Raw genomic sequence first — 115343 nt, forward strand, 5'->3', positions numbered from 1 at the left:
TGGACTTCCCGCACCTCCTCCGATGATCAGTCGGAAGACATGACGCCTGTTTAGGGGCGTCACGTCCAGATACAAGGAGCGGCTTCAGCCGCGACAAGCGAACCCGTCAGTGCCTCCGACACATTGCAGTCGGGACTGAGGTCCCTCCCACAAGAGCTGACCAGCGTCAGCGATGCCGTCAGCACCTGCATCAAAAAGATCCGCCCTTGTAGGAGCGGCTTCAGCCGCGACGATCGAAGCCTTCGGCTTATCCGACCTCCGCGCAGTCGGGACTGAAGTCCCTCCCACAGGGCGTTGCCACGCTGTCAGCGCTGCTGCTTGTCATGGTGCGTCAGGCCACCGAACCTTCAGCTCCGACTCGGCCGCCATGCTCACTGTGGGAGCGGCTTCAGCCGCGACGCGTGAAGCCCAGGCCACCAGCCATCCAACCAAGCAGTGGGATGGGCTGGCCTCACGCCAGCCGCCCCGCCTGCGCCATCGGCCGGCCCGCAGGCCAGCCGATGCGCACCCCACTCACTTGGCCGGCGACTCCACGCCCAGCTGGTCCAGCATGAAGGCATAGGACTCGGCCATTTCGCGGTAACGACGGAAGCGGCCGGACTTGCCGCCGTGGCCGGCTTCCATGTTGACGCGGAACACGATCGGCTGGCTGCCGGTGTCGTTCTCGCGCAGCTTGGCCACCCACTTGGCCGGCTCCCAGTACTGCACCTGCGAGTCCCACAGGCCGGTGCCGACGTACATCGCCGGGTAGGCCTGGCGGGTGACGTTGTCGTAGGGCGAGTAGCTGAGCATGTAGTCGTAGTACGTCTTCTGCTCCGGATTGCCCCACTCGTCGTATTCGTTGGTGGTCAGCGGGATGCTCGGGTCGAGCATGGTGGTGACCACGTCCACGAACGGCACCTGTGCCACCAGCACGCGGTAGTCCTTGGGCGCCATGTTCGCCACCGCACCCATCAGCAGGCCGCCGGCGCTGCCGCCGGCCGCGGCCACGCGGTCCGGGGCGGCGTAACCCTGCTGCACCAGCCCGCGGGTGACGTCGATGAAGTCGGCGAAGGTGTTCTTCTTGTGCAGCAGCTTGCCCTGGTCATACCAGTCGCGCCCCATCTCCTGGCCGCCGCGGATGTGCGCGATGGCGTAGACCACGCCGCGGTCGAGCAGGCTCACCACCGGCAGGTTGAACGCCGGGTCGGTGGACATGCCGTAGCTGCCGTAGGCGTACTGGTACAGCGCGGCGCTGCCGTCCTTCTTGAAGCCTTTCTTGTAGACCAGCGACACCGGCACCTTGACCCCGTCGCGCGCGGTCACCCAGACGCGCTCGGTCTGGTACTTGCTGGCGTCGTAGCCGATCACCGGCTGCTGCTTGAGCAGCTTGCGCTCACCGGTGCGGGTGTTGAGTTCGTAGGTGGTGGCCGGGGTGGTCAGCGAGGTGTAGCTGTAGCGCAGCCACGGCGTGTCCGGCTCGGCGTTGATCGACAGGCCCATCGAGTACGCCGGCTCGTCGGCCTTGACGTACTCCTCCTTGCCGTCGGCGAAGTGCAGGCGGATCCGCTCCAGGCCGTCGGAACGCTCGGCGATGGCGGTGAAGCCGTCGAACAGCTCGAAGCCGTCGATGAACACCTTCTCGTCGTAGGGCAGCCAGCTCTGCCACTGGTCGCGCGCCGTGGCGCCGTCGGGCGCGGTCATCAGCGCGTAGTTCTTGGCCTTCCAGTTGGTGCGGATCACCCAGCGGCCGTCGAAGTGGTCGGCGTGGTACTCGACGTCGCGCTCGCGCGGCGCCAGCACGGTGAAGCGCTGCGGATCGGCGGCCGGCGCATAGCGCTGTTCGGAAGACACGGTGCTTTCGACGCCGATGACGATGTACTTGTCGTCGCGGGTGCGGCCCACGCCCATGTAGAAGCTGTCGTCCTTCTCCTCGTAGACCAGTACGTCCTGCGCGGCCGGCGTGCCCAGCACGTGCTTCTTGACCCGCACCGTCAGCAGCGTCTCCGGGTCGTTCTCGACGTAGAACAGGGTCTTGTTGTCGTCGGCCCAGACCACGTCCGGCGACACGCCAGGAATGCGGTCGGCGTAGATCTCGCCGGTGTCCAGGTTCTTGAAGCGCACCACGTACTGGCGGCGGCCGACGTCGTCCTCGGTCCAGGCCAGAATGCGGTTGTCCTGGCTGACCGCCGCGTCGCCGACGCTGAAGTAGCCCTTGCCGGCGGCCATGGTGTTGACGTCCAGCAGGATCTCCTCCGGCGCCTCCATGCTGCCCTTGCGGCGCGCCTGGATCGGATAGTCCTTGCCGCTCTCGTAGCGGGTGTAATACCAGTAGCCGCGCTCGCGGTACGGCACGCTGCTGTCGTCCTGCTTGATGCGGCCGACGATCTCCTCGTACAGCCGGTCTTCCAGCGGCTGCAGCGGCTTCAGCACCTGGTCCGCGTAGGCGTTCTCGGCATTGAGATAGGCCAGCATCTGCGGATTCTTGCGCGCATCGTCGCGCAGCCAGTAATAGGCGTCCTGGCGGACGGCGCCGAACGGCGCCTTGACCGCATGCGGCTGCTTGGCCGGATGCGGCGGGGTCGCCGCAGCGGCGGAGGCGGAGGAAGCGAAGGAGGCGGTCATGAGCAGGACAAGGCTCGCTAGCAAGGGGCGGTGAGGCATCTAATGGGGCTCCGGCGGCGGTAACGCAACGGGACGCGCCGCCCTGGATGGGCGGCGGCAGCGGGCGGGCGCCGCGCAGTGCCGGCCGAGTCTCCCTGCAACGCCGCGCCGTGGCAAGCGCGTTGCCGTGGCGGAGCCGGCGATATGCCGGGACGTGAAGTGTGGACGCGGTATGCCGCCTGCCTGCGGGGCCGCGCCGACGGCGTGTGGCGTGGCCTTGGTCGGGGCCAACGCGACGCGTGCGGCGTCGGCGCAGCATGGCGAGCGGCAGCCGGCGCGCAGTCGACCTGGCTAGCGAGCAACGACAACGCGTGTCGCCGTCATCCGACGCCAGTCGGTGGCACGCCTGACCCGGCCGGGACGCAGTCAAGCGCGTCGTCCCCGCTCACGCCCATAACACCCGATGCGGCGCGCTCCACTATCATCGGCGGCATGGCTTCCCTTCCCGGCGACACTTCCCGCGTCTCGCCCGCCGCGCCCGGCTACAGCCAGCGCAGCCGCGAGATCGAGCCCTTCCACGTGATGGCGCTGCTGGCCCGCGCCAACGAACTGGAGCACGCTGGCCACGACGTGATCCACCTGGAGATCGGCGAACCGGACTTCACCACCGCCGCGCCGATCGTCGCCGCCGGCCAGGCTGCGCTGGGTGCCGGCCACACCCGCTATACCGCCGCGCGCGGCCTGCCCGCCCTGCGCCAGGCGCTGGCGGACTTCTACCGGCAGCGCCACGACGTCGACCTGGATCCAGCGCGCATCCTGATCACCCCCGGCGGCTCCGGGGCCCTGCTGTTGGCCAGCGCGCTGCTGGTCGATCCCGGCCGCCATTGGCTGATGGCCGACCCCGGCTATCCGTGCAACCGCCACTTCCTGCGCCTGGTCGAAGGGTCGGCGCAGTTGGTGCCGGTCGGCCCGGACAGCCGCTATCAGCTGACCCCGGACCTGCTGCAGCAGCACTGGAACGCCGACAGCGTCGGCGCGCTGGTGGCCTCGCCGGCCAACCCCACCGGCACCGTGTTGTCGCGCGTCGAACTGGCCGCACTGTCGCAGACGCTGCACGCCCGCGGCGGGCACCTGGTGGTGGACGAGATCTACCATGGCCTCAGCTACGGCATCGACGCGCCCAGCGTGCTGGAGGTCGACGACGCCGCCTACGTGCTCAACAGCTTCTCCAAGTACTTCGGCATGACCGGCTGGCGCCTAGGCTGGCTGGTGGCGCCGCGCGCCGCGGTGCCGTCGCTGGAGAAGCTGGCGCAGAACCTGTACATCAGCGCGCCCAGCATCGCCCAGCACGCGGCGCTGGCCTGTTTCCTGCCGGAAACGCTGCAGATCCTGGAGGCGCGCCGCGCCGAGTTCGCGCAGCGCCGCGACTACCTGCTGCCGGCGCTGCGCGCGCTCGGCTTCCGCATCGAGGTCGAGCCGGAGGGCGCGTTCTACCTGTACGCCGACGTCTCCGATTTCACCGACGATGCGCAGGCGTTCTGCGCGCACTTCCTGGAGACCGAGCACGTCGCCTTTACCCCCGGTGTGGATTTCGGTCGCCACCGCGCCCGCCAGCACGTGCGCATCGCCTATACCCAGAGTCTTCCGCGGCTGCAGGAAGCGGTGGCGCGGATCGCGCGCGGGCTGTCACGCTGGGCGCGCTGAGACGACCCGCCACACTGCAAAGCGCATTGAGCCTTCTCATGCTCACCTATCGCGAAGCCATCGCATCCGATCTCCCGGCGATCTGCGCGCTCGGCGAAGAAGTCAATGCACTCCACCATGCGGCGTTTCCCCACATCTTCGCCGGCGCAGGCGCCACGGACCGCGACGCGGCGCACTGGACGCGCAGCATCGGCCGGGACGATGCCACCACCTTCGTCGCAGAAGCCCTGGGCGTCCTGGTCGGCTTTGTCACAGTCGGCATCGTTGAGGAATCGCACTCGCTGCTGCAGCCCATGCGCTTCGGCCGGGTGGGCAGCGTGGGCATCACCCGCAGCCATCGCGGCCGGGGCATCGGCCCGGCGCTGATGCAGCATGCGCACGACTGGGTGACGCGACGCGGCGGTGTCGAAATGCGCCTGAACGTCTGGGCCTTCAACACGCACGCACTGCACGTGTACGAAGAACTGGGCTATGACGTCCGTTCGCTGACCTTGGTCAAACCGTTGGCCGACGGCGCCTGAGCACCCGCTGCGGCCAACGCGGACAGTACCGGCGCGATCGTGACGCTGTGCGTTGCGCGCCGGCTCGACCAGTCACTGGGTAACGCGCCAGACCAGGCGATGGTCCGCGTCCCAACCGGGACGCGGACCGCACCACTCACTTGGACAGCCGCTCCCACAGGAAGCTGTACGCCAGCGCCTGCATGTGCGCCGCCTGCGCGTTGTTGGCCGCGCCGCCATGACCGCCTTCGATGTTCTCGTAGTAGGTCACGTCCTTGCCGGCGTCGATCATCTTCGCCGCCATCTTCCGCGCATGGCCCGGATGCACGCGGTCGTCGCGGGTGGAAGTCAGGAAGATCACCGGCGGATAGGTCTTCTTCGGGTCGAACAGGTGGTACGGCGAGAAGGTCTGGATGAACTTCCAGTCGTCGGTGTCCGGGTTGCCGTACTCGGCCATCCACGAGGCGCCGGCCAGCAGGTGGCTGTAGCGCTTCATGTCCAGCAGCGGCACCTGCACCACCACCGCGCCGAACAGCTGCGGGTACTGCATCAGCATGTTGCCGGCCATCAGCCCGCCGTTGCTGCCGCCCTGCACGCCCAGGTGCTTGGCCGAGGTGATCTTGCGCGCGACCAGGTCCTGCGCCACCGCCGCCATGTCCTCGTAGGCCTTGTGCCGGTTCTGCTTCAGCGCCGCCTGGTGCCAGCGCGGGCCGTACTCGCCGCCGCCGCGGATGTTGGCCAGCGCGTACACGCCGCCCTGGTCGAGCCAGGCGCGGCCCAGGCTGCCGGAGTAGAACGGGGTCATCGAGATCTCGAAGCCGCCGTAGGCGTACAGCAGGGTCGGCGCGCTGCCGTCGGCCTTGAGCTGCTTGGGCCGGACCAGGAAGTACGGCACCTTGGTGCCGTCCTTGGACACCGCGAAGTGCTGCTCGATCGCATCCTTGGACGCGTCGAAGAAGCTCGGCATCGCCTTCAGCGTCTCGATGCTCTTCGGCCCGCGCTGCACGTCGGCCAGCATCAGCGTGGTCGGGGTCAGGAAGTCGGTGGAGGTCAGCCACACCTGGTCGTTCTCGTCGGCATCGACCGCATCGACGCTGGTGCTGCCGAAGGCCAGGTCGCCGACCGGGAACGCCGCGCGTGCCCACTCGCCCTCGCCCGGGGTCAGCACCCACAGCCGGCTCTTGACGTCGTCGAGCACGTTCAGCACCAGCCGCGACTTGGTCCAGGCGAAGGACGCCAGCGACGCGGTCTCGGTCGGCGTGAACAGCACCTGGAAGTCGCGCTTGCCGGCCATGAAGTCGTCGAACTTGGTCGCCAGCAGCGCACCGGCCGGGTAGGTCGTGCCGCCCACCGTCCACGGATCGCGCAGTTCCAGGGTCAGCCACTGGCGGTGCACGCCCTTGTTGGCCGAGTTGGGCACGTCGATCTTGGTCAGGCGGCCGTCGGCGCCGCGCAGGTACATCTCGTCGTTGTAGAAGGCCAGCGTGCGGCTGACGAAATCGCGCTCGTAGCCAGGCGTGTCGTCGTGCATCGCGGCGATGTACATGTCGTCCGGCTTGCCCTCGTAGACCAGCGTGGCGCTGCTCATCGGGGTGCCGCGCTTCCACTGCTTGACGATGCGCGGGTAGCCGGAGCTGGTCAGCGAGCCTGGGCCGAAGTCGGTGTACAGGTAGACGGTATCGGCATCGATCCAGCTCAGCCCACCCTTGGCCTCGGGACGGAAAAAGCCGTCCTTGATCCACTGCTTGTTGCCCAGGTCGAACTCACGGGTGACGTCGGCGTCGGCGCCGCCGCGCGACAGCGCGATCAGGCAACGCGTGTACTCAGGGCGCAGGCAGTTGGCGCCATGCCACACCCAGTTCTCGCCCTCGGCCTTGTTCAGCGCGTCCAGGTCCAGCACCGTCTCCCACTTCGGCTCGGGCTTGCGGTACTCGTCCAGGGTGGTGCGGCGCCACAGGCCGCGCTCGTGCGCGCGGTCCTTCCACAGGTTGTAGTAGTACGGGCCGATCTTCTGCACGGCCGGGATCTTGGCGTCGGAATCCAGCACCTCGCGGATGCCGGCCTCGCGGGCCTTGAAAGCGGGGGTGTCGGCCAGGCGCGCCTCGGTCTTGGCGTTCTGCGCCTTGACCCAGTCCAGCGCCTTGGTGCCGGTGACGTCTTCGAGCCAGGCGTAGGGGTCTTGGGGCATCGCGGTTTCCTTGGCCGCGGCGGTGCCGGCGGCGAGCAGGCCGGCGAGCAGGCAGGCGTGTGCGAGTGAGGACATGGTTCGGATCCGGGAAGGACAGCGCCGCACCGTAGCACGCAGCATCGCCGGCCTCCCCTGCCGAAGGTCAGGCTGGACGGGCGGTTCGCAGCGCCGGCCGGCGCCGCCGTGCCTGCGCCCGCGGCCGGGCCCGCCACTGCCCCCACAGCCGGCGCAGCGGCGGCAGCGGGAAGCGATGCAGGGCCCACCAGGCGCTCAGCGGCATGCCCAGCAGCCACAGCGGCCACCAGCCCAGCCATTCGCTGTGGCCGCGCGCGGCCGGCCACACCAGGACCAGGGCCAGCCCGGCCAGGATCGCCTGGCGCAGCAGGCGGCGCAGGCCCGGATGCGGGACGTGGGTGCGCGGGGACGACGCGTTCGGCATGACGGCAGCTCCTGGAAGTCGAGGCGCGCAGGTTGCCGCCGCCACATCTCAGGGGCTGCGACGCACCATTGACATGGCGCACGCGCATACTTCACCGGCGTTCGCCCTTCGCCCCGGAATCTCCTATGCGCCTGCTTTCCCTGTTCGCTTCCGTGCTGCTGCTGGGCATGGCCGTCCCGTTGCCGACGGCCCGCGCCAAGGCGCCGGACCCGGAGCAGGAGCCTGCGCAGCCGCCGATCGACCTGCAGCGCTTCATGGGCCGCTGGTACGTGATCGCCCACATCCCGTACTTCGCCGAGCGCGGCCACGTCGCCAGCAGCGACGAGTACACCCTCAAGGAAGACGGCAAGATCGCGGTGCGCTACGAGTACCGCAACGGCTTCGACGAGCCGGTCAAGGAGCTCAACTCGCGCGCCACGGTCAAGGAAGGCACCGGCAACCGCCGCTGGACCACCTGGTTCTTCAGGATGGTGCCCACCAAGTACCGCATCCTGGAAGTGGCGCCGGACTATTCCTGGGCGCTGATCGACTATCCCGGCCGCGATCTGGCGTGGGTGTTCGCGCGCTCGCCGAACATGAGCCACAAGCAGTACCGCGAGCTGGTCGACAAGCTGGACCACCAGTACGGGGTCAACATCGACAAGCTCAAGCGCGTGGCGCAGCGCCGCGACCAGGTCGGCAAGCTCGGCTTCGAAGTGCCGAACAAGCCCTGACGCGGCTCCCGACCACGGCCGGCCGGGACGCGGGCGACGGCCCGCGCTGCGCCGAGCCGGCGCGGTCCGGGCTGCCCCGAGACGCCTTGCGGGCTGCATTGCGCCGCGGCACTGCGAGCAGCCAGCGCCACAAGCGGCATGGCACCCGGCACGGCCTGCCCCGGACCATCGATCATCCTTCGCTCAGCGAAGCACCCGGCGCCGCCCGTATGATCGGGGCGCCCTCCCCCCACAGACAGGTGCACCGCTTGGCCAGCGTCCTCTCCGACCCTCTCGACGAAGCACCGCGCGGCTGCGCGGATGCGACGATGTTGCGCGGCCAGGTGTTCGCGCAGAACTGCCCGTCCCGCGCCGTGCTCAGCCATGTCACCAGCCGCTGGGGCGTGCTGGTGCTGGTGGCCCTGCGCAAGGGCACCCACCGCTTCGGCGACCTGCGCCGCAGCCTGGAAGGCGTCAGCGAAAAGATGCTGTCGCAGACCCTGCAGGCGCTGGAGGCGGACGGTCTCGTGCAACGCACCGCCTACCCGGTGGTGCCGCCGCACGTGGAATACGATCTGACCCCGCTCGGCGAGGAAGCGGCCGCGCACGTGCATGCCTTGGTGGACTGGATCGAGCGCAACATCGGCGTGATCCTCGGCGGCGGCGCGCCGCTGGACGCGGCGTAGGGCGTCCGTATCCACGCCACCTCGGGCGTCGGCGGCAACGCCCCGGTCGCGGCTGAAGCCGCTCCTACGACGGCCGCTGCGTTGCGCCACAGGGACTGCATCCCGCACCACACAGTACGCCTCGGCGACGACGCAGGTTCCCGCGTAGGAGCGGCTTCAGCCGCGATGCTTTGCCGATCATGCCCGTCGCGGCCGAAGCCGCTCCTACGCGGCCCATCGCACCGGGCGCGACAGACCGTCAGTCGTCGCTGTAGTTGCTCAGCGCCAGCGACAGCAGCGCCTTGGCTTGCTCACGCAGCGAACGCGGCTCCACGATCTCCGCATCCGAGCCGTAGTGCAGCACGTCCATCAGCAGCTCGCGCGAGACGCTGTAGGGCACCTTCAGTTCGTAGCGGCCATCGGCCAGGAAGCGGCCCTGCTGCTTGGAATGCCAGTGCTCGTCGGCAACCCAGCGCGCCGCCTTGGGGCTGAACACGATGGTGGCCCAGCCCTTCGGCGCGCCGGAGAAGATGCCGTAGCTGGCGGCCAGCTGCGAATCCAGCTCGGCGTCGGCCACGTCCTGCGCCGGCTGGTCGAGCAGGCGCGCATGGTTGATGCGGTCCACCGCGAAGCTGCGCACCGCATCGCGGCCGTGGTCCCAGGCGTCCAGGTACCAGTTGTCGCGGTAGTGGGTGATGCGCTGCGGCGACACCGTGCGCTTGGTCGATTCATCGGTGGAGCGGGCGCGGTAGTCGAAGGACAGGCGCTTGCGCTCCAGCACCGCCGAGGCGACGGTACGGAAACTGGCTTCGTCGAGCTTGCGGCCGCGGTGCGGGATCACCCGCACCCGCTCCACCGGCCAATGGGTCGCCCCGGCCTGGGCGGCGAGCAGGCTTTCGATGCGCTGCTGCAGCGGCGCCAGCACCGAGGACAGCACCCCGCCGCCGGTGCGTGCCAGCAGTTGCTGCGAGGCCAGCAGCGCGTGCAGTTCTTCCGAACTCAGCCACAGCCCCGGCAACTCGAAACGGTCGCTCTCCCCGGACTCGTAGCGGAAGCCGGCCTCGCCATCGCCCTCTACCGGCGCCATCAGCGCATCGCGCAGGAAGGCCAGATCGCGGTAGACGGTGGCGCGGGAGCAGCCCAGTTCGTCCTGCAGCCGCGCCACCGTCACCGGATAGCGCGCGGACTTGAGCAGGCGGTGCAGTGCGTTGATGCGTTCGTAGCGGTCCATGGCCCCGATTATGTCTGAGTCGCGGGCGGAAAAACGCCTGCCCGGCGCGGCCGCCGGCAGAGCGCCCGAACCGTCGATGAAGCCGGCGCCCGGGGCCGGCCAGGGTGTCATGTGGATCCGGTATGATGAAATCGTTTCCATTTCGTTAGCCGAAGGCTGCGTCCCCATCTCCGGAGAAGCCATGTCCCGCCGTGCCACCCCCGTATCCGCCATCGCTTTGTTGCTGCTGAGCACGTCACCGGCCTGGGCCGCCGACGTCGCCACCTCACCGACAGCCACGGACCCGGCCAGTTCGCCGTGGAGCGGATCGGGCGAACTGGGCTTCGCCTCCTCGCACGGCAACAGCAGCAACGAAAGCCTCAACGGCCGCCTCAAGGGCCAGTACGTGGACGGCGACTGGATCCACAGCCTGGACCTGCTCGCCCTGCACGCCAGCGCCGAGTATGTCGACACCAATCCCGACGGCACCACCACGCGCAAGCGCCAGACCACCTCCAACCGCTACACCGGCAGCGCCGGCAGCGCGCTGCAGCTCGGCGAGCACCGCCAGCTGACCGCCTCGCTGCGCTACGAGCGCGACGACTTCGCCACCTACGACCGCCTGGCCACGATCGGCATCGGCTACGGCACCCGGATCATGGACGGCGACCGCCGCAGCATCGACGTGCAGATCGGTCCCGGCGTGCGCCGCGCGCACGACGTGGTCGAGAACCGCACCGAGACCGGCCTGATCGGCCGCGGCCTGGTCGACTTCAAGTACGGCCTGACCAGCAACACCGAACTGGGCAACACCTTGCTGGTCGAATCCGGCGCGTACAACACCTTCGCGCAGAACGACCTGGGCATCTCGGTGAGCATGAACGAGCGCCTGGCGCTGAAGGCCGGCTGGCAGGCGCGCTACAACAGCGACGTCAGCGACGACAAGAAGAAGACCGATACCCTGGCCACGATGAACCTGGTCTACAAGTTCAAGTGAGCGGGGATTGGGGAGTGGGGATTCGGGATTGGCTCACGGCGGCGCGACGCCGCAGGGCTGACCCGTTGATTCGCTTCTCGCAGGAGCGGGTGCAGCCGCGCCCCGCCAGCACGCAATGGCGGTGGCGCGCAGAGAGCAATGCGCCTCACCTGTAGGGGCGGCTTCAGCCGCGACAGGCTTTCCCGGTAACGCCCATCGCGGCTGAAGCCGCTCCTACACGCGCGCAACCGGCACTGTCGGGATCTGCACTGTGGGAGGGACGTCAGTCCCGACGACGGAGGGTGTCAGTGGGCTTTCGGCTTCGCTTGTCGCGCCTGCATGACAGTTGGCCCTACAGGCGATAGCGCGGACTGCGCACGCCATCAGGCCGGCAGGTCGACATCCAGCAATTCGCGCGCGCCGGCGCCCAGCAGGGCCTCGGCCACGGCCTGGCCCAGCGCCTGCGGATCCCACGCACTGCGCTGCAGGTCGGCGCGCACCAGGCGACCATCGGCGACGCCGCCGACCAGGCCTTGCAGCAGCAGATCGTCGCCGCGCCATTGCGCGAAGGCCGCCACCGGCACGTGGCAACTGCCGTGCAGGGCGCGGTTCATCGCCCGCTCGGCCTCCACGCAGGTGCGGGTCGGCGCATCGTCGAGCGCCGCGAACAGCGCCAGCGCGGCGCTGGCGTCCTCGCGGCATTCCACCGCGATTGCGCCCTGCGCCGGGGCCGGCAGCCAATCCGGCGCCTGCAGGCGCTGGGTGATGCGTCCGTCCAGGCCCAGCCGCTGCAGGCCGGCGCAGGCCAGCACGATGCCGTCGTAGCCGCCGTTGTCGAGCTTGGCCAGGCGCGTGTTGACGTTGCCGCGCAGGTCCAGCAGCTCCAGGTCCGGGCGCCGCGCGCGCAGTTGCGCCTGCCGCCGCAGCGAGGAGGTGCCGACGCGCGCACCCAACGGCAGCGCGTCCAGCGAGGCGTAGAGGTTGGAGATCAAGGCATCGGCCGGATCGGCGCGCGGCAGGATCGCCGGCAGCACGAACGGCGGGTCCAGCTCCATCGGCACGTCCTTGAGCGAATGCACCGCGCAATCGGCCTCGCCGCGCAGCATCGCCAGCTCCAGTTCCTTCAGGAACAGGCCCTTGCCGCCGATCGCCGCCAGCGAGCGGTCCAGGACTTCGTCGCCGCGGGTGCTCATCGGCACCAGCACCACGTCCAGGTGCGGGTGCGCGCGGCGCAGGCAGGCGGCGACATGCTCGCTCTGCCACAGGGCGAGCGGACTCTTGCGGGTAGCGATGCGCAGGATCTTCATGCGCGCATTATCGCGGAAAGCCGCCGTCCGCCGCTGCCACCGCGCAATCCGGGCGGCGTCAGCGCTGGTGGATCTCCTTGCGCAGCTGCGCCACGCAGCGCCGGCTGACTTCCAGCGGCTGCTTGCCATGGCGCAACACCGCCTGCACCTGGCCCTCGCCGAGCCGGCGCAACTCCACCAGTTCGTGGCGCGCGACCAGGCAGTTGCGGTGGATGCGCACGAAGCGCTCGGCGAACTCCTCCTCCAGCGCGCGCAGCGATTCCTCGATCAAATCTTCGCCACGGGCGTGGTGCACCACCACGTACTTTTCCTCGGCCTGCAGGTAGTGGATGTCGTCGACCGGGATCAGCCGCAGGCTGCCGCGCAGGCGCGCGCACAGATGGGTGCGCCGTTGCGGCGCCGGCGCGGCCGCCGCGCCGCTGCCGCGTCCGGCCATGAAGGTGCGGGCCCGCTGCAGGGCCGCGGCCAGGCGCTCGGCGCGCACCGGCTTCATCAGGTAGTCGATCGCCGCCGCCTCGAACGCGGACAGCGCATGCGCGTCGTAGGCGGTGCAGAACACCACCGCCGGGCGCGGTTCGAAGGTCGCCAGGTGGCGCGCCGCCTCCAGCCCGTCGAGACCCGGCATGGCGATGTCCAGCAACACCAGGTCCGGCTGCGCGGCGGCGCAGGCGTGCAGCGCGTCCATGCCGTTGTCGGCTTCGGCCACCACTTCCACGCCGGCATGTGCGGCCAGCAGCGTGCGCAGGCGTTCGCGCGCCAGGGGTTCGTCGTCGGCGATCAGTACCTTCACCCAGATCTCCCCGCTCGGCTGGCGTGCGCTGCGGCCGATACTAGCCCCGGTTCCGGGCGCCCGCCACGGGTACCGCACCATGCCGCCACGCGGCCGCCGTCCTCAGCTGCCGGTGATGCAGGCGTCCATCCAGTCGCCCAGGTCGGCGATTTCCTCGGCGCAGACCTGGTGCGCCATCGGGTAGCGTCGCCACTGCACCGGCATGCCCAGCGCCTGCAGGGTCTGCGCGGTGCGCTCGGCGTAGGGCTGCGGGATGACCGGGTCGCCCTGGCCGTGAGCCATGAACAACGGTTGCCGCAGGGCCGCCGGGGCGTGCCAGCGAGCGACGCTCTCCAGTTCCGGCAGATAGGTGGACAGGCCGATCAGGCCGGCCAGCGGCCGTTCGCGGCGCAGGCCGGCGGCGAGGGTGATCGCCCCGCCCTGGGAAAAGCCGGCCAGCAGCAAGCGCTCGGCCGGCACGCCGCGCGCGTCCTCGCGCGCGATCAGTTCCTCGACCTGGGCCACCGATTCGGCGACGCCGGCGCTGTCGGCACGGTTGGAGAAATCCATGCTGACGATGTCGTACCAGGCGCGCATGCGTACACCGTTGTTGATCGTCACCGCCCGCACCGGCGCGTGCGGAAACACGAAGCGCAGCGCCGGCCAGTGCGGCCGCAGCAGTTCCGGCACCAGCGGCGCGAAGTCGTTGCCGTCGGCACCCAGGCCGTGCAGCCACAGGACGCTCCAGCGCGGCGCGGCGCCGGTCTCGTGTTCCACTGTCTCCAGCATGTCGGTTCCCGATGAATGAGGCCGGATAGTATGCCGGCCTCAGCCCTGGGCCTGCGCCTCGGCCTCGGCACGGCGTGCAGCCGCTTCACGGCGCAGCTCCGCGGCGCGCAGCAGCACCGCCGGCGGCTGCGACTCCTCGGGAATGGCGAGGATGCGCAGCTTGCGCAGCCACAGGCCGGCGGCGCGCGAGGAACTGATCGCCACCACCGGTACCGCCAGCGCCATGCCGATCACCACCGGTGCCATCCACGCCGCCAGCGACGGCGACACGGCATAGGCCATGCCGCCCATCAGCAGGCCGAACGCGCTCAGTCCGCCGTAGCTGCGCAACAGCGCCGCCCACGAGATCCGGCCGTCGTCGCGCTGCTGCGCGTCCCAGCCCGAGTCCTTGCCGGCCAGCACCTCGGCGACGCCGCGCGACTGCACGTACATCACCACCGGCGCCATCAGCGCGGCCAGCAGGGTTTCCAGCAGCATGCTGACGAAGGCGCGCAGCCCGCCGCCGCAGCCGCGGCGTTCGCCGGGCTTGAGCAGCATCGCGAAGTAGCCCATCACCTTGGGCGCCAGCAGCACGAACATGGTCACCGCGAACACCCAGGCCACCCGCGTGGAATCCTGCTGGTGCCAGTAGCGCGCCGGCGAGAACGGCGAGATCACCGAGGCGACCAGGTCGAAGCCGCCGTTCTGCAGCGGAATGGCGATGCCGATCAGCATCAACATGCCCCACATCGGCGCAGTGAAGTAATGGCCGATGCCGATCAGCATGTGCATGCGGCTGACCCAGTGCAGGCCGCGCGCGCGCACCACCTTGGAGTGCTGCAGGTTGCCCTGGCACCAGCGGCGGTCGCGCACCAGCAGGTCGGTCAGCGTCGGCGGGCCTTCCTCGTAGCTGCCCTGCAGGTACGGCACCATGTGCATGGCCCAGCCACCACGGCGCATCAGCGCCGCTTCGACGAAGTCGTGGCTGAGCACGTGGCCGCAGAACGGCTTGCGCCCGGGCAGCGACGGCAGGCCGGCCTGCGCGGCGAAGGCCTCGGTGCGGATCATCGCGTTGTGGCCCCAGTAGTTGCTTTCCGAACCGTGCCACCAGGCCACGCCGAAGGCGATCACCGGGCCATAGACGCGGCCGCCGAACTGCTGCATGCGTGCGAACAAGGTGTTGCCGTTGACCACTTCCGGCAGGGTCTGGATCAGGCCGACGTCGGGGTTGGCCTCCATGCCGGCGGCCAGGCGCACGATGCTGTCGCCGGTCATCAGGCTGTCGGCGTCCAGGATCAGCATCTGCGGATAGGCCCCGCCGAAACGGCGCACCCAGTCGGCGATGTTGCCGGCCTTGCGCCCGGCGTTGCTGGCGCGGCGCCGGTAGAACAGCCGGCCCTGGCCGCCGACGCGCTCCACCAGCTCGGCATACACCTTCTCTTCTTCCGCGCCGATCGCCGGACGCGTGGTGTCGCTGAGAATGAAGAAATCGAAGCGCTCGATCTGGCCGGTGGCCTCCACCGACTCGTAGATCGCCTGCAGCCCAGCCATCAGCCGGTGAGGATCCTCGTTGTAGGTGGGCATCAGCAGCGCGGTGCGGTTGCGCACCTGCGGCAGCGGCGCATCCGGATCGATGCCGAGCTTGCGGCCCTTGCCGAACACCAGGGTGAAGAAGCCGGCCAGCGCACTGACGAAGGACAGCGCGATCCAGGCGAACAACGGGATGAACAGCACCATCAGGCAGGCTTCGAGCACGCTCACGCCGCCGATCAGCAGGACCTTGGCGATCAGCCAACTGGCATAGGCGGTCATCGCCGCGGTGGTGCCGAACACGTAGAACCGCCGCCAGCCGATCCCGATCGGGGTGCTGGGCAGGCGCGTGTTGCGCAGCTTGCCTTCCTGCAGCGACTGCAGCGGCATGGACAGCGGCGCTTCGGGCGGCAGGACCGCCTGGCCGGCATCCAAGGGGGCATCGACGGGCACGGCCGGTGTGGGGGCGACCGCGCTCATGCGATCTGCCGATCGCGTCCGGCGCCGCAGCGCCATCGGAAAATGCCGCGGGCGGACGGCACGGCGGATGCCGCCGCGGCCACGCGCGTCTCGTTATGTTCGCCAGTTGGTACCACGTGCTCTCCTGTCGACGGGCAAAGACGCCCGTCAATGTAAACCTTAAATAGTAAGCTTTCGCGAAGGCGACCACCGGCGCGGTGGCGGCACTGGCCGCCGATCCGTTCAGCCACGTCTTCACTCGCGCTCACCCTGGTTTCACCGCGCGCGCCGACCATGAAGCCCTGTCCGGCAATGGAGGATCGGCGCATGCGGCACCCGGCCCGGCGACGTACTGACACCCCTGGCGAGCAGCCGCGGCCATCGACGGCGGCGCAGGCACCGACCCAGCCCGGGCAACCGGCCTTGCTGATCGTGGACATGATCAGCCGCTTCGATTTCCCCGGCGGCGCGCACCTGGCGGCTGCCGCGCTGCCGGTGGCCGCACGCATCGCCCAGGTCCGCGCGCGCTTCCATCGCCGCGGTTGGCCGGTGCTGTTCGCCAACGACAACTTCGCCGACTGGCGGACCGATTTCGAGGGCCTGTGGACGCTGTGCGCCGATCCTGCACAACGCGGCGCGCAGATCGCGGCGTGCTTGGCACCGCGTCCGCAGGATTACTACGTGCTCAAGCCCAAGCACTCCGCCTTCCTCGGCTCGGCCCTGGCGCTGCTGCTGGCGCGGCTGCAGACCACCCACCTGCTGGTCACCGGCATCGCCACCGACGCCTGCGTGCTGGCCACCGCGATCGACGCGCGCATGCGCGACTTCCAGGTGCAGGTGCCGCCGTCGTGCTGCGCAGCGCTGGATGCCGGGCGCCAGCAACGGGCGCTGCGGCTGCTGCGCGAGGCCTTCGCGGTCCGCGTCAGCGAGCGGCTGCCGGCGCGCGCAGGCGGATGAGGGGGCTATTCCGCCGCCGGCACCGGGCCTGCGTCGTCATCCTCCTCGCCGAGTGGCCGCGGCACGAACGGAAACGCCAGGGTGATGGTGGTGCCGCGGCCCAGTTCCGATTCGACGTCGACGAAGCCGCCGGCCTGGCGCACCAGGCCGTAGACCTGGGCCAGTCCGAGGCCAGTGCCCTTGCCCTCGGGCTTGGTGGTGAAGTACGCCTCGAACAGGCGCGACTTGACCTCCTCGGACATGCCTTCGCCCTGGTCGCCGACCGCCAGGGTCACGTAGCGGCCTGGCTGGCGCATCGCTGCCGCACGCGACGGCGGCACCTCCAGCGCGCCGCAGCGGATCGTCACCGCATCGCCGGGACGGCTGGCGTCGCGCGCGTTCAGTGCCAGGTTGAGCACCGCCTGCTCGACCGCGTTGCGATCGGCATAAGTCGTGGCCACCTCGGCGCACGCAAGCAATTGCAGCCGCATCTCGCCGCCCAACGCCTGCGCCAGCAGCGGCTGCATCTGTGTCACCAACGCGTTCAGGTCCAGCCAGGCCGGCTTGACCGGATGGGCGCGGGCGAAGCCGAGCAGGCGCCGGGTCATGCTTGCGCCGTGCTGCAAAGCCTCGTTGGCGATGCCGAGCAGGCGGCGCTGGTCCGGCTGCAGGCGCTGCGGATGCTCGGCGACCATGCTCACCGAAGTCATCGCGGTATGCAGCATGTTGTTGAAGTCGTGGACCACGCCGGCGAGCATCTGCCCGACCGCTTCACCCTTCTGCGCCTGGGTCATCGCACGCTCGGCCACGCGCTGCGCCGCCAGGGCGATGTCCAGCTGCCCGCGCAGCTGCGACTGCTCTGCCTGCCAATGGCGGCCCAACGCCGCAGCATCGGCCGGCCCCAGCGGCGCCTCCTCGGCAGCGATCGGCGCCAGATCGCCCAGCGCGCGCAGCGCCTGCTCGATCTGATACTGCTGGGTGACGTCGCGGCTGATCACCAGCACGCTCTCGACCCGCGCCGACGCGTTGGCCAGCGGACTGACCATCACGTGCCACCAGCGCTGCCGCCCATCCAGCGACGGGCGCTCCGCCCAAAATTCGCGCTGCTCGTTGCCCAGCGCCGCGGCGAAGGCGCCCTGGGTCAGCGAGCGCATGTCTTCGGGCCACAGCTCCGCCCAGGGATGGCCGACGATGTCGGCGGGGTCGGACACCCCGAGCAGGGCCAGTCCGTGGGGGTTGATCGAGCGCACGATGCCGTCGCGGCCGACTTCCTTGATGCAGTCGTGTGAGAGCTCGACGATCTGCCGATAGTGGGCGTGCGTGGTCAAGCCGCGTCTCTCAATAAGTAAGGTCGAGAATATCGGGATTTACGCGACGTCACCAGCGCTTCACCGCCGAATCGTGAATCTGACAGCAATCACTCACGGGGCAATAACGGCATTATGCGCGCAGTATCCGCCTTCACCGCCATTCTTCTGGTGGAGGACGACCAGACGATTCGGGAATTGGCCGCGGCCATGCTCGCCGCCGACGGATACCGGGTGCTGTCGGCGGCGACCGCACAGGAAGCGCTGGAGGTGCTGGAGCGGCATCCGGAGGTGGAGCTGATCTTCAGCGACGTGCAGATGCCCCGCTGCGACGGCCTGAGCATGGTGCGCCAGTTGCGCCGCCGCGGCATCGCCACTCCCGCCCTGCTGACCTCGGCCATGCATTCGCCGGAGCATTGGATGTTGCCGGCGCAGACCGGTTTCCTGCCCAAGCCGTACCGTCGTGCCGATCTGCTGGCGGCGTTGGACCGCTTGCAGACCGGGAGCTGAGCGCGGCGATCGGCCGCGGCACGTCGCCGCAGCGATCACTCAGGAGGTGCGCGCGGATTCAGGTGAAGACCAGTTTTCCGTACCGTGCCGAACGGATCGCCGCCAGGCGCTCGGCGACGAAATAGGCACCCGCATGGGCATCGCGGAAATACACCCCGTCGAACGCGTGCCGGCCGAGCACCGCGCCGTCGTTGGCGCTGATGCGGATCTGCGGCTCCAACACGCCATCGGAGCGCGGACGCAACAGCGCGTCGAGGACGAAGCCATCCAATTCGCGGCGCATCTGCGGTTTCAAGACTGTCATGAGCACACTGCACCATAGACCGCATGAAGCTCGCACAACGGAGGTGGCCACCCGGTCGCAGGGAAGCGCGACACGTCTGCAACAACGAAAGCTAAACGATTCATTGGTGCCTGTTCCGTGATTCACCCCTGCGGCGTCTGCCGTTCGGCGAATCCACTATGCGCCGCGCTCGCCATTTCGCCGTAGACAAGCGCGCGCTTCACGCCTCTTTTATCGCCTCATTCGTACTTTGCTCCTGCATTATCGCATTGCAACAAAGTCGTTTCGTTTCGACGCTGCTGTGCCTCTTCCTTTGCTTCATGTCGCGCGCCCGCCAGGACGCGCGGCGGCAGTCGCTTTCCGTATGCCCCGTCCTCCCCCCTTTCCGACGGAACCGCCATGTCGCCCCCCAGCCCCGCCGACCTGACCGACAGACAACGCGATACCCATCCTGTGCTGCATGCGCCGCGCCGCCGCTATCGCGATGCGCGCGGCCGCTTCGTGCGCAACGCCGAGGTGACCGTCAAGCTGCAGCCGGCGCCGCGCCGGACCAGCCTGTTCGTGACCTCCGAGATGGCCGACTTCATCAAGGCCGGCGGCCTGGGCGACGTGGCCGCGGCCTTGCCGCGTGCGCTGCGCGGCAGCTGCGACATCCGCGTGTTGATCCCGGGCTACCCGGCGGTGCTGCGCAAAACCGGGCCGCTGGAGATCGTCGGCCGCATCGCCGCGCACGCCGGTCTGCCGGATTGCGCGCTGGGCCGTGCCGAGCGTCCGGACGGGCTGTGCATCTATGTGCTGCTGTGCCCGCAACTGTTCGAGCGCCAGGGTTCGCCCTACGTGTGCAGCGAAGGCCGCGACTGGGAAGACAACGCGCTGCGCTTCGCCACCCTGTCCCACGCCGCGGCGCAGATCGCCGGCGGCCAGGCCGGCCTGGACTGGACCCCGGAGCTGCTGCACCTCAACGACTGGCCGTGCGCCCTGGCTGCCGCCTACGTGCGCTGGTCCGGCGGCCGCACGCCGTGCCTGCTGACCATCCACAACCTCGCCTACCAGGGCCTGTTCCCGTATGCGATGGCCGGCGCCCTGGGCATCCCCGCCGACGGGCTGCAGGACCTGGAGTTCTACGGGCAGATGTCGTTCCTGCGCGCAGGCATCGTCCACGCCGACCACGTCAACACGGTCAGCGTCAGCTATGCCGCGCAGATCACCGGTCCGGCGCAGGGCTGCGGCCTGGATGCACTGCTGGCGCGCCGCGCCGCCAACGGCCGCCTGAGCGGCATCGTCAACGGCATCGACGCCAGTTGGGACCCGCGCACCGACGCGCACCTGCCGGCCCATTTCGGTGTCGGCCAGATCCAGGGCAAGCGCGAAAATGCGGCGCAGGTGCGCCAGGCATTCGGCCTGCTCGACAGCGACGGCCCGCTGTTCGCGGTGGTCTCGCGGCTGGTGCACCAGAAGGGCCTGGACCTGATCTGCGAGGTGGCGCCGCAGATCGTCGCCGCTGGCGGCCAGATCGTGATCATCGGCGGCGGCGAGCCGCAGATCGAACAGGCGGTGGCGGCGCTGGCGCGACGCTACCCCGGCCATGTCGGCGCGCACATCGGCTTCGAGGAGCGGCTGGCGCGGCGCATGTTCGCCGGCTCCGACTTCCTGCTGATGCCCTCGCGCTTCGAGCCCTGCGGGCTGAGCCAGATGTACGCGCAGCGCTTCGGCAGCCTGCCGATCGCCCACGCCACCGGCGGCCTGATCGACACGGTGGACGACGGCGTCACCGGCTTCCTGTTCGAGGAAGCCTCGGCCGACGGCCTGCGTCGCTGCCTGCAGCGGGTGTTCCGCACCTTCCGCCTGCCGGGCCTGCTGCAGGCGATGCGCCGTGCGGCGATGCTGCGGCCCAGCGGCTGGGAGCTGGCTGGGCGCAAATACATGGCACTGTACGAGCGCACCGCCGCCACCGTGGCGCCGGCTGGCCACGCTCCGGCGATGGCCAGCGCCACGGTGCCGGTCACCGCGAGTGCCATGGCCGCCGCATGAGCGATCGGGAACACGCCGTGGACCCGGCCGCCGGCCGGGACCCGGCGGCGGACACGGAGGACGACGGCGACGGCCTTGCGCTGCGGGCGCTGGCCCGCGGCGAGGCGATCGATGCCTTCGCCTGGCTTGGTCCTCATCTACAGGCCGACGGCACGGTCCGGGTACGCGTGCTGGCGCCCGGCGCCGAGGCGCTGGGCCTGCTCGACGCGCAGGGCAAGCTGATCGCGCGGATGCGTGCCCACCCGCAGGCCGACGGCCTGTTCGAGGGCGAACTCAAGCAGCCCATGCACTACCGGCTGCGCATCGTGTGGCCGGATGCGGTGCAGGAATGCGACGACCCGTATGCCTTCGGGCCGACGCTCGATCCGGCCTGGCTGCAGGACCTGGCCGCTGGCGACGGTGCCGCCCTGCGCACCGCGCTGGGCGCGCACCATACCCGGGTCGGCGAGGTGGAGGGCGTGCGCTTCGCAGTGTGGGCGCCACAGGCCAGGCGGGTGGCGCTGGTCGGCGACTTCAACGGCTGGGACGCGCGCCGGCATCCGCTGCGCTTCCACTCGGACGCCGGAGTCTGGGAACTGTTCGTGCCCGGGCTGCACGGCGGCGAGCACTACCAATACGAACTGCAGGCCGCCGACGGCAGCGTGCTGCCGCGCAAGGCCGATCCGGTGGCCCGCTGCAGCGCCCTGGCGCCGTCCACCGCCTCGGTGGTGCCGTATGCCGATAGCCATGCCTGGGGCGATGCGGCCTGGCTGGCACAACGCGAGGCCCAGGCCGGCAGCGCGCAGCCACTGAGCGTCTACGAGCTGCATGCCGGTTCCTGGCGCCACGACGGCAATGGCCAGCCGCTGCACTGGGATGCGCTGGCCGCCGAGCTGATTCCCTACGTACGTGAGCTCGGCTTCACCCACATCGAGCTGCTGCCGATCGCCGAGTATCCGTTCGGCGGTTCCTGGGGCTACCAGCCGCTGGGCCTGTATGCGCCCACCGCACGCCACGGCGACGCCGACGGCTTCGCGCGCTTCGTCGATGCCTGCCACCAGGCCAGCATCGGCGTGCTGCTGGATTGGGTGGGAGCGCACTTCCCCGACGACCCGCACGGCCTGCAGCGCTTCGACGGCAGCGCCCTGTACGAACACGCCGACCCGCGCGAAGGCGTGCATCGCGAGTGGAATACGCTGGTCTACAACTACGGCCGCCCGGAAGTGGTGGCCTATCTGATCGGCAGCGCGCTGGAGTGGATCGAGCGCTTCCATGTCGATGGCCTGCGCGTGGATGCGGTGGCGGCAATGCTGTACCGCGACTACGGCCGCAACGCCGGCGAATGGATCCCCAACGCCCACGGCGGCCGCGAGAACCTGGAGGCGATCGCCTTCCTGCGCCGGCTCAACGACGAGATCGCGCAGCGCTTCCCCGGCGTGCGCACCATCGCCGAGGAATCCACCGCCTGGCCGGGCGCCACTGCGCCCACGCAGCAAGGCGGACTGGGCTTCAGCCACAAGTGGAACATGGGCTGGGCGCACGACACCCTGCGCTACCTGCAGCGCGATCCGTTGTACCGGCAGCACCACCACAGCGAGATGAGCTTCGGCCTGGTGTATGCGTTCTCCGAGCATTTCGTGCTGCCGCTGTCGCACGACGAGGTGGCGCGCGGCAAGGGCTCGCTGCTGGCGCGCATGCCCGGCGACGCCTGGCAGCGCTTCGCCAACCTGCGCGCCTACCTGGCCTTCATGTGGGCGCATCCCGGACGCAAGTTGCTGTTCATGGGCTGCGAGTTCGGGCAATGGCAGGACTGGGACCACGACCGGCCGCTGGACTGGGGGCAGGCGCAGCAGCCCGAGCACCGCGGCATTGCCCGGCTGGTCGCCGACCTCAACCGGCAGTTGCGCGCGTTGCCGGCGCTGTACCGCAGCGACCGCAGCAGCGACGGCTTCGAGTGGAGCATCGCCGACGATCACCACAACAGCGTCTTCGCCTTCGTCCGCCACGACCGCGACGGCGGCGCGCCGCCGCTGCTGGCGGTGAGCAATTTCACGCCGAACGTACACCACGATTACCGCGTGGGGGTGCCGCGTAGCGGACGCTGGCGCGAGCTTCTCAACAGCGACAGCGGCTATTACGGCGGTTCCAACCAAGGCAACGGCGGCGTGCTGTCGACCCTGCCGCAACCGATGCACGGGCATGCGCAATCGCTGGCGCTGACCCTGCCGCCGCTGTCCACCCTTTGGCTGCAACCGGACTTCTGAACATGGCCACGACTGCCGCATCGATCGACTCCCCTGCCGCACCGCGCGCGGCGCTGCGCCCCGGCGCCTGGCCGGGCGCCAACGGCGAGGTCGCCTTCGCGCTGTGGGCACCGGATGCCCAGCGCGTGGAGCTGGTGTTCGGCGACGATCGGCGGCAGCCGCTGGAGGCGATCGGCGACGGTTACTTCGCCGCCACCCTGGCGTGTGCGCCCGGCACCCGCTACCGCTACGCCATCGACGGCGGCACGCCGGTGCCGGACCCCGCCTCGCGCTGGCAGCCCGAAGGCGTACATGGTCCCAGCGCGGTACTGGCCACCGACGGCCATGCGTGGCGCCACGGCGACTGGCGCGGCCGGCCCTGGGCCGAGACCGTGTTCTACGAACTGCACGTGGGCACCTGCGGCGGCTACGCCGGGTTGCGCGCGCAACTGCAGACGCTGGCTGCGCTCGGCGTCACCGCGATCGAACTGATGCCGCTGGCCGAATTCCCCGGCCGCCACAACTGGGGCTATGACGGCGTGTTGCCGTACGCACCGGCCTCGGCCTACGGCCATCCGGACGAACTCAAGGCGCTGATCGACGAGGCCCACGGCCTGGGCCTGAGCGTGTTCCTGGACGTGGTCTACAACCACTTCGGCCCGGACGGCAATTACCTGGGCCAGTACGCCTCGACCTTCTTCCGCGAGGACGCGCCGACCCCCTGGGGCGCGGCGATCGATTTCCGCCTGGCGCCGGTGCAGCGCTACTTCATCGACAACGCGCTGATGTGGCTGCACGAGTACCGCTTCGACGGCCTGCGCCTGGACGCGGTGCACGCGATCGTGCCCAACGCCTTCCTCGACACCCTGCGCGAGGCGATCATGGCCAGCGTCGCCGACGGGCGCCACGTGCACCTGGTGCTGGAGAACGAGGCCAACCAGGCCGACGTGCTGGAACGCGGCTACAGCGCGCAGTGGGACGACGACTTCCACAACAGCCTGCACGTGCTGCTGACCGACGAACACGAGGGCTACTACGCCGGCTTCGCCGATGCGCCGGCGCAGCACCTGGCGCGCGTGCTCGGCGAAGGCTTCGCCTTCCAGGGCCAGGCCGACCACCGTGGGCACGCGCGCGGCGAGCCCAGCGGCCACCTGCCGCCGCACAAGTTCGTGATCTTCGCGCAGAACCACGACCAGATCGGCAACCGCGCCCGCGGCGACCGGCTGATCACCCAGGTAAGCGAACCAGCGCTGCGCGCGGCGCTGGCGCTGACCGCGCTGACCCCGATGATCCCGCTGTTCTTCATGGGCGAGCCGTGGGGCAGCCGCACCCCGTTCCAGTTCTTCACCGATTTCGCGCCGCCGCTGGACGAGGCGGTGCGCGAGGGCCGGCGCCGCGAGTTCGCGCACTTCGCCGCTTTCGCCGATCCGGAGCAGCGCGCCACCATTCCCGATCCGAACGCGCCGAGCACCTTCCAGGCCTCCATCGCCGACATCAGCGACGCCACCCACGGCGACGGCGCGCGCTGGCGCGACTGGTTCGCGGCGTTGATGGCGCTGCGCCGCCAGCACTTGATGCCGGCATTGACCCAGGCCAGCGCGCTAGGGGCTCAGGTGATTGGTCCGAAGGCGATCGCCGCGGGCTGGCGCCTGGGCGACGGCGAATGGCACGTGGCCGCCAACTTCGGCGACGCGGCGGTGGCGCTGGAGCTGCCCGGCAGCACCGTGCATGCGGAGAACGCCGGCAACGACGCCGCGCAGTTGCCGCCCAACGCCTTCGTCGCGCGCTACCGGCCCGGCCACGCCGCATGAGCGCCCGCTGTCGCGACGCCATCGCGACAGCGTCCCCGGCACGCTGGCTGCCTCGTTCGCTGCCCACCGCCGCGCACGCGCCGCCGGCGCGCGCGGGCGGGACCGCGGCGGATGCCTCTTCCTTCGCCCTGTTGCCCGGTTCGCCCTGCCCATGACCGACACTTCCCTGCACACCCTGGCCGACGCCGCCGGCCTGCTGGTCGACTGGATCGATGCCAGCGACACGCCGCGCACGGTCGCCGACGATACCCTGCGCCATGTACTCGGCGCGCTGGGTCTGGGCGCGCGCGACGCTGCCGCCTGCCGCGACAGCCTGCGCCGGCTGCAGGCCGATGCCGCGCTGCCGCCGCTGCTGACCGCCGACGCCGGCGCGCCGGTCGAGGTCGGCGCCGCACCCGGCGCGGCGTATCGGCTCGACAGCGAGGACGGGCGCGCGCTGCACGGCCACTGCGACGCGCAGGGCCGCCTCGTCGCACCCGACGCCGCCGGTTACTGGACGCTGCAGCACGGCGACCGCAGCACCACCCTGGCGGTGGCGCCACCGCGCTGCTATGGCGTCGCCGACGCGGTGAGCGCGGCGCAGCCGCGGCGCTGGGGCGTGTCGCTGCAGGTGTATTCGGCGCCGGGCGCCTACGATGCCGGCATCGGCGACGCCGACGGCACCGCCGCCTGGGCCACGCGCATCGCCGCGGCCGGCGGCGATGCCATCGCCTTGAGCCCGGTGCATGCAGCGCGGCCGATCGGCGCGCACTACAGCCCGTATTCGCCCAGCGATCGCCGCTTCCTGGATCCGTTGCAGGCGGCGCCGGCGCGGGTGCTCGGTACGGCCGCCGCGCAGCGCGCGCTGGAGGCGGCCGGGCTGGCGCAGGCCTTCGCCGAGGCGCAGGCGCGCCCGCTGATCGACTGGCCGGTCTCCGCCGGATTGAAGTGGCAGTGGCTGCGGCAGCTGCACGCCGACTTCGGCCACGCCGACGCGGCCCTGCACGCCGACCTGGCCGCATTCGAACGCGACGGCGGCAGTGCGCTGCACGCGCATGCCGCGTTCGCCGCGCAGGACTTCGGTGACGCCGATCCGGGCCTGCACCGCTTCGCGCAATGGCTGGCCGCGCGCAGTTGGGCCGACGTGCAGCGCCAGGCGCGCGCGGACGGCATGGGCATCGGCCTGATCGCCGACCTGGCGGTGGGCTTCGACGCGCACGGCGCCGAGGCCGCGGCCTGGCCGCAGGCGGTGCTGCAGGGACTGGAACTGGGCGCGCCGCCGGACGCCTTCAACGGCGACGGCCAGGCCTGGGGCATCTGCGGCTATGCACCGACCGCGCTGCGCGCCAGTGGCTTCGCGCCGTTCATCGAACTGCTGCGCGCGGTGATGCGCGATCGCGGCGGCGTGCGCATCGACCACATCCTCGGCCTGCTGCGGCTGTGGGTGATCCCGCGCGGCGCGCCCTCCTCGACCGGCGTGTATCTGCGCTATCCGTTGCACGACCTGCTGCGCCTGCTGGCGCTGGAGTCCTGGCGGCACCGCGCGATCGTGATCGGCGAGGACCTGGGCGTGGTGCCGGACGGCATCCGCGCAGAACTGTCGCGCCGCGGGGTGATGGGCATCGACGTACTGCTGTTCACCCGCGACCGCGCCGGCGCGTTCCTGCCGCCGGCGCAGTGGCGCCCCGACGCCCTGGCCACCACCACCACCCACGACCTGCCGACCCTGCGCGGCTGGCGCCGCGGCGAGGACATCGACTGGCGCCGACGCCTGCAACTGAGCGACGCCGCGCAGCAACACGCCGACCACCAGGCGCGCAGCGACGACGTCGCGCACATGGACGACGCGGTCGCCGCGGCGCTGCCGCCGGACCAGGCCGCCGACCCGGAACTGGGCGCGCTGCGTTTCGTCGCCGCCACGCCGTCGCCGCTGGCGCTGCTGCCGGCCGAGGACGCGCTGGGGCTGGACCAGCAACCGAACCTGCCGGGTACCGTCGACGGCCATCCGAACTGGCGCCGGCGCCTGCCCGCGCCCGACGCGGCGGCCGCCGCTGCCACCCTCACCACGCGCCTGGACGCGTTCGCCCAGACCCGCCAGACCACCGCCACCGCCGCGCCAGGAGCCGACGCATGCGCATGATTCCCCTGCGGGCCACCGCCCGCCTGCAGTTGCATGCCGATTTCACCCTGCTCGATGCCGCCGCGCAGGTGCCCTACTACGCCGGGCTGGGCATCAGCCATCTGTACCTGTCGCCGATCGGCACCGCCGTGCCCGGCTCCACCCACGGCTACGACGTCACCGACCCGCGCCAGGTCAATCCCGAACTCGGCGGCGAACCGGCGCTGCTGCACCTGTCCGAGCGCGCGCGCAGCCACGGCATGGGCCTGATCCTGGACATCGTGCCCAACCACATGGCCACCCACCCGAGCAATCCGTGGTGGTGGGACGTGCTCACCCATGGCCGGCGCAGCCGCCATGCCGGCTGGTTCGACATCGACTGGCGCGCGCCCGGGCGCGAGGGCAAGCTGTGGTTGCCGGTGCTGGACCGCCCTTACGCGCAGGCGCTGAGCGAAGGCACGCTGCAGTTGCAGGTGGCCGAGGACGGCAGCGTCGTCCTGCAGCACCACGACCAGCGCTTCCCGATCCGCCTGGACGGTGCCATCGCCCAGGAACCGGCCAGTGCGCGCCCGGCGTGGGCGGCGCGGCTCAACGACGCCGCGCGGCTGGGCGACGACGCCCTGCACCGGCTGATCGAACGCCAGTGCTATCGCCTGGCCTGGTGGCGGGTCGGCAACGACATGCTCAACTACCGCCGCTTCTTCGACATCACCTCGCTGGCGGCGCTGCGCGTGGAGCAGAACGACGTGTTCGCCGCGGTCCACGAGCTGCCGCTGCGGCTGGTCGCCGAGGGTCATCTGGATGGCGTGCGGGTCGACCACGTCGACGGCCTGGCCGACCCCACCGGCTACGTGCAGCGGCTGCGCACGCAACTGGACCGCGCCGGCCGCCGCCGCGGCATCGCCCCGGGCGGCGTCGCCCTATACCTGGAAAAGATCCTGGCGCCGCACGAGCAGTTGCGCGCCGACTGGCCGTGCGACGGCACCACCGGCTACGACTTCATGGACCAGGTCGCCGCGGTGCTGCACGACCCGGCCGGCGCCGAACCGCTGACCGCGCTGTGGCGGCGCTGGAGCGGGCGCAGCGGCGACTTCGGCCAGGAACAGCGTGCCGCGCGCGATGAAATCCTGCAGGGGTCGCTGCAGGCCGAGTTGGTGCGCACGGTACAGGCGCTGGGTGCCGCCGCGCACCTGGATCCGCTGACCCGCGAGTTCAGCCCGCAGATGCTGGCGCGCGGGCTGATGGCCTTGCTGCGGCACTTCGAGGTGTACCGCACCTACGCCGGGCCGGACGGCCTGGACGACGACGATGCGGCGCGCCTGGCCCAGGCCGCGCAGCGCGCGCGCGCCGGTGCCGAGCCGCGGGTGTGCGCGGCGATCGACGCGATCGAACGCTGGAGCCGCGACGGCCGCGGCACCGGCAAGGCACAGGTGGCGCTGCGCCGGATCGTGCGCCGGCGCCTGGAACAGCTGTCGGCGCCGCTCAACGCCAAGTCGGTGGAGGACACCTCCTTCTACCGCCACGGCGTGCTGCTCTCGCGCAACGAGGTCGGCAGCGAGCCGGACGTGTTCGCGCTGACCCCCGACGCGTTCCACGCGGCGAACGCGGTGCGCGCGGAGCGCTATCCGCGCGCGCTGCTGGCCACCGCCACCCACGACCACAAGCGCGGCGAAGACGTGCGCATGCGCCTGGCCGCGCTCAGCGCGCAGGCGCCGTGGTGGGAGGCGCAGGTGGCGCGCTTCCAGGCGCTGTCGGCCGACCTGCTGCCGGCCGGCAGCGCCGCGCCGCTGCCCGGCGACCTGCTGATGCTGTGGCAGATGCTGGTGGCGGCATGGCCGCTGGAACTGGCGGTAGACGACGCCGACGGCCTGCGCGACTACGCCGAGCGCATCGGCGCCTGGCAGCTCAAGGCCGCGCGCGAAGCCAAGCTGCGCACCCACTGGACCTGGCCGGACGAGGACTACGAGCGCAATGCGCGTGCCCTGCTCGACGCCGCGCTGCTGCAGCCGGCCGGTGCCCCGTTGCGCGAGGCGCTGGCACAGGCGGCCGCGGCGCTGGCTCCGGCCGGCGCGCTCAACAGCCTGGTGCAGACCGCGCTGCGCCTGACCCTGCCCGGCGTGCCCGACCTGTACCAGGGCAGCGAAGGCTGGGATCTGTCGCTGGTGGATCCGGACAACCGCCGCCCGGTGGACTACGCGCTGCGCCAGGCCTGGCTGGGCGACGCCACTGCGCCGGACGCACTGCTGCAGGACTGGCACAGCGGCCACGTCAAGGCATGGCTGACCGCACAGCTGCTGCAACTGCGGCGCGCGCATCCGGCGCTGTTCGCACACGGCAGCTACACGCCGCTGCAGGCGCAGGGCCCGCAGGCCCAGCACGTACTGGGCTTCGTGCGCGAGCACGAGGGCACCTCGCTGGTGGTGGTGGTGCCGCGGCTGAGTGCGGCCGCGCAGGCGCTGCGGCCGGATGCGCCGCTGCGGCCGCAACTGGATTGGCGTAACACGGTTCTGACACTGCCCCAGGCAGAGTATCGTCCGGTGCTGGCCGACGCTGCCATCGCGACAACCTCGGCCATTCCGGTATCGGCGCTGTTCGCCGAGTTCCCGGTGGCCGTGCTGGTCGCCTCCCCCTGATCCCGCAAGAAGCCATGGACGCAGAAACACGCCAACGCCGCATCCGCCAACTCGCACACGAAATCTGGGAAGCCGAAGGGCGACCCGACGGCCACGCCGCCCGCCACTGGGCCATGGCCGAACGCCTGGTGGCCGCTGAGGCGGCCGCCGAAGCCGAGGCCGAGGCGCTGCCGCCGCCGCAACCGCGGCGCAGCGCCGGCAACGGCAGCATCTCTTCCTAAGGATCCTTCATGCCCGTGCGCAAGCTCACCCGCCGTTCGCGTATCCGCGAGGGCCTGCCGTATCCGCTGGGCGCCACCTGGGATGGCCTGGGGGTGAACTTCGCCCTGTACTCGGCGCACGCCACCAAGGTGGAGCTGTGCCTGTTCGACGACCGCGGCCGCGAGATCGAGCGCATCGCGCTGCCCGAGTACACCGACGAGATCTGGCACGGCTACCTGCCCGACGCGCGCCCCGGCCAGCTCTACGGCTACCGCGTGTACGGCCCGTACGCGCCCGATGCCGGGCACCGCTTCAATCCCAACAAGCTGCTGCTGGATCCCTACGCCAAGCAACTGGTCGGCGAACTGAAATGGGCGCCGGCCCTGTTCGGCTACACCATCGGCCACAAGGATGCCGACCTCAGCTTCGACCGCCGCGACAGCGCCGCCTACATGCCCAAGTGCGCGGTGATCGATCCGGCCTTCACCTGGGGCAAGGACCAGCGCCCGCAGACGCCGTGGGACAGCACGGTGATCTACGAGACCCACCTGCGCGGCACCACCATGCGCCATCCCTCCGTCCCCGAGGCCTGGCGCGGCACCTTCTCCGGGTTGAAGGTGGACGAGGTGGTCGAGCACATCAAGCGCCTCGGTATGACCGCAGTGGAACTGCTGCCGGTGCACGCTTTCGTCGACGACGAATACCTGCTCAAGCAGGGCCTGCGCAACTACTGGGGCTACAACACCATCGGCTTCTTCGCGCCGCACCCGCGCTACATGGCCACGCGCACGGTGTCCGAGTTCAAGCAGATGGTGGCGCGCCTGCACAGCGCCGGGCTGGAAGTGATCCTGGACGTGGTCTACAACCACACCGCCGAAGGCAACGAACTGGGCCCGACGCTGTCGTTCAAGGGCATCGACAACGCCAGCTACTACCGCCTGGCCGAAGACCGCCGCTTCTACATCAACGACACCGGCACCGGGAACACCTTCGACCTGACCAATGCCGGCGCGCTGCGCATGGTCAACGACTCGCTGCGCTACTGGGTGTCGGAGATGCACGTGGACGGGTTCCGTTTCGACCTGGCCACCATCCTCGGCCGCGAGCACCACGGCTTCGACCCCAAGGGCGGCTTCCTCGATGCCTGCCGCCAGGATCCGCTGCTGAGCCAGGTCAAGCTGATCGCCGAGCCATGGGACGTCGGCCCCGGCGGCTACCAGGTCGGCGGCTTCCCGCCGGGCTGGTCGGAGTGGAACGACAAGTTCCGCGACAACGTGCGCGCGTTCTGGCGCGGCGACGAAGGCCAACTGGCCGAACTGGCCACGCGCCTGACCGGCTCGGCCGACCTGTTCCACCACCGCGGCCGCCGTCCCACCGCCTCGGTCAACTTCGTCACCGCCCACGACGGCTTCACCCTGCACGACCTGGTCAGCTACGCGCACAAGCACAACGAGGCCAACGGCGAGCACAACCGCGACGGCTCGGACAACAACATCTCCGCCAACTACGGCGTGGAAGGCGAGACCGACGACGAAGACATCAATGCCCTGCGCCTGCGGCAGATGCGCAACCTGCTGGCCACCCTGCTGCTGTCGCAGGGCACGCCGATGCTGCTGGCCGGGGACGAGTTCGGCCGCAGCAAGGGCGGCAACAACAACACCTACTGCCAGGACAACGAACTGACCTGGCTGAACTGGGAAGCCGGCCCGCGTGCGCACCAACTCAGCGCCTTCGTCTCGCGACTGACCCACCTGCGCGCGCACTACCCGCTGCTGCATCGCGCGCGCTTCTTCGACGGCGCCTACGACGAGGAACTGGGCATCAAGGATGTGACCTGGCTGGCGCCGGACGGCGAGGAAATGACCGAGGCCTCCTGGCACGATCCGCACGCCCGCGCGCTGATGATGCGCCTGGACGGCCGCGCTCCATCCAGTGGCCTGCGCCAGGCCGCGTCCAACGTCACCCTGCTGATGATCGTCAATGGCGCGGTCGAGGACGTGCCGTTCACCCTGCCTCTGGTCGAAGGCGAACACTGGCGCGTGCTGATCGACACCGCCGAACGCAACGGCGAACACGGCCTGCCCGGCGGCTCGCAATGGCACGGGATCGGCCGCTCGCTGACCCTGCTGGCGGCCGAGCGCGACAGCAAGTCCACGGCCGCGCATCACCGCAATGCGGATGCGCCGACGGCAGTGTGATCGCACGCAAGCACGCCGCGATCTGCCTGGCGCCGCGCGTCGCGGCTGAAGCTGCTGCCACAATGGACACTGGCCGTGGCCGTGGCCGCATGCCGTGTGTGAGGGATTGCAGTCCCGACTGCCGGAAGGCTCCAACGCATCGCCGCTCGGCGACTGCGCTGAACCGGCCGCAGCCACAGCGACGCAATCTCCGTTTCGCACAGCCCACCGCGTAGGAGCGGCTTCAGCTGCGACCCGACATGGTCGGTCATGCCTGTCGCGGCTGAAGCCGCTAAAAATCCTGGCGGCGACCGGATTCGGAGGTGGGAAGGACTTCAAGCCCGTCTGCTGCGCAAGCACGAACAACCGCAGGCAGCGTTTCCAGATGCAGGAAGCGACGTCGCCGCCGCTCCCGTCCTCACCCCGTCGCGCGCACCTGTCGCAGCGCCATCGCCTGCAGCTGCGCCTCACCCACCGCGCCACCGACCAGGATCACCCCCGGTGCGCCGGGCGCGAGCGTGCCGGCGTCGGTGGCCAGGCACGCCAGCGTCGTCAGCAGCTGCACCTGCTGCGGCAGGCTCGCCGATTGCACCACCGCCGCTGGCGTATCCGCCGGCAGATGCCGCAACAGGCTGGCGGCCAGTGTCGCCACGCGCCCCATGCCCATGTAGATCGCCAGCGTGGTGCGGGTGGCGCACAGCGACGCCCAGTCCGGTTCGCCGTGATCGCGGGTGTGGGCGGTGACGAAGGTGATGCCGTGGCAGTGCGTGCGATGGGTCAGCGACATGCCCAGTCCTGCAGCGGCGGCGACGCCGGCACTGACGCCGTTGACGATGCGCACCGCCACCCCGGCCGCGCGCAGGAAGGCGATCTCCTCGCCGGCCCGACCGAACAGCAGCGCTTCGCCCCCCTTCGCCCGCACCACGCGCACGCCCTGCAACGCGTAACGGCGCATCAGCCGGCAGATGAAATCCTGCGGGGTGGAACGGCAACCGCCGCGCTTGCCGACACGGATCACCCTGGCCTGCGGCGCGAACTGCACGATCTCCGGATTGACCAGATCGTCGAGCAACAGCACCTGCGCGGCGGCCAACGCCTTCACCGCCTTCAGCGTCAACAGTTCCAGATCGCCAGGACCGGCCGACACCAACACCACCTCGCCGGCGCGGGGCGCGGCGGACACGCTGAGCTGCGTCATTGCATTTTCCCCATCGAAGAAGAACCCACCCCACGACACCACGCCCGCACAGTGCCGCGCCGAGTGCCATCGGCACTGCATGGACGCCACACACCGATCGCGCCATTCGCGGCATCCGCACGCGGACGGCCATCGCCCCGGCTTCCAACCGCGGCGCACACCACGCACACGCTCCAAACGCGCTGCCACTGCCCAGGCAACGGCGCCTCTGTACGCACGCCACGGCCTGCATGGCGAGGGCGGCCAGCAGCACCTGCAGGCCGCACACCGACCGCAGGCTCCGGCACACCACAGCTCATGCCACCACCTCCGCCGCGCACAGCCGCTGTACCTGCGGCATGCACGAGCCGCAGACGCTGCCGCAGCCCAGGCGTTCGCGCACCTGTGCCGGCGTGGCGCCACGCGCCGCCTCGGCGCGAATGGCCGCGGTACGCACCTGCAGGCACTGGCAGACCACCGGGTCGCGTGGTGCGGCACCGGCCTGGGCGAACACCGCCAGGCGCGGCCCGCCCCAGGCGGTGCCGGCAAGCGCACGCTCCAGCAAGGCCTCACCACCCGGATCGGACTGCGCGCCGGCCAGCAGCAGGCCGTCCAGATGGCTGGCGCCGGCCTCGCCGCGCCATGCCACGCGCTTGAGCACGCCGTGCCGCGCATCGCGGTATTCCAGGGTGTCGGGACCGCTGGCGAAGGCAAGCGCCGCGGCCAGGGCTTCCAGTTGCGCCGCGTCGGGTGCCTGCTCGGCCGCGGCGCGCAGCACCAGCCAGGCCGGCGCATCGGCGCTCGTCCCAGCGTCCTGCCGCGCCTCGGGCTGCAGGCTCAACCCCGCGTAGCCGAACGTGCGCAACCACGGTTGCGCCGCCGCCTGCAGCGCCAGCGCATCGCCGCGCCGCGCCAGCAACAGATGCCAAGCGAACTCGGCCTTCTCCACGCGCACCGCGGCGTGCTTGAGTTCGGGCTGCTGCGAGCGCGCGTCCACTGCCGCGGTACTGAGTTCGTTGATGCCGCCGCTGGCAAGGTACTGACCGTTCCAGTGCATCGCCGCGAACACGTCGCCCGAGCGCATCTCCTCGCACAGTTGCAACGGCAACACCAGCGCACCGCGCTTGCTGGCGATGCGCAGCAGCTCGCCCTCGCGCAGGCCGCGCCGCGCCGCATCCTGCGGATGCATGCGCAAGCCCGGCTGCGGGCTGTGCGCGAACAGCGCCGGCACCCGCCCACTGCGCGACATGCCGTGCCACTGGTCGCGCAGGCGCCCACTCAGCAGGCGCAGCGGGAACCGTGCCGAGGTCGGCTCGGCCACCGGCCGGTAGGCGACCGGATGGAAGCGCGCGCGGCCATCGGTAGTGGCGAACACGCCGTCGGCATAGCGCCGCGCCTGGCCGTGCGCGGCGCCGGCTGGCAGCGGCCACTGCTGCGGCCCCTGGGTGTCCAGCCGTGCGTAGTCCAGGCCGCCGATGTCCAGGTCGCGGCCGATGGTCAGCATGCAGTGCTCGGCGAACACGTCGGCAGGCTCGGCGAAGCCGAAGCGCGTCGCCGCACCGGGCGCGCCCAGCCGTGGCTCCAGCCGCCGCGCCACCTCGTTGGCGATCCACCAGTCCGGCCGCGCCGCGCCAGGTGCGGGCACTGCCTGGCGCACGCGCGAGATGCGCCGCTCGGAGTTGGTCACCGTGCCCGCCTTCTCGCCCCAGCTCGTCGCCGGCAGCAGCACGTCGGCGAACGGCACCGTGTCGGTCTGCACGAACGCCTCCTGCACGATGACCAGTTCGGCCTGGCGCAGCGCCTCGCGCACCTGGGCGATGTCCGGCATCGAGTGCACGGGATTGGTGCAGGCGATCCACACCGCCTTGACCTGGCCGCGGCGCAGCGCGTCGAACAGCGCCACTGCCGGCAGCCCGGGCCGCGCCGACAGACGATCCGGCGGCAAGTCCCACAGGCGTTCCAACTCGGCACGGTCGCCGGCGTCGGCGATCTCGCGATGCGCGGCGAGCATCGTCGCCATGCCGCCGACCTCGCGCCCGCCCATCGCGTTCGGCTGCCCGGTCAGCGAGAACGGGCCGGCGCCGGGCTTGCCGATCTGCGCGGTGGCCAGGTGCAGATGGATCAGCGCCAGGTTCTTGTCGGTGCCGTGCGCGGACTGGTTCAGGCCCATGCAGTACAGCGACAGCGCCGGCAGGTCGCGTGCGAACCACTCCGCCGCCTGCACCAGATCGGCCACCGGTACGCCGCACAACTCCGCGGCCATGGTCGGGGTGTAGTCGCGCAGCGCCTGCCGCAGCTCGGCGAAACCAGCCGTGTGCGCGGCGATGAACGCACGGTCGATGCGGTCTTCCCAGATCAGGTGATGCAGCATGCCGTTGAACAGCGCCACGTCGGTGCCGGGCTGGATCGCCAGGTGCAGGTCGGCCAGTGCTGCGGTGTCGGTGCGGCGCGGATCGACCACGATCCAGCGCACCTGCGGATCGCGCGCCCGCGCCTCCTCCAGCCGCCGGAACAGCACCGGATGCGCGTAGGCCATGTTGCTGCCGGCCAGCAGCACGGTCTTGGCCAGTTCCAGGTCCTCGTAGCAGGTGGGCGGGCCATCCGCGCCCAGCGCCAGCTTGTAGCCGCTGACCGCGCTGGACATGCACAGCCGCGAGTTGGTGTCGATGTTGTTGGTGCCGATCAGGCCCTTGGCCAGCTTGTTGAAGACGTAGTAGTCCTCGGTCAGCAACTGCCCGGACAGGTAGAACGCCACCGCGTCCGGGCCGTGCCGCTCGACGATGCCGGCCAAGCGCTCGGCCACGCTGTCCAGCGCCACCGCCCAGTCCACCGCGCGCCGCGGCGCGTCGCGGTGCGTGCGCAGCTCCGGCTGCAGCGCGCGGCCGTGCAGGCTGTGGGCGGTCTGCGGCAGGGTCCGGCCCTTGCTGCACAGGCGGCCATGGTTGGCCGGATGCGCGGGGTCGCCCTCGATGCCGACGATGCGTGCGCTGCCGTCGGCGGCGTGTTCGCTCTCGATCAGCACGCCGCAGCCCACCCCGCAGTAGCAGCAGGTGGAGCGGGTCACGCGCCGCTGCACGGCGGCGGGCACGCTCGGCATCGCCACGGAAGCGCCGTCCATCAGCCGGCGTCCCGCAGCGACAGCCAGACTTCGCCATCCTGCACCCGCACCGGGAAGCGCCGCGCGCAGCCCACATCCGGTGCGCAGGCCTGGCCGCTGGCCAGATCGATCTGCCAGGCATGCAGGGGGCAGGTAACGCTGTCGCCGGCCACCAGCCCCTGCGACAGCGGCCCGCCCTTGTGCGGACAGCGGTCGACCAGGGCGAACACGCGCTCGCCCTCGCTGCGGAACAGCGCGATCGGCTCCACGCCCGGCAGGTGCAGCACGCGCGCGCCCAGCACCGGGATCTCGTCGAGCCGACAGATGCGCAGCCACTGGTGTACGTCGTCGCTGCGATCGCTCGCAGTGGTGGAGGGAATCGGATCGGACACGGTCGCCATCGCTCAGTCCTCCACCAGCGCCAGCGGCGGCGCCACCCGCAGCGGCTGGTATTCGCGCTGCTTGGCCCCGGCGATACGCTCGGCCCACGGATCGGGCAGGCCCTCCAGCGCGTACAGCAGGCGCTCGTACAGCGCGCGGCGGTTGTCCGCGTCCTCCACCACGCGCTGGCGGATGTAGTCCATGCCCACGCGTTCGATGTAGTGCACGGTGCGGTCCAGGTAGTACGCCTCTTCGCGGTACAGCTGCAGGAAGGCGCCGGTGTATTCCTTGACCTCCTCGGCGCTGCGCACCTTGACCAGGAACTTGGCGACCTCGGTCTTCATGCCGCCGTTGCCGCCGATGTGCAGCTCCCAGCCCGACTCCACCGCGATGATGCCGACGTCCTTGATCCCGGACTCGGCGCAGTTGCGCGGACAGCCGGACACCGCCAGCTTCACCTTGTGCGGGCTCCACATGTTGGCCAGCATCGTCTCCAGGTCGATGCCCATCTGCGTGCTGTTCTGCGTGCCGAAGCGGCAGAACTCGCTGCCCACGCAGGTCTTCACCGTGCGGATCGACTTGCCGTAGGCATGGCCCGAGTTCATCCCCAGGTCCTTCCACACGTCGATCAGGTCTTCTTTCTTCACCCCCAGCAGGTCGATGCGCTGGCCGCCGGTGACCTTGACCATGGGCACGGCGTACTTGTCGGCCACGTCGGCGATGCGGCGCAGCTCCGACGCATTGGTGACCCCGCCCTTCATCTGCGGAATCACCGAGAAGGTGCCGTCCTTCTGGATGTTGGCGTGGGCGCGCTCGTTGATGAAGCGCGACTGCGGATCGTCCACCGCCTCGCGCGGCCAGGTGGACAGCAGGTAGTAATTGATCGCCGGGCGGCAGGTGGCGCAGCCGTTGGGGCTGCGCCACTGCAGCTGCGTGTACACCGCGGCGTGGGTGAGCAGCCTGCCCTCACGGATCGCCTTGCGCACCTCGCCGTGGCTCAGATCGGTGCAGCCGCATACCGCCTTGGTCTTGGGCGTCTGCTGGAAGTTGGAGCCCAGGCAGTTCATCAGAATCTGTTCCACCAGGCCGGTGCACGAACCGCAGGAACTGGCGGCCTTGGTGTGCTTCTTGACCTCGTCGACGGTGAACAGGCCTTGCGCGTTGATCGCCTTGACGATGGTGCCCTTGCACACGCCGTTGCAGCCGCACACCTCGTCGCTGTCGCGCATCGCACTGGCGCGGTCCTGTCCGGCGGTACCGGCATCGCCCAGTGCGCTTTCGCCGAACATCAGCCGCTCGCGGCGCTCGCCGATCGGGCTGGCGTCCTTGAGCAACTGGAAGTACCAAGCGCCGTCGGCGGTGTCGCCGTACAGGCAGGCGCCGACCAGCCGGTCGTCCTTCAGCACCAGCTTCTTGTAGACCCCGCCGGCCGGATCGGACAGCACGATCTCCTCGCTGCCTTCGCCACCCATGAAATCGCCGGCGGAGAACAGGTCGATGCCGGTGACCTTGAGCTTGGTCGAGGCCACCGAGCCGCGGTAGATGCCGATGCCGTAGCCGGCCAGGTGGTTGGCGCAGATCTTGGCCTGCTCGAACAGCGGCGCGACCAGGCCGTAGGCGATGCCGCGATGGCTGGCGCATTCGCCCACCGCGTACACCCGCGGGTCGAAGGTCTGCAGGGTGTCGTTGACCACGATGCCACGCGTGCAATGGATGCCGGCGGCCTGCGCCAGGGCGATGTTGGGGCGGATGCCCGCGGCCATCACCACCAGGTCGGCCGGCACCTCGCTGCCGTCGGAGAAGCGCACCGCGGTCACCTCGCCGGCGGCATTGCCGACCAGTTCGGTGGTGGAGGTATTGAGGCGGAAGTCGAGCCCGCGTTCGGCCAGCGACTGCTGCAGCATCGCCCCGGCCACCGGATCGAGCTGGCGCTCCAGCAGCCACCCGGCCAGGTGCACCACGGTCACCTGCATCCCGCGTTGCTTCAGCCCGTTGGCCGCCTCCAGCCCGAGCAGGCCGCCGCCGATCACCACCGCGTTGCCCTTGCGCGAGGCGGTGTCGATCATCGTCTGCGTGTCGTGCATGTCGCGGTAGCCGATCACCCCCTTGAGGTCCTTGCCGGGCACCGGCAACACGATCGGCAGCGAACCGGTGGCCAATAGCAATCGGTCATAAGGCGCCTCGGTGCCGTCGGCAGCGATGACCATGCGCCTGACCCGGTCGATGCGCACCACCTCCTTGTTCAAATACAGGCGGATGCCGTACTCGGCGTACCAGGACAACGGATTGAGCACGATCTCGTCGAAGTCCTGCTCGCCGGCCAGCACCGGCGAGAGCAGGATGCGGTTGTAGTTCGGGTGCGGCTCGGCCCCGAACACGGTGATGTCGTACATGCCCGGCATCAGCTTCAGCAGTTCTTCCACGGTGCGGATGCCGGCCATGCCGTTGCCCACCACCACCAGTCTCGGCTTGTTCATTGGCGTATCGCTCCCCTGGCGCTCAGACGCGTACCGCACCAGCCGCCGACCATTGCCGGCGCCAGTGCTGCTTGACCGTGGACAACAGACCCCAGCCCAACAGCGCGCAGCCGGCGAACAGCCACAGCCCCGGCGCATAGCTGCCGGTGTGCTGCTTGACCACCCCCAGCCCCGCGGCGAGCAGGAAGCCGCCGATGCCGCCGGCCATGCCGATCAGCCCGGTCATCAGCCCGATGTCGCCACCGAAGCGCTGCGGCACCAACTGGAACACCGCGCCATTGCCGGTGCCCAGGCTCAGCAGGGTCAGCACGAACAGCGCCACCGTGGCCGCTGGTCCACCGACCCCGACCGCCGCCGCGGCCACCAGCAACGCCACCAGCAGATAGATCGCCAGCAGCGTGCGGGTGCCGCCGATGCGATCGGCGATCGCCCCACCCAGCGGCCGCATCACCGACCCGGCCAGCACGCACGCCGCGGTAGCCCAGCCGGCCAGCTTGGGCGAGAAGCCGAACTGGTCGTGGAAATAGCCCGGCAGCGCACTGGCGAATCCGGCGAAACCACCGAAGGTGATCGCGTAGAACAGCATGAAGCGCCATGCATCGCGGTTGCCGACCAGGACCCGCGCGTAATCGCCCAGGCGCTTGCGCGGCACCGCCACCGGCGCGTCCTTGGCGCAGAGCGCGAACACCAGCAGCGTCAGCAACAAGGGAATGCACGCCAGCCCGAACACCGCCTGGTAGCCGAACGCCGCCGCCAGCACCGGCGCGAACAGCGCCGCGAACACCGTGCCGGAATTGCCCGCCCCGGCAATGCCCATCGCCGTACCCTGGTGCTGCGGCGGATACCAGCGCGAGGCCAGCGGCAGCGCCACCGCGAACGACGCCCCGGCCACGCCCAGCATCAACCCGAGCAGCAACACCTGGGCGAAGCTGTGCACCCCCACCTGCCACGCCACCGCCAGCGCCGCGATCACCAGCGCCTGCGCCAGCAGCCCCGCGCGCTTGGCGCCGATCGTATCGGCCAGCATGCCCAGGAACAGCCGCAGCACCGCCCCGCACAGGATCGGTACCGCCACCATCAGCGCCCGCTGCTGCGTGTCCAGCTCCAGCGCCGCCGCGATCTGCACCTGCAGCGGGCCGAGCAGATACCACACCATGAAGCTCAGATCGAAATACAGGAACGCCGCCAACAACGTGGGCGTGTGCCCGGCTTGCCAGAACGATCGGTTCATCCGCGCCATCTCCGGGAAACGTGGGGCCGCAGCGCTGCACACCATCCGCAGCGCGCGGAAAGTCGAGGGGAGGAAAACGAAAACGGCGCCGTCCGGTTCGCACCGGAAGACGCCGTTGTCGGGACCGACGGACCGCCGTTGGCCCGCCTGCCGGATCAGATTGGTGCGGGCGCGCCGTTGCGTCCGCAGGTGGGGCTAAAGCAAACAGCGTGCCAAGTTTTGGGCGACCTCATCCGACATAAAAATCATCATTTATTCAGCCGCTTATGAAATTCCAACACTGCAGGATATCGATCTTGGCCAACGACACAGGCACCTGCTGGCACATATTGGTGCGAGATCGCACTACTGTTGTGCAGCGCAGTATCAACGTGTCGAGCGCGCGATCCATGGGCGCTTGTACCTTCCGGCAATGCCATGGTGTTCCACATGTCGCACTCACAGGCGGGTCGGCTAACCGATAGCGAAAATCTCCGCAAAGCGATTCGGCATATCACCCAGCATCATCTCCAGGTAGGCGTGGGGCTTGATCGCATCGAGCCACTGGAAGTAGCTCTCCTCCGACACATGGCGGCAAGCGGCCGTCAGCACGGCCTGGCAGCGCTCCTGTGGCAGCAAGGGCAACGGCGATGGCGCGGGTTCGTAAATTCCGGAAAAATCGCCTTTCAGCATGAGCGCGCCATGCCACACGACGTCCGCCGACGTCTCGCCGGCGAGATCGGGCAGTTCCAGCACATCCCCAGCAAGCAAGGGATAGGCCGCCAACAGCCAGCGATACAGTTGCGTGGTCCATCGCGGGCATCGAATTGCGAACACCGAATCGAGCCAAGCGGCGAGTTCTTCATCGGCAACATACTTTGCGCAAAAGAACATGCCCGCCGAAAAGTCGCCGCACGCCACGCTCCAGGCGAAGGCGCTTTCTCCTGTGTACGGATCCTCCGGCACCTGGATCGCCAGGCGCTCTCCGACCCAGCGAGATGGATCCATCAGGCAGCGCCCCAGGGTCTGCCTCGCATCGTCGGCGAACCCCGCATAGGGCTCGTCGACGCTGCGCGGGTTGACGGCAATGAACGCTGTGACGAGGTGCTGGTACAGGCTGTCGAACGACTGCTCCGAATGGCGCGAAACCAGGTGGGCCAACAGATAGCGATACCAATGCGTCCATTCGTCCATCGGGCCGAAGCAAGCGTTCCCGGATGCGATTTCCTCAAGGGGCGTTCGCAATTCTTCGAGCGAGAACCCGGCAAGATCGCCGAGCAGGAAATCGAACATGTGCCGTTTCTCGCCCATGAACCACGCTTCGCCCATCGGCTTTGCCGGACGACGCAGGTGACGGCGCATGCGTTGGACGCAATCCGCATTCGGCCCATCGCCAGGGCGCCAGACGAACGGGCGCGTCATCTTTGGTTCTGGAAACAGCCGTGATAGGGACATCCGCCGATTCTAGCCGGCGTGCGGTGAGCGACGCAGTTTTCCGAAGCGCACGCCACGGACATCGGTTGCTAGCCACACCGCCGCATCGGGTCACCGACGTGCACTGCAACCGGCTGCGCCGCGCATCGACAGCAACCACAGCCAGCGATGCACTTCACCGTTGCTGGCTAGCGTGGCCATCGTATGTCCTTACCGCACACCTCCATCCACATACGGCCGCGCCTGCAACATCACCACCTCATCCCCGACCACGGCCCACTCGATGTCCTGGTCCGCGCCACCCAGGGCCTGCTTGGTCATCGCGCCGACCTTGGCCAGCCGCGCGATGAGGGCGTCGGTCAGCACCTGGCGGGTGCCGGTGATGGGGACCTCGCGAACGCCGCCGGCGGCGTTGGCGACGAGTTGGGTGTCCTCGGCCGAGCGGCTCAACACCTGCACCGCCTTGGACCAACTCGAGTACATCACCTGTTCGGCCTGGCGCTTGCCCTCGACCACGCGAATACCCAAGCCGCGCTTGGCCGAGATGTAGGTGACGTGGCGGCGCGCGGCATCGAACGGGTCGCGGGTGATCATCACCCCGGAGCTGTCGGATGGCGCGGCCGCCTGCACCAGCACCGCCATGGCCACTGCGTCCTGCGGCAGGCCCGCAGCAGTGCGGGCTTCGTAGGCCTCGAAGTTGTACACCGAGGCCCATACCGTCTGTACGGCCTTGGCCAGGGCATCGGCGCGGGTGACGTTGGGCACGGTGGTGTACAGGCCGGCGCCACTGAACCCGGGCAGATCCTCGGAATTGGACGAACTGCGCACGAACACGCCTGCGCCGCGCAGTTGGTCGCGCCACTGCGCCTCCAGCGCACGCACGAAGGCGGGGTCGGGTGCGGCCTCGGCGATCTCGGCACGTAGCGCCGCCAGCGCGGCGCGGCGCACGTCCGCGTCGGTGGTGAAGCCCGGACGCGCCTGCAGCGCGCGCAGGCGTTGGGCGATCTGCAGGCGCTGCATCGTCGCCGCGTAGAACGCGAACGGGATGCAGAAGCCGTCCGGCACGCGTGCGGCCGGCGGCAGCACTGCCTTCAGCGTGCCGAGATTGGCGGCCTTGGTCCCGCAGGCGCGGCTGTCGCGCGCGCGCAGCGACGCCAATGGCTGGAGCGCGGCCACGCGCAGGTCCGGACGCGGCAGCACGCGCGCCGCCGAGCGCGGGTTGGCAGTGGAGGCAGCCGCCGGCGGCCCCGCCAGCGGCGTCACCCGGTAGTCGTTGTGGGTGACGTCCAACTGCACCCAGCGGCCGTCGTACTGGCGCAGCGCCGCCTGCGCATCGCGCACGTACACGTTGGGAATGCCCCAGCCCTTGGCCAGCAAATTGACGTGCGACAGCAAGGTGGAGGGACGTTGCGTGACCAGGCCGGCGACCGGCGCCAACGCGATCGGCACCTCGTCCAGCACCGCGATGTCGCGCGGCGACAGCGTACGGAACTGCGCCTCCGAGCGCACGATGCGCAGCCGCCCCTCGGCATGGCCGGTATTCAACGGCAGGAAGCGCTGCTCGCGCAGCAGCGCCTCCTGGGTGACGAACGCCAGCCCGGCGCTGCGGGCCAGTTGCTCGTGCAACGTGGAGTTGGTCTTGAACCGCAGCGTGTCGAAGAACGACGCGCGCAAGGCGGCATCGGTCTGCTGCAGCAGCGCCGCGGTGAGGAGATCGCCCTCCCAGAACTCGTAGGTATAACCCGGCAGATCCTGCTGCCAACTCAGGGTGCCGAACAGGAACCGCCGCTGCGGGTCGCGGTACTGCGCCTTCAGTGCCGCCTTGCCCATGCGCGGTGCCAGGCGCTGACGCACGAACTGTTCGTGCAGCGCGAACCGTGGGGTGTTGAGATAGTAGACGCGTCCGCCCTGCTGCCGATCGATCACGAACAGCAGATGCGGCAGTTCCAGCGCGGTGCCAGCGTCGTAGACCCGGGCGAGCTGCAGGAACTGCGCGCGGCTGTCGAGGCGCGGCAGGGAGTCCGGTCCCGTCGCCGGCTGCGCGGCGGCATCGCTACCCGGGCGTTGCTCGTAGGCCGAGGGCTTGCGCGCGGTCTGCGCCATCGCAGGCGCCACGTGCCACAGCAGCGCGAAAAGGAAACACCACGCCGACAAGCGTGGCCATGCAAGCGGCGGACGGGCTCGATCCATGATGCCGGTTCGGGAGGGCGACGAGCGCGGATCATACGCCAGCCCCGGGCGTTGACGGCACCGCAAGCGTTGGCGTGGCCTAGCCCGCAACGCTCCCAGGGGGCAGGCATCGCCCAAAGGTGGCGTATCGGTGCATTCTGGTCCAGCGGTGCATCGACCAGTGCATTGAGATCCTGCCACTGTTGCGAACGCGAGACGCGCTGGATTCGATCGGAAAGGACGTCCCGTGCCTTCTCGCTCGCCGCCTCCAGCAGGAACTCGGCTCGCTTCCTATCACGGTGCTTTGCCGCATGGTCGATCAACGACAGAGTGGATGCGGACAGACGAAGACGGATGATCTTGCCGGCACCACGGCGCATCATGCGTCTCCTGCACTGTCCTTCGAAGATGGAGGATTTTCACGCGACGACGAGTACAGACTGAGCGAAGAGCACCACCGATGCCATCCCGCCGCTTACCCTGTCTGCTGGCCCAGAATGCCACCCCCACGCGCATCCCCATCCGGCACCGCCACCCCAACCTGCGCCGCCGCGGCACGATAGGTGTCCAACCGGTGCACCCGCGCAACTACGGCCGCATCGTGCGCTGCATCCTCCTCCACGCCCGCCGCACTCGCCGACAACCACCCCCAGCGCCGGAACTGCTGCAGGAACCAACGCCCGTCCGATAGCCACGGGAAGTTCGCCAGCCCTTCGGCATGGAAGCGAAGACCGCGCGGGTCGGCACCATGATCGGCAGCGCCGCCCGGCAGCAGGCAGGCGGCGATGCGGTCTGCAGGCAAGCCGATCACCTCCGGGTCGGCCAGCCATGCGACGGCCTCGCGACGGTGCGCGGCATCGTCGAGCCAGCGGCAGGCGTCGAGCAAGGTCGCGGTGAGGGCGGTGGCCAATTCGGGTTGTAAGGCAGCCCAGGCGCGGCGACACGCCAGCACCTTTTCCGGATGGCCGGGCCATAGCTCGCCGCTGCGCAGGACGCGCCGGCCGACGCCGTCGGCCTCGGCCTGGGCGGCCCAGGGTTCGCCGGCGCAGTAGCCATCGAGTTCACCGCGCGCCAGCGCGTCGGGCATCTGTGACGGTGGCAGGGTCACCGCGCGGATGTCGCGCGACGGGTCCACGCCCTGCCCGGCCAGCCACGCATACAGCCACATGGCGTGGGTGCCGGTGGGAAAGGTCTGCGCAAACGTCGCGGGGCGGCCGAGCGCGGCCAGCGCGTCGCGCAGCGCGGTGCCCTGCGCCAGCGCCGCGGCCAGGGCCGGCGCCAGCACGATGCCCTGCCCGTTCTGGTTGAGGGTGAGCAGGATCGCCAGATCGGCCTGCGGGCCGCCGATGCCGCATTCCACGCCGTAGACCAGGCCGGCCAGGGCGTGCGCGGCGTCCAGCTCGCCCGACAGCAGCTTGTCGCGTACCGCCGCCCACGAGGCCTGCCGTTGCAATTCCAGGCGCAGGCCGTGGCGCCGGTCCAGGCCAAGGCGCACGGCGGCGATCAGCGGCGCGCAGTCGATCAGCGGCAGATAGCCAACGCGCAAGGTGGGCGGGGCGGCGTGTGGCGTTGCGTTCATCGGTCCCTCATCCCAGCAGCTCCGCCAGCGCCAGGATGCGCTCGGCGACCTCGGCCAGCTTCAAGCCCTGTTTCATCGCCTGCTGCCGCAGCGCGGCGTAGGCCTCGTTCTCGCTCATGCCGCGCTTGTCCATCAGCAGGCGCTTGGCGCGGTCGATGCACTCGCGCTCGCGCAACTTGCGCTGCACCTCGTCCAGTTGCCGGCGCATGCCCGCTTCCTGTTCGAAGCGCGCCAGCGCCACCTGCACGATCGGCGCCAGCCGCGCGGGCGCCAGGCCGTCGACCACGTAGGTGGTGACGCCGGCGCCGACCGCGGCGCGGATCAGTTGGTCGTCGCCATCGGCGGAGAACATCACCACCGGGCGCGGCGCCTGGCGGTGGATCAGCGCCAGTTGCTCCAGGGTGTCGCGCGAGGGCGAGTCGACGTCGAGGATGACCACGTCCGGTTGCTGGGTGGACACCGCCTTGAGCAGTGCCGGCGCCGCGGCGACCTCGTCCAGCACCGCGTAGCCGGCATCGAGCAGCGCCTGGCGCAATTGCCCGATCGGCTTTTCGGTATCGTTGACCAGCAGGACGCGCAGCATTCGGGCGTGGCGAACCAGGGGTTGGCTTCACCGCATGGTGCCATGCAACATGGACGTCCGCACCTCGCCCCAGCAAGGAGTCCGCATGCCGCTGTATCCCCTGTTCGCCGACCTGGCTGGACGCCGCGTGCTGGTGGTGGGTGGCGGCGAGGTGGCGATGCGCAAGATCGAGGCACTGCTGCACGCCGGTGCCGACCTGTTGGTGTACGCGCACGCGCTGAACCCCACGGTGGCGCAGTGGCTGGCGCAGGGTCGGCTGCAGCGCGCCGACGGCGCCTTCGATCCGCAGTGGCTGGACGACGCCTGGCTGGTGGTGGCGGCCACCGACGACGAGGCGTTCAACCGGCAACTGGCCGAACAGGCCGGGGCACGTCGCAAGTGGGTCAACGTGGTCGACGACGCCGCCCTGTCGACGTTCCAGGTACCTGCGATCATCGACCGCGATCCGCTGTTGATCGCGATCTCCTCCAGCGGTGCGGCACCGATGCTGGCGCGGCGCCTGCGCGAGCGCTGGGAAACCGAACTGGACCACTCCTATGCCGAACTGGCGCAGCTGTTCGCGCGCCACCGCGCCGCGATCCGTGCACGCCTGCCGGACCTGCCGCAGCGCCGTCGCTGGTTCGAGCAGGTGCTGGAGGGGCCGGTGCAGACACTGCTGCAGAGCGGCCAGCGCGAGGCTGCCGAACAGGCTTTCACCGACAGCCTGCAGCGCAGCGACGACCTACCACGGCAAGGCAGCGTGTGGCTGGTCGGCACCGGCAGCGGCGACCCCGGCGCGCTGACGCTGAAGGCGCTGCGCGCGCTCAACCAGGCCGACCTGCTGCTGTGCGGCGCCGAGGTGAGCGCCGCGGTGCTGAGCCTGGCGCGGCGCGATGCCAGCCGTCGACCACTGCCGGACGATCCGGCCGCGCACCTGGCGCTGCTGGTCGAACAGACGCAGGCCGGGCAGCGCGTGGTCAGCCTGCTGCCGGGCGATGCGTTCCGGCAGCCACCGCACGCGGCACTGCCGGCGCAATTGGCCGCGGCCGGGATCGCCTGCGAGGTGGTGCCCGGGGTCGCACCGGGCTGACGCCTACGCCGGCAGCGGCGGCACCGGTTCGGCGGCCGTGCGGCCCTGCTTCGCCGTCACCAGGTGCTTGCGCATGCCCACCCACAACGCCAGCGACAGCAGCGAGATGCCGCCCAGCAGCATGAACGCCGCGCGGTAGCCGAACACCTGTGCGATCCAGCCGCCCAGCGCGGGACTCAACGCCGCGCCGACGCCCTGCATCGTCATCACCGCGCCCTGCCCCACGTTGACCCGCCCGGTGCCCTGCAGCAGGTGCGCCACCAGTGCCGGCACCACCACGCTCTGCAGGCCGGCGCCGACGCCGTCGAGGATCTGCACCGGGAACACGCCCCAGGTGTGGATGAAGCTGGCGGCGATCAGCCCGCGCAGCGGCAGCGCCAGGAAGGTCAGCAGCAGCACCCACCAGTGCCCGCGCACGCGGATCAGGCGCATCGCCAGCAGCGAGACCAGCACCATGGTGGCCTGGGCGACGATGATGGTGGTGGCGGTCAGCGCGTTCGGATCGCCCTGATGCGCGGCCACCACGGCCATGCCGTACAGCGGCAGCATCGCCGCATTGCCCAGGTGGAACAGCGCCAGCGCCGCGGCCAGCACCAGCAAGGGCTTGCAGGTCAGCAGCACCGACCAGCCGCTGACGTGCTCGCCGTTCTCCTCCCCGGCCTCGGCCATGCCGCGTGCGGCGCGGTGGTCGATCGCGTCGCGCGGAATCATCAACACCGAGGCGATCGCCAGCACGCCGAAGCAGCCGGTCAGCGCGAACACCGCGCCGAAGCCGAATTTCCATCCGAGCAAGCCGGCCAGCGCCGCGGCCACCACGTTGCCGGCATGGCTGCCGACCTGGTTGCGCGCGATCTGGTGATCGAAGCCGGCCTGGCGCACCAGGCCCAGGGTGATGCCGGACAGCGCCGGCCCCAGCGCGGCGGCGGCGAGTGCGGTCATCACCTGTGCGGCGATGACGCCCGGCAGGGTCGGCGACCACCACAGCAGCGCCGACGCCAGCAGGATCATGCTGCAACCGACCACCACGATGCTGCGCTTGCGCTTGGTCGCATCGACCAGCGCGCCGCCTGGCGTGGTGGCGAGCATGCCGACGATGCCGCCGGCGGTCATCACCGAGCCGATCGCGCCCAGCGACCAGCCCTTGGATTGCAGGAACACGCTCAGGAACGGGCCGAGTCCGTCCTGCACGTCGGCCATGGTGAAGTTGAGCGCTTCCAGCGCGCGCGTGCCGCGCGGGCGCAGGCGCTTCTCGGCGCCGCTCATGCGCGCACCGCCGAGAGCGAAGGAAGCAAGGAAGCAGGCAGGAAAGCGTGGTGCAGCGCAGGCGGGACGGGCGGCATGACGGAGTCCTGGATGAGCGAAGGCGACACAGGCGCGGCGGTGGCCAGGGGCACACCGCCGCGACGGCTTGGTACTTAGTGGGGCTTCGGCTTGGGCTTGGGCTTGGGTTTCGGCTTCGGCCCGTCCTTCGGCGCAGCATCATGCGCATGCCCGTGCAACGGCTTGTGATGAGGCTTGGGCGGCTTCGGTTTCGGCGCCAATGGCTGCACCGTCGCCTCGCTCGCACCCAGCGCCTGCGCATGCAGCACCTGGCCATGCGCGGACTCCAGCAACTCGCCCTGCGCCGCCAGCGGCTTGCCGGCGGCCAGCCAGCGGGCCGATTCCGGCACCGCGTGCGGCGGGAAGCGCACGATCAGCCCATCCTCCAGCAGCGCGCCATGCACCTGCCCGTGCGGGCCGTGCAGCAGCCGCGCGACGGTGCCGGCGTGGTGTACCGCGTCCTGCGCGGGCTTGGGCTTGCCCGGCGGCTTGGGCTTGTGGGGCGCGGCATGCGGGCCTTCGTCGACGATGCGCTCGGCACCGTCCGGGTCCACCGCCAGCGCCACCAGCACGTCGGCGCCGCGCGGCTTGAGCCCGCGCACGCCAAGGCCGGCGCCGGGACGCAGCGCCTTCAGCAATTGCGCCGACAGGTGCGGCGGGGTGTGTACTTCGGTGCCGTCGTCGAACAGCAGGCCGTCGACGTCGGCCTTGGGGTTGAGCAGGAAGCGCGCGAGCGTGCCGCGGGTTTCCGGCAGGGAATCGGGATCGACCCAATGCATTGCATTCTCCAGACGAACAAGGGGATGCCGGCCGGGGCCGGCAGCGCCCGCCGCGAACGGCGGGCGCAAAGGTCAGGCGCGATGCGGCAACGCCCGGATCAACGCGGTGCCGGCGGCGGCGGCGGGGTGGCCGGCGCACCCGGCGCGCCCGGCTGGGCCGGCGGCGACGGAGCGGCCGGCGGCGCAGGCGGGGCCGGCGGCGCGAACACCGCCTGCAGCGAGTTGCGGTCGCGGCCGACCTGGGTCGCTTCCACCGAACGGCCGACCTGGGTCAGCACGCCGAAGCCGTTGACGCTCAGGCGTGCGCCCGGCCGCAGCAACTCGCTGTACTGCAGGGCGGCGTGCGGCGGCATGCGCACCACGGTGCCGTCGCTGAGCAGCACGCCGGCAGTGTCGCCGCGCGGGCCGTAGACCAGACGCTCGATGCGGCCATCGGCCTGCAGCGGGGTCAGGGCCGGCGGTGCCGGAGGCGCCGGCGGCGGCGTCATCGGGTTCGGCGGACGGTCGACCACCTGCTTGCCGCTGCGGCGCGCGGTGATGGTGGTGGCCTGCAGCAGCGGCAGGCTGCCCAGGCGATAGCCCTGCACCGACACCGCATCGCCACGGCGCACCGCGGTCTGCAGATCGGCCGACAGGTGCGGCGGGAAGCTCACCTGGGTGCCGTCCATCAGCCACAGGCCATCGACAACGCCGTTGGGGTTGAGCATGAAGCGCTCGACGGTGCCGTCCACGCGCACCGGCGTGGCGGCGACGGCGGCCGCGGGCGGCGGCGGCGGTGCCGGGACGCTGCCGGGCGCCGGCGGGGCGGGAGGCGCGGGCGGCGCCGGCACCTGGGCGGTGGCGGCAGCGGCGGCGGTGGCCAGCACCAGGGACAGAGCGAGTGCGCTACGACGGATCATGGACGTTCTCCTGAGCGGCAAGGGGGCGCCGCTCGCAGGAGAGATAATGCAGAGGCCGTGCCAACTTTTAAGCCATTGATCCTGAAGGAAATCGAGTGCGGATCTAGCCTGGAAGGCGTCTCCATTTCATCCACACCTGTCCGCAAAGCGGACAGATGTGGATGGAATGGGATTGGGGAGTCGGGATTGGGGATTCGTAAAAGCGCCAGACAGCATGCGGCGGCGCGCGCTTTTACGAATCCCCAATCCCAAATCCCAAATCCCGCGGCGCGCCAGAGCGCGCCGCTAAAGGCCGTACTCGTCGAGCTTGCGATACAGGAGCTGACGATGGATGCCGAGCCGGCGCGCGGCCTCGGCGCGGTTGCCGTGGGCCTGGGTCAGCGCCGCCTGGATCATCTGCCGTTCCAGTTGCGCGATGGCCTGCGGCAGGGTCAGCGCGTCGTTGTCCAGCGCCGTGGGCGTCTCGGTCGACGGCGACGCCAGCAGGTCGTCCAGGTCGTGCGCCTCCACCACCGGCGCGCGCACCAGCACCTGGCAGCGCTGCATGGCGTTGCGCAATTCGCGCACATTGCCCGGCCAGGGATAGGTGCGCAGGCGCGCCTGCGCTGCTGCCGACAAGGTCTGCGGCGTGCTGGCGCCGGCGGCGAGGAAGTGCTGGGCGAGCAGCAGGATGTCGTCGCCGCGCTCGCGCAGCGGCGGCAGCTCGATCGGCACCACGTTGAGCCGGTAGCGCAGATCGCTGCGGAAACGCCCGGCGTCCACCGCCTGCAGCAGGTCGCGGTGGGTGGCGGCGATCACCCGCACGTCCACCTTCTGCGCACCACGCCCGCCCAACGGCGAGACCTCGCCTTCCTGCAGGAAACGCAGCAGCTTGGCCTGCATCGGCAAGGGCATGTCGCCGATCTCGTCGAGGAACAGGGTGCCGCCGTCGGCGTCGCGGATCAGGCCGTTGCGATCGCTCACTGCACCGGAAAACGCGCCCTTGCGGTAGCCGAACAGTTCGCTCTCCATCAGTTCGGCGGGAATCGCCGCGCAGTTGATCGCCACGAACGGCTGCGCGGCGCGGGCGCTGGCACGGTGCAGCGCGCGCGCCGCCAGCTCCTTGCCGGTGCCGGTCTCGCCGGTGATGAGCACTGGCAGGTCGGAGGCGGCAGCCAGGCCGATGCGCTTGTGCACGGTGCGCATCGCCGCACTGTGGCCGAGCAGCGCGTCGTCCTCCTCGGCCGGCATCGTCGGCGCGGCGTCCGGCGCATCCTCGCCGCGGCTGCGCAGTGCGCGCTCGACCACCTCGGCGATGTCGGCGCGACCCACCGGCTTGACCAGGTGATCGAAGGCGCCGAGCTTCATCGCCTCGATGGTGTTGCCGCTGGAGGCGTGCGCGGTGAGCATCACCAGCGGCACGCGCATCGCCTGCGCATCGTCCTGGCGCGCGCGCATCAGCGCGATGCCGTCCATGCCGGGCATGCGGAAGTCGACGAAGGCCAGGTCGATGTCGCCTTCGCGCAGGCGCGCCAGGCCTTCGCGCGGGTCGGCTTCGGCGATCGCCTCGTGGCCGAACGAACGCAGCGTGGCCTGCAGGGTGCTGAGGAAGGCCAGGTCGTCGTCGATGATCAGGATGCGCGCCATGGCAGCTCCAGGCTGAACTCGGTGACGCCGTCGCGATGCGCGTAGTGCGCCTCGCCGCCGTGGGCGCGGGCGATCTCGCGCACCAGCGCCAGGCCCAGGCCGTTGCCGTCGCTGCGGCCGCTGGCGAACGGTTCGAACAGATGCGCGGCCACCGGGGCCGGCACCGGGTCGCCGTGGTTGCGCACGCGCAGTTGCAGCACGTCGTCCTCGGCCTGCGCTTCCAGGGTCACGTCGGTACCGGCCGTGGCGTGCTGCAGGCCATTGCGCAGCAGGTTGTGCAGGGCGCGCGCGGCCTGTTGCGGATCCAGCATCCACTGCGCCGGCGCCGCCTGCAGGCGCAGCGCGATCGGCGGCGCCTGCCCGTCCCAATCGGCCGGGTCCAGCAGCGCCTGCAGCCACGGCTGCAGCGCCACCGGCTGCCGCTGCAGGCGGATCGGCTGGACCATGCCGAGCAGGCTTTCCACCACCCCGTCCAGGCGCTGGATCTGCGCCAGCATCAATTGCGCCTGGGCGTCGTCGACGCCGTCCGCGCGCGCGGCGATCTGGTTTTCCAGCGCCAGCCGCAAGGTCGCGATCGGGTTGCGGATCTCGTGCGCCACGGTCGCGGTCATGCGCCCGAGCGCAGCCAGGCGTTCGTGCCGCGACAGTTCCTCGCCGAGCCGGCGGGTCTCGGCCAGCGCCTGCGCACTGCGCTGCGCGTAGTCGGTGACCGCGGCGCCGAGCCGGTCCAGCTCCGGCGCGCCGGTGCGCGGGATCTGCGGCACCTCGGCCGGCGTCGCCAAGGCCTGCTGGATGCCCTGCAGGCGCTGGCTCCAGCGCCGCACCACCCACCCCAGCGCCAGCGCCGAGACCACCACCAGCGCCAGGATCAGCGCCAGACCCAGCGCCAGCGGCAGGCTGGCCGCGGCGTCGCTGGAGGCGACCCGGGTCATGGCCCAGGCCGCGGCATTGCGATCCAGCGGGCAGGCCGCGATCAGCAGGCTTTCGCGCTGCCCGTCGCGGCGGTAATCCACCGTGTGCTGCGCCTTCACCCCGCGCTGCGCGGCGGACACGATGACGTTGCGCTCGGCCGAGGGCACGTCGGTCTTGTGCTCGGTCCCGTCGTAGGTCGGATAGGCGTAGGCGACAAAGCCGCGCTGGCGGTCCCAGAAGCCGCCCTCCACGCCAGCGGCATCGGCCAGCACCAGCTGCGACACCACCGCCGCCAGGCCGGTGCCGTCGCTGCCGTGGGCGGCGGCGCTGGCGCCGTTGTAGCGCTGCACCATGCGCGTGCAGACCTCGCGCAGCCCGGTCTGCGCGCGCTCGCTGCGCACGCCCTCGCTGTGCCGGTACAGCCCGACCAGCACCACCGCCATGCCGACGCAGGCGGCGGCGATGACGATCCAGATCAGCAGCAGTTGCCGCAACAGCGAACGGGGCATGGCCTACCTTGGGCGCAACGGAAGAGGCGGAGCGAACCGCGGCGATCGTACCCGGATCGCGATGCGGCCACGACTCACAGGGTCCAACACGACGTCGCGCACAGTGCCAGGCGGGTGCAGACAGCGAGCAGGAACCGCAGCGGACGCGTGGTGCATGCGGAGTTCCGGCACCGTCCGCGCCGCGTGCGGTTGCCGCGCTCAGCGCAGGTTGGTCTTGACCAGCTCCAGCACCTCGTCGCCGCGCCCGCTCATCACCGCGCGCAGCAGGTACAGGCCCATGCCCTTGGCCTGTTCCAGCTTGACCGCCGGCGGAATCGCCAGCTCCTGGCTGGCCACGCGCACGTCCACCAGCGCCGGGCCGGGATGCGCGAACGCTTCGCGCAGGGCCGGCTCCAGTTGCGCCGACTCGTCCACGCGCAGGCCCAGGATGCCCATGGCGTTGCTCATCGCGGCGAAGTCGGGATTGCTCAGGTCGGTCCCGGTATCCAGGTAGCCGGCCGACTTCATTTCCATCGCCACGAAGCCGAGCGAGCCGTTGTTGTAGACCACCACCTTCACCGGCAGGCCGAGTTGGGCCATGGTGATGAAATCGCCCATCAGCATGGTGAAGCCGCCATCGCCGGACAGCGAGATCACCTGCCGCTGCGGGAACTGCGCCTGCGCGCCCAGCGCCTGCGGCATCGCATTGGCCATCGAGCCGTGGTTGAACGAGCCGAGCAGGCGACGCTGGCCGTTCATGGTCAGGTAGCGCGCCGCCCACACCGTCGGCGTGCCGACGTCGCAGGTGAAGATGGCATCGGCATCGGCCAGCGCATCGACCATGCGGGTGACGAACTGCGGATGCAGCGGCTCGCCGGGCGCCGAGGCCACCGCCAGGTCGTCCAGGCCTTCGCGCGCCTTGCGGTAATGGGCCAGCGACTTCTCCAGGAAACCGCGGTCCTCGCGGCGCTGCAACCGCGGCAGCAGCGCGGCGATGGTTTCGCGCACGTCGGCGGCGATGCCCAGCTGCAGCGGCGTGCGCCGACCGAGTGCGGCCGGGTCGTTGTCGACCTGCACGATGGTGGCGTCCTTGGGATAGAACTGCCGGTACGGGAAGTCGGTGCCGAGCATCAGCAGGGTGTCGCAGTTGAGCATGGCGTGGTAGCCGGAACTGAAGCCGATCAGGCCGGTCATGCCGACGTCGAACGGGTTGTCCCACTCCACGTGTTCCTTGCCGCGCAGCGCATGCACGATCGGCGCGCCAAGCGCGTCGGCCAGCGCCACCACCTCGTCGTGCGCGCCGGCGCAGCCGCTGCCGCACAGCAAGGTGGTGGCCTTGCTCGCCTGCAGCAGATCGGCCAGCTTCGCCACGTCGGCGTCGGCCGGCAGGATGCGCGGCGCGGCCAGCGCCGGCCACGTCGTCGGCGTGCCCTTGGGCATCTCCTGCAGGGCCACGTCGCCGGGAATCACCACCACCGCCACGCCACGGCGCAGGATCGCGGTGCGCATCGCCCGCTGCAGCACCTCCGGCATCTGCGCCGGGTTGGTGACCAGTTCGACGTAGTGGCTGCACTCGCGGAACAACTCCTGCGGGTGGGTCTCCTGGAAGTAGCTCAGGCCGATCTCCGAGGACGGGATGTGCGCGGCGATGGCCAGCACCGGCTGGTGGCTGCGGTGGCAGTCGAACAGGCCGTTGATCAGATGCAGGTTGCCCGGCCCGCAACTGCCCGCGCAGACCGCCAGCTTGCCGCTGACCGCGGCTTCGGCACCGGCGGCGAACGCCGCCACTTCCTCGTGGCGCACATGCATCCACTCGATGCTGTCCATCTGCCGCAGCGCGTCGGTCAGGCCATTGAGGCTGTCGCCGGTGACGCCCCAGATCCGCTCCACGCCTGCGCTGTGCAGGGTTTCGGCGAGCAGGCGGGCCATGGTCTGCTTGGACATACGTGCTGATCTCCGGGTGGGGATCAGCATGTTGGCACCGCGCGCGTTACCGACACGTGGCGCCGACGGCATGCGCATGCGCCTGCCGAACGCGCGTTCAGCGCACGGTGCGACTAGTCTTGGCGGCGTGCAGCGGCCGCGTCGCGCGCTGCATCGCCTGCATCGCCTGCATCGCCTGCATCGCCTGCATCGTCCTCGTGGTAGCCGCCTGGCGTGGCGGCCTTGCCATAAGCCCCGCCTGCATGCTCGCCCGTGGCGCCGTAGGTGCCGGCCTGGCCCAGGTTGGGCTGGCTGCGCCCGCTACGGTCTTCGCCGTGGTCCTGTGGCGCATGCGTCCGCGGCGGCGGCATGGACTGCGACGGTACGTCGCGGTCGCGGCCGCGCGGCACGCCGCTGTCGGCCGAGACATCGCCCTGCTCGCCGCGATACGCCGCCTGGCGTACGTCATGCGTACCGGTGGGAGGTGAAGTGCGCTGGGCCATGACGATCTCCTACAAAGGCGTGAGAATGCGTCACGCTAAGGCGGCATGCGTTAGCCGACCCGCAAGGCACCATGAAGAGCACGCGAGCAAGCGCGATGCTGTCGACCCCCACGACCACACCGTCCGCACGCGACATGCACGCCTGCGCCACCCGTGCTGGCCGACGCTGGCGGCTCCTTCCGCACTGGAGACTCACGATGCCCGGTCTATTCTGGAAACTGGCGCTGGCCGGCACGGCCTTCGCCGCGATCCGCGCCTACCGCCGTCAGACGCACGCCGCCTCGTCCGAAACGGCGTCTCCCGCCCCGGGTGCGGTCGCCGACGACGTCCGCGCCACGCCGCCGCACGGCGATACCCTGCAAGCCACCGAGCGCGCGTCGACGACCGCCGCGGCGGACGATCCGGACGGCGCCGTCCCGGCCTGACCTGTGCGACGCGCAGCGGCATGCCGCGCTCATCGCCGGCACGCCGCTCGTGTTATCGGCACTCGTGTGAACGTCCGGGTCAGCCTTCGGGGCGGTCGTGCGACTCGCGGCCATCGCCATCGCGGGCGTTGCGCGCACGCAGTTCCTCGCTGGCCTTGCGCGCCAGTTCCTCGTACTGGCGGCGGATCTCTTCCAGCCGCTTTTCGTCCAGCTCTTCCAGATCCAGCAACTCGTTGCTGGCCTTGGCGCTGACCCGGATCAGCTCGTCGAGCTTGATCTGCATGGCCGCGGTGTCGGCATTCTGGGTGTGCTGGATCAGGAACACCATCAGGAAGGTAATGATGGTCGTGCCGGTGTTGATGACCAGTTGCCAGGTGTCGTTGAAGCCGAACACCGGGCCGCTGAGGCCCCACACCAGCACGATGCCCAGCGCGATGCAGAAGGTCCAGGGCGTGCCGGCGGCATACGACGCCTTCTTGGCGACGACATTGAACAGCTTGGCAGGTTTCATCGCAGGCCCTCGCGCAATGGGAGACGCCTGCACCGCCGCCAGCGTCTGCAGGCGGCTAAGGATGATCGACCGCCTTCCGTGAGCGAGACGTGCATGTGACGCCAGCGCCGAGCCAACGAAAAAGGCGGGGTTGCCCCCGCCTTCTTGCTGTCTGCGTGCCGTGCTCAGCCGGCCTGTTGCGTCGCCGGCTGCAGCGCGCGCACCGGGCGCGGCCGGCTCGGGAAGGCGTGGCGCAGGATCCGCCACACCACCTGGCCGAACTGCTTGGGCAGCGAGCCGGTGTTGTAGTGCTGGCCGTAGCGCGCGCAGATCTCGCGCACCTGCACCGCCAGCGCCGCGTAGCGGTTGGCCGGCACGTCCGGGAAGAAATGGTGCTCGATCTGGTGGCTGAGGTTGCCCGACAGCACGTTCAGCAGCTTGCCGCCGGCCAGGTTGGACGAACCGCGCAACTGCCGCAGGTACCAGTGCCCGCGCGACTCGTTCTTGATCGAGTCCTTGGGGAAGGTCTCGGCATCGGCGGTGAAGTGGCCGCAGAAGATGATCACGAACGTCCAGATGCTGCGCAGCACGTTGGCGGTCAGGTTGCCCAGCAGCACCGGCAGGAAGAACGGGCCGGCCAGCGCCGGGAACAGGATGTAGTCCTTGAAGATCTGCCGGCCCATCTTGCGCCCGACCGGCAGGAACGTACGCTTCAATTCGCCGCGCTTCATCTTGCCGGCCAGCCAGCGGCCCAGGCGCAGGTCCTGGATCGCCACGCCCCATTCGAACAGCAGCGCGAACACCACCGCGATGAACGGCTGCGCCAGGTAGAACGGGCGCCAGCGCTGCTCGGGGAAGATGCGCAACAGGCCATAGCCGATGTCGTCGTCCATGCCGCGCACGTTGGTGTAGGTGTGGTGCTTGAAGTTGTGGGTCTTGCGCCAGTTGTCGCCGGTGGCGACGATGTCCCACTCGTAGGTGTTGCCGTTCAGGTGCGCATCGCCCATCCAGTCGTACTGGCCGTGCATCACGTTGTGGCCCAGTTCCATGTTCTCCAGGATCTTGGACAGGGTCAGCAGCAGCACGCCGGCGATCCACGCCGGCACCAGCACGCTGTGCACGAAGGCGCCCAGGAACAGCAGCGCACGGCCGGCCACGCCGGTGTAGCGCACCGCGGCGACGATGCGGCGGATGTAGCGCGCATCGCGCGCGCCCAGGTCGGCCAGGGTGCGCGTGCGCAGCGCATCCAGTTCGTCGCCGAAGGCCTGCAGTTCGGCCGGGGTGAGTGCGCGGTTGCGGGGAGCCGCCATGGGGAAGTCCTCAGAGGTCCAGGGTCAGGTCGCTGCTGGCGCTGTTGACGCATAGCTTCAGCGAACCGGGTTCGGCGGCGTGCGCGCCGCTGAGCAGATCACGGGTAACGCCGGCCTGCTTGCCGCAGGCGCAGCTGTTGCAGATGCCCATGCGGCAGCCGTGCTTGGGCCGCAGGCCTTCGGCCTCCAGCGCGCTGAGCAGAGACTGGCCGCGCGGCAGTTGCAGCACGCGGCCGCTGCGCGCCAGGGTCACCGCCACGGTGCCCTGCTCGACATCGGCCGGGGCCGGCGGCGGGCTGAACGCTTCGGCCTGGAAGCGCGCCACGCAAGGCTGCAGGCGCGCACGCGCGGCCTGCACGAAACCGCCAGGGCCGCAGGCCAGCACCTGCGCCTGCCCCAGGTCGCCCAGGGATTCCAGCGGCAGCGTGTCCACGCGCGGCGCCGGCGTCTCGCCTTCGCCGGTGATGGCCAGGTGCAGGCGGAAGCGCGGATGCGCCGCAGCCAGCGCCTGCAGTTCGTCGCGGAAGCAGACCTGGTCGTGGCGCCGCGCCCAGTACAGCAGGTCGACGTCGGCCGGCATGCCGGCATCGGCCAGTTGCCGCAGCAACGCGCGCATCGGGGTGATGCCGCTGCCGGCGGCCAGCAGCAGCCAGCGGCCGTGCGGCGCGGTCGGCAGCACCATCTCGCCATAGGCCTGGCCGAGTTCGAACACCTCGCCGATGCGTGCGGCGCCGGCCAGATACTGGCTGACCCGGCCGCCGTCCACGGTCTTGACCGTGATCGCCAGGCGCCCACCCGGCAAGGGCGTGGGGCTGTAGCTGCGCAGCAGCCGGCGGCCGTCGATCTCCACCCCCAGCTCCACGTGCTGGCCGGCGCGCAGGCCGCGCCAGTGGCGGTTGGGCTGCAGCACCAGGGTCACCGCATCGCTGCTGGCGGCCTCGCGCTGCACCAGGCGCGCACGCGGGCGCTGCCAGGTCCACAGCGGATGCAGCCGGGTCGACCAGAAATCGAACACGTCCGGCTTGACCCAGGCGCGCAGGGCGCGGGCGGCGGGGCGGGGCTTGGCGGGACGGCGGGCAGCGTTCATGGGTGTCCACTATACAGGTGAAGATACAGATGTCTATACAGTTGTGCATTCAGCAATGGCGGTATCATCCCTCATTGCCTGGCACGGTCTGCCCATGACGACGATCTCCCCTCCTCCGTCCACGGACATCCCGAGCGTCCGCAAAGGCGCGATCTCGCGCGAGGACCTGCTGGCGGCGGCGCTGAAGCTGATCGGGCCGCACCGCAGCGTGTCCACGCTGAGCCTGCGCGAGGTCACCCGCGAGGCCGGCATCGCCCCCAACAGCTTCTACCGCCAGTTCCGCGACATGGACGAGTTGGCGGTAGCGCTGATCGACCTGGCCGGCAGCTCGCTGCGCACCATCATCGGCCAGGCGCGGCAGCGCGCCGCCGGCAACCGCCGCAGCATCATCCTCAGTTCCGTGGAGACTTTCATGGAACAGTTGCGCGCCGACGACAAGCTGCTGCACGTCCTGTTACGCGAGGGCACGGTCGGCTCGGACGCGTTCAAGCACGCGGTCGATCGCGAGCTGAATTATTTCGAGGACGAACTGCGGGTGGACCTGATCCGCCTGGCCGCGCTGGAAGGCGCGCCGCTGCACGAACCGGCGCTGGTGTCCAAGGCGATCACCCGGCTGGTGTTCGCGATGGGCGCCACCGCGATGGACCTGCCGCCGGAAAAGGATCCGGAACTGATCCGGCAGATCACCGCGATGCTGCGCATGATCATTGTCGGCGCGCGTACGCTCGCCGCCAGCTGAATTCGCGGCGCGACGGCGTCGCTACCGCAGACAGTGACCGGCACGGGCGCTTGCCCGCATCGTGACATGCCGGCGACATGGCCTTGGCCCTGGCTTTACCTGCGCCTGCCCACCCTCGTTGGACACTCCCCCAACGAGGCATGCACATGGCCGTTCCCAACTACCCGTCGCCGCCGTTCAAAGCACAGCAGCAGTCCTTCCCCGGCAAGACCCAGGCCATGGATCCGAAACCGGACCATGGCGAAGACAGCTATGTCGGCCACGGCCTGCTGCAGGGCAAGCGCACCCTGATCACCGGCGGCGACAGCGGCATCGGTGCGGCGGTGGCGATCGCCTATGCCCGCGAGGGCGCCGATGTCGCCATCGCCTATCTGCCCGACGAGCAGGACGATGCCGAGCGCATCGCCACGCTGGTCGAGGACGCCGGCGTGCGCGTGCTGCTGCATCCCTGCGACATCAGCGATCGCGCACAGGCCGAGACCTTGATCAGGACGGTGGCCGAGGCCTTCGGCGGCCTCGACGTGCTGGTCAACAACGCGGCCTACCAGCGCTATTTCCACAGTTTCGACGAGATCACCCTCGACGAGTGGGAGAAGACCTTCGCCACCAACGTGCACGCGCCGTTCCATCTGGTGCGCCTCGCGTTGCCGCACATGCCCGAGGGCGGTTCGATCATCAACACCGCCTCGGTGAACTCGAAGAAGCCCACCCCGAACATCCTGCCGTACTCGGCGACCAAGGGCGCGTTGGCCAACCTGACCATCGGCCTGGCCGGCCTGCTCGCCGAGAAGAAGATCCGGGTCAATGCGGTGTTGCCTGGTCCGATCTGGACCCCGTTCATCCCCACCGGCATGGACGAGGAATCGGTGCGCACCTTCGGCGAGCAGACCCCGTTCGGCCGCCCCGGCCAGCCGGCGGAACTGGCCTCGGCGTATGTGCTGCTGGCCGCCGATACCTCGAGCTACACCTCGGGCACGCTGCTGACGATTTCGGGTGGAGCGGTGACGCTGTAGCGCGGGGATTCGGGAGTGGGGAATCGGGAATGGGAAAAGCACCGTGAGCTGGCAATGCCGTAGGAGCGGCTTCAGCCGCGAGAGGCTTTCCCAAGTTGTCTCCGCGGCAGTTCCCCACACGCACGCACCGCACTACGCGATGCACTGCCTGCTGCCACACCGGCAGCAAGCCATGGATTGATCGCACTCTCACGTAGGAGCGGCTTCAGCCGCGGCCGGCGTTCCTGGGAATGCCTGTCGCGGCTGAAGCCACTCCTACAAGAGCACGTATCTAAGCACCATTCGACTCGCGCATCGCACGCATCGCCATCTGTGCACATCTCCTCACGCCACATATCGCATGGCATTCACCTTGCGCTGCAACCGCTCTAACGGCGACGGGGCTAGCGTGAGTCCCACAGGGGAAAAACACACGGACGCGCGATGCGATGCACGTTGCGTCGCGCACAACATCTGGAGCGATATCCATGACCCGAAGCAACACCGAACGCTTGTTGAAGTGGCTGCAGGACGCCTACGCGATGGAGCAGGAGGCCAACACCATGCTCACTGCCACCGCCGGCCGCCTGGAACACTACCCGCAGCTGAAGGCGCGCATCGAGCAGCACGTGAACGAAACCCGCGATCAGTCCGAGCAGGTCAAGCGCTGCATCGAAATCCTCGACGGCTCGATCCCCACGATCAAGGGCACGGTCGCCAGCGTCATAGCCTCGGTGCATGCCGCCGGCAATTCGATGATGAGCGACGAAGTGGCCAAGAGCCTGGGCGTGAGCTATGCGTTCGAGCATATGGAGATCGCCAGCTACCGTTCGCTGGTCATCGCCGCCAAGGAAGCCGGGCAGACCGAGATCGCCGACATCTGCGCCGCCATCCTCGACCAGGAAATCGCCATGGCCGAATGGCTGATCGAGCACCAGGAGGCCACGATCCTGGCATTCCTGAAGCGCGAGCGCACCGAAGGCGAAACCGCCAAGCACTGAGCGCCGTCACACACGACACGACGCGCGCGCATTCCCCCGCAACACCACCATCCATCACCGGAGACTCCCATGGCCGTCAAGACCATCGACGAATTGTTCATCCACGAACTGTCGGACATCTACAGCGCCGAGAAGCAGCTCACCAAGGCATTGCCGCGCCTGGCGCGCGCCTCCACCAACCCGGCGCTGCGTGCTGCATTCGAAGCGCACCTGGAAGAAACCCAGGGCCAGATCGACCGCATCGACCAGATCGTCGAAAAGGGCAACCTGCGCCTGAAGCGGATCAAGTGCGCCGCCATGGAAGGCCTGGTGGAGGAAGGCAAGGAAGTGATCGAGTCGATCGAAGCCGGTCCGGTGCGCGATGCCGCGTTGATCGGCGGCGCGCAGAAGGTCGAGCATTACGAGATCGCCTCCTACGGCACGCTTGCCGCCATGGCCAAGCAACTGGGCATGGACGATGCGTTGAGCCTGCTGCTGGAAACGCTCAACGAAGAGAAGTCCACCGACGAGAAGCTGACCCTGCTCGCCGAACAGGGCGGCAACGAAGAAGCAGCGCGCAAGCGCAAGGCGGCCTGACCGCCCCGGCCGCGGCCCGCCAACGCGGGTCGCGGCGTCCCAGACGCCCAACCCCCACGCGCGGCCGCCGGTCGCGCCATTGCGTCGTCGCGACGTTCGGGCGGTACTCCAGGAGAAACTCATGTTCATGCACAACAAGCGACTGATGTACACGGTGCGCGTGGCCCAGCCCGATCCGGCGCTGGCCTCGCTGATGCTGGAGCAATTCGGCGGCCCGCAAGGCGAGCTCGCGGCGGCCATGCGCTACTTCACCCAGGCCATCGGCGAGGTCGACCCCGGCCGCAAGGACCTGTTGTACGACATCGCCACCGAGGAACTCAGCCACCTGGAGATCATCGGTTCGATCATCGCCATGCTCAACCAGGGCCCGAAAGCGGTAATGTCCGAAGGCATGGCCGAGGCCGAGGACATGCGCAACCTCACCCTCAACAACAATACCAGCCAGACCCAGCAGATCCTCTACGGCGGCGGCCCGGCCTTGGTCAATTCCAGTGGCGTGCCGTGGAGCGCGGCCTACGTGGACAGCATCGGCGAGCCGACCGCCGACCTGCGCTCCAACATCGCCGCCGAGGCGCGCGCCAAGATCGTCTACGAGCGCCTGATCAATGTCACCGACGATCCCGGCATCGTCGATGCGCTGACTTTCCTGATGACCCGCGAAGTGGCGCACCAGAAGTCGTTCGAGAAGGCGCTGTACTCGATCGAGCCGAACTTCCCACCGGGCAAGCTGCCGGGCGATCCGGCCTTCACCGACCGCTACTACGACATGTCGCAGGGCGACGGCGACATGCATGGACCCTGGAACAGCGGCAGCCAGTGGGAAGCGATCGCCGACCGCAATCGTCAGGTGGCGGTGGACGGTGGCAGCGGCGTCCCCAGTGTCGGGCTGAGCGAGCTGGAACAGAGTGCGGTGCAGGCACTGGCAGCGCGCACACTGTCGCAACCGGACAGCGACCCGACCACCGGTGCCGACCTCGGCGCCGGACCGGGTGCCGGCTCGACCAAGGGCAGCGTGGCGCGCTAGCGCTCCATCCTCCCCAACCCAGCCGACCACACGCCGCGGTGCAGTTGCATCGCGGCGTGTGCGTATCTGGCGATGCCGCGGCGGCCGCGCGGAGCTGCTTGATCAGCGAAGAGTGGTTTGCCGCATTCTCGACCGCTGCGCGCCTTGCCCGCGGCCCAAAGCGACGCATGCGCTAGTCAACGCGGGTTCCTCGCACTCGCCGCGCGTTCCTAGGCGCGTTCCGCGCTGTGCGTCCGAACGGCCTTGGTACCGGCCACACCTGCTCCACGCCTGGTCAGCCACGGATCATCCCAGGATCGACCGCGAACCTGGCGTTGCCGTGCATGGAAAGACCTTTGGCACATCAGGCACTGCAATAGACCAACGCCGCGACGCTAGCGTAGATGGGCCGAAGTGCCTGGACGCTGGCGTGTGAATCGAAATGTCCGCCAACGCCATGCGCAGCACCGCGATCAATCGCCGGTTTGCTGATGCGGCGCGTGCACCGGCTTGGATTGCGGGGAATCCTTCTGGCGCAGCCAGATGGTCAACACCACCAACGCGAACACGGCCAGGAACTCGCTTTGCCAGTTCTGCATCGATTCGAACCAGAACTGCGCGCCGCTGACGTGTTCCCAGAAGGATGGTGGCGGCTGGTGCTGCATCGCCTGCTCGGCCACTTCGTGACGCCAGCTGCCCAGCGCATGCAGCACGAAGCTGAGCAAGAACAGGATGCCGAAGGCCAGCGCCAGCGAACGCTCGTACAGCGCCAGCCAGAGGCCGCCGGCGCGCACCGGCCAAGGCACCGGGCCCGGCGCGACAGTGTCGTCTTCCTGCGCCGGCGACAGCGGTCGCGATTCGGCCGATCCCCACTGGCGCAGCTTCACCGTCAGCACCACATACATGCCCATCTGCAGGAACTCGCTCTCCCAGTTCTCGAACAGTGCGCCGATGAAATGCCCGCTGTGCAGGTACTGCCACATCGGCAGCGCCGCCAGCCCCTGCTGCCGCAGTTCCTCGTTGTAGGCCTGGTGACCACTGAGCGCCTGGCCGACCATGAACAGCAGGCTCAGCGCCAACAACACGATCGACAGGCTATTGCGTTTCCAGAACATGGAATCGGCTCTCCTCCACGCGCCGCGATGCCGGCGCGCCCTCGTTGCGACCATAGGCAGCGATGGGCAAAGAATGGATGAAGAAGGTGCCGCACACGCCTATGCTGCCGAGCGATGCCACCACCTGTAGGAGCGGCTTCAGCCGCGACGGGCGTTACCGGGAATGCCGTCGCGGCTGAAGCCGCTCCTGCAAAAGCGAGGCCGCCACGCCGCATTGGCTCAGAACTCTTCCCACTCCGCGCTGTCCGCCGGCACGCCCTGGATCGGGCGCGGCTTGGCCGCGGGCGGCCGCATGGAGGCCGCAGGCTTGGGCTTGGCGGCAGCGACGGCACGCACCGCCGGTCTGGCCGGCTGCGGCCTTGCCGTGGGGGCCGGTGCCGCGCTGACGGCGGCGCCGCCGGCGAGGCGGAACACCGCCACCGCACGCGCCAGTTCCGCTGCCTGGTCTTCCATGCTCTTGGCCGCCGCGCTGGCTTCTTCCACCAGCGCCGCGTTCTGCTGCGTGCTCTCGTCCAGCTGCATCACCGTCTTGCTGACCTGGTCGATGCCCGCGCTCTGTTCGGCGCTGGCCGCGGAGATCTCGGCCATGATGTCGGTGACCCGCTTCACCGAGGCGACCACCTCGGCCATGGTGGTGCCGGCGCGGTTGACCAGGGTCGAGCCCTGCTCCACTTCCTGCACGGAGTCGGAGATCAGGGTCTTGATCTCCTTGGCCGCGGCGGCCGAGCGCTGCGCCAGCGAGCGCACTTCCGAAGCCACCACCGCGAAGCCGCGGCCCTGTTCGCCGGCGCGCGCGGCTTCCACCGCCGCGTTCAACGCCAGAATGTTGGTCTGGAAGGCGATGCCGTCGATCACGCCGATGATGTCGGCGATGCGCGCCGACGCGGCACTGATCGAGGCCATGGTCGTCACCACTTCCTCGACCGCGCGGCCGCCGTTCTCGGCCACCTCGCCGGTGCTCAGCACCAGCTGGTTGGCCTGGCGCGCGCTGTCGGCGTTCTGCTTGACCGTGGAAGTCAGCTCCTCCATCGAGGCGGCGGTTTCTTCCAGGCTGGCCGCCTGCTGCTCGGTGCGCACCGACAGGTCGCTGTTGCCGCTGGCGATCTCGCTGGCGGCGGTGTTGATCGAGCCGACCGCGCGCTGGATGCCCTGCACAATGCCGGTCAATTGTTCGGCGGTGCGGTTGGCGGCATCGGCGAGCTTGCCGAACGCGCCTTCGTAGCGCACGTCAACACGCTGCGACAGATCGCCATCGGCGATCGCGCCCATGATCCGGCCGACGTCGGCCAGGCCGCTGTCGGCCTGGCGCATCAGCCGGTTCAGCGCTTCCACCATTTCCTTGAACGCGAACTCGTAGCGCGCCTCGTCGCCGCGCGCGCTGAAGTCGCCGCGGGCGGCCGCATCGGCCAGGCGCGCGATGTCGCCGTTGACCGCCGACAGGTTGGTCTTGACCACGTCCAGCGCCTCGTGCAGCGCGGCGCGCTGCCCCGGCAGGCGGCGCATGTCGCGGCGCAGGTCGCCGCGGCCGTACTCGTCCATGATCGCCATGGCCTCGACGATGGCGTCCAGGTGTTCGAACAGCGCCGTGTTCATGCCATGCGCCAGCGTGCCGTAGTCGCCCGGGAAGTCTTCCGGCATGCGGTGGCTGATGTCCTCGCCCTGCTGCAGCCGCACCAGGGTCTGCATCTCGCCGTTGAAGCGCTGCAACTGGGTCTGCATCTGCTGCATGCTGGCCATCAGCTGCCCGGTTTCGTCGCGCGACTCCACCTTGATCGGATTGTCGAAACGGCCGGAGGCGATCGCCTCGGCGGTGCGCGTCGCGCCGCGCAGCGGCGTGACGATGGCACCGGCGATCAGCCAGCACAGGCCCACCACCAGCACCACCAAGCCGCCGCCGATCACGGCGAGGATCTTGGTGAAGCCCATCGCCTCGGCCTGGATGTCTTCGGCATACACGCCCATCGCCAGGACCCAGTTCCATTGCGGGTACAGCGCGCCATAGCTGATCTTCGGCAGCTGCACCGACTTGCCGGGCTTAGGCGCGGTGTAATAGCTGAAACCGTCGCCGCTACGCACCGTGCTCACGATGTCGCGGTAGACGTATTCCCCGGCGTCGCTCTTGTAGTCGCTCATGTCGGCGCCGACCGGGCGCTTGGGATGCATGATGACGTGCATCTGCGGGTTGATGACGAAGAAGTAATCCACGCCGCCATTGGTTCTCATGTCGGCGAGCGCGCCCTTCGCCGCCGCCTGTGCCTGCGCCTCGGTCATCTCGCCGCGCTTGGCCAGGTTGGCATAGTGCTGAATGACGCTCATGCCCATGTCGACCTGGGTCTTGACGGTCTGCTTGCGCGCATCGACCAGGTTCAGATACTGCAGGCGTGCGGCAGCGACCGCGAGCAGGATCACGCCGAGCGCGATCAGCGTGCACAGCACGACGAACTTGCGTGCCATCGGCAGATTGGCGATACGGCGGCGCAGGAACTGGATGGGAGTCATGGTGTCAGGAAAAACCCTAAAAACGGACTCTGGTATCGGCCCGCATGCAGTCGAACTTGAACGGCCGCGGGTTGAACAAGATGAACGGGCAACACAGTTCCGCGCTGAAGACGTTTTCAGTCACGCCATCGCCGCATCCAGCGGTGTCGGGTCTGCGTGCGGCGCGGCGGTGTGCGGCTCCCACACCAGGCGATGGAAGTCGAAGCCGTGCTGCAGCCGCGGCTTGACCACGTTGAAGTACGGCGACACGTCGAAATCGCGCGGCAGCGTCAGGCTGGGATGGCGCGGATACAGGATCTCCGCGTCTTCCACGGCTTCGCTGTCCACCGGCGGCGTCTGGTCGATCTCCGGCAGGATCGGGTAGCGGATCGCCCCGAAGGCCTGTGCCAGCAGCGTCGAGCAGATCGCCCGGGTCGGCTCGCCACTGCCCAACTCCAGGAAGCGACGCTTCACCGACGACGGCAGCGGCGGCGTGCGGATCAGATAGCGCGCCAGATCGAAGATGTTCTTCAGGTCGTAGCTGTTGCCGACCCGCGAGACCATGTACTCCACCACGGTCTCGATCTCCTGCGCACTCAACCCGACCGGGCGGCAGATGCGCGTGTGCAGGCCAGCGAACTCGCTCAGCCCGACCAAGCGCACGCCGACATTGATGTCGACATCGCAGAACAGCGGCGCTTCCTCGCCGGGAAGCGCGGCCACATGGTCGCCGATGTACAGCGCCGCGTGCGACCAGGTGGACTGGCTCAGATACTTGATGGCGGTGGAGAAGCGGCTGTTGCCCTCGACCAGCAGTACGTCGCCCTTGCGCAGCGTGGCGCGCAGCAGGTGCGGCGGGCTGGTCGGCAGCTGCGAGCCGTGGCGGCGCGGCTTGGACAGGAACTTGGCCAGGTGGCGGCCCAGCAAACGTGGCAAGGACAGCATGCGCGTTCCCCCCGGGGGACGGCCGCTTCGGCGAAACGGCTTCGCTAACAGGGATGGCGGCCTTGCACGGGATTTCTTGAATGGCGTGCCAGCGCCAGCGCACGGCTCACGGTTGCCGCAGGATCGACAGCTCCACGAACTGCGCGCTGCTGGAACGCAGGTAGACCGCATAGCGACCGCGGCCCGGCACTTGCACCAGGAAGCGGTCTCCCGGCACGGGTTCCAGCTTGTCGACCACAGCCGCGCCCAGCGGTGCGATGCGCAGCCGCACCCTGGCATCGTCCTGCGCTGGCGTGAGATTGGCGATGGTCAGCGCGCCGTCGAAGAGCGTGCGGCTCTCGCCCGGCAGCAGGCTCAGCATCCCCGACATGGCCGCGGCCTTGGCATCGCAGGCGCCGGCCTGCGCCTCGGCCAACTGCCGCTGCAGCGGCTTGACCTCCACGTACTGCACGAAGCCGTAGGTCGCGCCGATTACCACCAGCACCGCCGACACCTCGGCGGCGGTGCGCTTGAACGAGAGTCCTTGCCACCATGTCTGCGCCGGCGGGGGCGGCGCCTGTCGGGTCGTTCGGGCCATCCGTCACGGTATCGGCGCCCTCGCTCCCATGTCTGCCAGCATTGCTTGCACTGCAAAGGCAGGGCACCTTCGTCTACGTGGCGATCCGGGATCCACACAGCACTTCCCGAGCTGCGGCGCACGCAGGCGCCCTCCCGACCCGGCATGCCCGAGGCGGCTACACTCCCGCTCCCCGCCCCACACGGACGCCTCGATGCGCGACCTCAGCCCGCTGCCCTCCATCGCCCTGGGTCGCTACCGCCACTTCAGGGGCGGCGAGTACGAGGTGCTGGGGGTGGTCCGCAGCAGCGAAACGCTGGAACCGCTGGTGCTGTACCGGCCGCTCTACGGCGAAGGCGCGATGTGGGTGCGGCCGTACCCGATGTTCGTCGAGCAGGTGGAGGTCGACGGCGTGCGGCGCCCGCGCTTCGCGCTGCTCGACGCGGACGCCTGACCGATGCGGGCGATGGCCGCGGCCACGCCTGAGCCGACGCGCTAGCGCTTTGCCGCGCTGTCCACGTCGCTCTTGGTCGCGGCGTGATCCTGCGCCGGACGGTTGCGGTTCTTCTTGGCGCGCGTCACCAGATACAGCATCGCGGCAATGAGCAGGACGAACAGTCCGGCGACCCAGGGCATCAGCGTGGTGTCCATTCGACATTCCAATTCGGTTGCACAGCGGTCACCACACCACACACGTAGTGAAGGCCTTGGCTAGCGCGTGAGCGACGTCGGCGCGACGCGTGCCTCGCGTACGTACGGCAACCGGATGCATCTGCCCTGACGCGTCTCGTCGGCGGCCCTGGCGACGGCCCTCGCGACACGCCCGGGCATCGCTCGGGTTTGTCACCCAACGCCTCCACATGCCGCGGCTACCGCGCTGTCGGTGACGGCGATGCCTGGCGGAGGCGTTCGTGGCGAATGCCCCCGTGGGGGCACGTCTTCGAGACGCACTGGTGTACCGGCTGGCGAGCCACCAGACCTGCCGGGTGTGGGCCAGATCCAATCGAGATACATTGACATACGCCCTGTACGCAAATAACGTACGCCGCGTATGTGAGTGAGATCCCCCGATGCACCAGCGCCGCAGCCGCCGCGAGATGATCGAGACCACCCGCGCCAGCCTGCTGGCCGCGGCACGGCAGGCATTCGCCACACACGGCTTCGCGCATACCTCGATGGACGTGTTGACCGCCGAGGCCAGCCTCACCCGCGGCGCGCTTTACCACCACTTCGGCAGCAAGGAAGGCCTGCTGATCGCGGTCATCGAGCAGATCGAGGCCGAGGTCGGCCTGCGCCTGCAGGCGGTGTCCGACGCCGCGCCCACACCGTGGGAGGGCTTCCGCCGCCGCTGCCGTACCTATCTGGAACTGGCGCTGGAGCCGGAGATCCGCCGGATCATCCTGCAGGACGCGCGCGCCGTGTTCGGCGACGTGCCGCCGGCGGCGCAGTCGGTGGGCATCACCGCGCTGCAGGCGGCGCTGGAAGCCTTGATCGCCGCCGGCACGGTGGCGCCGCTGCATGCCGGGGTGATGGCACGCATGCTCTACGGCGCGATCACCGAGGCGGCGTTCTGGATCGCCGAGCCCGACGCCGACCTGCATGCGCGGCTGGCCGATGCGCTGGACGCACTAGAGCGGCTGCTCGACAGCCTGCGCACGCGCTGACCCCGCAGCGCTTCCCGCTTCATCCCCCACCCAGGACCACGCACATGCACTGGCGCAACACCGCACAGCGCTTCGGCGCCCTCGCCAAGCTGTTCCACTGGACCACCGCCGCCGCCTTCATCGGCGCCTATGCAGTGGTGTACTACGTCATCTGGTTCATGGACGACACCTCGGACGCGTCGCTGCCGGTGCTCAACCTGCACTGGGTGCTGGGCCTGCTGGTCGGGTTCCTGGTGCTGCCGCGGCTGCTGTGGCGCTGGCTGGACGTGCAGCCGGACGATCCGCCGGGCTCGGCGCTGGAACACCGGCTCGCGCACCTGGCGCACGTGGGCCTGTACGCGCTGTTGATCGTGATGCCGCTGACCGGCTACATCGGCACCGGCGCGCCGACCGACCTGGGTCTGTTCCGCATCCCCGGCTTCAACGAGACCGCGCTGTTCGCCTGGATCAGCCGCACCTGGCACCTGAGCTGGGAGGCGTTCGAAGCACCGATCGACGTGGTGCACCACTTCATCGGCAAATGGATCGCCTGGATGGTGGTGCTGCTGCACGTGGCCGCCGCGCTGTTCCATCACTGGGTACGGCGCGACGCGGTGCTGACCCGCATGCTGCCGGGGCGCGTGACGCGTGTGCGCGGCGACGTGCCGCCGCCTGAGGCAGAGCGCGCCTAGCGTAGCTCGGGCACCTGCGCCGCGCGGGCCACGGCCTCCCCCGACGCCAGCGGCCAGCGCACCTCGAACCGCGTGCCACCGCCGGCCGGCAGGCACAGCGCATCGCCGCCGTGCGCCACCGCGATGGCCTTGACCACCGCCAGGCCCAGGCCGCTGCCACCGCTCTTGCGCGAGCGCGAGGGATCGCCGCGGCGAAAGGCGTCGAACACGCGCGCGGCGATCTCCGGCGCAATGCCAGGGCCGCTGTCTTCCACGAACAGCACGCATTGGCCCGCGTCCGCCTGCACGCCCACCCGCAGCGGGCCCGGCTCGGCGTAGTGCTGCGCATTCTCCAGCAAGGCCATCAGCGCCTGGCGGATGCGCACCGCATCGCACAGCACCGGTGTGCGCAGCGCCAGCGTGGATTCCAACACCAACCCGCGCGCGTCCAGGCTGGCCCCGAACGCATGCAGCACCGCCTCCACTTCCTGGGCCAGATCGGCCGGCGCCGGCTGCAGTTCCAGGTGCCCGCTGTCGGTGAGGCTGAGCACGCGCAGGTCCTCGATCAGCCGGTTCAGGCCTTCGATCTGCCGCAGCAGGCTCTCGAACGCCGCCACATCCGGCGCGAACACGCCCTCGGCCAGGCCCTGCAGGCGCCCGCGCAGGATCGTCACCGGCGTGCGCAATTCATGAGCGACGGCGGCATTCCAGAACGCGCGCTCGCGGGTCATCGCCTGCAGGCGATCGGCCATGGCGTTGAAGTCGCGCACCAGTTGCGCGGTCTCGCCCAGCGCATGCGCGTCCATGCTGGCGCGCGCATGCAGATTGCCCTGGGCGACTTCACGCAGGCTGTGCGCCACCGAGTTCAACGGGGTCAGGATGCGCCGCGACAACCGCACCGCCACCGCCACCGCGATCGCCACGGCCAGTGCCGCGGTGGCGCCGATCCACATCATCTCAACGCGCGACGGCACCCAGGTGTCGGAGATGCTGTTGGGCTGGTAGGCCGCCGCCAGCGCATAGAACACGTAGGAACCGACCACCGACAGCAGGATGATCCACAGCGCCAGCGCGCCCAGCGACAGGATGACCTGGCGGCGCAGCCCGGGGGCGCGGCTCATGCGCCGGTTCCGAAGCGATAACCGACGCCGCGCACGCTGGCCGGCGTACCCTGCACGCCCAGCGCTTCCAGCTTCTTGCGCAGCTTGCTGATATGGCTGTCGATGGTGCGCTCCTGGGTGTCGCCTTCCGGCAGGCACGCGTCGAGCAGCTCGGCGCGGCTGAACACCCGCTTCGGCGCGCGCATCAGCCGCACCAGCAGCTTGAACTCGGTGAGCGTGAGATCCAGCGCGTGCCGCTGCTCGCCCACGCGCACGCTGGCTTCGTGCTGGTCCAGGTCGACGTGGCAGGCGCCCACGCGCAGGCTCCGCGCCTCGTCGACGCTGTTGCCGCGGATGCGCCGCAGTACCGCCTGCACCCGCGCCACCACCTCGGCCGGGTTGAACGGCTTGACCACGTAGTCGTCGGCGCCCAGGCGCAAACCCATCAGCTTGTCGATGTCCTGGTCCAGCGCGGTGAGCATGATCACCGGGGTCTCGCCACGGTGGCGCAGTTCGGCCAACACCTTCCAGCCGTCCACCGCGGGCAGCTGCACGTCCAGCAGGATCAGGTCCGGGTCCAGCGCCAGGTGCAGTTCCAGCGCGGCGCGGCCGTCGGCGGCGTGGACGCTGCGCAGCCCGCTGCGTGCCAGATAGGCGACGAGGATCTCGGCGATCTCGCTCTCGTCTTCGGCGATCAGGACCAGCGGCGCGGACGCGGGCGCAGTGGCGCCCGGAGAGGAAACGGACATGGCGTGGCGGCGAAAGGCGCGTCGGCCCGGACGGGCGGATCTCCATCATATCTCCACACAGCATCGAACGCCGCGCAACCCGCGGCCGCGACCATGCACGGCTTTGGCGTCCGCCGCATCCGCGGCGGCAGCGACGAGGCACGAGGCATGGGCATGCGGCAACAGGTACGGACTCTGGGAATCGGCGGGGCGCTGGCGTTGGCCCTGGCTGGCTGCGGCGGCGGCGCGCAGCCGCAGGCGGTGGCCGCGCCGGTGCAGGTCACCGCGGTGACCCTGCGCCCAGCGCCGATGACGGTGAGCGTGGACCTGCCCGGGCGCGTGGCCGCGGTGCGCAGCGCGCAGATCCGCCCGCAGGTCGGCGGCATCGTGCAGCGCCGCTTCTTCGAGCAGGGCGCCGACGTGCGGCGCGGCGATGCGCTGTTCCAGATCAACCCGGCACCGTTCAAGGCCGAGATGGACACCGCCGCGGCCGCACTCCACCGCGCCCAGGCCGCGCAGGTGCTGGCCGACGTGCAGCATGCCCGGCTACAGCGGCTGGTCGAATCCAGCATGGTCAGCCGGCAGATGTACGACGATGCCGTCTCGCAGCGTACCCAGGCCGCCGCCGCGGTCGCCGAGGCCAAGGCGACGCTGTCGCGGCGGCGCCTGGACCTGGCCTTCGCCACCGTCGATGCGCCGATCGACGGCCGCATCGACCAGGCGCTGCTCACCGAAGGCGCGCTGGTCTCGCCCAGCGACAGCGCACCGATGGCGGTGATCCAGCAGATCGACCAGGTCTACGTCGACGTGCGCCAATCCGCCGCCGACCTGGATCCGCTGGACCCGGCCGCGCGCGCGCAGGCCGCCGGCGGCGACGGCCTGCCGGCGCAGATCCTCGACCGCAGCGGCACGCCCTCGGGGCTGAGCGGGCGCGTGCTGTTCTCCGGCATCAACGTCGATGCCGGCACCGGCGACGTGCTGCTGCGGATCCTCGTCGACAACCCGCAGCGGCGCCTGCTGCCCGGCATGTACGTGCGGGCGCGGGTGCCTCGCGCCCACTACGCGCAGGCGCTGCGCGTGCCGCAGCAGGCGGTCACCCATGTCGGCAAGCGCGCGCAGGTGTGGATGCTGGACGCCAATGCGCAGGTACGCAGCGCGACGGTGCAACTGGGCGAACTGGTGCAGGGGCACTACCGTGTCGTCGCCGGCCTCCAGGCCGGGCAGCAAGTGGTGGTCGAAGGCATCGACCGGCTCAGTGCCGGTACTCGGGTCAAGGCACGCGCGTGGCAGCCGCCGGCGGTCGCCACCGCGGCCGCGGACTGAACCGGGGACGCCGCCATGCCACAGTTCTTCATCGAGCGCCCGGTCTTCGCCTGGGTGATCGCCCTGTTCATCGTCCTGTTCGGCACCCTGGCCATCGGCCAGTTGCCGGTGGCGCGCTATCCCTCGGTGGCGCCGCCGTCGGTGTCGCTGATCGCGTCCTACCCCGGCGCCACGCCACAGACCCTCAACGACTCGGTGGTGAGCCTGGTCGAGCGCGAGCTGTCCGGGGTCAAGAACCTGCTGTACTTCGAGTCCACGGTGGACACCTCGGGCAGCGCCCAGATCACCGCCACCTTCAAGCCCGGCACCAATGCGGAGCTGGCGCAGGTGGACGTGCAGAACCGCATCAAGGCGGTGGAGCCGCGGCTGCCGCAGGCGGTGCGGCAGAACGGCCTGCAGGTGGAATCAGCCGCTTCCGGCTTCCTGATGCTGGTCGGCCTGACCTCGCCCGACGGCCGCTACGACGAAGTGGCGCTCAACGACTACCTGGCGCGCAACATCGTGCAGGAACTGCGGCGCATCGATGGTGTCGGCCGCGTGCAGTTGTTCGGCGCCGAGCAGGCCATGCGCGTGTGGGTGGACCCGGACAAGCTCATCGCCTATGGCATGACCATGACCGAGCTGGCGCAGGCGATCGAGCAGCAGAACGCGCAGATCGCGCCCGGCCGCCTCGGCGACGAGCCGGTGGTGCAAGGTCAACGCCTGACCGTGCCGCTGACCGTGGCCGGGCAACTGACCACGCCCGCGCAGTTCGCCGCCATCGTGCTGCGCGCCGACAGTGGCGGCGCACGGGTGACCCTGGGCGACGTGGCGCGGGTGGAGCTGGGCGCACAGTCCTATGGCTTCTCCAACCGCGAGAACGGCGCGCCCGCCACCAGCGCGGCGATCCAGCTCTCGCCCGGCGCCAATGCGGTGCGCACCGCGCAGGCGGTGAAGGACCGGCTGGCGGAACTGGCCGCGAGCATGCCGACCGGCATGACCTATTCGATCCCGTTCGACACCGCACCGTTCGTGAAGCTCTCGATCAAGCAGGTGCTCAAGACCCTGCTGGAAGCGATGATGCTGGTGTTCTTGGTGATGTACCTGTTCCTGCAGAACGTGCGCTACACGCTGATCCCGGCCATCGTCGCGCCGATCGCGTTGCTGGGCACCTTCGCGGTGATGCTGCTGGCCGGCTTCTCGATCAATGTGCTGACCATGTTCGGCATGGTGCTGGCGATCGGCATCATCGTCGACGACGCCATCGTGGTGGTGGAGAACGTCGAACGGATCATGGCCAGCGAAGGCTTGCCGCCGCGGGAGGCGACGACCAAGGCGATGCGCGAGATCACCGGCGCGGTGGTCGGCATCACCCTGGTGCTGACCGCGGTGTTCATCCCCATGGCCTTCGCCAGCGGCTCGGTGGGCGTGATCTATCAGCAGTTCACCCTGGCGATGGCGGTGTCGATCCTGTTCTCGGCGTTCCTGGCGCTGACGCTGACGCCTGCACTGTGCGCCACCCTGCTGCGCCCGGTCGCGCCCGGCCATCATGCCAAGCGCGGCTTCTTCGGCGCGTTCAACCGTGGCTTCGAGCGCCTGACCGGCCGCTATGCCGCACGCGTGACGCGGCTGCTGCGGCGCAGTGCACGGGTGATGGCGGTGTTCGCGGTGCTGTGCGTGGCGCTGGTCTTGGCCATGCGCGTGCTGCCGTCGGCCTTCCTGCCGGAAGAGGACCAGGGTTACTTCATGACCTCGATCCAGTTGCCCACCGACGCCACCAGCGAGCGCACGCTGGCGGTGGTCAAGGCGTTCGAGCGGCACGTCGCCACGCGCCCGGCACTGGCCTCCAATCTGGTGATCCTGGGTTTCAGTTTCTCCGGCTCGGGCACCAACGCGGCCATGGCCTTCACCATGCTCAAGGACTGGAACCAGCGCGACGGCGCCACCTCCAGCGAAGAAGCCGAACGCGTGCAGCAGGCCATGGCCGATCTGCCCGAGGGCACGGTGATGAGCCTGCTGCCGCCGGCGATCGACGAACTCGGCACCTCCTCCGGCTTCACCCTGTATCTGCAGGACCGCGGCAACCGCGGCGAGGCCGCGCTGATGGCGGCGCAGGCGAAGCTGCTGGAGCTGGCCGCGGACAGCAAGGTGGTCAGCGGCGTGTATCAGGATGGGCTGCCGCCGGGCAAGAGCATCCGCCTGGAGATCGACCGTCAGCATGCCGAAGCCATGGGCCTGCCCTTCTCCGCGATCAGCAACACCCTGTCGGCAGCGATGGGCTCGCTGTACGTCAACGACTTCCCCAACGCCGGGCGCATGCAGCAGGTGATCCTGCAGGCCGACGCCACCGCGCGCATGCAACTGGACGACGTACTGAGCCTGCGCGTGCGCAGCGCGGAGGGCGGCATGGTGCCGCTGCGCGAGGTGGTGACCGCCACCTGGACCGACGCGCCGCAGCAGTTGGCACGTTTCCAGGGCTTCCCGGCCGTGCGCATCACCGGCGGTGCCGCACCCGGCGTGTCCAGCGGCGCGGCCATGGCCGAGATGGAACGGTTGGCCGCGCAACTGCCGCCGGGCTTCGCCGTGGCCTGGACCGGGCAATCGCTGCAGGAGCGGCAGTCGGCCGCGCAGGCGCCACTGCTCATGCTGCTGTCGGCATTGGTGGTATTCCTGGTGCTGGCGGCGCTGTACGAGAGCTGGTCGATCCCGCTGTCGGTGATGCTGGTGGTGCCATTGGGCCTGCTCGGCGCGGTGGCGGCGGTGATGCTGCGCGGCCTGCCCAACGACGTGTTCTTCAAGGTCGGCCTGATCACCATCATCGGCCTGTCGGCAAAGAACGCGATTCTCATCGTCGAGTTCGCCCGGCAACTGCACCGCGACGGCCAGGGCTTGGTCGAGGCGGCGACCAATGCCGCACGTTTGCGCCTGCGCCCGATCCTGATGACCTCGCTCGCCTTCGCCCTGGGCGTGGTGCCGCTGATGCTGGCCAGCGGCGCCAGCGCCGAGACCCAGCACGCCATCGGCACCGGCGTGTTCGGCGGCATGGTCAGCGGCACCGTGCTGGCGATCTTCTTCGTGCCGGCGTTCTTCGTCTGCGTGGTGGGGTTGCAGGAGCGGGTGGCAAGCTGGCGTGCGCGGCGCGGGGGCGATACGTCAGCCGAGCATTAGACCGGCGCTGCTGCTGCCATTGTGGCCGTCAACTGTCATGCAGCCGAAACGCGCGAAGTGATCTGCTTTGCGATGGCGCAATGCGTCGGGACTGAAGTCCCTCCCACAGCGCACCCGACAGGCTCGCCGCAAGCCCCTGTGGGAGCGGCTTCAGCCGCGACGCGACCAAGCACGACGAGAAGGTCGTCTCCCATCGTTGCGCAGCATCACCCGCATCCACGCCGCACCACTGATCGCCGCCCTCACCCCACCAGGCACAACGGCACCTCCCCCGGCCGCAAGGTCAGCACCCGCACACCGCTGGCGGTCACCGCCACGGTGTGCTCGAACTGCGCCGAGAGCTTGCCGTCGCGCGTGTGCACCGGCCATTGCCCGGGCAACGCGCGGATCGCCGCACGTCCCTGGTTGAGCATCGGCTCGATGGTGAACACCATGCCCTCGCGCAACTCCAGGCCGGTGCCGGCGTGCCCGTAGTGGAGGATCTGCGGCTCCTCATGCATGGCGCGGCCGATGCCGTGGCCGCAGTACTCCTTGACCACGGTGTAGCCATGCGCGCGCGCATGCCGCGCGATGGCGTGGCCGATGTCGCCCAGCCGCGCACCCGGACGCACCGCGGCAATGCCCTTCCACATGGCCTGGTACGCAGCCTGCACCAGCCGCCGTGCCGGATAGGCCACCTCGCCGACCAGGTAGGTGGTGCTGGAATCGGCGATGTAGCCGTGCTTCTCCAGGGTGATGTCCAGATTGACGATCTGCCCGTTGCGCAGGACATCGTCGGCCGACGGCACGCCGTGGCAGACCACGTCGTCGATGGAGGCATTGAGCACGAACGGGAAACCGTACTGGCCCTTGCTCGCGGGCCGTGCGCCCAGTTCGTCCACGATCATCCGTTCGACGAGGTCGTTGAGTTCCAGCGTGCTGCGGCCAAGCAGCGACATTCCGTCCAGCCGCACGAACACTTGCGCCAGCAAGCGCCCGGACTCGGCCAGCAGCGCCAGCTCGTCCGGCCGCTTGATCACGTGCGCGCCGGTGTCACCGCCTGCGGCCGCACTCCCGCCGCGCGCAGCTCGCGCGCCACGATGTCCTGGAACGACAGCTCCGGATTCATCTCGCACAGCATGCCGACCTTGATCCAGAAATTGGCCTGCGCATTGATCGACCGGCTGGTCACCGTGCAGGCGCGGCGCAGTTGGTCGTGCAGGTCGTCGTCGATGTTGACGATGCCCATGGTGGCTCCCGAGACGATGTATATGGATCATATACGAATCATATATTCTCAGCAAGCCAGCACTGCGCGACGCAATGCCGCGGATCACGACCAGGCAGCGTCGGCCACCACGTAAGCCGCCTGCCGGACGTCAGGTAACCTCCGAAGCGCATCCGTAGGAGCGGCGTCAGCCGCGACGAGACATCACCAGGAAAGCCTGTCGCGGCTGAAGCCGCTCCTACGAAAAAGGATCGCTGCCTTTGATCGGCGCTAAGCCGCACGTCTTCTCCTGGCCTGCCGATCGCAGGAGGTGAGACGCCGCGGCCGCATGATTGCGCGCTTCCGCCTGCTGCCCTCGCGCTCTTGCTGCAGGTCAGTCAGATGCGCACATGCACTGACGTCAGCACCCGCTTCCTCGCCTGGGCCAGGCCGTGGATGGCGCCATCCGCACACGCGGCGCGCCCTGCCCAGTGCGGACATGCGGTCGGCGTTGCACCCGGGATTTCTCCATCAATGGATCGCACCATGTTCAAGGCACGAATCGGCGACCTGTTCGCCAGCCACGCCCAGGTCTACACGAACGCGGTCAATTGCGCCGGCATCATGGGCAAGGGCATCGCGCAGGCGTTCAAGCGGCGCTATCCGGCCATGTTCGAGGACTATGCCGTGCGCTGCCGGGAAGGCCGTGTGCGCATCGGCGAACCCTATCTCTACCAGGATGTCAGCGGCCTGCGCATTCTCAACTTCCCCACCAAGCGCCATTGGCGCTCGCCGTCGCGGCTGGAGGACATCGCCGCGGGGCTGGACTACCTCGCCGCGCATCTGGGCGAATGGGACGTGCGCAGTCTTGCCCTGCCGCCGCTCGGCTGCGGCAACGGCGGCCTGGATTGGGAGGATGTCGGCCCGCTGATCTACCGCACGCTGGCGCATCTGCCAGTCGACATCGAGGTCTATGCGCCGTACGGCACGCCGCTGGCGCAGCTCGAACCCGCCTTCCTGTCGCGGCCTGCGCACGCCTTGGGCGAGGGCTTCAGTAAACGTACGGCGACCCAGCCGGGCTGGATCGCAATCATGGAAGTGTTGCGGCAGCTGCAGGCCCGTCCGGAGGCGCGGCCGCTCGGGCGCACCCTGTTCCAGACGCTCTGCTGGGCCATGACCGAACTGGGCGTGCCGACCGGACTGACGTTCGGCAATGCCGGCCGCGGCCCGCGCCAGGGCGACGTCCGGCCGATCCTGACCGACCTGGCAAACCGCAACTGGCTGCATGAGCAGCCGCAGGGACGGACGATGGCGCTGCGCGCGTCGCCGCAGTACGACAAGGAGCATGCGCGGTTCGCCGCGGCGTACGCGCCCTACGACGCCGAGATCGCGAAGGTCGTGGAATTGTTCGCGCGGATCAGGAACACCGACCAGGCCGAGGGCATCATGACGGTGTTCCAGGCTGCGCGCCGGCTTCAGCAGGCGCATATCGGGCAGTTGCGCGACGCCCAGCAGCTGCTCGCCCATCTGCGCGACGCGCACGCGATCGAGCCATCGGAACAAGCGCAACAGGCGGCGGCAGCGGCGATCGACATGCTGCTGGCGCTGGACTGGATTCGCCTGGGCTGAGCGCCGCGCTGCCAGGCCGTGTACGACGCGCTGGGTCTATTGGACGTGCGGCTGTAGATCTCAGCTCTTTCTTTTCAACAGTGCTACCGCGCGGCCAGGCCATCCGCACACCGCACCGCCGCGACAGGGCCGCGCCCATGCCGAGGCGGCATCGCGTGCAGGCGACGCCGCCCACATAGGGTAGGCGGCGTCGTGCGACCGGTCAGAAGCGCACGCGCCAGACGCTGTTGCCGACATCGTCGGCGATCAGCAGCGCACCGTCCTTGTCCTGGGCCAGACCGACCGGGGCACCGAACAGCTGCGACTCGTCTTCCGAATGGAAGCCGCTGACCACGGTCTGCGGTGGGCCGACCGGCCGGCCCTGCCGGAACGGCACGTAGACCACCTGGTAGCCGCTGAGCGGCGAACGGTTCCAGCTGCCGTGCTCGGCGACGAACGCACCTTCGCGGTAGTTGGCCGGAAGCGTCTCGCCGCGTGAGAACCAAAGGCCCAGCGCGGCCACATGCGAGCCCAGCGCGTAGTCCGGCTTGATCGCCTTGGCCACCAGGTCCGGGCGCTGATCCTTGACCCGCACATCCACGTTCTGTCCGTAGTAGCTATACGGCCAGCCGTAGAAGCCGCCGTCCTGTACCGAGGTCAGGTAGTCGGGCACCAGGTCGGCGCCGATCTCGTCGCGCTCGTTGGCGATCGCCCACAACTTCCCCGTCCGCGGCTCCCACTGCAGCCCGGTCGGATTGCGGATGCCCGAGGCGAAGATGCGGCTGCTGGCCGAGGCGACATCCACCTCCAGCACGGCCGCGCGGCGGTACTCCACGTCCAGTCCGTTCTCACCGATGTTGCTGTTGGAGCCCACGCCGACGTACAGCTTGCGTCCGTCGGGGCTGGCCAGCAGGGCCTTGGTCCAATGGTGCTCGATCGTGCCGGGGAGATCGGCGAACAGCGTGCCGGGCGCGGTGATCTCGGTTTGGCCCGCGATGTAGGGGAACTTCATGATGGCGTCGGTGTTGGCGACGTACAGCGCGTCGCCGATCAGCTGCACCCCGAACGGCGAGTGCAGGCCCTTCAGGAACGCATGCTGCTCCCACCTGCCGTCCGCGGTCCTGCGCAGCAGGGTGATGCGGTTGCCGCCCTTGGCGCTCTTGCCGGAGCGCCCCTGGATCAGGCCGGCGATCAACTGCTTGGGCGTGGTGACCGGCTCCATGCCCGGCGAATTGGCCTCCACCACCAGCACGTCGTCGTTGGGCAGCACGTACAACTGGCGCGGATGTTTCAGGCCACCGGCGATCTTCTCGATCTTCAGGCCCGCCGCCACGGTGGGCGCCTGCCCCTCCTTCCAGCCCACACCCTCGGGAACCTGCATCGGCGGCAGCAGGAAGTTGCGCGCCTGCGGCAGCGGCGGCGCATTACCCGCCTGCTGGGTCGGCTCGAGCGAGGCCTTGCCGCTGCAGGCGGCCAGCGCCACCGCGCAGCTCAGCGCGAAGGCGGACATGCAGAGGTGCTTAGCCATGGGCGTAGCCCTCGCGTGGCATGGTACGGATGGCGATGAGCACATGTCCTGTCGCCAACAGCGCGACCGTGGCGATCGAGAGCCAGAGCCCTGCCGGGACCACCGCATACGCGTCGCGGCTGTGCACGAAGGAATTGAAGATGGCCGCGACGATGGCGAGCAGGTTCAGCCAGAAGTCGAGCCGTTCCACCGGCAGCACGGAGCGCCGCGAGGTGATCCAGACCTGCACCAGGTTGATCAGACGCGGCACGATGGCGATGACCAGTCCGATCGCGATCAGCCAGGCCGCCGCCTTGGTCCACAGGATCACCCCGCTGCGGGCGTAGACGATGTCGAAGATCAGCGCGGCGACGAAGCAGCCGAACGGGATGGGATTGAGCAAGCCATAAAGGGCATTGGCCACCACGGAGCGGCGCGGCGCAGTCTGCAGAGGCATGAGACGGCTCTCGACGAAAGGAAGAAGGGGGCGAATCGCTCGCTCACCACGAACCCGCGGGACGCGCCGTTGTGATGGTGAGACCCACTATCTGCCCGCCCCTGTCTAAAGGGCGTCGCGATGGCACTGCGCGTGTCGACGCGCCATCCCACATCATCGCTACAGCCGCAGCCGTGTGCGCAGCGCTAGGTGCGCGCGGAAGCGATAGGCGCTCCGCTGCTCTCGCGCACCGACAGGCTCACCGGCACGATCGTCCTGCGCGGCGGTACGGCTGCGTCCAGCCGCTCCAGCACCAGTTGCGCCGCCTGGCGGCCGCGGGCACGCGGTTGCGCGGCGAGCGTGGTCAATGCGGGCGTGCTCACCGCGGCCTCGGGGATGTCGTCGAAACCGGTGATCGCGAAGTCCTTGCCTGGACGGATGCCACGCGCGAGCAGGCCCAGCATCAGGCCCAGCGCGACCGTGTCGTTGTAGCAGACCGCCGCGGTGGGCGGCGCGTCGTGGGTGAACAGGTCACCGTGGCGTGCCGCCGCTTCCAGGCGATTGGGCGCGGACTCGATCAGCCAGGCCGGGTCCACCGGCAGCTTGGCCTGCCGCATCGCCTGCGCGTGGCCGGCGCGACGCTGCCGGCAGGAACTGGAATCGGCATGGCCGCCGTAGAAGGCGATGCGGCGGTGGCCGAGCGCGATCAGATGCTCGGTGGCCAGTTGCGCACCGCGCTGGTTGTCCAGGCCGAGAAAGCCCCAGTCGTCGGCGCCGGCGAGTTCGCGATTGAACAGCAACACGTTCGCGCGTGCATCCAGCACCGTGTGCAGTTCGGCGGCGTCGCTGCCCTCGGCCGGCGACAGGATCACGCCGGCCGGGGTGTGCTCCATCAGCGAGGCCAGTACGGCCTGCTGCCGCGCGGGCGATTCGCCGGTACTGCCGAGCAGGGTCACGTAGCCCTGCTCGCCCAGCGCCTCGTCCACGCCGGCGGCGAACTCGGCGAAGAACGGATTGGCCAGATCGTTGATGACCAGGGCCACGCAGGTCGAGGTGCGCCGGCGCAGGTTGGCGGCGCCACGGTTGTAGACGTAGCGCTGCCGCTTCAGTTCCGCTTCCACGCGCGCGCGGGTGTCGGCATGCACCAGCGGGCTGCCGCGCAGCACCAGCGAGACGGTGGCGCGCGAGACGCCGACCGCATCGGCGATGTCGGTGACGGTCACCACGCGCTGCCGGTCGCGCGCAACGGTGGCCGGCTTGGACTGCGTGGCGGTGTCGGCGCGCTCCAGCGCAACCGGCGCCTCCTTGCGCGAGGCGGCCTTGGTTGCCTTGGACCCTGCGAATCCGGCTCGGGGTGGACGCTTCTGGCTCATCGGATCGATTCCCTTCGGACGAGACGCGCAGCGTAAACCATCGGCTGCGCGCCCCTGCCGCGCGACGGCACGGACTCAGCGCCAGCCCAGGCTGGCGGCGGCCGGCGGTGCCGCGCATGGCGACACCGGCAGGTTCTGCGGCTGCGTGCCCCATCCCTGCGGCTGCGGCGCATCGCGCAGGTCGAAACGCAGGCGGCCGCCTTGACGCAACTGTGCCCAATCGAGCCACACCGGCGCGTGCGCGCGGCCGTCCAGCGACACGCCACCGACATAGCGCAGCTTGCCATCGCCGGCCTGCGGCGCGTCGATGCGCAGCGTGCGGCCCGCTCCCACGTCCAGTTCGACGCGCGAGAAGCGCGGCGCGTGCAGCAGGAACTGCCCGGTGCCGGGTACCGCCGGATACAGGCCGATGACGCTGAACAGGTACCACGCCGACATCGTGCCCAGGTCGTCGTTGCCGGTGACGCCGTTGGGCGCATTGGTGAACAGCGTCTGCGCCGCATGCAGCACGGTGCTGGTCTTCCACGGCTGGCCGATCAGCGTGTACATCCACGGCGCATGCAGGTCGGGCTCGTTGTTGGGGTTGTAGCGGAACTGGCTGTAGTAGCTGTACGGCCCCACCACCCATTCCTTGCGCGCGGCACCGGCCGGGTCGGCCAGCAGCGCGTCGTAGGCGAAGAAGGTATCCAGGCGCCGCGCGGTCTGCTCGGGCCCATGCATCGCCTCCACCAGGCCCGGCACGTCCTGCTGCGCCAGCCACTGGTACTGCCAGGCCGTGCCCTCGTGGAAGCCATGCTGCGAACGCGGATCGTAATGGCCATCCGATGGCGTGTACCATGCGCCGTCCTCAGTGCGCGGTCGCGGAAAACCGGTGAAGCCGGTCTCCGCATCGCGCACCGACGGATCCCAGATCGAGTGCCAGTTGCGCCCGCGGCGGTTCAGCACCGCCGCGTCCTCTGCATGGCCCAGCGCGCCGGCCATGGTCGACAACGCGCAGTCGGCCAACGCGTACTCCAGCGTCGCCGAGCCGCCGTGGTGCGGATCGACGTCCATGCCCTTGGACGGGAACGCGCGGTCGTACTGCACGAAGCCCTGCGCCAGGTAGTTGGCATTGCCGGAGCGCCCGGCGTGCCGCGAATTCAGCGGCGGCATCTCGAAGGCGTTGCGGCGCAGCGCGGTGTACGCCTCGGCCTCGCGTCCCTGCAGTGCGCCGAAGCGCCACAGGTCGACCAGGAACGGCGTGACCGGGTCGCCGGTCATGACGTTGGTCTCGAAGTTGGCATAGCCCCAGCGCGGTAGCCAGCCGCCTTGGGCGTTGATCGCCAGGATCGAACGGCCGATGTCGGCGGCGCGCTGCGGCCGCAACAGCGCCAGCAACTGGTTCTGCGAACGGTAGGTATCCCACAGCGAGAAAAACTCGTGGTAGGTCCAGCCATCGGCGTGGTGGATCCCGTCGTCGTAGCCGCGGTAACGGCCATCGGCGTCGCTGCCGGTCAGCGGCTGCAGCAGCGCGTGGTACAGCGCGGTGTAGAACACCACGCGGTCGTCGCCGCTGCCGCCGTGCACGCGCACGCTGGCCAGCTCCTTGTCCCAGGCCTGCTGCGCGCGGGCACGCATCGCATCGAAGCCGAGCAGGCGGCCATTGGCCATGCCCTCGCTGCGCAGGTTGTTGCGCGCACCCTCGGCATCCACGTGCGAGATCGCCGAGATGGCGGTGACCGCACGGCCCTTGCTCACATCGAAGGTGAGCCACGCGCCGCTGGGCTTGCCCTCGCCCTCCATGCCATGGCGCGATCCCGGCACGCCGCCGGCTTCGCCCCAGGTGCCGAAGGCCTTGAACGGGCGGTCGAACTCCAGGCGGAACCAGGTGGTGTACTGATGGCCGCCGCAGAAGCTCTGGGTCACCAGCTTGCCTTCGACCACGCGGTCGCCGACCACGCTCAGGGTGCTGCCGGTGACCGTGTGGCGGGCGTTGGCCTGGCCGATGTTGATCAGCACGTGGCCGTCGCCCGAGGTGGAAAAGGTGTAGCGCTCGGCCGCGGCGCGGGTCAGCGCGGTGGCTTCGGCGTCGATGCCGCCGTAGTCGGTCAGCCGCACCTTGTAGTAGCCGGCCTGGCCGCGCTCGCCGTCGTGCTGGTAGCGCGCGCCGTAGCGGGTGTGGTCGAACGCCTTCGGATCGCCCGTATCGAAATCGCCACCGGGGCCGATGCGCCCGGTGACCGGCAACACCGAGACCTGTCCACCCTGCTCCCAGCAGCCGGCGCCGGACAGGAAGGAATGGCCGAAGCCGCGGATCTGCGGATCGTCGTAGCGCCAGCCGGCGTAGTGCGCGCCGATCGGGCTGACCTGGATCATCCCGAACGGCGCAGACGCGCCGGGGAAGGTGTTGCCGTCGTCCTTGCTGCCGATGAAGGTGTTGACCTCGGCACTGGGCCGCGGCGCGGCGGTCAGTGCCGGCGTGACTAGCAACAACGACAGGGCGAGCGTGCGCAACAGGGAGGGCAACGGGGAAGACGTCATGCGATCGGATCCTGTGGTGAACGACCGCGTAAACGCGACGGCGCAGTCGTGGACGGCGAAAACGGTAGCCCGGCCGTCGCCGGACCGTCGCGCCCATGCCGTCCGCCGCGCGGCAGGCATGGGCGCGACACGCTGCAGCCTAGAACTTGTAGGTCAACCCCAGGTACGCCAGCCGCCCGGCGTAACCGCCGGTGTAGAAGCGCGCCCGCGTGTCGTCGCCCAAGTGCTGGCGCGACTCCTGCTTGGTCAGGTTCAGCACCGACGCAGTGAGGCTGAGCGCCGGAGTGATGTTGTATGCCGCGTTCACATCGATCTGGTAGTACGGCTCCTCGTACACGTTCAGCCCATTGACCAGGCCCTGCACCAACTCGCCGCGGCGGTTGTACGAGGCGCGCAGCAGCAGCCGGTCGGTCTCGTAGAACACGGTGAGGTTGGTCTGGTTCTTGGCGCTGCCCGGCATGGACGTCTTGCCGACCTCGGTGCCATCCTCCAATCGCACCGCCGCCTTGCTGGCATCGTTGTAGGTGTAGTTGAACTGCACGCCGAGGCCGGACGGCAGCGTGTGCTGCGCGTACAGCTCCACGCCCTGCGACACCGCATCCTGGCCGCCGGCCTGAGTGCTGTAGTTCTGCACGGTGACCGCCTGACCGTTGATCATCATGTTCACGTCGCTGATCACGTCGACGGCGAAGTTCTCCACGTTCTTGCGGAACAACCCCACGCCCGCCACCGAGCCCGGCTGGAAGTACCACTCCAGCCCCAGGTCGAACTGGGTGGCCTTGTACGGCTCCAGGTTCTTGTTGCTGCCCGAGCCGTACCAGCCCTGCTCGCTGGCGCCGCCGGTCAGACGCCGGTCGGCCACGTACTCGGGGCTGTAGTACTCCAGGCTGCCGGGCGCGGCGATGTCGTTGTAGCTCGGCCGCGCGATCACCTTCGACGCCGCTGCGCGCAGCAGCAAGTTCTCGGTCAGGTCGTAGGCCAGGTTGAAGCTGGGCAGCACGTCGGTGTACTTGCGGTCCAGGCCGCTGACCACGAACGACTCGGTGCGCTGCTGCGTATCCGACAACCGCCAATAGCCCTCGGTGCCGCAGTAGGTATCGGCCGGCGCGCCGGCGGGCATGGCAGCGCCCTGTTGGCAGGCCAGCGGGTTGCCGTCGGCCCCGTCGAAGAAGTAGTCGTTGTACGCGGTCACCTTGTCGGTGGAATCGGCATGCTGGCCGGTACGCGCCACCCGCACGCCGACGTTGCCGCGCAGGCGCTCGGTGTGGAAGTTGAGCTGCAGGTAGGTCGAATAGATTTTCTCGTCGACGTTGTAGACGAAGTTGTCTTCGCTACGGGTCTGCATCGCGCCGTAGGTGTTGTTCAAGTAGCCGATGTAACCCGGGAAGTTGATCGCCGGGAACGCGCTGGACCTGACCCCGCCGGCCAGGTTGTCCAGCGAGAACAGCAGGTCCGGCGAGAACTGCGTGGCCAGCGCATTGCAGCGCCCGTTCCAGTAGCGGTTGTTGTAGTCGCTCGGGTCGGTGCCCGGGCACACCCAGTAGTTGTTGCCGGTGTTGCGGTGGATGCCGCCGTCGCGGCGCTTGAGGCCGAACTGCAGCGAGTCGAAGAACTCGCCGTCCATGTGCCAGGTGGTATCGATCTGCGCGTACTGCTGCTGGTTCGTGTTGCGGGTCCAGGACGAGCCGGTCGAACCCAGGTCGACCTGCAGGATGCCGTCGCGCAGGTTCTGCATCAGCTCCGGCGAGAACGTCATGGACGGCGTGCCGGTCAGGTCCCAGGCGCTGGCGAAGTTGCCGTTGCTCCAACTACCGTCGGCGTTCTGGCGGCGCGGCTTGATCGGCAGGGAGAACTGCAGCTCCGGCCCGCCCTTGGCCCAGGTGCGGCCGGCCTTGAACGCCACGTCCACCTTTTCGCCACGCCACTCGCCGCCCAGGTCCACCGTCTGCGACAGCGACTTTTCGATGTTGTAGCTGCCGGTGATCTGCGGTGTCGGCACCGTGCAGTCGTCCGAGCCCCAGCCGCCGGGCGCCAGGCCGGCCGCCGCGGCCTGCGCCTCGCTGCAGTAGTAGGCCTTGCCCGGATGCAGGCTGTAGTTGGCGCCGGTGACGATGGTGCCGCTGGGATCGAACTGCAGCCCGTCGAGCAGGCGGCCGCCGCGCCAGTTGCCGTCACCGAAGTAGCGGGCGATGTTCCACTCGGGAATCTTGACGGTATTGGTCTGCGAGTTCTGCGACAGGTCGAAGCGGAAATAGTTCGCGGTCAGGGTCAGGTCGTCGGTGGGCTTGAACTGGAAGGTCAGCTGGCCGCCCTTGCGCTCGCGCTCCTCCTGCTTGACGTCCAGGCTGACCGCCGTGGGCATCATGAAGCGGGTGTAGTACTTGCCGTTCTGGTCCCAGAAGCCGGTGCCGCCCCACCAGTTGGCGTTGAAGTCCGACCGATTGCCGTTCACGTCGACCGCCGGGCCGCCTTCGTCGCGGCCGTACCACTGCCAGCTCTCGGTGCTGGCATTGAGCGTGCGCGCGGTGCGCTTCTGCTGCGTGTAGCCGACGAACACGCCGAAGCGGTTGTCCTGGTCGTGCCATGAGTACGAGCCGGAGAACTGGCCATCGGTCTTCTTGCTGCTGTCCGACCACACGCCCTCGGCGGAGACGAAGCCGGAGTTGGGCTCCAGCTCCAGCGGGCGCCGCGTCTGCAGGATCACGGTGCCGCCGATACCGCCTTCGTCGATGCGCGCTTCCGGCGTCTTGTACAGCTCGGCGCTGCCGAGCAGGTTAGACGGCAATAGCGTGTAGTTGAACGAGCGCGTCGGGTCGCCGTTGGACTCGGCGGTGGCGATGTAGTTCCCGTTCAATTCGGTCAGCACCAGCTCCGAGGACAGGCCGCGCACGCTGACGTTCTTGCCTTCGCCGCCGTCGCGGGTGATGACCACGCCGGGCACGCGCTGCAGCGCATCGGCCACGTTCTTGTCGGGGAACTTGCCGACGTCCTCGGCGGTGATCACGTCGACCACGGCATTGGCGTTGCGCTTCTGCTCCAGACTCTTCTCGATCGCGTAGCGGTAGCCGGTCACCGTCACCGCGTCCAGGTCCTTGGCCTGCAACTCGGCCTGGCCCGCGGGCGCGGGCGTGCCGTCGGCCTGCTGGGCGAAGGCGGTGGTGGAGGCGGCCGTCGCGAACAAGGCGATGGCGATACCGGCGGACAGCGTGCTGCGCTTGCGCGCGGATGGCATGCACTTCATTTCAATCATCCTCTCCCAAAGATTGATCGGCTGCGGCGGGTTTCTATCGATCAAAAGATCGGGCAAGAACACCGCGCGGTGTGACACGAAAACTCTCCGGCGCCTTGCGGCGAGCCGGCTTCCCTACGTCTCCCTCCCCCTTCTGCGCAGATGCGATTGGATCGTTCTAATGCAGTGGAAAACTAAGTATCACAGCGCTCGTAGCAGCGCATGCTGCCGCGCAACAGGCCTAGTGCATCGCGCGACGCCCGCCAGGCGCGGCAGGCAGGACGCGCTCACCGTGTTTGCATGTGGTCACGGCACGGCCTGCCGCGTCACCGGCTGCAGCAATTCGATTTCGGCCAGCGCTATGTCCTTGCCCGCATCCAGGCGCAGGCGGTACGCGGTGTACGCGCCAGGCTTGGCAATGCGGAACGGCCGCAATTGCCGCGCCCAGGCGAATGCCTGCGCGCGCCGCTGGTCCAGCGTGGTCCACGCACCGTCATCGTTGCGTCCTTCCAGCGTCCACGCCAGGCCGGACAACGCGGCATCGCCGCTGGTCAGCGTGTAGTGCGTGGCGCGCTGCGGCGCTGCGAAGCGCAACTCGACACTGGCACCGGCCGGCAACGGCAGTGCCGTCGTCGCATCGTCGTCGATCAAGGCCGCGGCCTTGGGTTGTCCGTCCAGCGACATCGCAACGGCCTGCGACGCCACATCCTCCAACCCGCGCGGCGCGCTGCCCGGCGGCGTCAGCGACGGCGGCAATGCGTCCGCGCCGCTGCCCCAGCGCGACGGCGTCGCGCCCATCACGAACTCCAGCGTGGCGCCGTTGGCGATGTCCTGGTGGCGCAGCCAAGCCTTGTTCCACGGCTTGCCGTTGAGCGTGAGCGACCGCACGTAGACGTTGCGCGCACTGTTGTTGCGCGCGATCACCACCAACTTGCGGCCGTTGCCAAGATCGACCTCGGCGCGCGGGAACGCCGGCGAGCCGATCACATACTCCGGCGCGCCCATCCGCAGCGGATACAGCCCGAGCATCGCGAACAGGTACCACGCCGACATCTCGCCGTTGTCCTCGTCGCCCGGATAGCCCTGGCCGATCTCGCTGCCGAGGTACAGCCGGCGCAGCACCTCGCGGGTGAGGCGCTGGGTCTTCCACGGCTGCCCCGCCGCCACGTACATCCACGGCAGATGGTGCGAGGGCTGGTTGCTGTGCGCATACATGCCCATGCGCACGTCGCGCGCCTCGGTCATCTCGTGGATGACGCCGCGGTAGCTGCCGGCGAAGCGCTTGTCCGCGGTCTCCGGCGTGGTGAAGAGTTCGTCCAAGCGCGCCGCCATGGCGTCCTCGCCGCCCAACAGCCCCGCCAGGCCGGCCGCGTCGTGCGGCGTGGTGAAGGCGAAGGTCCAGGCATTGGCTTCGGTGTAATCGCCGCCCCATACGCACGGATCGAACGTCGACGCGGGCGTACTCCACTGGCCAGCCGGCGTGCGCCCACGGAAGAAGCGCGTGGCGGGGTCGAACAGGAACACGTAATCGGTGGCGCGCGCCTGGAAGTATTCGGCTTCCTCACGGTAGCGCTGCGCCTGCTGCGGCTCTTTTTCCTCTTCCGCCAGCGCCTGCGCCATCTGCGCCAGGCCGAAATCGTTGAGTGCGCCCTCCAGCGTCCACGACAGCCCCTCGTGCACGTCGTTGGCGGCATAGCCGCGGTACATCGAGCGGGCCAGGCCCTTGCGTCCCACATTCGACACCGGCGCCACCACTGTGGCATTGCGCAGCGCCGCCGCGTAGGCCTCGCGCGGATCGAAGCCGCGCACGCCCTTCAGCCACGCATCGGCGAAGGCCACGTCGGAACTGGTGCCGACCATCAGGTCCGCATAACCCGGCGAGGACCAGCGCGCCACCCAGCCGCCGTCGCGGTACTGCTGCAGGAAACCATCGATCATCGCCCCGGCCTGCTCCGGCGCAAACAGCGCATACGCCGGCCAACTGGTACGGAAGGTGTCCCAGAAGCCGTTGTTGACGTAGACCTTGCCCGGCAGGATCGGCGCCGACGTACGCTCGGCATCGCCGCCGGTATTGTCCTTGGACCAGCTGTTCTGGTCGGCATGCCGCCAATCCGGATGCGCCGCATCGCCGACGTTCTCGTGGGCGATGTTGGGATACAGGAACAGCCGGTACAGATTGGAGTACACCGTGACCCGCTGGTCATGGCTGGCACCCTGCACCTGCACCCGCCCCAGTACCGCGTCCCACGCATCCTGCGCACGCGACTGCACCACCTCGAAGCCGGCGTCGCCGATCTCCTGCTGCAGATTGCGCTGCGCCTGCTCCACCGAGATCAGCGAGGTGGCGATGCGCATCACCACCGTGCGGTCCGCACCCGGCGCGAACTTGACGTAGCCGGTCGGCCGCCCCGTGGCGATCTTGCCGCTGGCGGTCCAGGGACGGTCGAAGCGCGCATAGACGAACAGACGCGTGGCGCCATTGGACAGCCCGCTGCGCGTGTCCGAGTAGCCGCGCAGCGTCTGCGTCGCCGCGTCCAGGATCAACCCGCCGCGCGCATCGACGTTGTCGAACAGCAGATTGGCATCGCCGCCCTCGGGAAAGCGGAAGCGGAAGATCGCCGCCCGCTCGGTCGGCGTCAGCTCGGCGCGGATGCCGTTGTCGAAGTCCACCCGGTACAGGTGCGGGCGTGCCTCCTCGTGGTCATGACTGAACGACAACGCGCGCTTCGTGCGGTCCGCCTCGGGCACCCCGCGCATGGACGAGGGCATTACCTGGAAGGTCTGGCGATCGCCCATCCACGGGCTGGGTTCATGGCTGATCGACAGCGCCTGCAGCCGCGGCCGGTTGTTGTCACCGTTCTGTTCGTTCCAGCGGTACAGCCAACTCAGCGTCCCCGCATCGGTCGCCGGCACCCAGAAATTGAAGCCATGCGGCATCGCCGTGGCCGGGATGTTGTTGCCGCGCGAGAACGTGCCATTGGACTGCGTCCCACGCGTGGTCACCACCTCGTCGCTGGGCCGCCGCGCCGCCTGCGGCGCCGTCATGCGGCGCACCACGACATCATCGATCCAGCCCGACGCCACCTTGCCGGCGCCGGGCTGCACCTGCAGCTCGATCGCGCGGATGCGTCTACCGCGCAAGGCCGCCACGTCGCCCAGCCGCACCTGCTTGAGCGCCCACTGCTGCGGATACAGCGTCTTCGACGCCGCCTGCCCCGCCGCACTGACCAGCGCACCGTGCTGATCCTCCACGCCCAAGTCGGACAAGCGGCGCCCATCGTCGAACAGCAGATCCACTGCAACCCCGGTCGAGGCCACCGTATCGCCATCGACGATCTCCGGCAACACCATCCACGACAGCACCGTGTCCGGCTCCACCGGCAGATCGACCGCGAACAGCTGCGCGCGCCCGGCCGCAGTGGCGCGATAGTGCAGCGCATGCAGGCCGGTGTAACCCATGCCGGCCTTGGCCGCGTAGGGCTGCTCGGGGCCATTGCCGATGGCGACCTGGATGCCGGTGTCGTCGGACCGCGTAGCCGACGCAGGCGCAGGTTCGCCCCGCTCGAACGAAGACGCGAAGCCGGGATCGGCCGCGCATGCCGCGCCGGTACCCACGCACAACAGCGCCGACACAGCGACGGACGCCAACCACCGACGTGAAGACTCAGGCAGATGCGCGAAGCGCGGGCGGATTGGCATGGCAGGCTCCCCAAACTTTCTCGGTCGGTTGTGCCGCGACGCGCGGCGTCACGCACCTCCGAAGGCAACGGCGCGCAGTCAAGGCACGCAACGTGGACCGGATCGACCCGATGGATCGCGGCTCAAGTCGGCATCCGACACCGCTTCACGACCGCAATGCATGCGGACAGAAGAGCAGGCCTCAGCAAACGCGTAGCACGCGATCCCTACCTACCGTCTTCCCCAGGATGCGCTGCATCAACGGCTTTGGATCGATCCAACGCGGTTAGATGTAACACGCCTGTTGCGGCCTTGCATGCTGCTGCGCAACAGTTCGTACGCGTATCGATGCTGGATCTGACCTGCCGCTTTAGGTCATGGACTGAAGGGGCATGACGCTCGTTCTTCACGCGGCAACACGCGAGTGAAGGCGACAGGGCGACTGCTTGCCTGCCTGCCAACGGCTACACTCTCAAGCGCTGGATCGCTCCATACACTCAGGGGGTTTTGAATGAAAACAGTGACACTCGCACTCTTTATGGGGCTTCTGGCAACGTCGAGCGCCTTTGCCGAGACACGCTGCACGACGGACTCGTTTGGCAAGAAGACGTGCCGCGACAGCAACGGAAACGTCAGCACCACCACGACAGACTCCTTCGGCAACACGACGACCCGAGACAACCAGGGCAACGCGATCCGCTGCTCCACGGACTCGTTCGGCAACAAGACGTGCCGCGGTGACGACGGAAGCGTCAGTCGCACCTCGACAGATTCCTTCGGCAATACCACGACCCGCGACAACCAGGGCAACACCGTGCGCGGCTCCACGGACTCCTTCGGCAACACGACGTATCGCGACGACAAGGGCAACGCAACGCGCTGCAGCACCAACAGCTTTGGCGTTGAGACTTGCCGATAGGCGGCCAAACAGGGCATTCAAGCCGACGCCGCTTCGCGGCGCGGCTTCACCCCCTACGCCACGCTGCTGCGCGGATCGCGACGGCCCCCGTTTTAGCTAGCGGGCATCCCTTCAAGCACGAGCGCCGCCTGTTCGAGCCCGCCCAGGATCGCATCCACAACGCGTGGCGAAATGTCCTTTGGCAGGTCCGCCCGCACCTCGGCGATGGCCGCAGGCGTGCGCGCCAGGATCTTCTCGATGATCGGCTCGGCCGACGGCGCATAACCCACTTTCTGCGCCGTACTGCTGAAGTGTCGGCGCTGAATGCTGTGCATCGCGTAATGCTTGTTCTTGCCGAGCAACGCCATGGCCAATGTGATGTCGTAGGGCGACCATTGATGGGTGCCGTCGCCCAATACCGGATAGGCCGACATCACGTCATACAGCCGGGTCAACTGGAAGCGGCCGCGCGGCAGCAGTTGGAGACTGAAATTCTTGGCATGACCATTGGGCGCGCGCAGCAACCAGAACAGCACCTGCGCCGCCAGCACCGTCTTCATGTCGGCCTCGGCATCGACCGACTGGCGCAGCGTGCCGAACAAGGCCTTGACCCCTGGACCGCCTTCATTCTCGTACTTGCGCAGCGGCGAGCAGCCTTCTACCTGGCAGAAATCCTCCTGCGGCAGGCGCATGAGCCACTGCTCATCGGGCGCCAGGCGCCGGTCGAAGCGCTCCACCACCAGCACGCGCTGCTGGCCGAAGCGGGCGATGCGCGCATCGGCCACCTTCAAGCCATAGGCCTTCAACAGCCGCAGGCACAGCCATTCGTTGTCGACAGAGGTGCTGAAATCCGCCCGCCGCCCACCCACCAGGCCCATCGGCAGCTTGAAGATGTGGCTGGTCGGCGTGGCGCCGCGCGGCGCGTACCACTTACTGTCCCACCACAGGAACGCGGTCTTCTCCTGCGCGCCGGCGATGGAGATGCGCATGTCCGCATCCGGATCGCGGTGGCCGGCAACGCCGTGCGGCGAGACGGCCTCGATCAGATGCCGTTCGATCGCTTCTTCCGACAGCGGCACGCCTTCGATACGCCCGACATCCTGCGGCACCTCGTCCTCGCCCAGGACCTGCACCGCTCCCACGCAGCGCGCCCGATCGCGCTCAGCAGATCGAACGGATCGGTGGACGACGCACGGAAGCGCTGCGCCACCCGGCGGCGGATCGCATCGCTGTCCGGCAGCAGGTTGTCGAAGTAGTTGAAGACCCTCTCGCCCTTGAGAGGCTGGTTCTGCAGATTGAACGACAGCGACAACGGCCGGCCGACATCGGCACCGACCCAGCCCGCGTCGTACTGCAGCTCCATGTCCCCGCGCGCAGGAAGCGTCCAGCGCGCCACGTGCACGCCATTGGTCCAGATGGAGAGGCTGCGGCTGTGCGATCGACGCCCCATCTCACCACTCCGCTTGCGCGTTGGCGGCGGTGGGGTCACCGCGGGTGCCGATGGTCAGCTCCAACCCCAGCGCCGCGCACCAGGCCAAGAGTTGTTCGACGCTCAACGCGTGGGCATTCAACTCCAGATAGGAAACCCGCGACTGGCTCAGGCCGAGACGGCCGGCCAGTGCAGACTGGGTCAGTCCCTGCGCCTTGCGCGCGGCCTGCAGCGTCGCGCCTAGTTGCGTCGCGGTGACTAGAACGTGGCGTGTCGACATTAGGGTGGTACCCGTCGTCCAGCTAAACGCAAAATACCTGCAAAACAACTAAAATTTAAATAGCTGATATTCGGGTGAATCGATTGATGTGCACGATCCTCCCGCGCAGACGCCGGGTGCCGAATGGTCGAGCACATGCATCACGACAGCAATGCGGTGCAGTGGGCGCGGAGGTGGACTGAGCTGGCGAAGGCGCCAAGCGCGTCGGCATGACGCGCCTGCCAATGGTGGAATTTGCTGGGAACCTATAAGCGATGTCCTCGGCCTACTGCATCGGCACCGATGCCTGCTGCTGGGAAGCGAGCTGGCGCTGGACGGATGGGCCCTGGCGCGAAGCGTTAGTAGCAGCAACCTCTTTGTCCGGTTCCAACCCGATCGCAAGCTGCGCTTGGTCGACGCACTGAAACGCGACGGTAAGGTCGTCGCCATGACGGGAGACGGCGTGAACGACGCGCCGGCTTTGACGGCAGCCCACGTTCGCGTGGCGCCGGGGAAACGCGGTAACGATGTCGCGAGCGAGGCGGCCCCCGTGTCGGCGTCCACGAACACAAGTGGTACAAAGCGCACCTTTTTGTGCACCGATGCAACCGCAGCGGTGCGCCCCACGCTGCGGTTCCCGTGTTACCCAACCCCACGGTTGGTTAGCCGCTCCCAGTTGGCGTACGCGAACATCCGCTTGGCCTCCTCATCCACGGGAAGCGCTGCGACGAAGCGTCGCGCGTCGCCGCCAGGCCTGTACTGATACGGGTAGTCGGTCGAGAACAGAATGCGGTCGGGCCCGACCACTTCCACCGCCCGCTGCAGATAGTCCACACTGAACATGCCACTGGCGGTCAGATACAGGTTCTCCTTTACGTAGGCAATGAATGGTTTGCGCAGCTTGGCCACCCTGTCCAGCATGACCAGGCGCTCCAGGTAGAAGATCACCACTTCTCCCCAATGCCCGAGAATGACCTGCAACGTGGGATGGCGGTCGAAGACGCCGCCCAGCACCATCCGCACGAATTCCATGCCTGCTTCGTAGTGCCAACCGAGCGCGAAGGTCGACAAGGCCAGATCGATCGCTGGCGTGAAGCCGCTGTAGTAGGACGCGCGCACCGCCGCCTGCGGAATCTGTGGATGGATCAGCAACGGGACGTCGAGATCGGCTGCGGAAGCATAGGTCGCATCGAATAATGCGTCGTCGAGATGCCGGCTGCCGACACGGCCGTACACGATGCCGCCCTTGGCGCCCAGGTCCACCACGGACCGGCGCAATTCGCTCGCCGCCGCATCGGCATGGGCGAACGGCAGCGCGGCCAGAAACTGAAAGCGCGTCGGATTGCTGCGCACCGTCGCTGCCATCAGTTCGTTGACGCCGCAAGCCAGCTCGATGCCGGGCTCAGCGAGATTGTTCAGGCCCGGCGTCGTCAGCGACAGCACCTGCATGTCCACGCCGGTTTCGTCCATCAGCGCCAGCCGCCTGTCAGCCAGATCGGCAAGGCGCTCGTCGATGACAGGGAGATTGAGCGCCAGGGTTCCATCGTCCGCACCGGGAATGGTCTCCCAGGCCTGCTTGATGTCGGCCGGAAGCACGTGTTCTTCGATTGCCACGATTTTCATGGTTGAACTCCGTTGCCGCAGTTGAAGACCCCCCGCCAGCAGCTGCTACCTGGCGCGTCCGTGCAGCACCTCGCCCACCACGGGCACCGCGGAGAAGGCATGCGGCCAGCCAGCATAGAACGCCGCGTGGGCGATCACTTCGCCTGCCTCTTCCACGGTCAGGCCGTTATCCATGGCGCGGCCCAGGTGATAGCTGACTTGAGCGCTCTGGCCGGACGCGATCAGCGAGCTGACCGTGATCAGGCTGCGATCGCGCGGCGTGAGGTCGGGGCGTTGCCATAGATCCAGAAACAGCGGATCGGCGGTGAACTTCACCAAGCCCGGCGAGATCGGGCCGACATTCGCCTCGACCGTCGCGGCGCGCTGGCGCTCCGCTTCTTCGTTGAGCGGCAACAACGGCGGCGATGCAGGCGGCAATTGGTTAGCGGCAATGTCGCGGACGGCGAACACCTCCCGGGTCACCACGATGGCCGACATGGCGTTCGGCCAACCCGCATAGAAGGCGAGATGGGTGATGATCTCCGAGACTTCGGCCGCGGTGACGCCGTTGTCGAGCGCCACGCCTACCTGATGCTTGAATTCGGCGGGCTGGTTGCGCGCGATGAGGATGGCAAGCGTGACGACGTTGCGGTCACGTGCCGACAGTTGCGGGCGTCGCCACAGGTCGGCGAGCACGGCCTCGCGGGCGTAACGCGCCAGAGCGGGGGAGACGGATTCGATGTCCTTCGCGGACAGGGACGATATGCTTTCCGGCATGGTGTGATTCCTCTTCTCTTTTCTGCAACTGCGGGCTCGCCTGGGGCGAGCGCGATAGCGGCCGCGATTACGATGTGTTTCATTCGACCGCCTCCTTCGGCTGTTCGCTGGCGCGGATGCCGAGCGGTCCGCATGCGAAGCCAAAGGTGTCGTTCGCTGCGCATTACCGTCCCGAGAACCGCATGACGGCCTCTGGATAACGCGCGCCCTCGATGACGATCTTGGCCTCCTGGATCTCGTCGAGATCGGCCTGGTCGAGCGTTACCTGTAATGCGCCGATGTTTTCATCGAAGCGTTCGAGCCTGCGCGTGCCGAACAACGGGACGATCCAGGGCTTTTGCGCAAGTAGCCAGGCCAGCGCCACCTGGGCCGGCGTTGCGCCGTGCTTGTCACCGATCCTGCGGATGAGATCGACGAGCCTCTGGTTGGCGATCCTGGCGTCCTCGGCGAAGCGCGGGGTCTGCGCGCGAATATCGGAGACATCGAACGTGGTGCTCGCGTCGATCTTGCCGGTCAGAAAGCCCTTGCCCAGCGGGCTGTACGGCACCAGTCCGATACCCAGCGCCTCGATGGTCGGGAGGACCTCGGACTCGGGTTCGCGCGTCCACAGGGAATACTCGCTCTGCAGCGCCGCCACCGGCTGCACCGCGTGCGCGCGGCGAATCGACGCGGGACTGGCTTCGGACATGCCGAACCAACGGACCTTGCCCTCCACGATCAGATCCTTGACCGTCCCGGCGACCTCCTCCATTGGGACTTCGGGATCGACCCGGTGCTGGTAGTAGAGATCGATATGATCGGTGCGCAACCGTTTGAGGCTGCCCTCGATGGACCGCCGGATCTGTGCCGGCCTGCTGTTGACTCCGCCGCGATGCTCGCCGGTTTCCTGGTCGATATCCCAGCCGAACTTGGTGGCAAGCGTGACCTTGTCGCGCACAGGCGCGAGCGCCTCGCCGACCATCTCCTCGTTGGTCCAGGGTCCATAGACCTCGGCGGTGTCGAAGAAATCCATGCCTCGATCGACCGCCGTGCGGATGAGAGCGATCATGTCGGCCCGATCGGGCAGGTCGCGGGCCTTGCCGTATCCCATGGCGCCGAGCGACAGCGCCGAGACCTCCAGTCCCTGGCCGAGTTTGCGTCTGATCATGATTCACCCTCTCTCTTGGTTGCGCGTGGCGTGATGCGGACGGTGGCTGCGCCCGCCCAGCCACCGGTCATCGGCGCGTGGACTGACGCTTGCCGTACGTCGATGCGCTAATTGAGCGGCCTTCGACCGGCTCGAATGCCAGACAGCGCGCCCTCGACCACCACCTCCCAGACCCAGGTCGGCGTGCCGTAGCTGGCGCCAGCGTCACGGAACGGCGCGATCCTCAGGTCCTCGGCCTGGTCGATGCGCCGCGGTTCCTGCTGTGTCCAGTACATGGTTGGTCTCGTTCGGTTGCAGCGCATGGAATCGCGTGCGACCCAGTACGAGGCCTGATAGAAAACGCGTGCTCCTTCAGGCGTTCGCCTTCAGCTGTGCAACGACCGCCTCGCCTACGCCGCGGGCCGATGCAGGGTTCTGCCCCGTCACCAGGCGACCATCGGTCACTACGTTCTGCGACCAGTTGGGGGCCGGTTGATGCAACCCGCCGCGTTGCTTGAGCGTGGTGGCCAGCAGATACGGCACCACGTGGGTGTACTTGACCTCGGCTTCTTCCTCGTCGGTGAAGGCCGCGAGCTTCCTGCCGTCGACCAGATAGCGTCCGTCCGACAGGGTCGCGTTCACCAAGGCGGCCGGGCCATGACAGACCGCCGACACAATGCCACCGGCCTCCCAGATCTCGCGGACGACCCTCTGCACCGCGTCGCTGTCGGCGAAGTCCCACATGGTGCCGTGGCCACCGGCGAAGAAAACCGCCGAGTAGCGCGATGGGTCGAGCGTGCCCAGCACCAGCGAATGCGCCAGCGCATCGCGGAACTGCGTGTCCTTCCAGTAGCGGGCGTTGACCGGGTCGGACAGGTCGAAGAAATCGATCGGCGGATGGCCGCCGCGGATCGAGGCGATCTCGACCGGAATACCGGCACTCTCAAACACCTCCAGCGGATGGGTCAGCTCGACCAGCGCGAATCCAGTCGGCTCGCCGCTGTCGCCACGGATCGGGTGGCTGGTCACCACGCACAGGATGGGTTTGATGCTGCTGGTCATGACGCTACTCCTGCGGACTTGAGCGAGGCCATGTCGATGACGAAGCGATACTTCACATCGCTTTTCAACAGGCGCTCGTAGGCATCGTCGATGCTCTGGATGGGAATGATCTCGACGTCCGAAACGATGCCGTGGCGTCCGCAGAAATCGAGCATCTGCTGGGTTTCGGGCACGCCGCCGATGAAGGAACCGGAAAGCGCCCTGCGCCCTTGCACGACCCCGCCTGCATTGATCGGCGTGCCGAGCGGCCCCAGATAGCCGACCAGCACAAGCACGCCTTCGAGCGCGAGCGTCGGCATGTAGGGATTGATGTCGTGGTCGTAGGGAACGGTGTCGATGATCACGTCGAACTGACCGGCGACGGCCTTCATTTGCGCGGCATCTTCCGACAGCACGACATGGTCTGCTCCCAGGCGGAACGCATCCTTCTCCTTGCCCAGCGAACGGGTGAACAGGCTCACGTCTGCTCCGAGCGCCTTGGCAAGCTTCAGCGCCATGTGACCAAGTCCGCCCAGGCCGATTACCGCGACCTTGCTGCCCTTGCCAACCTTCCAGCGATGCAGCGGCGACCAAGTGGTAATGCCCGCACATAGCAGCGGCGCGGCGCCGGCTGGATCGAGTCCATCGGGTAGCGACAGGACGAACTTGTCGCTGACGACGATGGATTCGGAATAGCCACCGTAGGTAACGCTTCCATCGTGACGGTCGACGCTGTTGTAGGAGAACGTGGCGCCTTCGACGCAATCTTGCTCCCAGCCCTTCAGGCAGGGCTGGCAATGCCGACAGGAATCGACCATGCAGCCGACGCCGACCAAGTCGCCGGCCTTGAAGCGTGCGACATCCGTGCCGACCTCACGCACCCGGCCGACGATCTCATGTCCGGGAACGATCGGATACGTGGTGAAGCCGCCGTGGTTCCGCGCCAAGTGCAGATCGGTATGGCAGACGCCACAGTAAAGGATGTCGATGACGACGTCGTCGCCGCGTGGAGCGCGCCGCTCGAAAGCAAAGCGCTCCAGCGGGCCGGAGGCCGATCTAGCGGCAAAGCCCAGTACGTTCATCATGGAATTCCTTGGTTCGTGCTGGCGGGCAGGTCTTCCGCAGCATGTCGCGCCGCTTGCCTAAATTGGGGGATACGCCGGCCATTGAGTGCCGTCCGCGTCAGGCATCAACGGCGGCGAACAACGTTTCCCAGTTGGTGAAGGGACCGAGCGGGATTACTTCCCAGTCGAGCAGCCCGGCCTTGGCAAGCGGAAATTCGGCCAATGCCGTGCGTGCGGCCGCTACCGTTTCGGCCTCGGCGATGATCGCCACACCAGGACGGTCCAGCCGGAAGTAGATGTCCCGAATGATGCCCCCCTTGTACATCTGCCAGGCATGGCGGGCTTCATCGGCCATATGCGGCGCGTATTTTTCCATCGTTGCGCCTGGTTGCGGTACGTCGAGGCAAAGAAGTTTCATAGTCGTGTCCTTGGCTGTTTAAGGAATGCAGAAGATCAAGCTGGTTGAAGACGACGGGCCGTATCGGCGATGCGGCGGCCGAAATACTGCGCCGTCCGGAGATCGCTGCTCGGTGGCGCGGCCTCCGGCGCTTCGTCCGTGTTCGCCTGCGTCATCACGCCGAGCCAGCTGCCGAGGCGATTGAGGTCTTGCGTGCTGCCGGTGCTGCTGCTGTTGCCAGGCATCAGGTCCAGGCCGACCCAGATCATCCCGTGCTGTGCGGCGAACAGAGCCATCGACACCAGCACGTTGAGCTTGTCGCCATGCTGTGCGCCGGAGTTAGTGAATCCCGCCGCGATCTTGTTGCGCCACGCCTGCGGCGTCCAGGCCACCTTGGTGGAATCCTCGAAGAATTGCTTGAGCCTTGCGCTGATCATGCCGTTGTAGGTCGGCGAACCGAAGACGATCGCGTCACTGTCCTCGAGCAACTCCCAGTCCACCGCGCCCTCGCCCACGGGCATCAGCACCGCATCGGCTACGCCCGATTCGCGAACGCCACGCGCCACGGCCTCGGCAACGCGTGCGGTGTGACCATAGCCACTGTCATAGACAATCGAAACACGCACTTCAACTCTCTCCTTTCGGCGGCATATAGCCTTTGTTCCGCTGAGTACGCTGCGCAAGGTTGCCGCACGCTGCCGCCCTTACTTGGCCTGCGCCAAACTATAAAGTAGAGTTTAAGTCGACATAAGAGAATATATTTATCTTATGTGTATCCAAAAATTCTACAATTAACTCGGAGACGATCCCGTGCGTGACAGGTTCGATGGTGTGCAACTCTTCGTCGATGTCGTCGAGGCCGGCGGTTTTGCAAAGGCCGGCGAACGGCTGTCATTGACGCGCTCGGCCGTCGGCAAGGCGATCGCGCGCCTGGAGGAAAGGTTGGGGGTGCAGCTGTTTCAACGAACGACCCGGACCCAGAATCTCACTGAGGACGGACAGCAATATTACGAGCGCTGCCTACGCGCCATCGAGGAATTACGCGCGGGCGAGACCATGCTGGAGAACGGCAGGCGCGAGGTGGCCGGCAAGCTGCGTGTGACCATGCCGGTGCTGTTCGGCCGTTATTGCATCGCGCCCATTCTGCGGAGCTATGCGCAACAGCATTCCAGGCTCGAATTGGAGCTGAACTTCAGCGACCGCCAGGTCGATCTGATTGCCGAAGGCTTCGATCTGGCCGTGCGCAATGGGGCGCCAGAAAACCGCGCCACCCTGCGCGCTCGCCGCCTGGTCAGCCAGCGCAAGGTTCTCTGCGCCTCCGCTGCGTATCTCTCGGCCAGGGGCGAGCCGCGCACGCTGGACGAACTCATGGGGCACGATCTGCTGCCGTATTGGCGCAACGAGCACGCCTTGGCGTGGCAGCTTCCTGATGCCAACGACGCGTTGGTGAATGTCCTGCCCACCTCCCGCCTGCATTTCGACGATCTGGAATTCATTGCCGACTCCACCGCCGCAGGGATGGGCATTGCCTGGCTGCCTTACTGGTTAATCCGGGAACGGCTACGGCGCGGTGAGCTCGTCGAAATCTGGGGACATAGGCCCACCGCCGCTATCGAGGGCTATGCCGTCTGGCCAGCCGCCCAATATCTGCCGCTGCGCTCGCGCCTGGCAATCGACCTGCTGGTCGCCGAACTACCGAAATGCCTGGAAAACTAAAGGTAAAGCCGATGAAAACCTGGATGATTGCCACCGCGCTGCTGTGCAGCGCCACCGCTGGCACGCTGCATGGGCAGCCAGCGGACACCACTGTCGTACGTATCGCCGAACTGGTAATAGACCCCTCGCAACTCGAGGCCTACACGGCGGCGGTCAAGGAAGAAATGGAGGAATCCGTCCGCGTCGAACCCGGCGTGCTGGCGATCTATTCCGTCGCCGAAAAGGACAAGCCGAACCGCCTGCGCTTCTTCGAGATCTACGCCAACGAACAAGCTTACCGGGCGCACATCAGGTCCGCGCACTTCGAGAAATACGTGTCGGTGACCCAGCCGATGATCGTGTCGCGCAAGTTGATCGAAACCGTGCCCATCCAACTCAGCGCCAAAGGGCGATAGCGGTATCGGCTCTCCCCTTCACTGGACACCCCGACATGAAGCCGAAACAGACGCTCCTGACCCTTGTCATCGCAACAGCGACACTTGCACTTGCCGCGCCAGCGTCGCAAGCGCAGGCACTACCGGCACCGCCGGTTGCGATACCCAGCAAGCCTCCGGCGTACTACATCGCCGAATTCGAACTCACCGATCCGGAAGGCATCGCGCCGTATCGGGCCGCGGTGGATGCGACCTTCAAACCCTACAGCGGGCGCTACATCGTGCGAGCCGCCAGCGTGAACCGCCTTGAGGGCGACCCGCCGAGCCATCGTCTGGTGATCATCAAGTTCGACAGTCTCGCGCAGGCCCAGGCTTGGTACAACTCGCCGGAGTACGCCAGGATCCGGCCGTTCCGGCAACGCTCTGGCCATACCAATGCCTACATCGTCGAAGGCGATGCGCAGTAGGACTGCTATGTCATGAGACCAGAAAACAGAATCCGTTGGCTTGCAACGGCTCTTCTTTTCGCACTCGGCTCGAGCCAGGACACCATGGCCATTGAACGTCATGCGCCAATCATGCGCATCATCGAATTTGTGCTTGCAGCCGACGACGTGCAACCGCTTCTGGAAGCAGGCCGTAAAAATATTGCGGCATCGGTGCGCGACGAACCCGGTGTGCTCTCGATGCATTGCGCCGTCGATAAGGACGACCCGACCAAGTTGTATGTCGTGGAGGTCTATCGCGACCAGGCTGCCTATCGGGCACACGTGGAATCCGCGCACTTCAAGGCCTTTCTTGCAGCAACCCAGGGAAAAGTGATTTCGCGGCGGATGACGGAAACCCAGCCAGCGGTTCTGGGGGCCAAAGCCTTCCTCTGGTCCGGTGACTGAAGCAGCGAGCGGCGAAGACGCGTCCGGAGAAATTCAGCCTGCGGTATGGGTAGGACTCCCGGAGACCCATGCGGGACGGCGGCAACAAGCCCGGTGACAGAAACTGGCACCAACGCTCCGTACGATGCCTCGCAAGCAACCGCGTCCTTGACGCGCCCGCCCCCTCGCCTGTCCTTGAAAAGGAATCGCGCCATGCCTCGCTCGAACCGATCGACCCGGCCGTCCGCGCCAAGTGCGGATCAGTGCGGATCGACGTCGGCGCCATTCTCAGCACGCTCGCGGTTGCCGGCTGCACAGCTTTCGACATGGGTGGAAGTAAAACATCAAACGCGTTCAATATCACCGCTATGGCGGCCCGGACATGGTGCGTCTCGATGACTTTCAGCTGTCCACTCCCGGCATAGGAATTCCAACTGTGTTCCAGTGGAGAGATAAATTCTCCTAGATGGGTCGCGCAGGGAAACAATGCAGCTTGCGTGACTGGCCAGAGGGACGGCTGCTAGCCTTCAGCACATTGGTCAGCCATGGTCGCGCAGCGAAGCGCCTGGAAGTCGAGATCGGCGTCGACCGAGCCATTGCACGGCTTGCTTCGCAAAGCTGGACTGGACTACGAAAAGCCGCCAAGCCCGAGCAAAAAGCAGATGAGCCGCCTATGGCAGAGAAGCTTCCATCAAACTGGATTCGACGCAAGCGCGGGGTAATCGATGTACCCCACTGCATCGTCCTCACCCGGCTCGTAGAAGCTCGAATAATCCGGATCGTTCAAAGGAGCATCGCGACGATAACGTTCGGGAAGGTCCGGATTTGCCAGGAAGGGAACCCCGTAAGCGATCAGGTCTGCCTCGCCACGCGCGATGGCGGCGGCACCCGATTTGGCATCGTAGCCACCATTCAGAATGAAAGTGCCTGAAAACGTCTTGCGCAAGTGTGGCGCTATACGTGCGACTCCGAGCGGCGGCGCATCCGGTCCGGTGATGCCCTCCGTGACATGCAGGTACGCCAGGCCGATGTCCTCTAGGCCAGCAGCGAGATAAGCAAAGGTTTGAACCGGCGTTGAATCGCTCATCCCGTGAAGCGACATTGCGGGGCCGACGCGATAGCCTACACGGTCGCTGCCCAGCACATCACTGACCGCCGCCGCCACCTCCAGCGGAAAACGGGCTCGGTTTGCGATGGAGCCACCATAGCGATCGGTCCGCACATTCGATCCATCACGCAGGAATTGGTCGAGGAGATAGCCCGAGCTGCCATGGATCTCCACGCCATCAAACCCGGCGGCATCAGCGTTCTGGGCGGCGTTGCGGAATTGGGCGACGACGTCGGCGATCTCATCACCTTCGAGTGCACGGGGTAGCACCGTGGCGGCTTTTCCGGTAGAGATGAATACTTCCGCGTCGGCATTCAATGCTGACGGCGCCACCGGCAACGCTCCGCCATGAAACTCGGGATGCGAGACGCGGCCGACATGCCACAGCTGAGCAAAGATGACCCCGCCAGCGGCGTGAACCGCATCGGTGACGCGACGCCATGCCGCAACCTGCTCCGGGGAATGAATTCCTGGAGTCCGGATGTAGCCGACCCCCTGGCGGCTGACCTGAGCCGCTTCCGAGATGATGAGCCCCGCACTGGCTCGCTGGGCGTAATAGATCGGCGCCAGCGAGTGAGGGATGTTTTCATTCACCGCGCGGCTGCGGGTCATCGGCGCCATCACCATGCGGTTCTTGAGCGCTACCGGACCGAGACGGTATGGAGTGAATAGCGCAGCCGGATTGTCTTTCATGGCGAATCTTCTTGAGTCGAGGTTGGTGAGGGATGGTGCTTTTAAGTGACCAGGGCTAGTTTATGCACTGAGCAAGTAGCCGCAAGAAGGCACATCGGTGAAACCTAGTCACATCAACAGCACGCCAAACTGCACCAATTTCACGCGTGAACTGCTGAGTCGGGTCGGGGACAAATGGAGCATCCTGATCGTGGCCCACCTCGCCCCTGGGCCGATGCGCTTCAATACGCTCAAGCGGACGATCGGCCAAGTCTCCCAGCGCATGCTGACGCTAACCCTTAAAAACCTGGAGAAGGACGGGCTGGTCTCACGCACGATGTATCCGACGATTCCGCCGCGCGTAGAGTACGCACTGACACCGCTTGGTCATACGCTGATGCAGCCGGTGATGTCGCTCATCGATTGGTCGCACGCCCATCAGGACGAAGTGGAAGCGGCGCGCCGCGCTCATGAAACCGGCCTCAATGACGCGGACGAAGAGGGCGAGGCACGGTAGGCGGCGGTTGGCGACAAGGCCTCATGCCAATTGCGTGCGCGCGGACGTCTGGCCAGCCAGGCCGCTGGATCGGCGCCGCACTCTCCAGCGGGGCATCGCGCAGCGCATTGAATCGTCGCCGAGAGCGGCCCCGGCCGCCACAAGCGGCCGAAAAAGACGGTGGAATCAGCATGGCACCGGATTGCGGGGCGCCAGCACGATGCAGCCTCCGATAGCGCTGCAGGCCCCAACTTGACCTCGATCAACCCATGCTGATCCGTCATGAACATGCCCGGCGCGCGCCGCATCCCTGGCGCCTGCCTTCGACCGGAATGCCGATCCGCGACGACGACGTCCGCTCGCCGCGTTTATCTCCTACCAGGTCTCACATTGCTCCCCGGCGACTGCCGCACCGGGGCCAGGCAGCGGCGTCGGTAGCCATGACCGGCAACGCGCCGTTGGCCATCATGATGTGCACGTTTCGGTCTTCTGCAGCAGGCAGCGTATATGCATGAGTGTAAATTGCCAGAAACCCGTTTGGGACCTAGTGAAAACTGCATTTCTGGCACGCCTGTATTGCTGGTAAAGCCTTGCCGTCACTGGGCTAGCGGGGTTTTCTTGGGCGATTAATTCAGGGGTACTGCTCCAAAACTCCTTCAGCCGCCTCGACCTGAAGAGCGTCATCACTAGAAACGCCCTTCCACCGGGCATCGCCAACAATGATTTTTATCAAATGAGGAACGGCGGATTTCTTGAAACCCATCATAGTAAGCCGAGCTTCCAAAGCCAGAATCAGCTTGTTATCGGCCGCCTCTGCATAATTGCTCCACCAAGCAATCGCGACAATCAAAGCACGCAGGCCCGGCCCAATGAAACCCTGAGAAAGGAATTCCTCACATCCCTCCGCCCATTGATCCAAGCCGCCAAGCGAGATCACGCCACTCGCATAGTGATCCTTGACTATCAATTTGGAAGCCTCATCAAGTCGCTTCACTGCGAATACCTTTCCGTCCGTCCTCGCAAGACGAACCAGCACCTCTTCCTTGAACAGCTTTAAAGCCTCAAATTCATACGCAGCACGATAGATGCTTCGAATTGGCGAGTCGGAGCGACCCATTGCCGCTCCACGACTTACAGCCTGAGTCACTTTATTGACGGATGCAACTGGACACCATTGGACTTCGGCAGACTCTAAGCAGCCATTTTCAGGTAGTTTCCTGCAAATCCTGGACCAACCCGGACGTCCCTGGATTGCTTTTTGGTGGGCCCACCAGGATTCGAACCTGGAACCAAAGGATTATGAGTCCTCTGCTCTAACCGTTGAGCTATAGGCCCGGATGCGTCCGGAGCGGGCGGCGATGCGTCGGCCGCCGGCTTGGCGCCTCTGGCTGCATGCAGAGGAAGGCGACAGGCGGGCGTGAGTTTACCGGTCGGGGTGGTGGGCTGTCTGCCTGGGCGGTAGACGGGGCCGAGAATTACTCTCGGCCTTTGGCCGCGGCGAACTGAGCGCCAGGGACTGCACCTGATCGGTGCGCATCCTTGGCATCTCGTGGGGTTACGGCTCGGGTGATGACAGTGGGTCGGGACAGCGTCGGGACTGAAGTCCCTCCCACAACAGCCTGCTCCTTCCGGGCAGCCGGCTCTTTCCGCGCTCTAGCCGCGGCCCCTTCGCTTTCTCGCCCTACTCGCCCTACTCCTCGACCCCCAACACCAGCACCGCCAGCGGCGGGATGGTCAGCGCTAGCGACGCCGGATGCCCATGCGCCCCGACCTTCTCGGCGCGCACGCTGCCGCCGTTGCCCGTATTGCTGCCGCCGTAGATCTCGCTGTCGGAGTTGAGCAGTTCGCGCCAGCGGCCGGCGCGGGGCACGCCGATGCGGTAGCCGTGGTGCACCTGCGGGGTGAGGTTGGCCACCACCAGCAGCGGGGTGTCGCCGCTGCGGGCCTTGCGCAGGTAGGCGAACAGGCTGTTGCCGGCATCGTCGCCGATGACCCAGGCGAAACCTTCGGGTTCGTCGTCGCGGGCGTGCAGTGCGGGGTGCTCGGCGTAGAGGCGGTTGAGGTCGCGGACCAGGCGCTGGATGCCGCGGTGGTTCGGTTGGTCGAGCAAATGCCAGGGCAGCGCGGCGTCGTGGTTCCACTCGGTGGGCTGGGCGATTTCGCAGCCCATGAACAGCAGTTTGCGCCCGGGGTGGGTGTACATGTAGCCGAGGTAGGCGCGCAGGTTGGCGAAGCGCTGCCAGTCGTCGCCGGGCATGCGGCCAAGCAGGGAGCGCTTGCCGTGCACCACTTCGTCGTGGGAGATCGGCAGCATGAAGCGCTCGGAATACGCGTAGACCATGCTGAAGGTCATCTCGCCGTGGTGGTAGCGGCGGTAGATCGGGTCCAGTTCGATGTAGTGCAGGCTGTCGTGCATCCAGCCCATGTTCCACTTGTAGTTGAAGCCAAGTCCGCCGTGGGCGAGGTCGGCGGTGACGCCAGGCCAGGCGGTGGATTCTTCGGCGATGGTCATGGCGCCAGGCGCCTGAGCGGCCACCACCTGGTTGAGACGGCGCAGGAAGGCGATGGTCTCGTAGTTCTCGCGGCCGCCGTGGATGTTGGGCACCCACTCGCCGGCGTTGCGGCTGTAGTCGCGGTAGAGCATGGAGGCGACAGCGTCCACGCGCAGGCCGTCGACGTGGTAGCGCTGCAGGAACTCCAGCGCGCTGGCGATCAGGAAGCCGGAGACTTCGCGACGGCCGTGGTTGTAGATGAGGGTGTTCCAGTCGCGGTGGAAACCTTCGCGCGGGTCGGCGTGTTCGTACAGGGCGGTGCCGTCGAAGTGGGCCAGGCCGTGCGCGTCGGTGGGGAAGTGCGCGGGCACCCAGTCGACGATGACGCCGATGTCCTCGCGGTGGCAGCGGTCGACGAAGCGGGCGAAGCCTTCCGGGCTGCCGAAGCGCGCGGTCGGCGCGAACAGGCCCAGCGGCTGGTAGCCCCAGGAGCCGCCGAACGGATGCTCAGTGACCGGCAGCAGTTCGATGTGGGTGAAGCCCATGTCGGCCACGTAGGGAATCAGCCGCTCGGCCAGCGCGTCCCAGTCCAGCATGCTGCCGTCGTCGGCGTGCATCCACGAGCCGGCGTGCACTTCGTACACGCTGATCGGCGCCTGCGGAGCGTGGCGGCGCGCGCGCGTGGCCATCCACGCGTCGTCGCGCCACGCGAACGGCGCGGGGTCGGCAACGATGGAGGCGGTACCGGGCGCCAGTTCGGCTTGACGCGCGACCGGGTCGGCCTTGGCCGGCAGGTCTTCGCCGCGCGGGCCGCGCAGGGCGAACTTGTAGCGCGCGCCGGGACCGACGCCCGGCACGAACAGCTCCCACACGCCGGCCTGGTGGCGCAGGCGCATCGGGTGGCGGCGCGCGTCCCAGCTGTTGAAGTCGCCGATCACCGCCACGCGCGAGGCGTTGGGCGCCCACACCGCGAAGCGGGTGCCGCGCTCGCCGTCAACCTCCACCACGTTCGCGCCGAGCGCGTCGGCCAGGTGCAGGTGATGGCCTTCGCCGATCAGGTGCAGGTCGAAGTCGCTCAGCTGCGGGCCGAACGCGTAGGCGTCGGCTGTGTCCTGCTCGCCGCCTGGCCAACGGATGCGCAGGCGGTAGCGGCCCTCGCTCGGCAGTTCGGCGTGGAAGAAGCCCTCCGGCCCCTGCTGCAGTGGCACTTCGCTGCCGTCCTCCAGCACCGCCAGCACCGCATCGGCGCCCGGCTGGTAGCTGCGCAGCACCCGCGCGTTGCCGAGGCGATGCACGCCCAGCACGGCAAACGGGTCACCGTGGCGCGCGGTGGCGAAGGCGCGTTGCGTCGCGTCGTCCCAGACGTGGACGGCATCACTCATCGAATCGACTCCTGGGGCGCGGGAAAGCGGTCGAGTATGCGCAACAGTCCCTGTATGGGCACCATGATCCATGCCGGGCGGTTGGCGGCCTCGTAGCGAATTTCATAGCAGGCCTTCTCGATCAGGAACAGCAAAGTGGTGGCCTCGAACGCAGCCGGCGCCACCCACGGATGCGGGCTGGCATCGAGCACGGCGCGGTAGGCGGCCAGGAACGCGGCGCTGGCGCGGCTGCGGAACGCGGCCAGGAACGCTTCCTGAGCGGTGTCCAGGCCGGCGCCCACGCGTGCCGCGGTGCCTTCCTCGCCGCGTGCGGAAACTTCGCTGGCGTAGTCGAGCGAGCGCAGGAAACCGGCGACGTCGTGCAGCGGGCTGGCCTTGGCGCGGCGTTCGTCCAGCGACTTGGCCGGCTCGCCTTCGAAGTCGATCAGCACCACGTCGTCGAACGCGACCAGGATCTGGCCGAGGTGGAAATCGCCATGCACGCGGGTCAGCAATGCGCCGGACAGCAGCGCCGGCGCCTGCTGCAACCAGGCATCCAGGCGCGCACGTTCGGCCAGCAGACTATCCACCGCGGCGTGTTCGGCCGGGTCGTCGTTGGCCTCGCGGTGCGCGAGCAGGGTGTCCCACATCGCCTGCACCTCCTGCACCACGCCATCCACCACCTGCTGCGTGGCGGCGGCGTCCACGGGCTGCGGCGCGAACGCGGGCGCATCGGTGGGCTGCGCCAGCAAGGCATGCAGTTCCGCTAGGCGCTGCCCGACGATCGCCGCAAAGGCGTCGTAGCTGGCCACGATCTCCAGCCGCGCGGCATCGTCCTGCGCGGCGTCGTATTCCTCGGCGCTGCGCGACAGGTGATCCAGGGTCCAGCGCCAGGCATCGCCCTGGTTGCGTACGAAGCCTTGCAGCAAGGCGAGCGTAGTCTCGCTGCCATCGGCCTCGACGCGGGCGACATGGCCCAGCAGCGGCGCGGCATTGGCGTACCCCAACGCAGTGAGGCGCTCGCCGATCTCGATCTCCGGGTTGATGCCGGCCGACACGCGCCGCAGCAGCTTGAACACCGCCGCATCGCCGACGATCAGCGAGCTGTTGCTCTGCTCGGCCGACAGCCAGCGGATCTCCGGATCTGCGGGGATGTCGATGCGTTGCAATGCGGGCGTCGGGCAGAAGCGGATGCGCTCGGTGCCGGCTTCATTGCCGGCTTCGCCATCCACGCGCAGTTCCGCCTTGTCGCGCAGCGCGGCGAGCATGCTGAGGGTGAAGGGCTTCAGCGCGAAGGCATCTGTCAGGTAGCCGACCTCGCGGCCGTGGCGCACGCGCGCCAGCGCCAGCTGCTCGGCCAGCACGCTCGGCTGCTCGCGCTCCCAGACGATGCCAAGCGGCAGGATGTAGCGCTCGTGGGCGCCGTCTTCCAGTTCCGCCTCGATTTCCAGCAGGGTCAGGCCGTCGCCACCGGACAGTGGCGTGCGCCGCGCGATGCGCACGCTGCGCAGCGCACGATCCTTGGCCGCGAACCAGCGCCGCGTGGTCAGCCACGCCGGCAGGATGTCGCGCTCCAGCGTCGGCAGATGCGACTGCAGGCCGGCACTGTCGGTGCCGCCGCGCAGCACCAGGGTCTGGTAATCGGGCAGCGGCACCGGCGCAGGCACGTGCCAGTCCGGCAGCGTGGCATTGCCCACCAGTTGGAAGGCGTAGAAGCCGAACGCCGGCACCGTGAGCAGATAGGTCAGGCGCCCGATCGGCGGGAAGCTGCCGCCGCCGAGGATGTCCACCGGCACTCGCCCCTCGAACTCGGACAGGTCCAGCTCCACCGCCTGCAGCGTGTGCGAGAGGTTGGCCACGCACAGCACGGTCTCGTCCTCGTGGCAGCGCAGGTAGGCGAGCAGTCGGCGGTTGCCCGGATACAGGAAGCGCAGCGCGCCGCGGCCGAAGGCGCGGTAGCGCTTGCGCACCGACAGGATGCGCCGGGTCCAGGTCAGCAGCGAATACTGGTCGCGCTGCTGCGCTTCCACGTTCACCGCCTGATAGCCGTACAGCGGGTCCATGATCGGCGGCAGCACCAGCGCCGCGGGATCGGCGCGCGAGAAACCGCCGTTGCGATCGATCGACCATTGCATCGGCGTGCGCACGCCGTCGCGGTCGCCAAGATGGATGTTGTCGCCCATGCCGATTTCGTCGCCGTAGTACAGCACCGGCGTGCCGGGCATGGTCAGCAGCAGCGAGGTCATCAGTTCGACGCGGCGTCGGTCGCGCTCCAGCAGCGGCGCCAGGCGCCGGCGGATGCCGAGATTGATGCGCGCGCGGCGGTCGGCGGCGTAGGTCTGCCACAGGTAGTCGCGCTCGGAGTCGGTGACCATCTCCAGGGTCAGCTCGTCGTGGTTGCGCAGGAAGATCGCCCACTGGCAGCTCTCCGGGATCTCCGGGGTCTGGCGCATGATGTCGGTGATCGGGAAGCGGTCCTCGCGCGCGATCGCCATGTACATGCGCGGCATCAGCGGGAAGTGGAACGCCATGTGGCATTCGTCGGCGTTCTCGCCGAAGTACTGCTGGGTGTCTTCCGGCCACATGTTGGCCTCGGCCAGCAGCATGCGGTCCGGGTATTCGGCATCGAGCGTGGCGCGGATGCGGCGCAGGATGGCGTGGGTCTCGGGCAGGTTCTCGTTGGAGGTGCCGTCGCGCTCGATCAGGTACGGCACCGCGTCTAGGCGCAGCCCGTCCACGCCCAGGTCCAGCCAGAAGCGCATCACTTCCAGCACCGCTTCCAGCACCGCCGGGTTGTCGAAGTTCAGGTCCGGCTGGTGCGAGTAGAAGCGGTGCCAGAAGTATTGGCCGGCTTCCGGGTCCCAGGTCCAGTTGGACTTCTCGGTATCGCAGAAGATGATGCGGGTGCCGGCGTAGTCCTGGTCGCTGTCGGACCACACGTAGAACGCGCGCTCCGGCGAGCCGGCCGGGGCCATGCGTGCGCGCTGGAACCAGGGATGCTGATCGGATGTGTGGTTGATCACCAGTTCGGTGACGATGCGGATGCCGCGCGCATGCGCCTGCTCCACGAAGCGCTGGAAGTCGGCGATGCTGCCGTAGTCCGGATGCACCGCCATGTACTCGGCGATATCGTAGCCGTCGTCGCGGCGCGGGCTGGGGTAGAACGGCAGCAGCCAGATCGTGTCCACGCCCAGGTCGGCGATATAGTCGAGCTTGGAGATCAGCCCGGGGAAGTCGCCGATGCCGTCGTCGTTGGAGTCGAAGAACGACTTGACGTGCACCTGGTAGATGATCGCGTCCTTGTACCAGCGCGCATCGCCGGCCAGTGCGCGCGGCTCGAGTTGGGGGGACGACGGCACGGCGACATTCATGCAGGAACTCCGGCGCGGATGCGCCACAGGGAGAACGGCCGCGACGGATCGAGGCGGATGTGTTGGCTCTTGCCGTGCCAGGTGAAGTCATGGCCGTCCCACAGGTCGCGCACGGCGACGCTGGCGTGGTCGGGCAGGCCCAGTTCCCACAGCGGCACTTCGATCTGCGCGTTCTGCGCCGCATGCGGATCCAGGCTCACCGCCACCAGCACCAGGCTGCGGCCGCGCGCCAGGTGCGCGGCATCGAGGAACTTGCCGAAGTACAGCACCTGCTCGTTGTGCGCGACGTAGAAGCGCGTACCCAGATGCGACTGCAGTTCCGGATGCTGGCGGCGCAGCAGGTTGAGGCGAGTGATCTCGTCCACGATGTCACCCGGAGAGCGCTCCGGCCAGACGCGCAACTGGTACTTCTCAGAGTCCAGGTATTCCTCCTTGCCCGGCAGCGGCGTGGCCTCGCACAACTCGAAGCCCTGGTACATGCCCCACAGCCCGGACAGCGTGGTCGCCAGCGCGGCGCGGATCAGGTGCCCGCTGCGCCCGCTGTGCTGCAGGAACAATGGATTGATGTCCGGCGTGTTGACGAAGAAATGCGGGCGGAAGCACTCGCTGGGCACGCCAGTGTTGAGTTCCTCGATGTAGGCCTGCAGCTCGGCCTTGTGCTGGCGCCAGGTGAAGTAGGTGTAGGACTGCGAGAAGCCGACCTTGGCCAGCCGGTACATCGGCTTGGGCCGGGTGAAGGCCTCCGACAGGAACACCACGTCCGGGTGGCGCCCGCGCACTTCCGCGATCAGCCATTCCCAGAACGGGAACGGCTTGGTGTGCGGGTTGTCGACGCGGAACAGGGTGACGCCTTCGTTGACCCAGAACAGCACCGCATCGCGCAGCGCGTTCCACAGCGCCGGCACTGCGCCGCTGGCGTAGAAGTCGACGTTGACGATGTCCTGGTACTTCTTCGGCGGGTTCTCCGCGTAGGGGATGGAACCGTCGGCGCGCCAGGTGAACCAGTCCGGGTGGTCGCGCAACCAGGGATGGTCCGGCGCGCACTGGATGGCGAAGTCCAGGGCCAGTTCCAGGCCGTGCTCGGCCGCGGCCGCGCGCAGGCGGCGAAAACCCTCCAGCCCACCCAGCTCCGGATGCACCTCGGTGTGTCCGCCCTCGGCCGAACCGATCGCATACGGGCTTCCGGGTTCGCCCGGCTCGGCGGTCACCGCGTTGTTGCGGCCCTTGCGGTTCTTCTCGCCGATGGGATGGATCGGCGGCATGTACAGCACGTCGAAGCCCATCGCCTGGATGTGCGGCAGCCGCGCGATCACGTCGTCGAAGGTGCCGTGGCGCTGCGGATCGCCGCTCTGCGAGCGCGGGAACAGTTCGTACCAACTGGCGAAGTGCGCGGCGCGGCGTTCGGCCTCGACCCGGAAGGTCATCGGGTATTCGGTGCGGAACGGCTTGGCGTCGGCGCGCGCCATCGCCTCGGCGGTGTCGGGTTCGAGCAACAGTTGCGCCTTCTCGGCGAGGTCGCCGGCGCGCGCGACGCGGGTGGCGATGGCTTTCAGCCGCGTGGCCAGCGCGCCACGGCTGCGGCCACGCGCGGCCTCGACCTGGGCCAGCGCTTCCTGCACGTCCACCGGCAGCAGCGTACCGGCGGCACGCTTCTTTTCCAGGTCGGCATGGGTAGTGGCGTAGACGTCGCGCCAGGCCTCGATGCGGAACTCGTAGCGGCCCAGCCGCTGCAGCGGGAACTCGCCGCGCCAGCGGTCGTTACCGAGCGCACGCATCGGCGCGCTGGACCAGGTACGC

At 68.6% G+C, this 115343-nt stretch carries 93 protein-coding genes, 1 tRNA gene and 1 pseudogene (1 of these 95 running past the window's edge); 33 read left to right on the plus strand and 62 right to left on the minus strand.

Annotated elements, in window-relative coordinates; all coding sequences use genetic code 11:
- Positions 1-513 precede the first annotated feature (513 nt).
- Positions 514-2604 (minus strand): S9 family peptidase, encoded by a 2091-nt coding sequence (locus GGR71_RS19010; RefSeq protein ID WP_184452221.1) that lies wholly within the window; start codon positions 2602-2604, stop codon positions 514-516.
- A gap of 471 nt (positions 2605-3075) precedes the next feature.
- Between GGR71_RS19010 and GGR71_RS19015 the strand changes: the two genes are divergently transcribed.
- Together GGR71_RS19015 and GGR71_RS19020 are read left to right on the plus strand one after the other, a co-directional pair.
- Positions 3076-4287 (plus strand): pyridoxal phosphate-dependent aminotransferase, encoded by a 1212-nt coding sequence (locus GGR71_RS19015; RefSeq protein ID WP_160963932.1) that lies wholly within the window; start codon positions 3076-3078, stop codon positions 4285-4287.
- A 38-nt stretch (positions 4288-4325) separates the two neighbouring features.
- A complete protein-coding gene (locus GGR71_RS19020; protein ID WP_160963930.1) occupies positions 4326-4808 on the plus strand; it encodes a GNAT family N-acetyltransferase in 483 nt (160 codons plus the stop codon).
- 136 nt (positions 4809-4944) lie between these two features.
- Here the strand turns inward: GGR71_RS19020 and GGR71_RS19025 are convergent, their stop codons facing one another.
- Together GGR71_RS19025 and GGR71_RS19030 are read right to left on the minus strand one after the other, a co-directional pair.
- Positions 4945-7050 carry a prolyl oligopeptidase family serine peptidase gene (locus GGR71_RS19025; protein ID WP_160963928.1) on the minus strand — a complete coding sequence of 702 codons (2106 nt, stop codon included), beginning with the start codon at positions 7048-7050 and terminating at the stop codon, positions 4945-4947.
- 67 nt (positions 7051-7117) lie between these two features.
- Positions 7118-7414 carry a hypothetical protein gene (locus tag GGR71_RS19030; RefSeq protein WP_160963926.1) on the minus strand — a complete coding sequence of 99 codons (297 nt, stop codon included), beginning with the start codon at positions 7412-7414 and terminating at the stop codon, positions 7118-7120.
- A gap of 125 nt (positions 7415-7539) precedes the next feature.
- Here GGR71_RS19030 and GGR71_RS19035 point away from each other — a divergent pair, with 125 nt between their 5' ends.
- Together GGR71_RS19035 and GGR71_RS19040 are read left to right on the plus strand one after the other, a co-directional pair.
- Positions 7540-8127, plus strand: coding sequence for a lipocalin family protein (locus GGR71_RS19035; protein ID WP_017912048.1), 588 nt, complete (start codon positions 7540-7542; stop codon positions 8125-8127).
- Positions 8128-8366: 239 nt separating this feature from the next.
- Complete coding sequence (locus GGR71_RS19040) at positions 8367-8792, plus strand: winged helix-turn-helix transcriptional regulator (protein ID WP_456362641.1); 426 nt, start codon at positions 8367-8369, stop codon at positions 8790-8792.
- A 238-nt stretch (positions 8793-9030) separates the two neighbouring features.
- On the opposite strand, the gene GGR71_RS19045 is transcribed toward GGR71_RS19040, so the two are convergent.
- Positions 9031-10002, minus strand: a complete 972-nt coding sequence (locus GGR71_RS19045) for a helix-turn-helix transcriptional regulator (protein WP_010341069.1) — start codon at positions 10000-10002, stop codon at positions 9031-9033.
- A 181-nt stretch (positions 10003-10183) separates the two neighbouring features.
- Here GGR71_RS19045 and GGR71_RS19050 point away from each other — a divergent pair, with 181 nt between their 5' ends.
- The gene (locus GGR71_RS19050) at positions 10184-10978 is read left to right on the plus strand and encodes a DUF481 domain-containing protein (RefSeq protein WP_048491069.1); all 795 of its coding nucleotides are present in this window, start codon (positions 10184-10186) and stop codon (positions 10976-10978) included.
- Positions 10979-11340: 362 nt separating this feature from the next.
- Here GGR71_RS19050 and hemC read toward each other — a convergent pair whose 3' ends face one another.
- From hemC to mdoH, 4 genes are all read right to left on the minus strand, one after another.
- Positions 11341-12264: a hydroxymethylbilane synthase gene (hemC, locus tag GGR71_RS19055; protein ID WP_160963922.1), complete on the minus strand. Its 924-nt coding sequence runs from the start codon at positions 12262-12264 to the stop codon at positions 11341-11343.
- Positions 12265-12322: 58 nt separating this feature from the next.
- Positions 12323-13054, minus strand: coding sequence for a response regulator (locus tag GGR71_RS19060; RefSeq protein ID WP_160963920.1), 732 nt, complete (start codon positions 13052-13054; stop codon positions 12323-12325).
- Positions 13055-13156: 102 nt separating this feature from the next.
- Positions 13157-13822, minus strand: a complete 666-nt coding sequence (locus GGR71_RS19065) for an alpha/beta hydrolase (protein ID WP_160963918.1) — start codon at positions 13820-13822, stop codon at positions 13157-13159.
- A gap of 39 nt (positions 13823-13861) precedes the next feature.
- A complete protein-coding gene (gene mdoH / locus GGR71_RS19070) occupies positions 13862-15811 on the minus strand; it encodes a glucans biosynthesis glucosyltransferase MdoH (RefSeq protein ID WP_160963916.1) in 1950 nt (649 codons plus the stop codon).
- Between the two features lie 306 nt (positions 15812-16117).
- Between mdoH and GGR71_RS19075 the strand changes: the two genes are divergently transcribed.
- Complete coding sequence (locus tag GGR71_RS19075) at positions 16118-16747, plus strand: cysteine hydrolase family protein (protein ID WP_228136029.1); 630 nt, start codon at positions 16118-16120, stop codon at positions 16745-16747.
- A gap of 5 nt (positions 16748-16752) precedes the next feature.
- On the opposite strand, the gene GGR71_RS19080 is transcribed toward GGR71_RS19075, so the two are convergent.
- A complete protein-coding gene (locus tag GGR71_RS19080; RefSeq protein ID WP_160963914.1) occupies positions 16753-18054 on the minus strand; it encodes a two-component system sensor histidine kinase NtrB in 1302 nt (433 codons plus the stop codon).
- A gap of 114 nt (positions 18055-18168) precedes the next feature.
- Here GGR71_RS19080 and GGR71_RS19085 point away from each other — a divergent pair, with 114 nt between their 5' ends.
- Positions 18169-18543 carry a response regulator gene (locus GGR71_RS19085; protein ID WP_160963912.1) on the plus strand — a complete coding sequence of 125 codons (375 nt, stop codon included), beginning with the start codon at positions 18169-18171 and terminating at the stop codon, positions 18541-18543.
- Positions 18544-18601: 58 nt separating this feature from the next.
- On the opposite strand, the gene GGR71_RS19090 is transcribed toward GGR71_RS19085, so the two are convergent.
- Entirely contained in the window at positions 18602-18847 is a 246-nt protein-coding gene (locus GGR71_RS19090; RefSeq protein ID WP_237474690.1) for a hypothetical protein, read from the minus strand.
- A gap of 378 nt (positions 18848-19225) precedes the next feature.
- On the opposite strand from GGR71_RS19090, the gene glgA reads away from it, so the two are divergent.
- The 7 genes from glgA to glgX all read left to right on the plus strand — a co-directional run bounded on the left by glgA (position 19226) and on the right by glgX (position 32020).
- Positions 19226-20857 (plus strand): glycogen synthase GlgA, encoded by a 1632-nt coding sequence (gene glgA, locus GGR71_RS19095; protein ID WP_184452223.1) that lies wholly within the window; start codon positions 19226-19228, stop codon positions 20855-20857.
- A complete protein-coding gene (locus tag GGR71_RS19100; protein WP_160961811.1) occupies positions 20854-23100 on the plus strand; it encodes a 1,4-alpha-glucan branching enzyme in 2247 nt (748 codons plus the stop codon). Before glgA ends, GGR71_RS19100 begins: the two co-directional genes overlap by 4 nt.
- A 2-nt stretch (positions 23101-23102) precedes the next feature.
- Positions 23103-24890, plus strand: coding sequence for a malto-oligosyltrehalose trehalohydrolase (gene treZ / locus GGR71_RS19105; protein ID WP_184452225.1), 1788 nt, complete (start codon positions 23103-23105; stop codon positions 24888-24890).
- 151 nt (positions 24891-25041) lie between these two features.
- Positions 25042-27009, plus strand: coding sequence for a 4-alpha-glucanotransferase (locus tag GGR71_RS19110; RefSeq protein WP_160961814.1), 1968 nt, complete (start codon positions 25042-25044; stop codon positions 27007-27009).
- The gene (gene treY / locus GGR71_RS19115; protein ID WP_184452239.1) at positions 27006-29621 is read left to right on the plus strand and encodes a malto-oligosyltrehalose synthase; all 2616 of its coding nucleotides are present in this window, start codon (positions 27006-27008) and stop codon (positions 29619-29621) included. Before GGR71_RS19110 ends, treY begins: the two co-directional genes overlap by 4 nt.
- Positions 29622-29635: 14 nt before the next feature.
- On the plus strand, positions 29636-29842 hold the full coding sequence (locus tag GGR71_RS19120; RefSeq protein WP_160961816.1) for a DUF2934 domain-containing protein: 207 nt from the start codon (positions 29636-29638) through the stop codon (positions 29840-29842).
- Between the two features lie 9 nt (positions 29843-29851).
- Positions 29852-32020 (plus strand): glycogen debranching protein GlgX, encoded by a 2169-nt coding sequence (glgX, locus tag GGR71_RS19125; protein ID WP_160961818.1) that lies wholly within the window; start codon positions 29852-29854, stop codon positions 32018-32020.
- Positions 32021-32417: 397 nt separating this feature from the next.
- Here the strand turns inward: glgX and cobA are convergent, their stop codons facing one another.
- From cobA to GGR71_RS19170, 10 genes and pseudogenes are all read right to left on the minus strand, one after another.
- Positions 32418-33155 (minus strand): uroporphyrinogen-III C-methyltransferase, encoded by a 738-nt coding sequence (gene cobA, locus GGR71_RS19130; protein WP_184452241.1) that lies wholly within the window; start codon positions 33153-33155, stop codon positions 32418-32420.
- A 337-nt stretch (positions 33156-33492) separates the two neighbouring features.
- Positions 33493-36294: a nitrate reductase gene (locus GGR71_RS19135; RefSeq protein ID WP_184452227.1), complete on the minus strand. Its 2802-nt coding sequence runs from the start codon at positions 36292-36294 to the stop codon at positions 33493-33495.
- Positions 36294-36674, minus strand: coding sequence for a nitrite reductase small subunit NirD (gene nirD, locus GGR71_RS19140; protein WP_160961825.1), 381 nt, complete (start codon positions 36672-36674; stop codon positions 36294-36296). Before nirD ends, GGR71_RS19135 begins: the two co-directional genes overlap by 1 nt.
- Positions 36675-36677: 3 nt before the next feature.
- On the minus strand, positions 36678-39131 hold the full coding sequence (nirB, locus tag GGR71_RS19145) for a nitrite reductase large subunit NirB (RefSeq protein WP_160961827.1): 2454 nt from the start codon (positions 39129-39131) through the stop codon (positions 36678-36680).
- A 22-nt stretch (positions 39132-39153) separates the two neighbouring features.
- Complete coding sequence (locus tag GGR71_RS19150; protein ID WP_184452243.1) at positions 39154-40323, minus strand: nitrate/nitrite transporter; 1170 nt, start codon at positions 40321-40323, stop codon at positions 39154-39156.
- 492 nt (positions 40324-40815) lie between these two features.
- Complete coding sequence (locus GGR71_RS19155) at positions 40816-41763, minus strand: hypothetical protein (RefSeq protein WP_160961831.1); 948 nt, start codon at positions 41761-41763, stop codon at positions 40816-40818.
- A 222-nt stretch (positions 41764-41985) separates the two neighbouring features.
- On the minus strand, positions 41986-43878 hold the full coding sequence (locus tag GGR71_RS19160) for a PEP/pyruvate-binding domain-containing protein (protein ID WP_237474431.1): 1893 nt from the start codon (positions 43876-43878) through the stop codon (positions 41986-41988).
- A 212-nt stretch (positions 43879-44090) separates the two neighbouring features.
- Positions 44091-44327: pseudogene (locus GGR71_RS21210) on the minus strand (type II toxin -antitoxin system TacA 1-like antitoxin); the annotation flags it as partial.
- Positions 44328-44419: 92 nt separating this feature from the next.
- The gene (locus GGR71_RS19165) at positions 44420-45523 is read right to left on the minus strand and encodes a CmpA/NrtA family ABC transporter substrate-binding protein (RefSeq protein ID WP_160961837.1); all 1104 of its coding nucleotides are present in this window, start codon (positions 45521-45523) and stop codon (positions 44420-44422) included.
- 7 nt (positions 45524-45530) lie between these two features.
- Positions 45531-46103 carry an ANTAR domain-containing response regulator gene (locus GGR71_RS19170; RefSeq protein WP_106407102.1) on the minus strand — a complete coding sequence of 191 codons (573 nt, stop codon included), beginning with the start codon at positions 46101-46103 and terminating at the stop codon, positions 45531-45533.
- Between the two features lie 88 nt (positions 46104-46191).
- On the opposite strand from GGR71_RS19170, the gene GGR71_RS19175 reads away from it, so the two are divergent.
- Complete coding sequence (locus GGR71_RS19175; protein WP_160961839.1) at positions 46192-47175, plus strand: NAD(P)-dependent oxidoreductase; 984 nt, start codon at positions 46192-46194, stop codon at positions 47173-47175.
- A 3-nt stretch (positions 47176-47178) separates the two neighbouring features.
- Here GGR71_RS19175 and GGR71_RS19180 read toward each other — a convergent pair whose 3' ends face one another.
- From GGR71_RS19180 to GGR71_RS19210, 7 genes are all read right to left on the minus strand, one after another.
- Complete coding sequence (locus GGR71_RS19180; protein WP_160961841.1) at positions 47179-48438, minus strand: MFS transporter; 1260 nt, start codon at positions 48436-48438, stop codon at positions 47179-47181.
- A 152-nt stretch (positions 48439-48590) separates the two neighbouring features.
- Entirely contained in the window at positions 48591-49274 is a 684-nt protein-coding gene (locus GGR71_RS19185; RefSeq protein WP_160961843.1) for a hypothetical protein, read from the minus strand.
- A 98-nt stretch (positions 49275-49372) separates the two neighbouring features.
- A complete protein-coding gene (locus GGR71_RS19190; protein WP_160961845.1) occupies positions 49373-50173 on the minus strand; it encodes a hypothetical protein in 801 nt (266 codons plus the stop codon).
- A gap of 285 nt (positions 50174-50458) precedes the next feature.
- Complete coding sequence (locus GGR71_RS19195) at positions 50459-51799, minus strand: sigma-54-dependent transcriptional regulator (RefSeq protein ID WP_160961847.1); 1341 nt, start codon at positions 51797-51799, stop codon at positions 50459-50461.
- Positions 51784-53220 carry a sensor histidine kinase gene (locus GGR71_RS19200; protein ID WP_160961849.1) on the minus strand — a complete coding sequence of 479 codons (1437 nt, stop codon included), beginning with the start codon at positions 53218-53220 and terminating at the stop codon, positions 51784-51786. The genes GGR71_RS19195 and GGR71_RS19200 overlap by 16 nt, the downstream gene beginning before the upstream one ends.
- A gap of 198 nt (positions 53221-53418) precedes the next feature.
- Positions 53419-55128: a ubiquinone-dependent pyruvate dehydrogenase gene (gene poxB, locus GGR71_RS19205; RefSeq protein ID WP_184452245.1), complete on the minus strand. Its 1710-nt coding sequence runs from the start codon at positions 55126-55128 to the stop codon at positions 53419-53421.
- Positions 55129-55256: 128 nt separating this feature from the next.
- Positions 55257-55625: a hypothetical protein gene (locus GGR71_RS19210; protein ID WP_160961853.1), complete on the minus strand. Its 369-nt coding sequence runs from the start codon at positions 55623-55625 to the stop codon at positions 55257-55259.
- Positions 55626-55822: 197 nt separating this feature from the next.
- Between GGR71_RS19210 and GGR71_RS19215 the strand changes: the two genes are divergently transcribed.
- Positions 55823-56050 carry a hypothetical protein gene (locus tag GGR71_RS19215; protein ID WP_160961855.1) on the plus strand — a complete coding sequence of 76 codons (228 nt, stop codon included), beginning with the start codon at positions 55823-55825 and terminating at the stop codon, positions 56048-56050.
- Positions 56051-56129: 79 nt separating this feature from the next.
- Here the strand turns inward: GGR71_RS19215 and GGR71_RS19220 are convergent, their stop codons facing one another.
- The 3 genes from GGR71_RS19220 to GGR71_RS19230 all read right to left on the minus strand — a co-directional run bounded on the left by GGR71_RS19220 (position 56130) and on the right by GGR71_RS19230 (position 58937).
- Positions 56130-56561 carry a low affinity iron permease family protein gene (locus GGR71_RS19220; RefSeq protein WP_160961858.1) on the minus strand — a complete coding sequence of 144 codons (432 nt, stop codon included), beginning with the start codon at positions 56559-56561 and terminating at the stop codon, positions 56130-56132.
- 164 nt (positions 56562-56725) lie between these two features.
- Entirely contained in the window at positions 56726-57850 is a 1125-nt protein-coding gene (locus tag GGR71_RS19225; RefSeq protein WP_160961860.1) for a fatty acid desaturase family protein, read from the minus strand.
- A gap of 10 nt (positions 57851-57860) precedes the next feature.
- Entirely contained in the window at positions 57861-58937 is a 1077-nt protein-coding gene (locus GGR71_RS19230) for a ferredoxin reductase (protein ID WP_160961862.1), read from the minus strand.
- A 94-nt stretch (positions 58938-59031) separates the two neighbouring features.
- On the opposite strand from GGR71_RS19230, the gene fabR reads away from it, so the two are divergent.
- From fabR to GGR71_RS19255, 5 genes are all read left to right on the plus strand, one after another.
- On the plus strand, positions 59032-59676 hold the full coding sequence (fabR, locus tag GGR71_RS19235) for an HTH-type transcriptional repressor FabR (protein WP_160961864.1): 645 nt from the start codon (positions 59032-59034) through the stop codon (positions 59674-59676).
- Between the two features lie 146 nt (positions 59677-59822).
- On the plus strand, positions 59823-60689 hold the full coding sequence (locus GGR71_RS19240) for an SDR family oxidoreductase (RefSeq protein ID WP_160961867.1): 867 nt from the start codon (positions 59823-59825) through the stop codon (positions 60687-60689).
- 467 nt (positions 60690-61156) lie between these two features.
- The gene (locus GGR71_RS19245; RefSeq protein WP_160961869.1) at positions 61157-61669 is read left to right on the plus strand and encodes a ferritin-like domain-containing protein; all 513 of its coding nucleotides are present in this window, start codon (positions 61157-61159) and stop codon (positions 61667-61669) included.
- 69 nt (positions 61670-61738) lie between these two features.
- Entirely contained in the window at positions 61739-62245 is a 507-nt protein-coding gene (locus tag GGR71_RS19250) for a YciE/YciF ferroxidase family protein (protein ID WP_160961871.1), read from the plus strand.
- Between the two features lie 121 nt (positions 62246-62366).
- Positions 62367-63269 (plus strand): manganese catalase family protein, encoded by a 903-nt coding sequence (locus GGR71_RS19255; protein WP_160961873.1) that lies wholly within the window; start codon positions 62367-62369, stop codon positions 63267-63269.
- Positions 63270-63721: 452 nt separating this feature from the next.
- On the opposite strand, the gene GGR71_RS19260 is transcribed toward GGR71_RS19255, so the two are convergent.
- From GGR71_RS19260 to GGR71_RS19275, 4 genes are all read right to left on the minus strand, one after another.
- The gene (locus tag GGR71_RS19260; RefSeq protein WP_160961875.1) at positions 63722-64363 is read right to left on the minus strand and encodes a DUF6766 family protein; all 642 of its coding nucleotides are present in this window, start codon (positions 64361-64363) and stop codon (positions 63722-63724) included.
- Positions 64364-64582: 219 nt separating this feature from the next.
- Positions 64583-66844, minus strand: a complete 2262-nt coding sequence (locus GGR71_RS19265) for a methyl-accepting chemotaxis protein (protein ID WP_237474438.1) — start codon at positions 66842-66844, stop codon at positions 64583-64585.
- A gap of 138 nt (positions 66845-66982) precedes the next feature.
- A complete protein-coding gene (locus GGR71_RS19270; RefSeq protein WP_160961879.1) occupies positions 66983-67786 on the minus strand; it encodes a YiiX/YebB-like N1pC/P60 family cysteine hydrolase in 804 nt (267 codons plus the stop codon).
- 106 nt (positions 67787-67892) lie between these two features.
- Positions 67893-68363 carry a hypothetical protein gene (locus GGR71_RS19275; protein ID WP_237474432.1) on the minus strand — a complete coding sequence of 157 codons (471 nt, stop codon included), beginning with the start codon at positions 68361-68363 and terminating at the stop codon, positions 67893-67895.
- A 193-nt stretch (positions 68364-68556) separates the two neighbouring features.
- On the opposite strand from GGR71_RS19275, the gene GGR71_RS19280 reads away from it, so the two are divergent.
- Positions 68557-68796 (plus strand): DUF1653 domain-containing protein, encoded by a 240-nt coding sequence (locus GGR71_RS19280; protein ID WP_160961882.1) that lies wholly within the window; start codon positions 68557-68559, stop codon positions 68794-68796.
- 41 nt (positions 68797-68837) lie between these two features.
- Here the strand turns inward: GGR71_RS19280 and GGR71_RS19285 are convergent, their stop codons facing one another.
- Positions 68838-68993 (minus strand): hypothetical protein, encoded by a 156-nt coding sequence (locus tag GGR71_RS19285; protein ID WP_017910105.1) that lies wholly within the window; start codon positions 68991-68993, stop codon positions 68838-68840.
- Positions 68994-69412: 419 nt separating this feature from the next.
- On the opposite strand from GGR71_RS19285, the gene GGR71_RS19290 reads away from it, so the two are divergent.
- Both GGR71_RS19290 and GGR71_RS19295 read left to right on the plus strand, forming a co-directional pair.
- The gene (locus GGR71_RS19290; RefSeq protein WP_160961884.1) at positions 69413-70006 is read left to right on the plus strand and encodes a TetR/AcrR family transcriptional regulator; all 594 of its coding nucleotides are present in this window, start codon (positions 69413-69415) and stop codon (positions 70004-70006) included.
- A 44-nt stretch (positions 70007-70050) separates the two neighbouring features.
- Complete coding sequence (locus tag GGR71_RS19295; RefSeq protein ID WP_160961886.1) at positions 70051-70677, plus strand: cytochrome b; 627 nt, start codon at positions 70051-70053, stop codon at positions 70675-70677.
- Here GGR71_RS19295 and GGR71_RS19300 read toward each other — a convergent pair.
- Both GGR71_RS19300 and GGR71_RS19305 read right to left on the minus strand, forming a co-directional pair.
- Entirely contained in the window at positions 70674-71777 is a 1104-nt protein-coding gene (locus tag GGR71_RS19300; RefSeq protein ID WP_048491441.1) for an ATP-binding protein, read from the minus strand. The two genes, GGR71_RS19295 and GGR71_RS19300, sit on opposite strands and share 4 nt — an antisense overlap.
- Entirely contained in the window at positions 71774-72505 is a 732-nt protein-coding gene (locus GGR71_RS19305) for a response regulator (protein ID WP_160961888.1), read from the minus strand. Before GGR71_RS19305 ends, GGR71_RS19300 begins: the two co-directional genes overlap by 4 nt.
- Before the next feature lie 93 nt (positions 72506-72598).
- On the opposite strand from GGR71_RS19305, the gene GGR71_RS19310 reads away from it, so the two are divergent.
- Together GGR71_RS19310 and GGR71_RS19315 are read left to right on the plus strand one after the other, a co-directional pair.
- Positions 72599-73807: an efflux RND transporter periplasmic adaptor subunit gene (locus GGR71_RS19310; protein WP_237474433.1), complete on the plus strand. Its 1209-nt coding sequence runs from the start codon at positions 72599-72601 to the stop codon at positions 73805-73807.
- 15 nt (positions 73808-73822) lie between these two features.
- Positions 73823-76954: an efflux RND transporter permease subunit gene (locus tag GGR71_RS19315; protein WP_160961891.1), complete on the plus strand. Its 3132-nt coding sequence runs from the start codon at positions 73823-73825 to the stop codon at positions 76952-76954.
- Positions 76955-77196: 242 nt separating this feature from the next.
- Here GGR71_RS19315 and map read toward each other — a convergent pair whose 3' ends face one another.
- Both map and GGR71_RS19325 read right to left on the minus strand, forming a co-directional pair.
- Positions 77197-77973, minus strand: coding sequence for a type I methionyl aminopeptidase (gene map, locus GGR71_RS19320; RefSeq protein WP_160961893.1), 777 nt, complete (start codon positions 77971-77973; stop codon positions 77197-77199).
- Complete coding sequence (locus GGR71_RS19325; protein ID WP_160961895.1) at positions 77970-78182, minus strand: ParD-like family protein; 213 nt, start codon at positions 78180-78182, stop codon at positions 77970-77972. Before GGR71_RS19325 ends, map begins: the two co-directional genes overlap by 4 nt.
- A 504-nt stretch (positions 78183-78686) precedes the next feature.
- Between GGR71_RS19325 and GGR71_RS19330 the strand changes: the two genes are divergently transcribed.
- On the plus strand, positions 78687-79769 hold the full coding sequence (locus tag GGR71_RS19330; RefSeq protein WP_255490367.1) for a macro domain-containing protein: 1083 nt from the start codon (positions 78687-78689) through the stop codon (positions 79767-79769).
- A gap of 202 nt (positions 79770-79971) precedes the next feature.
- On the opposite strand, the gene GGR71_RS19335 is transcribed toward GGR71_RS19330, so the two are convergent.
- The 6 genes from GGR71_RS19335 to GGR71_RS19360 all read right to left on the minus strand — a co-directional run bounded on the left by GGR71_RS19335 (position 79972) and on the right by GGR71_RS19360 (position 92512).
- Entirely contained in the window at positions 79972-81276 is a 1305-nt protein-coding gene (locus GGR71_RS19335; protein ID WP_184452229.1) for a PQQ-dependent sugar dehydrogenase, read from the minus strand.
- Positions 81269-81712, minus strand: coding sequence for a DUF2231 domain-containing protein (locus tag GGR71_RS19340; protein ID WP_160961899.1), 444 nt, complete (start codon positions 81710-81712; stop codon positions 81269-81271). Before GGR71_RS19340 ends, GGR71_RS19335 begins: the two co-directional genes overlap by 8 nt.
- Positions 81713-81897: 185 nt before the next feature.
- Complete coding sequence (locus tag GGR71_RS19345; RefSeq protein ID WP_202405111.1) at positions 81898-83064, minus strand: LacI family DNA-binding transcriptional regulator; 1167 nt, start codon at positions 83062-83064, stop codon at positions 81898-81900.
- 75 nt (positions 83065-83139) lie between these two features.
- Complete coding sequence (locus GGR71_RS19350; RefSeq protein ID WP_160961901.1) at positions 83140-85584, minus strand: GH92 family glycosyl hydrolase; 2445 nt, start codon at positions 85582-85584, stop codon at positions 83140-83142.
- 139 nt (positions 85585-85723) lie between these two features.
- Positions 85724-88825 (minus strand): TonB-dependent receptor, encoded by a 3102-nt coding sequence (locus GGR71_RS19355; RefSeq protein WP_160961903.1) that lies wholly within the window; start codon positions 88823-88825, stop codon positions 85724-85726.
- Positions 88826-89119: 294 nt separating this feature from the next.
- Positions 89120-92512: a GH92 family glycosyl hydrolase gene (locus tag GGR71_RS19360; protein WP_160961905.1), complete on the minus strand. Its 3393-nt coding sequence runs from the start codon at positions 92510-92512 to the stop codon at positions 89120-89122.
- 490 nt (positions 92513-93002) lie between these two features.
- Here GGR71_RS19360 and GGR71_RS19365 point away from each other — a divergent pair, with 490 nt between their 5' ends.
- Positions 93003-93410, plus strand: coding sequence for a hypothetical protein (locus tag GGR71_RS19365; RefSeq protein WP_160961907.1), 408 nt, complete (start codon positions 93003-93005; stop codon positions 93408-93410).
- 92 nt (positions 93411-93502) lie between these two features.
- On the opposite strand, the gene GGR71_RS19370 is transcribed toward GGR71_RS19365, so the two are convergent.
- The 11 genes from GGR71_RS19370 to GGR71_RS19415 form a co-directional block, all read right to left on the minus strand.
- Complete coding sequence (locus tag GGR71_RS19370) at positions 93503-94498, minus strand: HipA domain-containing protein (RefSeq protein ID WP_456362642.1); 996 nt, start codon at positions 94496-94498, stop codon at positions 93503-93505.
- Positions 94432-94839, minus strand: a complete 408-nt coding sequence (locus GGR71_RS21215; protein ID WP_237474435.1) for a HipA N-terminal domain-containing protein — start codon at positions 94837-94839, stop codon at positions 94432-94434. The genes GGR71_RS19370 and GGR71_RS21215 overlap by 67 nt, the downstream gene beginning before the upstream one ends.
- Position 94840: 1 nt before the next feature.
- Positions 94841-95098, minus strand: a complete 258-nt coding sequence (locus tag GGR71_RS19375) for a helix-turn-helix domain-containing protein (RefSeq protein ID WP_160961909.1) — start codon at positions 95096-95098, stop codon at positions 94841-94843.
- A 621-nt stretch (positions 95099-95719) separates the two neighbouring features.
- A complete protein-coding gene (locus tag GGR71_RS21220; RefSeq protein ID WP_160961911.1) occupies positions 95720-96700 on the minus strand; it encodes an amidohydrolase family protein in 981 nt (326 codons plus the stop codon).
- A gap of 45 nt (positions 96701-96745) precedes the next feature.
- The gene (locus GGR71_RS19385; RefSeq protein WP_160961913.1) at positions 96746-97456 is read right to left on the minus strand and encodes a carboxymuconolactone decarboxylase family protein; all 711 of its coding nucleotides are present in this window, start codon (positions 97454-97456) and stop codon (positions 96746-96748) included.
- Positions 97457-97619: 163 nt separating this feature from the next.
- Positions 97620-98603 carry an aldo/keto reductase gene (locus tag GGR71_RS19390; protein WP_160961915.1) on the minus strand — a complete coding sequence of 328 codons (984 nt, stop codon included), beginning with the start codon at positions 98601-98603 and terminating at the stop codon, positions 97620-97622.
- A gap of 107 nt (positions 98604-98710) precedes the next feature.
- Entirely contained in the window at positions 98711-98878 is a 168-nt protein-coding gene (locus tag GGR71_RS19395) for a hypothetical protein (RefSeq protein ID WP_184452231.1), read from the minus strand.
- Positions 98879-98954: 76 nt separating this feature from the next.
- Complete coding sequence (locus tag GGR71_RS19400; RefSeq protein WP_160961917.1) at positions 98955-99644, minus strand: type 1 glutamine amidotransferase domain-containing protein; 690 nt, start codon at positions 99642-99644, stop codon at positions 98955-98957.
- On the minus strand, positions 99641-100705 hold the full coding sequence (locus GGR71_RS19405) for an NAD(P)-dependent alcohol dehydrogenase (RefSeq protein WP_160961919.1): 1065 nt from the start codon (positions 100703-100705) through the stop codon (positions 99641-99643). Before GGR71_RS19405 ends, GGR71_RS19400 begins: the two co-directional genes overlap by 4 nt.
- A gap of 100 nt (positions 100706-100805) precedes the next feature.
- Positions 100806-101105, minus strand: a complete 300-nt coding sequence (locus GGR71_RS19410; RefSeq protein ID WP_160961921.1) for a superoxide dismutase — start codon at positions 101103-101105, stop codon at positions 100806-100808.
- Positions 101106-101140: 35 nt separating this feature from the next.
- On the minus strand, positions 101141-101710 hold the full coding sequence (locus tag GGR71_RS19415; protein ID WP_160961923.1) for an NAD(P)H-dependent oxidoreductase: 570 nt from the start codon (positions 101708-101710) through the stop codon (positions 101141-101143).
- A 205-nt stretch (positions 101711-101915) separates the two neighbouring features.
- On the opposite strand from GGR71_RS19415, the gene GGR71_RS19420 reads away from it, so the two are divergent.
- The 4 genes from GGR71_RS19420 to GGR71_RS19435 all read left to right on the plus strand — a co-directional run bounded on the left by GGR71_RS19420 (position 101916) and on the right by GGR71_RS19435 (position 104067).
- Positions 101916-102800 carry a LysR family transcriptional regulator gene (locus GGR71_RS19420; RefSeq protein ID WP_456362643.1) on the plus strand — a complete coding sequence of 295 codons (885 nt, stop codon included), beginning with the start codon at positions 101916-101918 and terminating at the stop codon, positions 102798-102800.
- Positions 102801-102811: 11 nt separating this feature from the next.
- Positions 102812-103195 (plus strand): putative quinol monooxygenase, encoded by a 384-nt coding sequence (locus GGR71_RS19425; RefSeq protein ID WP_160961927.1) that lies wholly within the window; start codon positions 102812-102814, stop codon positions 103193-103195.
- Between the two features lie 35 nt (positions 103196-103230).
- Complete coding sequence (locus tag GGR71_RS19430) at positions 103231-103641, plus strand: DUF1330 domain-containing protein (protein ID WP_160961929.1); 411 nt, start codon at positions 103231-103233, stop codon at positions 103639-103641.
- Positions 103642-103725: 84 nt separating this feature from the next.
- Positions 103726-104067: a putative quinol monooxygenase gene (locus GGR71_RS19435; RefSeq protein WP_160961931.1), complete on the plus strand. Its 342-nt coding sequence runs from the start codon at positions 103726-103728 to the stop codon at positions 104065-104067.
- A gap of 670 nt (positions 104068-104737) precedes the next feature.
- Here GGR71_RS19435 and GGR71_RS19440 read toward each other — a convergent pair.
- Complete coding sequence (locus GGR71_RS19440; RefSeq protein ID WP_160961933.1) at positions 104738-105847, minus strand: alkene reductase; 1110 nt, start codon at positions 105845-105847, stop codon at positions 104738-104740.
- Positions 105848-105944: 97 nt separating this feature from the next.
- Here GGR71_RS19440 and GGR71_RS19445 point away from each other — a divergent pair, with 97 nt between their 5' ends.
- Complete coding sequence (locus GGR71_RS19445; RefSeq protein ID WP_160961935.1) at positions 105945-106343, plus strand: winged helix-turn-helix transcriptional regulator; 399 nt, start codon at positions 105945-105947, stop codon at positions 106341-106343.
- 610 nt (positions 106344-106953) lie between these two features.
- On the opposite strand, the gene GGR71_RS19450 is transcribed toward GGR71_RS19445, so the two are convergent.
- The 5 genes from GGR71_RS19450 to GGR71_RS19470 all read right to left on the minus strand — a co-directional run.
- On the minus strand, positions 106954-107439 hold the full coding sequence (locus GGR71_RS19450; protein WP_160961937.1) for a hypothetical protein: 486 nt from the start codon (positions 107437-107439) through the stop codon (positions 106954-106956).
- A 142-nt stretch (positions 107440-107581) separates the two neighbouring features.
- Positions 107582-107657 (minus strand) — tRNA-Ile (locus tag GGR71_RS19455).
- Between the two features lie 355 nt (positions 107658-108012).
- Positions 108013-110196, minus strand: a complete 2184-nt coding sequence (gene glgB / locus GGR71_RS19460; protein ID WP_160961939.1) for a 1,4-alpha-glucan branching protein GlgB — start codon at positions 110194-110196, stop codon at positions 108013-108015.
- Positions 110193-113546, minus strand: a complete 3354-nt coding sequence (treS, locus tag GGR71_RS19465; protein WP_160961941.1) for a maltose alpha-D-glucosyltransferase — start codon at positions 113544-113546, stop codon at positions 110193-110195. Before treS ends, glgB begins: the two co-directional genes overlap by 4 nt.
- Positions 113543-115343, minus strand: partial view of a maltotransferase domain-containing protein gene (locus GGR71_RS19470; protein ID WP_160961943.1) — the 3' portion only. Its footprint extends 1361 nt past the window's final position; the window shows 1801 of its 3162 coding nt (coding positions 1362-3162); the start codon falls outside the window, past its right edge — the gene reads right to left on this strand; it ends in the stop codon at positions 113543-113545. Before GGR71_RS19470 ends, treS begins: the two co-directional genes overlap by 4 nt.

This window comes from Xanthomonas sp. F1 (assembly GCF_014199855.1).

Bases quoted from the DNA above. Each gene is read 5' to 3' on its own strand.
- GGR71_RS19010 (WP_184452221.1), bottom strand. From the start codon at position 2,604: ATGACCGCCTCCTTCGCTTCCTCCGCCTCCGCCGCTGCGGCGACCCCG.
- GGR71_RS19015 (WP_160963932.1), top strand. From the start codon at position 3,076: ATGGCTTCCCTTCCCGGCGACACTTCCCGCGTCTCGCCCGCCGCGCCC.
- GGR71_RS19020 (WP_160963930.1), top strand. From the start codon at position 4,326: ATGCTCACCTATCGCGAAGCCATCGCATCCGATCTCCCGGCGATCTGC.
- GGR71_RS19025 (WP_160963928.1), bottom strand. From the start codon at position 7,050: ATGTCCTCACTCGCACACGCCTGCCTGCTCGCCGGCCTGCTCGCCGCC.
- GGR71_RS19030 (WP_160963926.1), bottom strand. From the start codon at position 7,414: ATGCCGAACGCGTCGTCCCCGCGCACCCACGTCCCGCATCCGGGCCTG.
- GGR71_RS19035 (WP_017912048.1), top strand. From the start codon at position 7,540: ATGCGCCTGCTTTCCCTGTTCGCTTCCGTGCTGCTGCTGGGCATGGCC.
- GGR71_RS19045 (WP_010341069.1), bottom strand. From the start codon at position 10,002: ATGGACCGCTACGAACGCATCAACGCACTGCACCGCCTGCTCAAGTCC.
- GGR71_RS19050 (WP_048491069.1), top strand. From the start codon at position 10,184: ATGTCCCGCCGTGCCACCCCCGTATCCGCCATCGCTTTGTTGCTGCTG.
- hemC (WP_160963922.1), bottom strand. From the start codon at position 12,264: ATGAAGATCCTGCGCATCGCTACCCGCAAGAGTCCGCTCGCCCTGTGG.
- GGR71_RS19065 (WP_160963918.1), bottom strand. From the start codon at position 13,822: ATGCTGGAGACAGTGGAACACGAGACCGGCGCCGCGCCGCGCTGGAGC.
- mdoH (WP_160963916.1), bottom strand. From the start codon at position 15,811: ATGAGCGCGGTCGCCCCCACACCGGCCGTGCCCGTCGATGCCCCCTTG.
- GGR71_RS19075 (WP_228136029.1), top strand. From the start codon at position 16,118: ATGCGGCACCCGGCCCGGCGACGTACTGACACCCCTGGCGAGCAGCCG.
- GGR71_RS19085 (WP_160963912.1), top strand. From the start codon at position 18,169: ATGCGCGCAGTATCCGCCTTCACCGCCATTCTTCTGGTGGAGGACGAC.
- GGR71_RS19090 (WP_237474690.1), bottom strand. From the start codon at position 18,847: ATGACAGTCTTGAAACCGCAGATGCGCCGCGAATTGGATGGCTTCGTC.
- glgA (WP_184452223.1), top strand. From the start codon at position 19,226: ATGTCGCCCCCCAGCCCCGCCGACCTGACCGACAGACAACGCGATACC.
- GGR71_RS19100 (WP_160961811.1), top strand. From the start codon at position 20,854: ATGAGCGATCGGGAACACGCCGTGGACCCGGCCGCCGGCCGGGACCCG.
- treZ (WP_184452225.1), top strand. From the start codon at position 23,103: ATGGCCACGACTGCCGCATCGATCGACTCCCCTGCCGCACCGCGCGCG.
- GGR71_RS19110 (WP_160961814.1), top strand. From the start codon at position 25,042: ATGACCGACACTTCCCTGCACACCCTGGCCGACGCCGCCGGCCTGCTG.
- treY (WP_184452239.1), top strand. From the start codon at position 27,006: ATGATTCCCCTGCGGGCCACCGCCCGCCTGCAGTTGCATGCCGATTTC.
- GGR71_RS19120 (WP_160961816.1), top strand. From the start codon at position 29,636: ATGGACGCAGAAACACGCCAACGCCGCATCCGCCAACTCGCACACGAA.
- glgX (WP_160961818.1), top strand. From the start codon at position 29,852: ATGCCCGTGCGCAAGCTCACCCGCCGTTCGCGTATCCGCGAGGGCCTG.
- GGR71_RS19135 (WP_184452227.1), bottom strand. From the start codon at position 36,294: ATGGACGGCGCTTCCGTGGCGATGCCGAGCGTGCCCGCCGCCGTGCAG.
- nirD (WP_160961825.1), bottom strand. From the start codon at position 36,674: ATGGCGACCGTGTCCGATCCGATTCCCTCCACCACTGCGAGCGATCGC.
- nirB (WP_160961827.1), bottom strand. From the start codon at position 39,131: ATGAACAAGCCGAGACTGGTGGTGGTGGGCAACGGCATGGCCGGCATC.
- GGR71_RS19155 (WP_160961831.1), bottom strand. From the start codon at position 41,763: ATGACGCGCCCGTTCGTCTGGCGCCCTGGCGATGGGCCGAATGCGGAT.
- GGR71_RS19160 (WP_237474431.1), bottom strand. From the start codon at position 43,878: ATGGCGCAGACCGCGCGCAAGCCCTCGGCCTACGAGCAACGCCCGGGT.
- GGR71_RS19165 (WP_160961837.1), bottom strand. From the start codon at position 45,523: ATGAACGCAACGCCACACGCCGCCCCGCCCACCTTGCGCGTTGGCTAT.
- GGR71_RS19175 (WP_160961839.1), top strand. From the start codon at position 46,192: ATGCCGCTGTATCCCCTGTTCGCCGACCTGGCTGGACGCCGCGTGCTG.
- GGR71_RS19180 (WP_160961841.1), bottom strand. From the start codon at position 48,438: ATGAGCGGCGCCGAGAAGCGCCTGCGCCCGCGCGGCACGCGCGCGCTG.
- GGR71_RS19185 (WP_160961843.1), bottom strand. From the start codon at position 49,274: ATGCATTGGGTCGATCCCGATTCCCTGCCGGAAACCCGCGGCACGCTC.
- GGR71_RS19190 (WP_160961845.1), bottom strand. From the start codon at position 50,173: ATGATCCGTCGTAGCGCACTCGCTCTGTCCCTGGTGCTGGCCACCGCC.
- GGR71_RS19195 (WP_160961847.1), bottom strand. From the start codon at position 51,799: ATGGCGCGCATCCTGATCATCGACGACGACCTGGCCTTCCTCAGCACC.
- GGR71_RS19200 (WP_160961849.1), bottom strand. From the start codon at position 53,220: ATGCCCCGTTCGCTGTTGCGGCAACTGCTGCTGATCTGGATCGTCATC.
- poxB (WP_184452245.1), bottom strand. From the start codon at position 55,128: ATGGCCCGCCTGCTCGCCGAAACCCTGCACAGCGCAGGCGTGGAGCGG.
- GGR71_RS19210 (WP_160961853.1), bottom strand. From the start codon at position 55,625: ATGGCCCAGCGCACTTCACCTCCCACCGGTACGCATGACGTACGCCAG.
- GGR71_RS19215 (WP_160961855.1), top strand. From the start codon at position 55,823: ATGCCCGGTCTATTCTGGAAACTGGCGCTGGCCGGCACGGCCTTCGCC.
- GGR71_RS19220 (WP_160961858.1), bottom strand. From the start codon at position 56,561: ATGAAACCTGCCAAGCTGTTCAATGTCGTCGCCAAGAAGGCGTCGTAT.
- GGR71_RS19225 (WP_160961860.1), bottom strand. From the start codon at position 57,850: ATGGCGGCTCCCCGCAACCGCGCACTCACCCCGGCCGAACTGCAGGCC.
- GGR71_RS19230 (WP_160961862.1), bottom strand. From the start codon at position 58,937: ATGAACGCTGCCCGCCGTCCCGCCAAGCCCCGCCCCGCCGCCCGCGCC.
- fabR (WP_160961864.1), top strand. From the start codon at position 59,032: ATGACGACGATCTCCCCTCCTCCGTCCACGGACATCCCGAGCGTCCGC.
- GGR71_RS19240 (WP_160961867.1), top strand. From the start codon at position 59,823: ATGGCCGTTCCCAACTACCCGTCGCCGCCGTTCAAAGCACAGCAGCAG.
- GGR71_RS19245 (WP_160961869.1), top strand. From the start codon at position 61,157: ATGACCCGAAGCAACACCGAACGCTTGTTGAAGTGGCTGCAGGACGCC.
- GGR71_RS19250 (WP_160961871.1), top strand. From the start codon at position 61,739: ATGGCCGTCAAGACCATCGACGAATTGTTCATCCACGAACTGTCGGAC.
- GGR71_RS19255 (WP_160961873.1), top strand. From the start codon at position 62,367: ATGTTCATGCACAACAAGCGACTGATGTACACGGTGCGCGTGGCCCAG.
- GGR71_RS19260 (WP_160961875.1), bottom strand. From the start codon at position 64,363: ATGTTCTGGAAACGCAATAGCCTGTCGATCGTGTTGTTGGCGCTGAGC.
- GGR71_RS19270 (WP_160961879.1), bottom strand. From the start codon at position 67,786: ATGCTGTCCTTGCCACGTTTGCTGGGCCGCCACCTGGCCAAGTTCCTG.
- GGR71_RS19275 (WP_237474432.1), bottom strand. From the start codon at position 68,363: ATGGCCCGAACGACCCGACAGGCGCCGCCCCCGCCGGCGCAGACATGG.
- GGR71_RS19280 (WP_160961882.1), top strand. From the start codon at position 68,557: ATGCGCGACCTCAGCCCGCTGCCCTCCATCGCCCTGGGTCGCTACCGC.
- GGR71_RS19285 (WP_017910105.1), bottom strand. From the start codon at position 68,993: ATGGACACCACGCTGATGCCCTGGGTCGCCGGACTGTTCGTCCTGCTC.
- GGR71_RS19290 (WP_160961884.1), top strand. From the start codon at position 69,413: ATGCACCAGCGCCGCAGCCGCCGCGAGATGATCGAGACCACCCGCGCC.
- GGR71_RS19295 (WP_160961886.1), top strand. From the start codon at position 70,051: ATGCACTGGCGCAACACCGCACAGCGCTTCGGCGCCCTCGCCAAGCTG.
- GGR71_RS19300 (WP_048491441.1), bottom strand. From the start codon at position 71,777: ATGAGCCGCGCCCCCGGGCTGCGCCGCCAGGTCATCCTGTCGCTGGGC.
- GGR71_RS19305 (WP_160961888.1), bottom strand. From the start codon at position 72,505: ATGTCCGTTTCCTCTCCGGGCGCCACTGCGCCCGCGTCCGCGCCGCTG.
- GGR71_RS19310 (WP_237474433.1), top strand. From the start codon at position 72,599: ATGCACGGCTTTGGCGTCCGCCGCATCCGCGGCGGCAGCGACGAGGCA.
- GGR71_RS19315 (WP_160961891.1), top strand. From the start codon at position 73,823: ATGCCACAGTTCTTCATCGAGCGCCCGGTCTTCGCCTGGGTGATCGCC.
- GGR71_RS19325 (WP_160961895.1), bottom strand. From the start codon at position 78,182: ATGGGCATCGTCAACATCGACGACGACCTGCACGACCAACTGCGCCGC.
- GGR71_RS19330 (WP_255490367.1), top strand. From the start codon at position 78,687: ATGTTCAAGGCACGAATCGGCGACCTGTTCGCCAGCCACGCCCAGGTC.
- GGR71_RS19335 (WP_184452229.1), bottom strand. From the start codon at position 81,276: ATGGCTAAGCACCTCTGCATGTCCGCCTTCGCGCTGAGCTGCGCGGTG.
- GGR71_RS19340 (WP_160961899.1), bottom strand. From the start codon at position 81,712: ATGCCTCTGCAGACTGCGCCGCGCCGCTCCGTGGTGGCCAATGCCCTT.
- GGR71_RS19345 (WP_202405111.1), bottom strand. From the start codon at position 83,064: ATGAGCCAGAAGCGTCCACCCCGAGCCGGATTCGCAGGGTCCAAGGCA.
- GGR71_RS19350 (WP_160961901.1), bottom strand. From the start codon at position 85,584: ATGACGTCTTCCCCGTTGCCCTCCCTGTTGCGCACGCTCGCCCTGTCG.
- GGR71_RS19355 (WP_160961903.1), bottom strand. From the start codon at position 88,825: ATGAAGTGCATGCCATCCGCGCGCAAGCGCAGCACGCTGTCCGCCGGT.
- GGR71_RS19360 (WP_160961905.1), bottom strand. From the start codon at position 92,512: ATGCCAATCCGCCCGCGCTTCGCGCATCTGCCTGAGTCTTCACGTCGG.
- GGR71_RS19365 (WP_160961907.1), top strand. From the start codon at position 93,003: ATGAAAACAGTGACACTCGCACTCTTTATGGGGCTTCTGGCAACGTCG.
- GGR71_RS21215 (WP_237474435.1), bottom strand. From the start codon at position 94,839: ATGGGGCGTCGATCGCACAGCCGCAGCCTCTCCATCTGGACCAATGGC.
- GGR71_RS19375 (WP_160961909.1), bottom strand. From the start codon at position 95,098: ATGTCGACACGCCACGTTCTAGTCACCGCGACGCAACTAGGCGCGACG.
- GGR71_RS21220 (WP_160961911.1), bottom strand. From the start codon at position 96,700: ATGAAAATCGTGGCAATCGAAGAACACGTGCTTCCGGCCGACATCAAG.
- GGR71_RS19385 (WP_160961913.1), bottom strand. From the start codon at position 97,456: ATGCCGGAAAGCATATCGTCCCTGTCCGCGAAGGACATCGAATCCGTC.
- GGR71_RS19390 (WP_160961915.1), bottom strand. From the start codon at position 98,603: ATGATCAGACGCAAACTCGGCCAGGGACTGGAGGTCTCGGCGCTGTCG.
- GGR71_RS19395 (WP_184452231.1), bottom strand. From the start codon at position 98,878: ATGTACTGGACACAGCAGGAACCGCGGCGCATCGACCAGGCCGAGGAC.
- GGR71_RS19400 (WP_160961917.1), bottom strand. From the start codon at position 99,644: ATGACCAGCAGCATCAAACCCATCCTGTGCGTGGTGACCAGCCACCCG.
- GGR71_RS19405 (WP_160961919.1), bottom strand. From the start codon at position 100,705: ATGAACGTACTGGGCTTTGCCGCTAGATCGGCCTCCGGCCCGCTGGAG.
- GGR71_RS19410 (WP_160961921.1), bottom strand. From the start codon at position 101,105: ATGAAACTTCTTTGCCTCGACGTACCGCAACCAGGCGCAACGATGGAA.
- GGR71_RS19425 (WP_160961927.1), top strand. From the start codon at position 102,812: ATGAAAACCTGGATGATTGCCACCGCGCTGCTGTGCAGCGCCACCGCT.
- GGR71_RS19430 (WP_160961929.1), top strand. From the start codon at position 103,231: ATGAAGCCGAAACAGACGCTCCTGACCCTTGTCATCGCAACAGCGACA.
- GGR71_RS19435 (WP_160961931.1), top strand. From the start codon at position 103,726: ATGGCCATTGAACGTCATGCGCCAATCATGCGCATCATCGAATTTGTG.
- GGR71_RS19440 (WP_160961933.1), bottom strand. From the start codon at position 105,847: ATGAAAGACAATCCGGCTGCGCTATTCACTCCATACCGTCTCGGTCCG.
- GGR71_RS19450 (WP_160961937.1), bottom strand. From the start codon at position 107,439: ATGGGTCGCTCCGACTCGCCAATTCGAAGCATCTATCGTGCTGCGTAT.
- glgB (WP_160961939.1), bottom strand. From the start codon at position 110,196: ATGAGTGATGCCGTCCACGTCTGGGACGACGCGACGCAACGCGCCTTC.
- treS (WP_160961941.1), bottom strand. From the start codon at position 113,546: ATGAATGTCGCCGTGCCGTCGTCCCCCCAACTCGAGCCGCGCGCACTG.